Genomic DNA, 112,493 nt, shown 5'->3' with positions numbered 1-112,493 from the left:
TTGTCGATCTCCAGCTTGATCGCGGCGTACGTGTCGGTCTTGGACGCGGGGTCGATGCCCTCTTCCTGGAGGTAGCCGACGGCCTTCTCGCCGCCCTGCCAGCCGGCCGCGTACTGCGCGCGGACCGTGCTGGCGGCCAGGTCCTTGGGCAGCTTGACCGCGCCCAGCACCTTGGTCTTCTCGGCCGCGAGCGCGTCCGCGTCGAAGGAGGCGGGCTCCTCCATGGCGGTCAGCGCGAGCAGCTGGAGCAGGTGGTTCTGGATGACGTCACGGGCGGCGCCGATGCCGTCGTAGTACCCGGCACGGCCGCCGATGCCGATGTCCTCGGCCATCGTGATCTGCACGTGGTCCACGTACGAGCGGTTCCATATCGGCTCGAACAGCGTGTTCGCGAACCGGAGCGCCAGGATGTTCTGGACGGTCTCCTTGCCCAGGTAGTGGTCGATCCGGAAGACCTCGTTGGGCGGGAAGACCTCGTGGACGACCTGGTTGAGCTCCCTGGCGGAGGCCAGGTCGTGACCGAACGGCTTCTCGATGACCGCGCGGCGCCAGGAGTCCTCCCTCTGGTCCGCGAGACCGTGCCTCTTCAGCTGCTGCACGACCTTGGGGAAGAACTTCGGCGGCACGGACAGGTAGAACGCGAAGTTCCCACCCGTGCCCTGCACCTTGTCCAGGTCCTCGATGGTCGACTTCAGCTGCTCGAAGGCGTCGTCGTCGTCGAAGGTGCCCTGCACGAAGCGCATGCCCTGGCTCAGCTGCTGCCAGACCTCCTCGCGGAACGGCGTGCGCGCGTGCTGCTTGACCGCGTCGTGGACCTCCTGGGCGAAGTCCTCGTCCTGCCACTCGCGACGGGCGAAGCCGATGAGCGAGAAGCCCGGCGGCAGCAGTCCCCGGTTGGCGAGGTCGTAGACGGCGGGCATCAGCTTCTTGCGGGACAGGTCCCCGGTGACGCCGAAGATGACCAGGCCCGACGGCCCCGCGATACGCGGGAGCCGTCGGTCTGCAGCATCACGGAGCGGGTTGGCTCCGCCAATACCGGACAAGGTAGGTCAGCCCTCCGCGGGTGCGAGGCGCTTGAGCTCGGCCTCGGTCGACTTCAGCAGGTCGTTCCAGGACGCCTCGAACTTGTCGACGCCCTCGTCCTCGAGGAGCTGGACGACGTCGTCATAGGAGATGCCGAGCTTCTCCACCGCGTCGAGGTCGGCACGGGCCTGCTCGTACGTGCCGCGCACCGTGTCACCGGTGATCTCGCCGTGGTCGGCGGTCGCGTCGAGCGTGGCCTCCGGCATGGTGTTGACCGTGCCGGGGGCGACCAGCTCGTCGACGTACAGCGTGTCCTTGTAGGCCTTGTCCTTGACGCCGGTCGAGGCCCACAGCGGACGCTGCTTGTTGGCCTGCGCCTTGTCGAGCGCGGCCCAGCGGTCGCTGCCGAACACCTCCTCGAACGCCTGGTAGGCGAGGCGGGCGTTGGCCAGGGCCGCCTTGCCGCGGACCTCCTTGGCCTCCGGGGTGCCCAGGGCGTCCAGGCGCTTGTCGATCTCGGTGTCCACGCGGGACACGAAGAACGACGCCACCGAGTGGATCTTCGACAGGTCCAGGCCGCGCTCCTTGGCCTTCTCCAGACCGGCCAGGTAGGCGTCCATGACCTCGCGGTAACGCTCCAGCGAGAAGATCAGTGTCACGTTCACGCTGATGCCGAGGCCGATGACCTCGGTGATCGCCGGCAGACCCGCCTTGGTGGCCGGGATCTTGATGAGCGTGTTCGGGCGGTCCACCAGCCACGCCAGCTGCTTGGCCTCGGCCACCGTCGCCTTGGTGTGGTGCGCGAGGCGCGGGTCGACCTCGATGGAGACCCGGCCGTCCTGGCCGCCGGTCGCGTCGAAGACCGGACGCAGTATGTCCGCCGCGTCGCGCACGTCCGCCGTGGTGATCATGCGGATGGCTTCCTCGACCGTCACCTTGCGGGCGGCGAGGTCCGCCAGCTGCTGGTCGTAGCCGTGCCCCTCCGAGATCGCCTTCTGGAAGATCGACGGGTTGGTGGTGACACCGACGACGTGCTGCTGGTCGATCAGCTCGGCGAGGTTGCCGGAGGTGATCCGGGTGCGGGACAGGTCGTCCAGCCAGATCGCCACGCCTTCGTCGGAGAGGCGCTTGAGTGCGTCTGTCATGAGAATTGCATCTCCTACTTGTCGTATACCGGCGTCAGCGCGCGGCGGCGGCAATCGATTCCCGCGCGGCGGCGGCGACCGCGTCGGCGGTGAAACCGAACTCGCGGAAGAGGACCTTGCCGTCGGCCGAGGCACCGAAGTGCTCCAGCGAGACGATGCGGCCGGCGTCCCCGACGTAGCGGTGCCAGGTCAGGCCGATACCGGCCTCGACCGCGACGCGCGCCTTCACGGACGGCGGAAGCACCGAGTCCCGGTACCCCGGCTCCTGCTCCTCGAACCACTCCACCGACGGCATCGACACGACACGGGTCGGCACACCGGCGGCCTGGAGCTGCTCACGGGCCTCGACGGCCAGCTGCACCTCGGAACCCGTACCGATCAGCACGACCTGCGGCTCGCCGCCGTCGGCCTCGAACAGCACGTAACCGCCCTTGGCCGCGTCCTCGTTGCGCTCGTACGTCGGCACGCCCTGGCGGGTCAGCGCGAGACCGTGCGGGGCGCCCACGCCGAACTCCTTCGTCCAGCGCCGGAGGATCTCGCGCCACGCGATCGCGGTCTCGTTGGCGTCGGCCGGGCGCACGATGTTCAGACCCGGGATGGCGCGCAGCGAGGCCAGGTGCTCGACCGGCTGGTGGGTGGGGCCGTCCTCGCCGAGGCCGATGGAGTCGTGCGTCCACACGTACGTCACCGGCAGGTGCATCAGCGCGGACAGGCGGACGGCGTTGCGCATGTAGTCGGAGAACACCAGGAAGGTGCCGCCGTAGATGCGGGTGTTGCCGTGCAGGGCGATGCCGTTCATGACCGCGGCCATGGCGTGCTCGCGGATGCCGAAGTGCACGGTGCGGCCGTAGGGGTCGGCCTCCGGCAGGGGGTTGTCCGCGGGCAGGAACGACGACGTCTTGTCGATCGTCGTGTTGTTCGAACCGGCCAGGTCGGCCGAGCCGCCCCACAGCTCGGGGATCACGGCGCCCAGCGCCTGGAGGATCTTGCCCGAGGCGGCGCGGGTGGCGACACCCTTACCCGTCTCGAACTCGGGCAGCTTCTCCTCCCAGCCCTCGGGCAGCTCGCCGGCCCGGATGCGGTCGAACTCCGCGGCGCGCTGCGGGTCGGCCGTGCGCCACGCGGCGAACGCCTTCTCCCACTCGGCCCTGGCCTCGCGGCCGCGGTCGAGCGCCTTGCGGGTGTGCGCGATGACCTCGTCCGAGACCTCGAAGTGCTGCTCGGGGTCGAAGCCCATGACGCGCTTGGTGGCCGCGATCTCCTCCTCGCCCAGCGCCGAGCCGTGCGCGGCCTCGGTGTTCTGCGCGTTCGGGGCGGGCCAGGCGATGATCGAGCGCATCGCGATGAACGACGGCCGGTCGGTGACGGCCTTGGCGGCCTCGATCGCGGCGAACAGCGCGGCCGGGTCCAGGTCGCCGTTCTCCTTCGGCTCCACGCGCTGCACGTGCCAGCCATAGGCCTCGTACCGCTTCATGGTGTCTTCGGAGATCGCGGTCTCGGTGTCGCCCTCGATCGAGATGTGGTTGTCGTCCCACAGCATGATCAGGTTGCCGAGCCTCTGGTGGCCCGCGAGCGAGGACGCCTCGGCGGAGATGCCCTCCTGGAGGCAGCCGTCACCGGCGATCGCGTACACGAAGTGGTCGAACGGCGAGGTGCTCGGGGCGGCCTCGGGGTCGAACAGGCCGCGCTCGTAGCGGGCGGCCATCGCCATGCCCACGGCGTTGGCGACGCCCTGGCCGAGCGGGCCGGTCGTCGTCTCGACACCGGTGGTGTGCCCGTACTCCGGGTGGCCCGGGGTCTTGCTGCCCCAGGTGCGGAACGCCTTGAGGTCGTCCAGCTCCAGGCCGAAGCCGGCCAGGTACAGCTGGATGTAGAGGGTCAGGGACGAGTGGCCCGCGGACAGCACGAACCGGTCGCGCCCGGTCCAGTCGGCATCCGCCGGGTCGTGCCGCATCACCTTCTGGAAGAGGGTGTACGCGGCCGGCGCCAGGCTCATGGCCGTACCCGGATGGCCGTTGCCGACCTTCTGTACGGAATCCATGGCCAGGACGCGGACGGTGTCGACTGCCCGCTGGTCCACTGCGGTCCACTCGAGGTCTGTGGTGGTCGGCTTGGTGCTCACCCTGGGTCAGGGCTCCTCTCCACATGTCGAATCCCGGTGACGAGGGGTGCACCGGGCGATGTCGAGCCTACCTTCGCAGCACTGCGCCCTTTTGCGACCGCGCGTCTCACGAGATGGGTCGGACATTGTCAGAGTGCGGGTACGGGGTGCCGTTCGCCTGTCGGGCATGTATACGCGAGGCGTCGGGGACGGGCTCAACACGACGCCACCCCGGCGAAGATCGGCACAGGCGCTACGTCTAGAGTGGCGTGGTACGCGCAAGTCGTCACGGGTCCTCACGCCCCCATCGCCCTTCGGACATGGGAGGCCCTCCCGGAGGCTTGCTGGGATTTTCTCTGTCAGGGGTGTGCGTGACGGCCGTCGAGTCCCGACCCGCAGGGGTCGTCTTGACTCCGAGCCCGGGGGGCCATCGGCCGTTCGGTGCCCGCGTCAAGGCATTCGTGGCGCTGACCAAGCCGCGGATCATCGAGCTGCTGCTGATCACCACTGTGCCGGTGATGTTCCTGGCCGAGCAGGGTGTGCCGGACCTGTGGCTGGTACTCGCGACCTGCCTCGGCGGCTACCTCTCCGCCGGCGGAGCCAACGCGCTCAACATGTACATCGACCGCGACATCGACGCCCTGATGGACCGCACGTCCCAGCGCCCGCTGGTCACCGGCATGGTGTCGCCGCGCGAGGGGCTGGTCTTCGGCCTCGCCCTCGCCGTGATCTCCACGCTCTGGTTCGGGCTGCTCGTCAACTGGCTGTCCGCCGCCCTGTCGCTCGGCGCGCTGCTGTTCTACGTCGTCGTCTACACGATGATCCTCAAGCGCCGCACCGCGCAGAACATCGTCTGGGGCGGCATCGCCGGCTGCATGCCCGTGCTGATCGGCTGGTCCTCCGTGACCGACTCGATGTCGTGGGCCGCCGTCATCCTCTTCCTCGTCATCTTCTTCTGGACGCCGCCGCACTACTGGCCGCTGTCGATGAAGGTGAAGGAGGACTACGCCCGCGTCGGCGTCCCGATGCTCCCGGTCGTCGCGGGGAACAAGGTCGTGGCCCGGCAGATCGTCGTCTACAGCTGGGTGATGGTCGCCGTCTCGCTGCTGCTGACCCCGCTCGGCTACACCGGCTGGTTCTACACGGCCGTGGCGCTCGCGACGGGCGGCTGGTGGCTGTGGGAGGCCCACGCGCTGCAGAACCGCGCGAAGAACGGGGCGACGGGCGGCAAGCTCAAGGAGATGCGGCTGTTCCACTGGTCGATCACCTATGTCTCGCTGCTCTTCGTGGCCGTGGCGGTGGACCCCTTCCTGCGCTAGGCGATGGCCGCGTGGCGTGGGGCAGACCACGTCGTTCTGCCGTCGCCAAGCGATCTACCCGCCGGTAGCATCCTGACCATGGCAGACACCCAGATTGACGAGAGCGCGCAGGACGCCAAGCAGGCCGCGAAGGCCGAGCGCAAGGCGGCGAAGCTCGCCAAGCAGATCCGGTCGTTCTCCGCGGCGCACGGCGGCGCCGAGGGCCAGCTCGCGTACATCGGGCAGATGGGCACCCGCATCGTGCTCGTCGGCGAGGACGGCGGCTGGGGCGACCTCATCGCGCCGAGCCACGCCGTCGCCGTGCACGCGGCCGAGAAGTCCGGGATCACGCTCCACGAGTCCTTCGACGGCGACTTCGCGGCGAAGGTCCGCACCGGCCCGTACGAGTGGACCCGCATGGCGGGCATCCAGGTCGGCGGCCCGTCCGACCGCTGAGCAACACCTCACCCGGGGCTCACCCGTTAGGACTGTGGAAGCACGGTCCTAGACAGGGAGCTCCCGATGATCGACGCCGCGTCCTCGGTGCGTCTGGTCGACCAGTACTGCCACGGGGTGCTCCGTACGGAACTGGGCCTCGGCACCTTCGAGGCACTACTCGGACCAGGGGCCGGGGCGTCGGCCGCGGGCACCACGTTCTTCGACACCCAGACCGGCTTCGCCGTACGGCGCTGGTGCCCGCCACTGCTCGGCCTCGACCCCCACTGCCCGCCCGCCCACTACCTGGCCCGCCGACGCGAGCTGGGCGTGATCGAGGCGGGCAGACGGCTGCTGCGGGGCACCGGCATCGACACCTACCTGGTCGACACCGGTCCTCCCGGGGATCTCGCCGGGCCGGGGGAGGTCGCCGCGGCGGGGGCGGCCGACGCCCGCGAGATCGTCCGCCTCGAACTGCTCGCCGAGCAGGTCGCCGACACCTCGGGCACGGTCGAGTCCTTCCTCGCCAACCTGGCGGAGGCGGTGCACGGGGCGGCCGGCTCCGCCGTCGCCTTCACCACCGTTGCCGCCGCCTCGGGCGGCGCCGCCCGCGATCCGCAGCCGCCGGAGCCGGGGGAGGTGCGCGGCGCCGCGGGCCGCTGGATCGCCGCCCGTCAGGCGGGCGACCCGCTGACCGACCCGGTGCTGCTGCGCCATCTGCTGTGGGTCGCGGTCGCGTCGGGCCTGCCCGTGCAGATACACCTGGGCGTCGGGGACCCGGTGCGGCTCGCTGGGTTCGCGGCGGCGACGGCCGGTCTGGGCACCGATCTGGTGCTGCTGCACGGCTACCCGCACCATCGCAGCGCGGCCCGGCTGGCGAGCGAGTACCCGCACGTGTACGCCGATCTGGGTCCTGCCCTGACCCGCACGGGAGCGCGGGCGGCCGAGGTGCTGGCCGAGATCCTGGAACTGGCCCCGTTCGGGAAGCTGCTGTTCTCGAGCGGGGCACGGGGCCTGCCGGAACTGCACGTGGTCGGTGCCCGTATCTTCCGCGACGCGATGAGCCGGGTGCTCGGGGGCTGGGTGGGCGACGGCGCGTGGGCCCGGTCGGACGCGGAACGCGTCGCGGGAATGCTCGCGGCGGGCAACGCGCGGCGGGTCTACGGGCTGGTGTGACCCCTGCCGGGCGCCGGTCGTCAGCCGTCGTCCCGCACGCTGCCGCGGGGATGTTCCCCACGGGAGACTCCGTGCGCCGGTCCCCCGGCAGCGTGCGGCCGTCAGGCCGCGGAGAGAGCCGCTTCGCCCGGCTGCGCCGGAAGCGGTGCCGTGCTCTGCGGCCGCTCCCGCAGGCTGAGCGCCAGCCGCAGCACCGCGATCCACATCAGCGACGAGCCGAGCATGTGCGCGCCGACCAGGAGCTCCGGGACGCCGGTGAAGTACTGGACGTAGCCGATCCCGCCCTGCGCGAGCACCACCAGCAGCAGGTCACGTGCCCGGGCCCGGGTGTCGTCCGGGGCGTCCACCACCCGCAGCACCAGCCACATCGCCACGGCGAGCGCGCACACCACCCACGCCGAGATCGCGTGGACGTGTGCGGCGGCCGCCCAGTCCCACGGCATGCGCGGCACGTCGCTGCTGTCGCCCGCGTGCTTGCCGGAGCCGGTCACCGACGTGCCGAGCACGATCAGCACCGCCGAGACCACGACGATCGCCCACGACAGCTTGCGCACCGGACGCGGCACCCGGGGACGCGGCTCCGCGTCGCCCTCGCCGGTGCGCACCCAGGTGACGGTCGCGACCGTCAGCAGCGCGTTGGCGAGCAGGAAGTGCCCGGCGACCGACCACGGGTTGAGGCCGGCCCAGACCGTGAGGCCGCCGACGACGGCGTTGCCCATGACGATCCAGAACTGCAGCCATGCCAGCCTGGTGAGCCCCCGTCGGCGCGGCTTGACGGAGCGCACCGCGATGATCGCCCAGCCGACCGCGGCCGACAGCACGTACGTCAGCATCCGGTTGCCGAACTCGATCGCGCCGTGGAGACCTTGCTCGGGCGTGGCGAAGAGACTGTCGTCCGTGCACTTGGGCCAGGTGTCGCAGCCGAGACCGGAGCCGGTCAGCCGGACGGCGCCGCCCGTGACGACGATGAGCACGGTCATCAGGACGGCGGACAGCGCCGCACGTCGCAGGGTTTTCGGCGACGGTGTCCAGCGGTGGGCGATATAGGCGAGGGGGGTCTGCACGGCCCCTATCGTAGGCGGGGCTTGTGCACCGATTCACGAGGGGTCGGGCGTGGGCGGGAACGTCGTCCGGAAGCGAGCCCCGTCCAGGTGGTCCTCCTCCTCCCACCACAGGGCGAACCGCCACGGCACCCCCTGGGGCGGCCGGTCCGGCGACTGCAGGAACGCGTCGGTCAGATCCGCGGCGACCGCGTCCGCGGTGCGGTCGGTCATCGCGTCCGTCCCGCGCCACGGATACGCCATCGCCGTCCACGCCCCGTCGTCCGCGCGCACGTCGAACCGCCACACCGCCCGCCACGAGCGCGCCCGCAGGATCCGCCGCACCTCGGACCGGTCCAGCGCCAGCCCCTCCGCGATCGCGTCCTTGGCCACGCCGTCGATCCGGGCGGCCAGGACCGCGAGCGGCACCAGCCGCTCGGGCAGCAGCTCGCGCTTGTGCAGCTGTGTGAGCCCGCCGTCGAAGGGGCAGCGCCGCAGCCTGCGCTCCAGCTGGTCCCCGAGATGGCCCAGCACGGCCGCGTGCGCACGCTCGGCCGGCTCGGGCGTCCACACCGCGTGGAAGGCCCGCTCCGCGCGTACGGCCCACTCGGCCGCGTCCACCGGCCGCCCGAGCTCCTCCAGCCGGTCGCCGAGGAAGGCGTACGCCTGGGCGAGACCCTCCTGGTTGCGCGGCTCGTCCCGGTCGAGGCCCTCCCACACGGCGATGGCCCGATGGGTGGCCTCGACGGCGGCGAGGCCCGCGAGCCGGTCCTCCGCCGACGGCTGCTCGCCGTGCGGACGGAAGGCGTAGCGGGGCAGTCCCAGCTCGTCGCTGAGCGGCTCGGCGAGGTAGACGGCCTGGCTGATGAGGGCCCTGGCGTACCAGCGGGCGTGCTCGTCGTCGTGCCGCGCGGGCTCGGCGCAGTGCCGAACGGCCTTCTCGACGGCGGCCAGCGCCTCCGTGCGGCTGCCGGTGTCGAAGTGGTGCCGCGCCAGGTCGCCGTACCGAAGGCTCAGTCTGGCGGTCAGGGACAGATCGTCCGCCGCGTGCGGGGCGAGGGCGGCGATGAGATCCGTCAGCATGCGCTCGCGTGCGCGGGGCGAGGCGCCGGGCCGGCCGGCCCTGACCTTCGCCCACTCGGCATCCAGCCGCAGTGCGGCAGTCCGCTCCATCCAGACCTCCAGTCGTGCGGGTCCCGACGGGAGCATCCTGGCGCGCGCCTCACTCCCAGCGGAAGAGCCGGGCGGCCGCCCCCAGTCCGAGCAGCGCCCACACCGAAAGGATTCCTAGATCGCCCCAGGGCATGCCCGCGCCGTGCTGCAGAACGTCGCGGAGTCCGTCCGACAGCGCCGAGATCGGCAGCAGCCCGAGGGCCGAGGCGACGGCGCCGGGGAACCGGTCGAGCGGAACGATCACGCCGCCGCCCACCAGGAGCAGCAGGAAGACCAGGTTCGCGGCGGCCAGCGTCGCCTCCGCCTTGAGCGTCCCGGCCATCAGCAGGCCGAGCCCCGAGAAGGCGGCGGTGCCGAGGACGAGCAGCAGGAGCACGGAGAACGGGTTGCCCTGCGGGGACCAGCCGAGCGCGAAGGCGATCACGGTCAGCAGCACGATCTGGAGGACCTCGGTGACCAGGACCGACAGCGTCTTGGCGCACATCAGGGCCCAGCGCGGCAGCGGCGAGGCCCCCAGCCGCTTGAGCACCCCGTAGCGCCGCTCGAAGCCGGTCGCGATCGCCTGGCCGGTGAAGGCCGTCGACATCACGGCGAGCGCGAGGACACCGGGGGCGAGGAAGTCGACGGCCCTTCCCCTGCCCGTGTCGACGATGTCGACCGTGGAGAACAGGACGAGGAGCAGCGACGGGATGACCACGGTGAGCAGCAGCTGCTCGCCGTTGCGCAGCAGCATCTTCGTCTCGAAGGCGGCCTGCGCCGCGATCATGCGGGTCAGCGGCGCCGCGCCCGGCATCGGCGTGTACGTACCGGCGCTCATCCGCGCAGCTCCTTGCCCGTCAGCGTCAGGCTGTGTCTTCCCGGGGGACGACCCCCGGACCCCCGGCCGATGCCCGTGCCGTGCCGCCTCATCCGCGCAGCTCCTTGCCCGTCAGCGTCAGGAAGACGTCCTCCAGCGTGTGGCGCTCGACCGAGATGCCGTCCGGCATCACGCCGTGCTGGGCGCACCAGGTCGTGACCGTCGCCAGCAACTGCGGGTCGACCTGGCCGCTGATCCGGTACGCGCCCGGCGTGAGCTCGGCGGCGGCCGTGCCGTCCGGGAGCGCCTTGAGGAGCGAGCCGAGGTCGAGCCCGGGGCGGCCGGTGAAGCGCAGGGTGTTCTCGGCGCCGCCGCGGCACAGCTCCTCCGCGGTGCCGCGGGCTATCACCCGGCCCGCGTCGACGATCGCGACGTCGTTCGCAAGCTCCTCGGCCTCGTCCATGAAGTGCGTGGTCAGCACGGTGGTGACGCCGTCGGCGCGCAGTTCGCGCACCAGCTCCCAGGTGGCCCGGCGGGCCTGCGGGTCGAGCCCGGCGGTCGGTTCGTCGAGGAACACGAGTTCCGGTCGGCCCACGACGGCCAGTGCGAGCGCGAGCCGCTGCTGCTGGCCGCCGGACAGGCGGCGGTACGTCGTGCGTCCGCAGCTGCCGAGTCCGAGCCGTTCGATCAGGGCGTCCACGTCCAGGGGGTGGGCGTGCAGCTTCGCCATGTGGCGCAGCATCTCGTCGGCACGGGCGCCCGAGTACACGCCGCCGGACTGCAGCATCACGCCGATCCGGGGACGCAGCCGGGCCGCGTCGGCGACGGGGTCGAGACCGAGGACGCGGACCGTGCCGGCGTCGGCGCGGCGGTAACCCTCGCAGGTCTCCACCGTGGTGGTCTTGCCGGCTCCGTTGGGGCCGAGCACGGCGGTCACGGAGCCGATGGCGACGTCGAGGTCCAGGCCGTCCACCGCGGTCTTCGATCCGTACCGCTTGACCAGGCCCCGGATCTGGACGGCGGACTCGTTGCTCATGCGGGAAGTCTAAGGACCCGCCGGAACCGCTCGGGCCGCGGCCCCGGAACCCGCCGTGCGCACCGGCCGGCGGCCCAGGTCACGGGCACCGGGTGGAGGCGGCCGCGGACGGGGAAGGATCACCGTATGCCCGTGCTCATCGGCACCTCCGGGTGGCAGTACAGGGACTGGCGCGGCGTCCTCTATCCCGAGGGCGTGCCCCAGCGGCTCTGGCTGGAGGAGTACGCGCGCCGCTTCGTGACCGTCGAGAACAACAACGCCTTCTACCGGCTGCCCGAGCGCAGGACCTTCGCCGAGTGGCGCGAGCGCACGCCCGACGGCTTCGTCATGGCAGTGAAGGTGAGCCGGTTCCTCACCCACATCAAGCGGCTGAAGGACCCGGAGGAGCCCGTCGAGCGGCTCATGGGCCGCGCGGAGGTGCTGGGGGAGCGGCTGGGACCGGTCCTGCTCCAGCTGCCGCCCACTCTCCGCGCCGACGCCGGGGCGCTGGACGCGGTACTCGCCTGCTTCCCGCGCGGGGTGCGGGTGGCCGTCGAACCGCGCCACGACTCGTGGTGGACGGACGAGATCGCCGGCGTGCTCACGGCCCGGGGCGCCGCCCTGTGCTGGGCGGACCGCGGCTCGCGGCCGGTGACCCCGCTGTGGCGGACGGCCGACTGGGGCTACGTGCGCTTCCACGAGGGCATGGCCGGCCCGTGGCCGCGGTACGGGCGGCAGGCGCTCGCGTCCTGGGCGGACCGCGTGGCGGACGCCTGGCCCGACCGGGCGGACGTGTACGCGTTCTTCAACAACGACCCCGGCGGCGCGGCCGTCCGGGACGCGGCCGCCTTCACCCGGGCGGTGATCGCGCGCGGCCGCACGGCGGTCCCTCCGGCGGGCGGGGCGCCCGGGCGCGGGCACCCCGGCGGACCTGCGAAGCAGGCGTCCGAATGATCATTTCCGCAGGTCAGATTAGGTATGCCTAAGTGATGCACGGCACCGTGCGGTGATCCGGACGCGGCTTGTCAGGCTCTGAGGAATTACGCAACAATGGCGTTGTGAAAAACGTTGGCGAGGCTCCCCACGAGGAACTCGCGACCGGTGAGCGCTCCACGCGCAACCGCGTCGCGCGCTCCATCCTGGACCACGGCCCGTCCACCGTGGCCGACCTCGCGGGCCGTCTCGGACTCACCCAGGCAGCCGTCCGCCGTCACCTCGACTCGCTCGTCTCCGACAACGTCGTGGAGGCACGCGAGCAGCGCGTCTACGGTGCGCGCACGCGCGGTCGCCCCGCCAGGGTGTTCGCCCTGACCGACTGCGGCCGGGACGCCTTCGACCAGTCGTACGACACGCTGGCCGTCGACGCCCTGCGCTGGATCGAGCGGTCCGCCGGAGGAGGGGCGGCAGGAGACGCGGCCGTCGCCGCCTTCGCCCGGGACCGGATCGAGGCGCAGGGCAGCGCCTATCGCGCCGCCGTCGAGGCCGCGGCCCCCGAGGAGCGCACCGAGGCGCTGGCCAAGGCTCTCAGCGCCGACGGGTACGCTGCTACGGCCCGTACCGCGCCGGTCGGCGAGCAGCTCTGCCAGCACCACTGCCCGGTCGCCCACGCGGCCGAGAAGTACCCGCAGCTGTGCGAGGCGGAGACCGAGTTCTTCTCGAAGCTCCTCGGGACGCACGTCCAGCGACTCGCCACCATCGCCCACGGCGACGGCGTCTGCACCACGTTCATCCCGCGCGGCTCTCCTCAGAGCGGCGCCGCACAGACCACCACATCACCAGCATCTGCAAGCACGGCCGGGAGGAACCCCGCATGACTCTCCCCACGGAGACTGCCCACCCCGAACTCGAGGGTCTGGGTAAGTACGAATTCGGCTGGGCCGACTCCGACGCGGCCGGCGCCGCTGCCAAGCGCGGTCTCAGCGAGGACGTCGTCCGCGACATCTCCGCGAAGAAGAACGAGCCGGAGTGGATGCTGAAGCTGCGGCTGAAGGGTCTGCGGCTGTTCGACAAGAAGCCGATGCCGAGCTGGGGCTCCGACCTGTCGGGCATCGACTTCGACAACATCAAGTACTTCGTCCGCTCCACCGAGCAGCAGGCGGCCTCGTGGGAGGACCTGCCCGAGGACATCAAGAACACCTACGACAAGCTCGGCATCCCCGAGGCGGAGAAGCAGCGCCTGGTGGCCGGCGTCGCCGCCCAGTACGAGTCCGAGGTCGTCTACCACCAGATCCGTGAGGACCTGGAGGCGCAGGGCGTCATCTTCCTCGACACCGACACCGCGCTGAAGGAGCACCCGGAGCTCTTCCAGGAGTACTTCGGCACGGTCATCCCGGTCGGTGACAACAAGTTCGCGTCGCTGAACACGGCGGTGTGGTCCGGTGGGTCGTTCATCTACGTCCCCAAGGGCGTCCACGTGGACATCCCGCTGCAGGCCTACTTCCGTATCAACACGGAGAACATGGGCCAGTTCGAGCGGACGCTGATCATCGTCGACGAGGACGCCTACGTCCACTACGTCGAGGGCTGCACCGCTCCGATCTACTCCTCGGACTCGCTGCACAGCGCCGTGGTCGAGATCATCGTCAAGAAGGGCGGCCGCTGCCGCTACACGACCATCCAGAACTGGTCGAACAACGTCTACAACCTGGTCACCAAGCGCGCCGTGGCCTACGAGGGCGCGACCATGGAGTGGGTCGACGGCAACATCGGCTCCAAGGTGACGATGAAGTACCCGGCCGTCTACCTGATGGGCGAGCACGCCAAGGGCGAGACCCTCTCCATCGCCTTCGCGGGTGAGGGCCAGCACCAGGACGCCGGCGCCAAGATGGTCCACATGGCCCCGAACACCTCGTCCAACATCGTCTCCAAGTCGGTGGCGCGAGGCGGTGGCCGCACCTCGTACCGCGGTCTGATCGAGATCGGCGAGGGCGCCCCGGGTGCGAAGTCCAACGTGCTCTGTGACGCTCTGCTGGTCGACACCATCTCCCGGTCGGACACCTACCCGTACGTCGACGTCCGCGAGGACGACGTCTCCATGGGTCACGAGGCGACCGTCTCCAAGGTCTCCGAGGACCAGCTCTTCTACCTGATGAGCCGCGGTCTGTCCGAGGACGAGGCGATGGCCATGATCGTGCGCGGCTTCGTCGAGCCGATCGCCAAGGAACTCCCCATGGAGTACGCGCTGGAGCTCAACCGGCTGATCGAGCTGCAGATGGAAGGCGCGGTGGGCTGAGGCCCCCCCCGCCGACCCGATCACGTCCCTGGGGCTCACGCGATGAGCCCCGTGAGCGGACCCCGGGCCAGACCGGCCGCGGCCGGAGCCACCGGCTCCGGCCAAGGCGGGCCCCGTGGGCGAGCGCACGCACTGAACGCAGAAAGCGAGCAGACCGACAGCCATGGCTGAGGCTCAGAACATCCCGGTGGGCTCCACCACCGCCGGCTCGATCGCGGTGGCCGCCGAATCGACCGTCGCCACCCGTATGAGTGCGCCCCCGTCGTTCGACGTGGCGGACTTCCCGGTTCCGCACGGCCGCGAGGAGGAGTGGCGCTTCACTCCCCTGGAGCGCCTCGCCGGACTGCACGACGGCACCGCCGTCGCCACCGGCACCGGCGTCAAGGTCGCGATCGACGCCCCCGACGGGGTCGTCGTCGAGACCGTCGGCCGCGACGACGCGCGGCTCGGCAAGGCGGGCACCCCGGTGGACCGCGTCGCCGCCCAGGCGTACTCCTCCTTCGAGCAGGCCTCGGTCGTCACCGTGCCCGCGGAGACCGTGCTCGCCGAGCCGATCCGCATCGCGGTGCACGGCGAGGGCGGTGTCGCCTTCGGCCACCAGGTCGTCGAGCTCGGCACGTTCGCCGAGGCCGTCGTGGTCATCGACCACACCGGCGACGCGGTGCTCGCCGCCAACGTGGACTACGTCCTCGGCGACGGCGCCAAGCTCACCGTCGTCTCCGTCCAGGACTGGGACGACAAGGCCGTCCACGTCGCCCAGCACAACGCGCTGGTCGGCCGCGACGCCACGTTCAAGTCGGTCGTCGTGACCTTCGGCGGCGACGTCGTCCGCATCCACCCGCGCGTCGACTACGCGGGCACCGGCGGCGAGGCCGAGCTGTTCGGCCTGTACTTCACCGACGCGGGCCAGCACCAGGAGCACCGTCTCTTCGTCGACCACAACACGCCGCACTGCAAGTCCAACGTGGCCTACAAGGGCGCGCTGCAGGGCCAGGACGCGCACGCCGTGTGGATCGGCGACGTCCTCATCCAGGCCAAGGCGGAGGGCACCGACACCTACGAGCTGAACCGGAACCTGGTCCTCACCGACGGCGCGCGGGTCGACTCGGTGCCGAACCTCGAGATCGAGACCGGTGAGATCGCCGGCGCCGGCCACGCGTCCGCCACCGGCCGTTTCGACGACGAGCAGCTCTTCTACCTGATGGCCCGCGGCATCCCGGAGGCCGAGGCCCGCCGCCTGGTCGTCCGCGGCTTCTTCGCGGAGCTCGTCCAGCAGATCGGCCTGCCGGACGTCGAGGAGCGCCTCATCGCCAAGATCGAGGCCGAGCTGGAGGCTTCCGTCTGATGGCCTTCGTCCGAGCCTGTGGGCTGAGCGAGCTGGAGGAGGACACCCCGAAGCGGGTGGAACTCGACGGCACGCCGGTCTCCATCGTCCGCACCGAGGGCGAGGTGTTCGCGATCTACGACATCTGCTCGCACGCGAACGTCTCGCTGTCGGAGGGCGAGGTGGAGGACTGCCAGATCGAGTGCTGGCTGCACGGATCGGCCTTCGACCTCCGCACCGGCAAGCCGTCCGGCCTCCCGGCGACGCGCCCTGTGCCCGTATACCCCGTAAAGATCGAAGGGGACGATGTTCTCGTCTCCGTCACACAGGAGAACTGAAGTCCCCATGGCAACGCTTGAAATCCGCGACCTGCGCGTCTCCGTCGAGGCCGACAACGCCACCAAGGAGATCCTCAAGGGCGTCGACCTGACCGTGAAGCAGGGCGAGACCCACGCCATCATGGGCCCGAACGGCTCCGGCAAGTCGACCCTCGCGTACTCCCTCGCGGGCCACCCCAAGTACACGATCACCGGCGGCACCGTGACCCTGGACGGCGAGGACGTCCTCGCGATGTCCGTCGACGAGCGCGCGCGCGCCGGTGTCTTCCTCGCCATGCAGTACCCGGTCGAGGTCCCCGGCGTCTCGGTCTCCAACTTCCTGCGCACCTCCGCCACCGCGATCCGCGGCGAGGCCCCCAAGCTGCGCACCTGGGTGAAGGAGGTCAAGGAGTCCATGGAGCGGCTGAACATGGACCCGTCCTTCGCCGAGCGCAACGTCAACGAGGGCTTCTCCGGCGGTGAGAAGAAGCGCCACGAGATCCTCCAGCTGGAGCTCCTCAAGCCGAAGATCGCGGTCCTCGACGAGACCGACTCCGGCCTCGACGTCGACGCGCTGCGCATCGTCTCCGAGGGCGTCAACCGCGTCCGCGAGACCGGCGCGGTCGGCACCCTGCTGATCACGCACTACACGCGCATCCTGCGCTACATCCAGCCCGACTTCGTCCACGTCTTCTCCGGGGGCCGCATCGTCGAGTCCGGCGGTGCCGAGCTGGCCGACAAGCTGGAGGCCGAGGGGTACGAGTCCTACACGAAGGGTGGCGTATCCGCGTGACACAGCTGCCGGGCCTCCTCGACACCGAGGCGATCCGCAAGGACTTCCCGATCCTCGACCGGGTGCTCCACGACGGCAAGAAGCTCGTCTACCTGGACAACGCGGCGACCTCCCAGACGCCGCGCCAGGTGCTCGACGTGCTCAGCGAGTACTACGAGCAGCACAACGCCAACGTGCACCGCGGCGTGCACGTGCTGGCCGAGGAGGCCACGGCGCTGTACGAGGGCGCGCGCGACAAGGTCGCCGCGTTCATCAACGCGCCGAGCCGCGACGAGGTGATCTTCACCAAGAACGCCTCGGAGTCGCTCAACCTCGTGGCCAACATGCTGGGCTGGGCCGAGGAGCCCTACCGGGTCGACCGCGACACCGAGATCGTCATCACCGAGATGGAGCACCACTCCAACATCGTTCCGTGGCAGCTGCTCGCGCAGCGCACCGGCGCGAAGCTGAAGTGGTTCGGTCTCACCGACGACGGCCGTCTCGACCTGTCGAACATCGACGAGGTCATCACCGAGAAGACGAAGATCGTCTCCTTCGTGCTGGTCTCCAACATCCTGGGCACGTTCAACCCGGTCGAGGCGATCGTCCGCCGCGCCCAGGAGGTCGGCGCGCTGGTCCTGATCGACGCCTCGCAGGCCGCCCCGCACATGGTGCTGGACGTGCAGGCGCTGCAGGCCGACTTCGTGGCCTTCACCGGCCACAAGATGTGCGGTCCGACCGGCATCGGCGTGCTGTGGGGCCGGCAGGAGCTGCTGGAGGACCTGCCGCCGTTCCTCGGCGGCGGCGAGATGATCGAGACCGTCTCGATGCACTCGTCCACGTACGCTCCCGCGCCGCACAAGTTCGAGGCGGGTACGCCCCCGATCGCCCAGGCCGTCGGCCTCGGCGCGGCCGTGGACTACCTCACCTCGATCGGCATGGACAAGATCGCCCAGCACGAGCACGTGCTCACCGAGTACGCGGTGAAGCGGCTCCTGGAGGTGCCCGACCTCCGGATCATCGGCCCCACCACGGCCGAGGACCGCGGCGCCGCGATCTCGTTCACGCTCGGCGACATCCACCCCCACGACGTGGGCCAGGTCCTCGACGAGCAGGGCATCGCGGTCCGGGTCGGCCACCACTGCGCGCGGCCGGTCTGCCTGCGGTACGGAATTCCTGCGACCACGCGGGCGTCGTTCTATCTGTACTCCACGCCGGCCGAGGTCGATGCCCTGGTCGACGGACTGGAGCACGTACGGAACTTCTTCGGGTAGGGGTTGGTCGTGAAGCTGGATTCGATGTACCAGGACGTCATCCTGGACCACTACAAGCACCCGCACGGCCGGGGCTTGCGGGACGGTGACGCCGAGGTGCACCACGTCAACCCGACCTGCGGCGACGAGATCACCCTGCGCGTGAAGTACGACGGCACGCTCGTCGCGGACGTCTCGTACGAGGGCCAGGGCTGCTCCATCAGCCAGGCCTCCGCCTCCGTGCTGAACGAGCTGCTCGTCGGCAAGGAGCTCGCCGAGGCACAGAAGATCCAGGCCACCTTCCTGGAGCTGATGCAGTCCAAGGGGCAGATCGAGCCGGACGACGCGATGGAGGAGGTGCTGGAGGACGCGGTCGCGTTCGCCGGTGTCTCCAAGTACCCGGCCCGCGTGAAGTGCGCACTGCTGAGCTGGATGGCGTGGAAGGACGCGACCGCCCAGGCGCTGGGCGACGGCACCGAGGCCGAGAGGAAGACGGCATGACCGAGAACGCTGGGGCGGCGCTGAAGCCTGCCTCCGAAGAAGAGATCCGCGAGGCGCTGTACGACGTCGTCGACCCCGAGCTGGGCATCGACGTCGTCAATCTGGGCCTGATCTACGGCATCCACATCGACGACTCCAATGTCGCGACCCTCGACATGACGCTGACATCGGCGGCCTGTCCGCTGACGGACGTCATCGAGGACCAGGCGAAGTCCGCGACGGACGGCATCGTCAGCGAGCTGAAGATCAACTGGGTCTGGATGCCGCCGTGGGGTCCGGACAAGATCACGGACGACGGCCGCGAGCAGCTGCGCGCGCTCGGCTTCAACGTCTGATCCGGGCGATCTCCCGGTAACGGCCATGCCCGCCAGTCAGACTGGCGGGCATGGCCGTTTCTCTGTACCAGATCGCCGTCGACTGTCATGACGCCGCCGCGCTCGCCCGGTTCTGGACGCGGGTCCTCGACTGGCAGATCCTCTACGAGGACCCCGAGGAGATCGTCATCGGGGCCGGCCCGAGCGCACTGCCGGGCATCGTGTTCCTGACCGTGCCCGAGACGAAGACCGTCAAGAACCGCCTGCACATCGACCTCACCCCCGACGACCGGGACGCCGAGGTCGAGAGGATCACCGCGCTCGGGGCGCGGCGCGTGGACGTCGGGCAGGGGGACGACGCCACCTGGGTGGTCCTCGCCGATCCCGAGGGCAACGAGTTCTGCGTGCTGCGGCCGAAGAAGACCCTGCTCGACTGACGCCGGGACGTCATGTCACCGCGCCTCGCCGCCGTCCGCGGCGGCGTCCGGCGCTCCCGGCCCGGCGCCGAGCGCGTCATGGGCGCTGAGCGCCGCGCGCACCCGCATGACGTCGGCGCCCGACGTGGCGTCCAGCCCGGTCGCCTCCGCCGCGCGGCGCAGCCGGTAGTCCACCGTGTTCGGGTGCACGCGCAGCCGCTCGGCGGTCACCTGGCGACTGAGTCCGCTGTCCAGGAAGGCGCGCAGGGTGCCGAGCAGTTCGGGGCGGTCCGCGAGGGGGCGCATCAGCTCCGCCAGGGCGTCCCGGGCCGGGCCCGGCTGCATCAGCTGGTACTCCAGCAGGACGTCCCCGAGCCGGTGGACGCCCGGCTCCCGGCCCGCCGCCACGGCCACCCGCCGCACCTCCTCCGCCAGTCGCACGGCCGCCGCCACCCCCTCCGGGGCGGCCGCCGCCGCGCCGGCCACGATGTCGACCCCGGCCACCCGGCTCATGTGCGACACCGCGGTGGCCAGCCGGTTCCAGTCCCGGTCGGCCAGCAGCGCGGCCTCGGTGTCGTACGGGATGAGCGCGAGCCCGCTGTCGCCGGTGAGAGCCGACAGCACCTGGCCCTCGGCGTGGCGATCCAGCTCCACCCTCAGCCGCCGCAGCTTCCGCGTCCTCGCGATCACGGGGCTGACCCCCGGGGCCTGTTCGTCGGGGTGGGTGCCGATCGCCAGGGCGAGGACCAGATAGCAGGCTGGAAGACCGATGCCCCAGCGGGCGGCCGTCGCCCGTACGTCCTCCCCGTCGACGAGCGCGGTGAGCATCGCCTGCCGGGCCGACTGCTCCTCGCCGGCGGCCGCCTGGCGCTCGGCGAAGTAGCCGGCCACCACGGTGGCCGTCATCCGCTCCAGGAACCGCAGCACCAGCTGGTTCGCGGTCCTCAGATGCGGCAGGTCCTCGGGCGTGGCGTGCGCCGACATCCGGTCCAGGCACTCCTGGGCCCCCACGTGGTAGGCGCTGATCACCGCCTCCACGGGCACGCCCTCCTCGGCCCGCTTGGCGGCCGCCTGGCGGAGCACCTGCACCTGAGACTCGTCCGGCAGCTCGCCGGTGCGCAGGACGCCGACGAAGGCACGTATGCCCTGGCCGATGACCCGCTGGATCTCACTGCGCAACTGCTGCGCGGGCAGCGTGCCGTAGACGGGCACATGGTCGACGAGCCGTGTCAGCACGCGGGCCGCCAGTTCGTCCACCGCTCCCGCGAGTCGCTGGTGCACCGGAACCCCGCCGAAGGCGAGCGGCACGTACTCCTCACGGCCCACGGTCACATACCCATCACTGTCCACGGCGACCTCATTGACGCTGTTGACCTTACTTACCGGTAACCAAGGTCGCCGCGGGACACACGGAGTGTCAATGCCGACCCGCGGGCAAGGACACGTACCCCTGGAGGGTGTGACGCCGTGGGGTCACGGGAGGCGTCTCAGGCTCCGTACCCGGCCTGCGGCTGCCGAGGCTGCAGGCCCGCGGCCTCGGCGAGCGTGGCCGCCAGATTCTCCTTGCGGATGCGCTGGTCGACGTAGAGCAGGGCCACGACCAGCTGCGGGAAGGCCGACGTGAGGATCTGGCCCACCAAGGTGGTCAGCAGCCCGAACGCCATCGTCGTGAGCACGATCGTGAGGGCCACGCCGCCGTCGGCCGCCCCGTCCGACAGGGAGGCGGGCCCGGTGGGGATCAGGCTCAGCAGCTGGAACACCAGCTGGACGAGGTAGCTCGCCACGGCCGCCATCGCGAAGGCCAGCAGCGAGATGCCGAACACCCGCCACCACGAGCCCCGTACCAGCTGAGCCGAGCGTGACAGCGCGCCGATGGTGCCCTGCCCCTCGAAGACGGCGACGGCCGGCGCGAAGCTGAACCGCACCCACAGCCAGATCGCCACGGGCCCGGTGGCCAGCGTGCCGAGAATGCCGACCAGCATCAGCCACGCGAAGTCGCCCGTGCTGTCGACGGCCAGCGCGATCAGCGTGACGACCATGCCGATGACGGCCACGGCCATCAGGAGCAGCGGGACCGCGGCGATCAGCGCGGTGATCAGAATCGTGCCGAGCACCGCCCCCACACGTGGCCGCACCCGGCGCCAGAGGAGTCCGATGCTCGACGGGCGTCCGAGCACCGCGTCCTGGAGGACCGCGGGGCACGAGGCGTAGACGACGGCGTTGGCCACCAGCATGGCGATGATGCCGAAGACGTACACGCCCGCGAACATCACCACCACCGGCACGACCTGGTCGCTGTCCGGCGCGCTCCCGCCGGACCGGTCCAGCAGCTGGTGCAGCTCCTCCCGCACCGACAGGTACGCGATCACGAGTGCCCCGCCGAAGACCGCGAGGGCCACGCCGTAGACGGCGAGCGCGAAGCCGAGCAGGTGCTTCCAGTGCCGGCCGATGGTGGCGAACGCCCCGCCGAGGATCTCGCCGAGGCCCAGCGGCCCGAGCGGTATCACTCCCGGCTTGGGCGGCGGCGGTGCCCAGGCGCCCCACGCGGGCGGCCCCGGATAGGGAGCGCTGCCCCCCGGATAGGGCGTGTTTCCGTAAGTCATGACAGTCCCCCCACGTCGGATGATGGCCGGACGGCGCACTGCGGCGGCCGTCCGGACGAACAAGGTAGCCGGGGCCGCCGGAGCCGCCGACTCCGCCCCCGCGGGCTCTCTCACCCCCTCTTCCTGCTTCTCTTCCCCTCTTCCCACCTCTCTGCCCGCGCGGTCCCGCGACGCGACGCGGACGCCCGGCACCTGAGACCGGTTCGCCCGTGCGGGCCCCGGCCGGTTAGGTTTCCTGTCATGACTGACTCGTCCGACAGCACCACTGCTCAGCGCACCACCGGTGCCGTGGCCGCCGGCCTCGCCACCGTCACCGCCGAGGGCGTCGTCCTCGACACCTGGTACCCCGCCCCCGAGCTCACCGCCGAGCCCGGCCCCGCCGGCACCGAGCGGCTGACCGCCGAGCGCGCCGTGGAGCTCCTCGGCGACGGCGCCGCGCGGGCCATCGGCCCGGACGCCCGCCGCGGGGTCGAGGTCGTCGCCGTCCGCACCGTCATCGCCTCGCTCGACGACAAGCCGCTGGACGCCCACGACGCCTACCTCCGCCTCCACCTGCTCTCCCACCGGCTGGTCAAGCCGCACGGGGTGAGCCTGGACGGCCTCTTCGGGGTGCTCGCGAACGTCGCCTGGACCAGCCTCGGCCCCGTCGCGGTCGACCAGCTCGAGACCGTGCGCCTCAACGCCCGCGCCGAGGGCCTGCACCTGCAGGTGACCTCGATCGACAAGTTCCCGCGGATGACCGACTACGTGGCCCCCAAGGGCGTGCGGATCGCCGACGCCGACCGCGTCCGGCTCGGCGCGCACCTCGCCGAGGGGACCACGGTCATGCACGAGGGCTTCGTCAACTTCAACGCCGGCACCCTCGGCACCTCGATGGTCGAGGGCCGTATCTCCGCGGGCGTCGTCATCGGCGACGGCTCCGACATCGGCGGCGGCGCCTCCACCATGGGCACCCTGTCCGGTGGCGGCAACGTCATCATCTCCGTCGGTGAGCGCTGCCTGATCGGCGCCGAGGCGGGCGTCGGCATCGCGCTCGGCGACGAGTGCGTCGTCGAGGCCGGCCTCTACATCACCGCCGGCACGCGTGTCACGATGCCCGACGGCCAGATCGTCAAGGCTCGTGAGCTGTCCGGCGCGTCGAACATCCTCTTCCGCCGCAACTCGGTCACCGGCACCGTCGAGGCCCGCCCGAACAACGCCGTCTGGGGCGGCCTCAACGAGGTGCTCCACAGCCACAACTGATCGTCGCGCGCCCGAGGACGCGGCCGCCCCCGCCGCTACACCAGCGACTGACCGGCCGCTCGCTCCAGTCGCCGGTACTCCTCCAGCAGCCCGTCGGCCGCCTCGCGGCCGGCGGGCTGCAGCGGTTCGCGGACCGGCCCGGCCGGCCGGCCGAGCGCACCGAGCAGGGCCTTGGCGGTCACCGCGCCCGGCAGCCCCGCGGCCATCATCGCCTCCGAGAGCGGCAGGGCGAGGTGGCTGAGTCGGGCGGCCCGGGCGGTCTCCCCGGCGTCGTAGGCGTCGAGGACCGCGCGCAGATGGGGCGCGGCGACGTTGGCCACCGTCGAGACGAATCCGGCACCGCCCACCGCGTACAGCGGCAGGTTCGTCTCCTCGCAGCCCGAGTAGTACGCGAGCCCGCTGCCGGCGATGACCTTGGTGGTGCCCAGCAGGTCGTACGCGCAGTCCTTCACGGCCACGACGCGGGGGTGGTCCGCCAGCCGCAGCATGGTCTCCGGCTCGATGCGCACGCCCGTGCGGCCGGGGATGTCGTACAGCATCAGCGGGACGCCGACGGCGTCGGCCACCCGGCGCAGGTGCGCCTCGATCGCCGGCTGCGGCGGGCGGCTGTAGTACGGGGCGGTCACGAGCAGCCCGTCGGCGCCCGCCCGCTCGGCCTCGCGCGCCAGTGCCACGGTGTGCCGGGTGTCCGCAGTGCCGACGCCCGCCACGGTCACGGCCCGGTCGCCGACCTCCTCGGCCACCGCCCGCACCAGGGCCGCCTTCTCGGCGTCGGAGGTCGTGGGGGACTCACCGGTGGTGCCGGAGAGCACCAGTCCGTCGCAGCCGTCGTCGACCAGCTGGGCGGCGAGCTTCCGCGCGCCGTCGAGGTCGAGGCTGCCGTCGTCGCTGAAGGGCGTGACCATGGCGCACAGGGCGCGGCCGAAAGGGCGGGAAGAGGACATGCACGCAGTGTGGGCCGCCGGGCCGGTGAAGCACCAGTTACATCTGCTTCGGGTGAACGTGAAGCGGTGCTGAGAGATCTGCGGAGCGCCTGGTCAGCCGCGGTGCAACCGGTGCGCGGGCCGCGGGGCCCGCGCACCGGCGACTGCTCCTTACGGGCGGAAGCGCAGCACCTGCGGGTCGTGGTCGCTGTTCTGCTCCGCGAACTCCGCGTTGATGTGCACGCTGTCGTACGAGAAGTCGTCGATCGACGGACTCGTCAGGATCTGGTCCAGGACCTGGCTGTTGCCCTGGTAGACGTACGAGTAGCGCTCCGAGCGCGGCAGGGTCGTGACGGCCGGGTACAGGGCGCCGTCGTCCGTCAGGGCCTTCGTCGTCGCCGAGAACTCGAAGTCGTTGATGTCGCCGAGGACCACGACGTCGGCCCTGCGGTCGGCCTTGAGGATGTCCTTGACGAAGGCGTTGACCGACTGCGCCTGGAGGAGGCGCTTGGCCTCGGAAGACCGGTTCGGCGGCTGGTGGTGCGAGGTCAGGCCCTCGTCGCCGCCCTTGGAGCCGAAGTGGTTGGCGATCACGAAGACCGTGCGGCCGCGGAAGGTGAACTCGCCGGCCAGCGGCTTGCGGCTGTTCTCCCAGGCGGAGTTCGCCGGGTCGATGCGTCCGGGCGAGAGCGTCAGGGCCGCCCGGCCGCGCTCGCGCACGACACCGGTCGCGGTCGTGGCGTCGCCGCCCGCGCGGTCGGTGAAGGACACCCGGTCGGGGTTGAACAGGAAGACCTGGCGGATGTTGCCGCCGGGCTGGCCGCCGTCCTTGTTGTTCTGCGGGTCCACGGACCGCCACGCGTACGCCGGACCGCCGGCCGCGACGATCGCGTCCGTGAACTTCTTCAGCGTCTGCCCGGCCGCGACCGTGCCGTCGTTCTTCGCGCCGTTGTCGTCCTGGATCTCCTCCAGCGCGAGGATGTCGGGCGACGCGAGGTTCTCGACGACGGCCTTCGCCAGCGCGTCGAACTTCGTCTGCGGGTCGGACGGGTCCAGGTTCTCCACGTTGTACGTGGCCACCGCCAGTTCGCCGGTGCGCTGCGGGCGCGTGCTCTCGCGCTCGAGGCCGCGGTCCACCACCGTGCCCAGGGTGCGGGCGGTCAGGGTGTAGCCGCCGAACTGGTTGAAGTCCAGCGGGCCCTCGGTCGGGCCGGCGAGCAGGTCACCGACGTTCGCCTTGGGGAACGGCTTCTCGGCGAGCGGCGTCAGCGACTGGATCTGCAGGCGACCGGTGTTCTGCGAGGTGTACGAGCCGTAGACCGTGCCGCCGCGGCGGTTGTCGTTCTCGTACGGCTTGACCGTCACCCACAGCTCCGCGTACGGGTCGGTGGCGCCGACCACGCGGGACGTGCCGATGCGGACGTTGGTGCCCTCCAGCGACTCGTAGTAGTCCAGGGCGTTCGTACGAGGCCGCAGGGCCAGGCCGTTGATGCTGTTGCCGGCCGCCGGGTCGCCCTCGGGGGCGTACGCGCCCGGGACGGACCAGGCCGAGACCGTGACGGGCGCGGGCAGTTCGTTGCCCCGCGAGACCACCGTGACGGCCGGCTTGGCTATCTGCGTCAGCGACTGGTTGCCCGAGTTGGTGCCGCCCGGGATGTACTCGCCGACCGTGCCCGAGACCAGCACCTGGTCGCCGACGGCCACGGTCGGGACGGAGCCCGTGTAGACGAAGACGCCCTCGCTGGTGGCCTCGTCGTCGTCGGCCTGCGGGTCCTGGAACCAGAAGCCCCGGGAGCCGTACGTCCGAACGCCCGTGACGATGCCCGGCACATCGGTGACCTGACGCCCCACGAGCGGGGACGTCCGGGTGGTGCCCTGGATGTCGTGGATCCGCACCTGCGCGGTCTCGGCCGCGGTGGCGCCGGTGGAACCGGCGAGCAGGCCGGCGGCCAGCGCGGCGGCGACGACAGCGGCGACGGCGGGCGTTCTCGGTACGACGGAGGAAGGCATCGGGCAGCTCCGGAGGTGTGAGGGATGAGGGGTGCCGGCCGTGCCGGCGGGGTCCTGCGTATGTTCTACGCGCGTCAATCTCTTGTCTCGACAGGTCAGTTGTCAAGAGTCACCGGATGTACGGGGATGGTCGCGCGGATGAACTCGGCGGCGGGGTGCTCCCGCCGGGTCGAAGGTGTCCCAGTCGTCCCGTGCGCCCCACAAACACCCTTGGAGGTGGCGGACTTCCCGGTGCGCCGCGAAACCTCCTCGAATGCGTCTACGCTGGCAACCGCCCGGGTCCCCCTGCGTCCGGGTCGCTCACGTCCGGGGGCCCCGTGAGCCTGCCCCGGATCCCGTACGCCGCGGAGGAGAACCAGCACATGCCCGAAGACCGCCCCACCCTTCCGCCGGTTCGGCTGCACTCGGACGCGGAGCTGGCTCGGGCCGCGCTCGGCGCCCCGCTGCTCGCCCGGGCCGTCAGGCTCGCCCGCTGGGCGGGGCCGGGGACGCGGGTCGGTGCCGGCGGCGAGCTCGTCGACGAGCAACTGCCAGACGCCGCCGCGGTGTTGGACCTGGCCGGGGACGCGGAGGGGGTCGCTTCCGCGAGCGAGGCGTGGCGGGTGGCCGTCGACACGGGGCTCGTGGAGGTCGAGGACCCCGACGCCGATGCCGACGATGCCGCCGCGCTCGGTGCCGTGGCGGGCGCCGATGTGGCGGGTGGCGCGGTCACGGGCGACGTCATGGGTGACGGCGCCATGGGCGGGGCGGTCGCCGGGGCCAACCTGGCGCTGGTCACAGGAGGTTCACCGCTGGACGTGCTGGGCCTGTGGCTCGACGCCCTGGACGTCGTCCTCGCGGACGCGAGCGCGCCCTTCTTCGACGACATCTCCGACGTCGTCGGGGAGGAAGGCGGGATCGACTTCGAGGCGCTCGACTGGGACCCGGAGGCGGAGGCCGAGTTCCTCGAAGGCGTCCTCGCCAACCTGTACCTGCTGACCGTCTCCGAGGGCGGCGCCGGGGACCAGCCGGTCCCGCTGCCCGTCCTCGCGGCGTCGGTGATCGTGCCCGAGGACATGGGGGATCCGACGGACGACGTGCTGGAGCAGGTCTCCGAGGCGATGATGCGCCTCGACGACCAGTTCCGTCTGCTGGAGCCGATCGGGCTCGTCGAGTACCGGCCGGTCGACGAGGCGCTGATGGCGGAGGAGACCGAGGACGCGGCGACCGAGACCCTCGACGACGAGGACGTGTCCCGCTACGGGATGGTCAGGCTCACGCCGCTCGGCCTGTACGGCATCCGGGCCCGGATGCTGGAGGCGGGCGTCGACGCACCCGCCGTGGGGGATCTCGCGGACAAGGGCGCGGAGGTGCTGCTCGACCGGCTCACGCACTTCCCCGAGCCCGTCGCGCGCGCCGAGACGGAGCAGTGGCTGGCCCGGCGCGCGCCGGCCGACGCCGCCCGTGAGCTGCTCGCCGCGGCCCGCGGCGCCGACAGCGGGGCGCCGCTGCGCCGCCTCCAGTGCCAGCAGGCCCTCACGCTGGTCGGCGGGCATGCCGAGCCGGAGGTCCGCGGGGTCCTCGACGACGCCGAACTCGGCGGTCTGGCGCGGGTGTGGCTCGCGGAACGAGGGGCGTCCGACGTGCCGCCGCCGCCCGAGTCGATGATCTTCTGGCTCGCGATCGACACCATTGCGGCGCAGCTGGACGCGGACGGGGAGGTCGAGGAACTCCAGGGCCTGGTGGAGGGCCTGGTCGGCCAGCACAGCGGGTTTTTCGACGCGGCGTGGCGGGTGGCGCATCCGCGGACGGCGGACGTGCTGGAGGCGATGGGAAGGTTGCACGGGGACAAGCTGGTGGCGAAGGAGGCCCGCAAGGCGGCCTTCAAGTCCCGCTCGTCTCGCTGACGCTCGGCTTTCCCGCCCGGGGGCGTTGCGCCCCCGGCGTCCCCGTGCCGGGGGCGCCCGGTTGCCCCCTGTCCGGGGGTGGTGCCGGGGGCCGGGGCCTCCGGAGTGGGGTACCCGGACTGCTTTCCGGTTGCCGGGCGTTGCGGTATCTCACGACGCCTTACGTCCGGGCACCCCTCTCCTCCGACCCCGACCCCCTCCGGCCGGTACGGCAGTACCGGTTGGTGGTCGTCCCCGGGATGGCCTCGCTGCCCGTGGGGAGCGGGTGCCGGCAGTTGCCCGACCACGGCAACCCCGTCCGCCTCGCCAGGGGGAGGGACGCGCAGGGGTCGTGTTCGGGACGTAAGGCGTCGTGAGATACCGCGACGCAGGTTCGTGAAAGCAGTCCCGAATTCGAGCCCCGGAGCGGCCCGACGCTGTGGGTCCGGACGGGCCGGGCCAGGGGAGCCCGGCCCGGGAGAGCGGGCGTCACGCGCCCGGACCGGGCCACGCCCGAGCGCGTAACCCGGTCCACGCGCGGCTACGCGCGCGGCGCGCAGTCCGGTCCGCCGCCCGCCCAAGGGCCCCGCGGCCCGACGCTGCGGTCACGGACCGGGCCACGCCCGAGAAGCCTGGCCCCGTCACAGGGGCGTGACGCGCACGGGGCCGGCCGCGCACGAGAGCGCGGACCGGTCCGCCGCCCGCCCAAGGGCCTCGTGGTGTTCAGGGCGCGTTCAGGTGCGCGCGTCATCGTGGCGAGCGTCCGATCGACGCGTGGCCACCCAGGAGACCTCATGCCGCTCAGCCGCAGGGAATTCACCAGACAGTCCGCGGGCGTCGCTCTCGCCGGAGCCGTCGGGGCGCTCGCCACCGCCCCCGGGGCCCTCGCGGACGAAGACGGGGAACGTGACCGGGAGCCCGGCTACGGCCCCCTGGTGCCCGACCCGGACGGCATCCTCTCGCTGCCCGCCGGGTTCTCGTACCGCATCCTCACCCGCACCGGCGTCACGCGCCTGGAGTCCGGCGAGTTCACGCCCGGCAAGCACGACGGGACCGCGACGTTCGAGGGGCCCCGCGGCGCGACCCTGCTCGTCGTCAACCACGAGCTGAAGGGCGACCGCAGCCAGGTCGCGTACCCGGTCCCGCTTGCCGACGGCCTCGTCTACGACCCGGCCGCGCCGGGCGGCTGCACCGTCGTCGAGAGCCACCGCGGCGGCGAGGTCGCCCAGTGGGTCGGCATCTCCGGCACCGTGCAGAACTGCGCCGGCGGCCGGACGCCCTGGGGCACCTGGCTCACCTGTGAGGAGACCGAGGTCCGGGCCGGCCAGAGCGGCATGACCAAGGACCACGGCTACGTCTTCGAGGTCGACCCCTACGACCGCCGGGCCAACCGCGCGCCCGAGCCCGTCAAGGCGCTCGGCCGCTTCGCCCACGAGGCCGTCGTCGTCGACCCCAAGCGCGCCCACCTGTACCTCACCGAGGACGCCTCGGGCCCCAACGGCCTGCTCTACCGCTGGGTTCCGCCGCACGGCTTCACGCACGGCCGCGAGCAGCTCCGCACCCTCGCCGACGACGCGGGCGTGCTCCAGGCAGCCAAGTGCTTCGACTCGGGCGGGCGGTTCGTGGACGACCTGTCCCGCGCGACCAAGATCGGCACGGTCTACGGCGTGGACTGGGCCGAGGTTGCCGACCGTGACGCCCGGACCGTCTCCGTGCGCAAGCAGTTCACGGACGGCGAGGTCACCCGGGGCCGCAAGCTCGAAGGCATGTGGTGGGGCGACGGCGGCGTCTACGTGGTCTCCTCGTACGCCCGCGAGGAGAGCCCCGCCCAGCACGACGGCCAGGTCTGGTTCTACGACCCGCGCCGCCGGACGCTGACCCTGAAGGTGCTGCTCGGGGTGAACCCGGACGCGTCGCGGGACGGCGCCTTCGACGGCCCGGACAACATCACCGTGTCCCCGTACGGCGGCCTGATCATCGCCGAGGACGGCGAGGGCGTGCAGCACCTGTTCGGCGCCACCGACAGCGGCCGCACGTACCCGATCGCGCGCAACGAGCTGAACGTGGGCAGCGAGGAGGAGCCGGACTACAGCGAGTTCGCCGGTGTCGTCTTCTCGCCCGACGGCCGCACCCTGTACGCGAGCATCCAGTCCCCCGGCGTCATGTTCGCCATCACCGGCCCCTGGAGGCGCCAGCCGAACCCGCACTGAGCGGGCCGGCCGGGCGCGCCGGGCCGGGCGGGCGCGCCGGAAAATACGTGGCGCGCCCGGCACCCCGTTTTCTAGAGTCGTCACCACGAACTGCACCTCCCGGTGCGCAGGCCGCGGCTACTTCCTCTGACAAAAAGACGCCGCTGCCATCCTGGATCTCGGGAGGCGCAGTTTCGTGAGGCGCCCGTTTCCCGTGCGCCCGGTGTGTTCTCCGGAAACTCGGGGGGATTTTCCATCACTCGCTTCAACAGCGCCGCGGCCCGCACCGAGGCCGCACCCTATTCCTATGTCGGCCCCGGCGGCCGCGTTCTCTACCTGGACGAGGAACCGGCACCGTATTCCGCCGTCCGCTCCCTTCCTCACGCCACGGGCTCGCTTCCTGACGCGACGGACGCGCTTCCCGCCCCGCGCACGTACGAGGGCGCCGCCGGGTTCGAGCGGGACCCGCACTCCGAGCTCTATCTGCTCGCGCTGGCCAACTTCGTGGGCCGGCAGACCTTTTACGAGGCGGCCGCGGATCGCGACAACCGGTTCGCGGCGCTCGTGCGCAGGCTTGCCGTCGAGGACCCGCAGTGGACCGCCGAGCTGCTCGGCTGGCTGCGGACCGGCGCCCACCTGCGGACCGCGTCGATCGTCGGCGCGGCCGAGTTCGTGCACGCCCGACTTTCCGCGGGCGCCACCCCGGGCGGGGACAACCGCCGCGTCGTCGACTCCGTGCTGCAGCGCGCCGACGAGCCCGGCGAACTGCTCGCGTACTGGACGGCGCGGTACGGCCGGACCCTGCCCAAGCCCGTCAAGCGCGGTGTCGCGGACGCCGTGCGGCGGCTGTACGGAGCCCGGTCGCTGCTCAAGTACGACACCGCGAGCAAGGGGTACCGCTTCGGCGACGTGCTCAACCTGGTGCACGCATCGCCGGATCCCGCCAAGCCCTGGCAGGGCGACCTGTTCCGGTACGCGCTCGACCGCAGGCACCACGCCGACCGCACCGAGCCGCCCGCCTCGCTGCGGGTGCTCACGGCGCACCGGGAGCTGATGGAGCTGCCCGTGGCGGAGCGGCGGGCCGCCGTCGTCGCGCCCGGCGGTGCCGAGCGTCTGGCCGCGGCCGGCATGACCTGGGAGGCGCTGGCGGGCTGGCTCCAGGGACCGATGGACGCTGCGGCCTGGGAGGCCGTGATCCCCTCCATGGGGCCGATGGCGCTGGTCCGCAACCTGCGGAACTTCGACGAGGCCGGGGTCTCGGACGAGGTCGCCGCACAGGTCGCGGCACGGATCTCGGACCCGGAAGCGGTCGCCGCGTCGCGGCAGTTCCCCTTCCGCTACCTCGCCGCGTACCGGCACGCGCCGTCGCTGCGCTGGGCGTACCCGCTGGAGGTGGCCCTCGGCCACTCGCTCGCGAACGTGGCCGCCCTGCCGGGACGGACGCTGGTGCTCGTCGACCGCTCGGGGTCGATGTGGTCGCCGCTGTCCGGCCGCTCGGAGCTCAACCGCGCCGACGCGGCGGCGGTCTTCGGCACGGCCGTCGCGATGCGCGCCGAGAAGGCGGACCTGGTCCAGTTCGGCACGGGCCACAGCCCGGTGGCGTACACGAAGCGGGAGTCGGTGCTGAAGGTGCTGGGGCGCTTCGGCGAGCTCGGCGGCACCAACACCACCGCGGCCGTGCGGGCGCACTACCGGAGCCACGACCGGGTACTGATCGTCACCGACGAGCAGGCCGCGTACCACCGCCTGGGCGATCCCACCGCCCAGGTCCCGGCCCGCGTCCCCGTCTACACCTGGAACCTCGCGGGCTACCGGATGGGCCACGGTCCCTCCGGCGGCGCCAACCGGCACACCTTCGGCGGGCTGACCGACGCCGCCTTCCGGATGGTGCCCCTCATCGAGCGGGGGATGTCGGCCGACTGGCCCTGGCGGTGAGCGGCCACCGGGGACGCCGCGAGGACGTCCCCGGTGGTGCGGGCGTCACAGAGCCTGTGCCGCCGGCTTGACCATGCCGCGCACCGTGCGGGACTTCACGAAGTTGCCCATGGCGGTCATCTCCCACTCCCCGGAGAACTGCCTGATCAGCTTGGCCATCATCACGCCGGTCTGTGGCTCGGCGCTCGTGAGGTCGAAGCGGACCAGCTCCTCCCCGGTGGCGGCGTCGATCAGGCGGCAGTAGGCCTTGGCGACCTCGGTGAACTTCTGGCCGGAGAACGAGTTCACCGTGAAGACGAGGCCCGTCGCGTCGGCCGGGAGCCGGCCGAGGTCGACGACGATGACCTCGTCGTCGCCCGCGCCCTCGCCGGTCAGATTGTCGCCGGAGTGCTTGATGGCCCCGCCCAGGATGGAGAGCTTGCCGAAGTAGCAGCTGTCCAGGTGGTTGCGGCTGGGGCCGTAGGCGATGACCGAGGCGTCGAGGTCGATGTCCTTGCCGCGGAACGCGGGCTCCCAGCCGAGGCCCATCTTGACCTGCGAGAGCAGCGGGCGGCCGCCCTTGACCAGGGAGACGGTCTGGTTCTTCTGCAGGCTGACGCGGCCCTTGTCGAGGTTGATCTTCCCGGCGGCGGCCGGTGCGGCGGGGGCGGGCGGCGCTGCCGGCGGCGGCGGAACGGCCGCGGCGATGCGCGGGTCGGGAGCCGCGGGGGCAGGCGCGGGGGGCGCGGGGGCGGGAGCCGGCGTCGGTGCGGGGGCCGGGGCGGCCGCGGGCTCCTCGTCGACCGAGACGCCGAAGTCGGTGGCGATGCCCGCCAGGCCGTTCGCATAGCCCTGGCCGACCGCGCGGGCCTTCCAGGCGCCGTTCCGCAGGTAGATCTCGACGACCACCAGTGCGGTCTCGGCGCCCAGCCGGGGCGGGGTGAAGGTCGCGATCGCGCTGCCGTCGTCCGCGTTGCGGATGGTCGCGGTCGGCTCGATGCCCTGGAAGGTCTGTCCCGCGGCGTCCGGGCTGGCCGTCACGACGATCTTCTCGATGCCGGCCGGGACGGCCGCGGTGTCCACCACGATCGCGTCCGGGGCGGTGCCCCCGCCGGAGCGGTAGGTGACGCCGGGGCCCTGCGGCTGGTTGTAGAAGATGAAGTCGTCGTCGGAGCGGACCTTGCCGTCGGCGGTGAGCAGCAGGCCCGATACGTCGAGCCGCACCGGGGCGGCGACGTCCACCGCCACGCGGGCGGCGGCCAGGGGGATGTTCGAGCCGGGGGTCATAGCTGTCATGCCAGGGGTAACGACCGAGACCGCTTTGCCGTTCCCTTACCCTCGGTCACCGGTCGCCTCGCGGGAGACGTGGGCGGGCACCGAGGCCGGGTCTCCCTCGGTGTGCACGGCGACGCGCACGCCGCTGCGGGACACCAGACCGTCCAGCGTGTCCAGCGTCGGACCGGTCGCGCGGTCCGCCCCCTCGCCGTCCTGCCGCAACAGGCCGAGCACCGTGTCGAGTTCGCCGACGGTGCGCCGGGTCGTCTCCTCGATCGCGGTCAGCGCCTGCCTGACGAACTCCACGTCGCTGTCCAGCACCCGGCGCGCGGCGCCCGCCTGCAGGGTCACCGCGCTGAGGGCGTGGCCGACCGAGTCGTGCAGCTCGCGGGCGAGGCGGTTGCGTTCGGCGAGCCGGGTGGCCCGCTGTTCGGCCGCGGCCAGCCGGTCGGCGGGGGTCGGGCCGAGCAGCACCGGCGCCTGGCGCGCCAGCAGCGCCCCGGCCGCCGCCGAGCACGCGGCGAGCGCGAGAAGCATGGCGAGTCCCGCGGGCGGCAGCAGCACGAGACGGTCGAACGGGCGCATCGACCACGGCACATGGAGGAAGTCCTGCACCGAGCGGCTCAGCGGCGCGATGATCAGCGTGACCGCGAACGGGGGCAGCACGAGCGACGCACCGCTGACCAGCGCGCCGATGCCCAGATGCAGGGTGAACCAGCCCGAGGCGCGCAGGCGCGCGGCCCAGCTGTGCGCGGGTCCGTCCGCGAACAGCTCGGCGGGCACCCCGGTGAGCGCCCGGGCGACGCCCACTGACAGCGGCCTGGCCAGCGGCAGCAGCGCGGCGATCGCGGCGAGCGGCAGGGCGACGAGGTACGCGCCGAACTGCACGGCGAACGAGCTCGTGAAGAGGTTCCCCGTGTCGCCCAGCGGACCGACCACGGTCGTCCCGACGAGCCAGAACGGCATCAACAGGGCGCCGCCGAGCACCAGATGGACCCAGCGGAGCCGCGCCCGCCGCCCGAACAGCGCCCGCAGCCCGCCGCGCCACATCCCGCCGACTCCCCTCCCGTCGGACCTCGTTCCGTCGGGCCTCTTCCCGCCGGACCCCCTCCCGCCGGTGCTCCTTTCGCGGCCCGCCGCGCGTCGCGGGTCGTTCACGCGCCGCGCCTGCGCAGCAGCAGGGCGACGGCGGCGCTGAGCAGCAGGCCGGAGATCATCTCCCCAGCGTAGGTCAGCGTCAGCAGCACCGCGGGCTCCTCGGCGCCATCACCCGGGGCATCGCGGCGGTCGTCGTCAGCCAGGCACCCCAGGCGCCCAGTCCGCTCGCCCCGACCCAGGCCGCGCCGAGCGGCAGCTTCACCGGCAGTGCGGGGGCGGCGCGGAACGCGAGCAGCAGCGTTCCGGCGACGGCCGCGGCGATGAAGGCGACGCGCACCCCCTCCAGGACGTAGAGGTCACTGCTGCGGTGTGCCACGCGGGCGGCGGGCATCGCCACGGTCGATCCGGCCGCCCACATCAGGTGCATCACGGCCGGGAACAGCGCGATCAGAGCACCGGCCACGGTCAGGGCGCGTACCGGCCGGCCCGTCACGGCGGAGGGCATGTCCCACACGCGCCCCTGCCACAGGTGGCTCCAGCGGTCCCTGGCGTACAGCAGGAAGAGCGTGCCGAGGGCGAGGCCCTGGAGGAGGAAACCGCCGTAGACGACCTGGAACACCCAGCCGTCCAGGAACGGTTCGTCCACGTCCTGCGTCGTGGTGCCGCCCGCAGTGGAGACCGCCAGCTGCACCGGGAAGCCGATCATGATCGGGGTGAGCAGCCCGGTCGCGCCCCACATCGGCACCCCGAGCAGCCAGGAGCGCACGCGCATGCCCCACGGCTGTGTGAGCAGCAGTGCGAGGACGACGACGGCCGCGTCCATCATGACGGTGACGCTGTTGACGACGGCCATCAGGGCACGGTGGTCCAACAGGACGCTGCCCTCGGGGATGCCGATGCGGCTGCCCGAGATCCAGGCGATCTTGAGTCCCAGGTACGGCAGGCAGGCGGCGATCGCGACGGCGCGCAGCGCGGACCGCAGCGGGCTGCGTCGTACGGGAAGGAGGGCGGCGGCGCCCGTCGGGAGCGATGTCGGTGTCATGCCCCCAACGCTCCCGGGCAACGGCGTACGCACGCCTCCTGCGTCGCGACGATCCGCCTCCGCCGCACGGCGGAGACGGCGTCAGAGGCGCCTGGTCGCCAGGGTCAGGCGGTCGCGGGCGTCGAAGAGCGCGTCCTTGATCATCTGCTCGTGCGCGGGCGTGAGCCGGGCCACCGGCACCGAGCAGCTGATCGCGTCGCGCGCCGGCGTGCGGTAGGGAATGGCGATGCCGAAGCAGCGCAGACCGAGGGTGTTCTCCTCGCGGTCCACTGCGTAGCCCTGTTCGCGGACGACGTGCAGCTCCTCGATGAGCTTCTCGCGGTCGGTGATCGTGTGCTCGGTCAGCTGCGCGAGCGTCTCCGGCAGCATCTTGCGCACCTGCTCGTCGCTGTACGTGGCGAGCAGCGCCTTGCCGAGCGACGTGGAGTGCGCGGGGAGCCTGCGGCCGACGCGGGTGAAGGGGCGCAGGTAGTGCTGCGACTGCCGGGTGGCGAGGTAGACGACGTTGGTGCCGTCGAGGCGGGCGAGGTGGATCGTCTCCGTGGTGTCGTCGGAGAGCCGGTCCAGGGTGGGCCGGGCCGCCGCGACGACCTCGTCGCCGTCGATGTAGGAGGTGCCCACCAGCAGGGCGCGCACGCCGATGCCGTAGCGGGTGCCGGTGGCGTCCGTCTCGACCCAGCCGAGCTCGACCAGCGTGCGCAGGAGCATGTACAAACTGGACTTGGGATAGCCGACGGCCTCTTGAACGGCGGCGAGGGAATGCATGCCGGGGCGCCCGGCGAAGTACTCGAGCAACTCGACCGTCCGCACCGCGGACTTGACCTGCGCTCCACCGGAATCGACTGCTGACATCGCTCTTCGCCCCTCTCGAACGCTCTCCGGTGCCCGTCCTGACCGCGGGGAACGCCTTGACCCCGCGGAACGCCCGGAAATAGAGTCCCCAGCAGATTCATCACCGGGAACGCTGTTCAGAATACCGAACAAATCCTGGTGGAGGGCAGAGACCGGGAAGGAATACACGGTGGCAGCAGCACAAGTCTGGAGTGTCGACCCCCGAACCGGGAAGCAGCGCGAACAGGTTGCGGTGGAAGCCACAGCCCAGGAGATCGACACCGCGGTACGGGCCGCGCACGCCGCCCGCGCCGCACTCGCCGACCGTACGGTCCGGGCCGCCTTCCTGCGTACCGCCGCGGCACTCCTCGACGGCGCGGGGGACCGGCTCGTCGAGGCGGCCGACGCCGAGACCGCCCTCGGCCCGGTACGCCTCACCGGGGAACTGGCCCGCACCTGCTACCAGTTGCGCGCGTTCGCGGACATCGTCGACGAGGGCGCCTTCCTCGACGTGATCATCGACCACCCGGACGAGACCGCCACTCCGCCGGTGCCCGACCTGCGCCGCTACAAGGTGCCGCTCGGGGTCGTCGCCGTCTACGCCGCGTCCAACTTCCCCTTCGCCTTCTCCGTGCCCGGCGGCGACACCGCGAGCGCGCTCGCCGCGGGCTGCCCCGTCGTCGTCAAGGCCCACCCCGACCACCCGGCGACGTCCGAGCTGGTCGCGGCACTCCTGCGCAGGGCGGCGGCCGAACACGGCATCCCGGAGACGGTCGTCGGCCTGGTGCACGGCTTCGAGGCGGGCGTCGAGCTCGTGCGGCACCCGCTGGTCGCGGCGGCGGGCTTCACCGGTTCCGTACGCGGCGGACGCGCGCTGTTCGACGCGGCGGCGGCCCGGCCCGTGCCCATCCCCTTCCACGGCGAACTCGGCTCGCTCAACCCGGTCGTGGTCACCGAGGCCGCCGCCGCCGAGCGCGCCGAACAGATCGGCACCGGCCTCGCGGGCTCCATGACGCTCGGCGTCGGCCAGTTCTGCGTCAAGCCCGGTCTGGTGTTCGCGCCGGCGGGACCGGCGGGCGACCAGCTCGTCAAGACGCTCACGGACGCGGTGAGCGACACCGCCGCCGGCGTGCTGCTCGACCACCGCATGCGCGACAACTTCGTCGCCGGAGTCGCCGAGCGCGCCGCCCTGCCGGACGTGGACACCCCCGTGACCCCCGGAGCGGGCTCCGAGCACACCGTCAGCCCCGGCTTCCTGACCGTCCCCGCGGCGCGGCTCGCCGCGGACGGAGAGCACGACCTGCTCCTGGAGGAGTGCTTCGGGCCGGTCACCGTCGTCGCGCGCTACGACAGCCACGACGACGTCACCGCCGTCCTGTCCCGCCTCCCCGGCAACCTCACCGCCACCGTCCACCTCTCGGGTGAGGAGGCCGAGGGCAACGGCAACGGCGCCGCGATCCTCGCCGAACTCACCCCGCTCGCCGGCCGCGTCCTCGTCAACGGATGGCCGACCGGCGTCGCCGTCGCCGCCGCCCAGCACCACGGCGGGCCCTATCCGGCGACCACGTCCACGTCGACCTCGGTCGGCGGCACCGCGATCGAGCGCTGGATGCGCCCGGTCACGTACCAGACCACCCCCGAGGCGCTGCTGCCGCCGGAGCTGCGCGACGACAACCCGCTCGGACTGCCCCGGCGCGTCGACGGCCGCCGCGAGCACTGACTCCGAGCGGCCGTACCGCGCTACACCATGGGCCCGTCCGCACCCCGCCGGGCGACGACGTGCGCGTACGGAACCACGTGACCGGTACGGCCGGGGCCGGCGGGCAGCGGACGCCGCGTCGTCCCGCAACCACGCCTGAGCGGTGCGCGTCCCCCTTTACATGATCAGGAACGCCGTACCGGCCGATCTCGACGCCATCGCCGCCCTGCACGCCGAGGCGCGCGCCAGCTACTACCGCGGCCACATCGCCGACGAACTGTTCGACAGCCCCGCCGAACACGCCCGCGTACGAGGAGGCTGGGAGGCGGCCATAGGGCGCGGCACCGTGCTCTGCGCCGAGCGGGACGGCACGGTCGCGGGCGTCGCCGCGTCGCGTGAGATCGACGGCGTCATGCACCTCACCCAGCTCCATGTCGACCCCGGTCACTGGCGCGCGGGCATCGGCACCGAACTGCACGCCGCCTGCGTCGCCTCGTGGCAGCGGGCAGGGGTGACGACGGCCCGCCTGGAGGTGTTCGAGCACAACACCCGCGCCCAGCACTTCTACGCCCGCCAGGGCTGGCTCCCGGACCCGGACGAACCCCGTTCCGGCAACCACCTGGTGCTGCGGCTGGCGCTGAGCCGTCGGAGCGCGCCGTGAGGCCGGCGGAGCTCACGCCCGCGTGGGCGGCGTCGACGGCGCGCAGCGGACTCCTGTCCTCCACTCCGGCGCCGCGTCCGGAATGGGACGGCGTCCGTGGGTGTTGACCCTGGCGCGGAGGTGGCCTCCGCATGCCCCGAGCCGCACGACCTGGAGTGATGAGAAGACATGCGCGTCGAGATCTGGAGCGACATCGCCTGCCCTTGGTGCTACATCGGCAAGGCCCGGTTCGAGAAGGGGCTCGCCGCCTTCGCGCACCGTGACGGGATCGAGGTCGTGCACCGGTCCTTCGAACTCGACCCGCACCGCGCCAAGGGCGACACCGCGCCCGTGATCGACATGCTCGCCGCGAAGTACGGGCGCACCCGTGAGGAGGCGCGGGCCATGGAGGAGCACGTCGCCTCCAACGCCCGTGCCGAGCGCCTCGGTTACCGCACCGAGGGGCGCGACCACGGCAACACCTTCGACATCCACCGCCTGCTGCACCTCGCCAAGGCCCGCGGCCGCCAGGACGAGCTCCTCGACCTCGCCTACCGGGCGAACTTCGCCGAGGAGCGGTCCGTCTTCGACGCCGGTGTCCTGGTCGCGCTCGGCGTCGAGGCGGGGCTCGACGAGGATGAGGTGCGCGCCGTCCTGGCCGACGAGAACGCCTACGCGGACGACGTACGGGCCGACGAGCGCGAGGCCGCCGAGCTGGGCGCGACCGGGGTGCCGTTCTTCGTCATCGACCGCCGCTACGGCGTCTCCGGCGGACAGCCCGCGGAGGTCTTCACGCAGGCCCTGGAGCAGGCGTGGCAGGGCCGGGCGCTCACCCCGGTCGGCACCGACGGCTCCCCGGGCTGCGACGCCGACGGGTCCTGCGAGGTCTCCTCGGCGTGACGGGCGGCGTGGCCCGCTCGTGCGGACGCCGCGCGGCCCGGTGCCGCGCGGCTCCTACAGGGGGCGTACGTAGGCGATGCCCGGCCGGCCGTCCAGCACGATGTCGCCGGTGGCCGTGAAGCCGGTACGGGCCAGCACCGCGCGCGAGGCGGCGTTGTCCACCGTGGTCCGCGCCCGCAGCTCGGTCAGCCCGTACTCCGCCGCCGCCCGCGCACACACCTCGCGCACGGCGGCGGTCGCGAGGCCGCGCCCCGCCGCGCTCTTCGCTATGCGGTAGCCGAGTTCGGCGCTGCCGTCGGCCACGTCGACGAGGTTGACCCGGCCCAGCACGCGCCCGTCGCCGTCGACGACCACGTGGAAGTGGCACAGCCCGGTCGCCTGTTCGGCGAGGAGCGCCGCGTGCCGCTCGTCGAACCGCGCGAAGTAGTCGTCGCCCCGGTCCGGGACCGACGCGGCGAAGTGCTCCCGGTTCTCCCGCTCGAACGCGAGGAGGGCGGGGACGTGATCGGCATGGAGGCGCTGGACGAGGGGAGTGCATGCGGGCATGACAGGACCGTACCTGCCGGGGCAGGTGCCCGGGGCGCTGTTGACCGGGCGTCCCGAGCACCGGAGGGTGGCCTCATGGAGAGACTGCACGCCCTCGGCGGCGGCGAGTTCGCACCCACGTCGACGTATCTGAACACCGCGGTGTGCGGGCTGCTGCCGCGCCGCACGGTCCGCGCGGTGACCCGGCTAGCCGAGGAGCTGGCCGCGGGCCGCCCGGGCGGCTCGGGGGAGTCGGGCGCGGTGGACGCCACACGCCGCTCGTTCGCCCGGCTCGCCGGAGTGGACGAGGGGCGCGTCGCCCTCGGCGGCTCGGTCTCGGTCCACGTCGGGCTGATCGCCGCCTCGATGCCGCCGGGCGCCGAAGTCCTCTTCCCCGAGGGGGAGTACGCCTCCGTCATCACGCCGTTCACGGTGCGCGGCGACCTGAAGCTGCGGTACGCGCCGCTCGACACGCTGGCCGAGGCCGTGCGCCCCGGCACGGCGCTGGTGGCCCTCTCGTCGGTGCAGTCGGCGGACGGGCGGATCGCCGACATGGTCGCCGTGCGGTCGGCCGCGGCGGCGCACGGTGCCCGTACGCTGCTGGACGCCAGCCAGTCGGCGGGCTGGCTGCCGCTGCGGGCGGGGGAGTGGGACTACACCGTGACGGGCGGTTTCAAGTTCCTGCTGTGCCCGCGGGGCGTCTCGTTCCTGACCGTGACGGAGGAGGCGCAGGCCGAGCTGGTGCCGATGCACGCGGGCACGTTCGCGGCCGAGCGGCTGTGGGAGACGACGTACGGCCCGATCGACGAGCTCGCGCACTCGGCACGCCGCTACGACGAGCCCCCGGCCTTCCTCGCCTACCACGGCGGCGAGCAGTCGCTGGCGCTGCTGGAGGAGATCGGCGCCGACGCGGTGCACGCGCACGTGGTGGCGCTGGCGCGGCGTTTCCGGGCCGGTCTCGTGTCCCTCGGACACGACCCGGTGCCGGGCGACTCGGCGATCGTCGCCGTCCCCGGCCTCGGTGGCCGCGCGGCCGGGCTGGCCGCGGCGGGCATCGTCGTCTCGGCGCGGGCGGGCCACCTGAGGGCGGCGTTCCACCTGTACAACACCGGCGAGGACGTGGACCGCGCGCTGGAGCGCATCGGCCCGCGCTGACGGGCGCGCGCCGCCGTCTGGACCTTCGGCCCGCGTTGACGGGCGTGTGCCGCCGTCGCGCCCTTCGTTTGGCGCCGGCCGGCGTGTGCCGCCGTCGCGCCGTTCGTCCCGCGCCGGCCGGCGTGCCCGCCGTCGCGCCCTACGTCCCGCCGCCCGCGACGCGCCGGCGGACCACCGCGGCCCTCACGCCGTCGCCTCCCCGCAGTCCGCCGTCTGCGTGCACAGGCTCGCCTCGACCTTGCCCAGGAGGCGGGCCAGTTCGCGGCGCTCGTCCGGGTCCAGGCCGGCCAGCGTCTGCTCCTCCAGGGCGGTCCAGGCCGCCGACATGTCCGCGAGCAGCGCACAACTGCGCTCCGTCGCCTCCACGACGACCGCCCGGCGGTCGGCGGGATCGGGGCTGCGGCTGACGTGGCCCGTCTGCTCCAGGCGCTGGAGCATCTTGGTGACCGTCGAGGGGTCCAGCCCCACTTCCCTGATCAGCTCCGACTGCCGTACCGGCCCGGCGCCCCACAGGCGCATCATCAGGAACTCCTGGCCGGGGTAGAGGTCCAGATCCCTGAGCAGCTTCCCCGCGGCGATGCGGTGCAGCCGCGCCACCCGGGAGAGCGCGTGGCTCACGGGGCCGCCGCGCGCGGCGTTAGGGAGCGCTTCGGTACAGGCGGCATCGCCCCGGATCTCGGGCGCGGCTGACATGGTGACCTCCTCGGACACCCCTGGGGACTGCGGCGGCCGGGCGGGTGCGGCCCGTGTTCACGATGCTGTCACACATATTACTTTGGTCGGCCAATGAATGGGGTACAGTGGCCTGCGTGCCATTAGTTGGCCGACCAACTATGTTTGGGGACGATCATCATGACCACCGCATTCGACCCGATCCGCCTCGGCGGCAGGCAGCTCGCCAACCGCATCGCCATGGCGCCGATGACCCGCAGCCGCGCCCACGGTCCCGGCCTGACGCCCACGCCGTCCGTCGTGGAGTACTACGCGCAGCGCGCCTCCGCCGGCCTGATCATCACGGAGGGCATCCAGCCCTCCGTCGTCGGCCAGGGCTATCCGGACACCCCCGGGCTGCACAGCCGCGAGCAGATCGCCGCCTGGCGCCAGGTCACCGACGCCGTGCACGCCGCGGGCGGCACGATCTTCGCCCAGCTGATGCACGCCGGCCGCATCGGCCACCCCGTGCTGCTGCCCGACGGCCTCGTCCCGGTCGGCGTCTCGGCCGTCGCCGCGCAGGGGCAGCTCTACACCCACGAGGGCCCCAAGGACTTCGTCACGCCCAAGGAGCTGAGCGCCGAGGAGGTACGGGCGACGATCGCCGACTTCGCCGCCGCCGCGCGCAACGCCGTGGAGGCGGGCTTCGACGGGGTCGAGCTGCACGGCGCGAACGGCTACCTGATCCACCAGTTCCTGGCGCCCAACACCAACCTGCGCACCGACGAGTGGGGCGGCTCCGCCGAGAACCGGATCCACTTCGCCGTGGAGGCCGTCAAGGCCGTGGCCGACGAGATCGGCGCCGAGCGCACCGCCATCCGGCTCTCGCCCGCCAACCCGTACAACGACATCGACGAGCCGGAGCCGGAGGCCGTCTACACCGCCCTCGCCCAGCGGCTCGAACCGCTCCGACTGGCCTACCTGCACCTCATCGAGGCCACCCCCGAGCAACGGGAGTTCGTCCAGACCCTGCGCAAGCTGTTCGGCGGCACGGTCGTGCTCAACGCGGCGACCGACGGCCCGACCGGCCCCGGGGAGCTGGCGCTGATCGAGGAGGGCGTCGCCGACCTGATCTCGTACGGCGCCCTGTTCCTCGCCAACCCCGATCTGCCGGCCCGGCTGCGGGCCGGCGGGCCCTACAACACCCCCGACCCGTCCTCCTTCTTCGGCGGCGGCGACCAGGGCTACATCGACTACCCGGCCCTCGTCTGAGCGGCCGGACACGCGGGCGGGGCCGGTCTCCGGAGGGGGAGGAGACCGGCCCCGCCTGTGCTCGGGGTGCCCGGCGTGCTAGCGCACCGGGGTGAAGTCCCGCGCCCCGATGAACTCCGGCCGCCGCACCGGAGCGGCGAACGGCTCCACCGCCGCGTTCTCCACGCTGTTGAACACGATGAACACGTTGCTGCGCGGATACGGGGTGATGTTGTCGCCCGACCCGTGCATGCAGTTGCAGTCGAACCAGGTCGCCGACCCGGCCCGGCCCGTGAACAGCCGGATCCCGTGGTCGTCGGCGAAGCGGGTCAGCGCCTCGTCCGACGGCGTCCCGGCGTCCTGCATCTGCAGCGACTTCTTGTAGTTGTCCTTCGGCGTCGCCCCCGCGCAGCCGAGGAACGTCTTGTGCGACCCCGGCATGATCATGAGGCCGCCGTTGGTGTCCAGGTTCTCGGTCAGCGCGATCGACACGGAGACGGTCCGCATGTTCGGCAGGCCGTCCTCGGCGTGCCAGGTCTCGAAGTCCGAGTGCCAGTAGAAGCCCGAGGCGCCGAAGCCCGGCTTGACGTTGATGCGCGACTGGTGGACGTACACGTCCGAGCCGAGGATCTGACGGGCTCTGCCCACCACCCGCTCGTCGCGCACCAGCGCGGCGAAGACCTCGCTCAGCCGGTGCACCTCGAACACCGACCGCACGTCCTGAGACTTCGGCTCGATGATGGAGCGCTCGTCGGCCCGTACCGCCGGGTCCGCGATCAGCCGGTCCAGCTCGGCGCGGTAGAGCGCCACCTCGTCGTCACGGATGAGCTGGTCGACCGCGAGGAAGCCGTCGCGCTCGTAGCCCATCAGGTCGGCCGTGGAGATCGGTCCGGGCGTGCCGGGGGCGGACCAGACGACCGGGTCCTGACGCGGGGTCGTCATTTCGGTCGCGCCACGGGTCGGGTACAGGTCGGTGCGTGCGGGTGCGGTCGTCATCTCTCAGCCCTCCTCCGTCAGCAGGGGGTACACGCCGTTCGCGTCATGGTCCTCCCGTCCGGTCACGGGCGGGTTGAAGACGCAGATGCAGCGGAAGTCCGTCTTGGGGCGCATGGTGTGCTTCTCGTGCCCGTCCAGCAGGTACATGGTCCCGGGCTCGATCCAGTGGGTCTCGCCCGTCTCGTCGTTGGTCAGCTCGGCCTCGCCCTCCACGCAGAGCACGGCCTCGATGTGGTTCGCGTACCACATCGACGTCTCCGTGCCCGCGTACAGCACGGTCTCGTGCAGCGAGAAGCCGACCTTCTCCTTGGCGAGCACGATGCGCTTGCTCTCCCAGGTGCCGGACGCGGCCTTCACATGGCGGTCGGTGTTCTCGATGTCCTTGAACGATCGGACGATCACGGTGAGTCGTTGCCTTTCTCTCTGCGGTGGTCAGGCGGTCTCGCGGACGGAGCGCGCCAGGATGCGCAGGCCCTCGTCCAGTTCGTCGGCGGAGACGGTCAGCGGCGGCAGCAGCTTCACGACCTCGCTCTCGGGGCCCGACGTCTCCAGGAGCAGCCCCAGCTCGAAGGCGCGGGCGCACACCTTGACGGCGCATGCCTTGTCCTCGAACTCCAGGCCCCACACGAGCCCGCGGCCGCGGAAGCCGACGCCCTCGCCGCCCAGTTCGTCGACGATGGCGAGCAGCGCGCGCTCGACCTGCTCGCCGCGCGCGATGGTCTGCTTCTCCATCTGCCCGTCGGCCCAGTAGGTGCCGAGCGCGGCCGCGGCCGTCACGAACGCCGGGTTGTTGCCGCGGAAGGTGCCGTTGTGCTCGCCCGGCTCCCAGATGTCCAGCTCGGGCTTGAACAGGCAGAGCGACATGGGCAGTCCGTAGCCGCTGATCGACTTGGACAGCGTGACGATGTCCGGGGTGATCCCGGCCTCCTCGAACGAGAAGAACCCGCCCGTGCGGCCGCAGCCCATCTGGATGTCGTCGACGATCAGCAGCATGTCCTGGCGCTCGCACAGGTCGGCCAGCGCGCGCAGCCACTCGGGCCGGGCCACGTTGATGCCGCCCTCGCCCTGGACGGTCTCGACGATCACGGCGGCCGGTTTGTTGAGGCCGGAGCCCTGGTCCTCCAGCAGCCGCTCGAACCACAGGAAGTCCGGGACCTGGCCGTCGAAGTAGTTGTCGAACGGCATCGGGGTGCCGTGCACCAGCGGGATGCCGGCGCCGGCGCGCTTGAAGGCGTTGCCCGTGACGGCGAGCGAGCCGAGCGACATGCCGTGGAAGGCGTTGGTGAACGAGACGATCGCCTCGCGCCCCTTCACCTTACGGGCCAGCTTCAGCGCGGACTCGACCGCGTTGGTGCCCGTCGGGCCGGGGAACATGACCTTGTACGGCAGGTCGCGCGGGCGCAGGACGATGTTCTGGAACGACTCCAGGAAGGCGCGTTTGGCGCTCGTCGCCATGTCCAGGCCGTGGGTGATGCCGTCCCGTTCGATGTAGTCGATCAGCGCCCGTTTCAGGACGGGGTTGTTGTGCCCGTAGTTGAGTGATCCGGCACCGGCGAAGAAGTCCAGGTAGGTGTGGCCGTCCTCGTCGTGCAGGTAGCTGCCCTGCGCACGGTCGAACACGGCGGGCCAGCCGCGGCAGTAGCTGCGCACCTCGGACTCGAGGGTCTCGAAGACGCTCAGGGCGGGCGGGGTGATGGTCACAGCGGTCTCCATGGGGGTGGGGGGATCAGGCGGCGAGGGGGCCGATGCGGTAGAGCACTTCCGGCTGGTGCGTTCCCTCGGGGAACAGGCCGCCGTCGAAGAGGACTTCGCGGCGCAGCGGCGCGTCGTGGCGCCGGGCGTAGGAGGTGAACAGGCGGTCGGACGCCGTGTTGTCCGGCGTGATCGTCGTCTCGATCTCGCGCACCCCGCGGCCGCCGGTGACCTTGGCCGTCAGGGCGTCCAGCAGGACGCCGGCCAGCCCCCGGCCGCGGTGCTCGCGGTCGACGGCCACCTGCCAGACGACGAGTGCCTCCGGCCGGTCGGGCCGTACGTAGCCGGTGACGAAGGCGACCGGCTCGCCGCCGGGGCCGCGGGCCACGACGGAGGTGGCCGCGAAGTCGCGACACCACAGCAGATAGCTGTACGAGGAGTTGAGGTCCAGGACCTCGGAGTCGCGGGCGATGCGCCAGATCGCGGCTCCGTCCTCCACTCGCGGGGTGTCGATCTCCAGCAGGTCCGGTGAATCGGTCAATTCTTCTCGGGCTCGTACAAGGTCTTCTTGTGCGGCGGTCATGCGAATTGAATTTACCGAGCAAATTCCGAGATTGCATCGGGCGAAGGGGTTGGGTCGGAACGCCTCCTGTGTTATCACGCGGGCGCGAGCGGTCTCGCCGTCTGCCGGGTAATCGTGCCGTCTTGCCCGTATTTAAGCGGGCGAATCGCCTCCGATGTGGGGTCGATCACAAGTCTGTAACCGTGTTGACACGCCCTCGAATCACTTCCGGAAACCGATGGGAATCTCTGCGTTTAGACGCGGAGATCGGGGGCAGCAGAACGCGGGGAGCTGTTCACTCGAATTTGCTCCCCGCATTTACGGGTCGTGCGGTGAATATGTTTTGCGGGAAGAGGGGCGGGCAGGTGCTACCAGTTGTCGCCGACCGCCCGCCGGGCCCCTTCCAGGTCCACCTGCCGGCCCTGCTCGGCCAGTGCGCCGCCGAGCGCCGCCAGCGACGACTGCACGACACCGCGCGTCGCGTCCACGCCGTAGTGGTTGACCCGGATCATCTCCTTCGCCAGCGCACCGCCACCGGCGATCAGCGGCAGCGAGGGGTCCGCGGCGAGCGCCGCCGCCACCAGGTCACGCGCGTCCAGCCCCTCCGGGGCGCGCAGCGTCGTCGCCACCGGAGCCGCGTCCTTCGCCTCCGGGACGTACGAAGTCAGACCGCCGCCGAGCGCCACCGCGCCCGCGCGCGTGGCCGCCGCGGCCGAGGCGTGCCGCGCCATCACCGCGTCGAGCCCCTCGGCCTCGATGCGCTCGACGCACGCCTCCAGCGCCAGCATCTCCAGCTGGGCGGGCGCGTGCAGCAGCGCCCGGCGTCCGCCGTCGATCCAGCGCTCCTTCCAGTCCAGCAGCGACAGGTACGAACGCCGCGGCGCGGCCGGGTTCGCCGCCATGCGCTCCCAGGCGCGCTCGCTCACCGACACCGCGGACACGCCCGCCGGACCGCCCATCGCCTTCTGCGCGCCGATCACGCACAGGTCCACGCCCCAGACCTCCGGCAGCAGCGGCTCGGCCCCCACCGAGGCGACCGCGTCCAGCATGAACAGCGCGCCGTGCGCGCGGACCACCTCGCCGATCTCCGCGACCGGGTTGGTGTTTCCGGTCGCGGCCTCCGCGTGCACCAGCGAGACGAAATCGATCTCCGGGTGCGCCGCCAGTGCCTCCGCCACCTGCCCGGCCGTCACTGCGGTGTGGAACGGCACGTCGAGGTCGACGACACGGGCGCCGCAGTCGCGCAGCCAGTCGCCGAAGGTCTGCCCGTAGGGGCCGGTCACCACGTTCAGCGCCGTCGAACCCGCACGCGCGCCGCCCCTGATGCAGCCCTCCAGCGGAAGCAGCGCCTCGCCCTGCATGATCACCACGTCCTGGCCGGTGCCCAGCAGCGCGGCGACCCGGCGCTCGATCGAGGCGAAGTGCGAGGCGGTCAACGGGGCCAGGTCCAGCAGCGGGTGTGTCACGGCGAGCTCTCTTCGATCAGCGGTGCTGGCCCGGCTCCCGGGCCTTCCGTCGAGCCTACCGAGGCCCCGGTCCCCGCCCTTGTACGCCTGTGTACGCCTCGTACAGTGCAGGGCATGAGCGATGACACGGTGCTGCACGTGAAGGGGCGGGTGCTCGTCGGACCCGAGGACGTACGGGACGAGGTGTGGGTCGTCGACGGCCGCGTCACCTACGACCGTCCTCGCGCCGAGACGGTCACCGTGCACGGCTGGGCGCTGCCCGGACTCGTCGACGCCCACTGCCACGTGGGGCTCGACCACCATGGCCCGGTCGACGCCGCGACCAGCGAGAAGCAGGCGCTCACGGACCGGGACGCGGGCACCCTGCTGCTGCGCGACGCCGGGTCCCCGTCGGACACCCGGTGGATCGACGACCGCGAGGACCTGCCGAAGATCATCAGGGCGGGCCGTCACATCGCGCGCACCCGCCGCTACATCCGCAACTACGCCCACGAGATCGAGCCCGCCGACCTCGTCGCCTACGTCGCCCACGAGGCCCGGCGCGGCGACGGCTGGGTCAAGCTCGTCGGCGACTGGATCGACCGCGACGCCGGCGACCTGACCGCCTGCTGGCCGCGCGACGCCGTGGAGGCCGCGATCGCCGAGGCGCACCGGCTGGGCGCGCGCGTGACGGCCCACTGCTTCGCCGAGGACTCGCTGCGCGACCTCGTCGAGGCGGGCATCGACTGCATCGAGCACGCGACGGGACTCACCGAGGACACGATCCCGCTGTTCGCCGAGCGCGGCGTCGCGATCGTCCCGACGCTGGTCAACATCGCCACGTTCCCCGCGCTCGCGACGGGCGGCGAGAGCAAGTTCCCGCGCTGGTCGGCCCATATGCGCAGGCTGCACGAGCGCAGGTACGACACCGTGCGCGCCGCCTACGACGCGGGGATCCCCGTCTTCGTCGGCACGGATGCGGGCGGCTCGCTGGCGCACGGGCTGGTCGCCGACGAGGTCGCCGAGCTGGTGAAGGCCGGTATCCCGCCGCTCCAGGCGCTGTCGGCGACCACGTGGGGTGCGCGGCAGTGGCTCGGCCGTTCGGCCCTGGAGGAGGGCGCCCCGGCCGACCTGGTCGTCTACGACGAGGACCCGCGCGCCGACGTCCGGGCGCTGGCGGGCCCGCGGCGGGTGCTGCTGAACGGCCGGATCGTCGGATAACGCGCTCTCTTGGGGCTCGGTTCTCCCCCTGGCTGCGCCGGGGGGACCCCCACGGGGCGCTTGAGCGTGTGTCGACGGTCGATCGTGCTCGATCCCTCGTCCCTCGGGACCTCCGGGCGTTCTCCCTTTCGACACCCGCGCGCCCCTTCGGCTCACTCGCCCATGTGCGGGGCCCCGTCCTGGTAGCCGGCCCTCCCATGCGTACCGCCGCACCCCCCGGGGTGGTGACGGGCGGGGCCAAGAGGAACGCCCGTACCACAAGAATCGAATACCGGCGCGGAAACCCCACTTTCGAGTGAAGTCCCCTCAGCTGTATGTCAGTTCACTCTCCGTGCGTGAAGGATGCGGGTGTCTTCGCCTCCGCCGTCCACGTGTCCCCGTGGACGGCGGGCGGTGCCGTGTCTCCTGTGGGGGTTCCACCACCTTGAACAGCAATACCTTCCGCCTGCCCGCACGCAAGGCCGCCGCTGCGACAGCCGCCGCCGCGCTGGCCGCCGCCCCGCTGGCTCTTGCGACGCCCGCGCACGCCGACGGCGACGGCGACGGAAAGGCGAACGCGGTCGTCCTGCGTGCCGGCCTCGACGTCTCGCTGCTCGACAAGGCCGTCCAGGTCCCGCTCAAGACCACCGTCAACGAGGTGCAGGCCCCCGGCAACGCCGAGAAGACCGCCCTCAGCGTCCGGCTGGACGGCGTCGAGAACGGGCAGCCGGTCCAGGTGCTGCGCGCCGACGTGGCCACGGCCAAGGCCACCGTCGAGGAGGGCAGGGCCGCGGGGTACAGCAACCTGGTCCGCGCGCAGGTGCACGTGCCCGGAGTGCCCCTGCTGTCGCTCGTCGAGGTCGAGAAGGCCACCTCGGAGGCCGTGTGCGAAGCCGGCAAGAAGCCCGTCGCCACCTCCAACGTGCTCGGACACGTCAAGGTGTTCGGCAAGACGGTGAAGCTCGCCGCGAGCGGACAAACCCGCGTCGAGGTGCCCGGCGTCGGCGAGGTCACCCTCGACCTGTCGAAGACGCAGACCACGTCCCGCACCGCCGTGGCGACGGCCCTGCGGCTGACGGTGTCGGTCGCCCCCAAGGACCTCAACGTCGCCAAGGTCACCGGTGACGTCACGCTCGTCGAGGCGGCCTGCGAAGCGCCCGACGCGCAGGGGAAGCCTGCCGAGCCGTCCGAGAAGCCCACGGGTCAGCCGTCGCAGGACCCGGGCGACAACACCGCGCCGCAGACCGGCCAGGGCCCCGACGACAACCTGGCGGAGACCGGCGGCAGTTCCAGCACCCCGTACATCGCGGGCGGCGCCGCTGTGCTGCTCGTCGGCGGCGCGGCCACGATGGTCATCACGCGCCGGCGCGCCGGCTCCCGCGGCTGACCCGACCTGATCCGACCGGCCGGGCCCCTCCTGGGAGGGGCCCGGCCGGACCGGGAAACCGGAGCGTCGCGTCAGCCCACCATGACCAGGGCCTGGTCCAGGGCCTGCAGGAAACGATTCGTCGTCGCCCGGTCCCGTACCGCGAGCCGCAGCCAGTCGCCGTCCAGCCCCGGGAACGTGTCCCCGCGCCGGACGGCGAAGCCCAGCCCGCGCAGCCGCTCCCGCACCTCCTGCGCCCGCCGGACCCGCACCAGCACGAACGGGCCCTCGGCGCCGTCCACCACCCGCACCTCGTCGAACTCTGCGAGGCCCGCCAGCAGATGGGCGCGGTCGGCGGCGATCCGGCGCGCCGCGTCCTCGGCCTCCGCCAGCGCCGCGTCCAGCATGCACGCCTCCGCCGCGGCCAACGCGGGCGTCGACACCGGCCACAGCGGCTGGGCGCGCTCCAGCGCGGCGATCGTCGCCGGCTCCGCCAGCACGTATCCGATCCGCAGACCCGCGAGCCCCCACGTCTTGGTGAGACTGCGCAGCACGACCAGGCCCGGTACGTCGGTGCGCCCCGCGAGCGCCTCCAACTCGCCGGGCACCGCGTCCATGAACGCCTCGTCCACCACCAGCAGCCGCCCCGGACGCGCCAGTTCGGCGATCTGTGCGGCCGGGTGCAGGACGGACGTCGGATTGGTCGGATTGCCGATCACGACCAGATCGGCCGACTCCGGCACCGCCTTCGGATCCAGCCGGAAGCCGTCTTCTTCCCGCAGCAGTACGCGCCCCACGGCGTGGCCCGCGTCGCGCAGCGCCGCCTCCGGCTCCGTGAACTGGGGATGCACCACGACCGGCCTGCGCACCGGCAGCGCCCGCGCGAGTAGCACGAACGCCTCCGCCGCACCCGCCGTCAACAGCACCCGCTCCACCGGCAGCCCGTGCCGGGCCGCGACCGCGGCCCGCGCGGCGCGCCCGTCCGGGTAGGCCGCCAGCGAGTCCATCGACGCGGCGATGCGCTCCCGCAGCCAGCGCGGAGGGGTGCCGGTACGGACGTTGACCGCGAGGTCGACCAGACCCAGGCCGCCGTCCCGGACCTCGGCGTCCCCGTGGTGGCGCAGGTCGTGCCCGCCGAACGGCTCGGAGCGCTCGGGGTGTTCGGGATGGCCCCGGTCGTCAGTGCGCGTGTACATGGCCGCCGCGCAGCGGTACGGGAAGACGGGTCACAGGGGTCTCCTCGATGTGTGGGGGGTGGAAGAACACACGACGGTCATCATGTCTCCTGCCGCCGGATCCCGGCAGGGCCCTGGGACGTACGCGTGGACCTCCGCGCGATGGCACATGTCACACCCGCGGGCCGCCCCACGGGACCCGACTTGCGCTTGGGCACCAGCAGTTCGCCGCCGCCCGCCAGGGCCGCGGCCTCGGCGACCGACGGCGTCCCGACCGCCGCCAGCGCCGCCCCGGACGGGCCCGGGACCGGCACGGAGGCGAGCCGCTCGGCGGAGTACGCCACCAGGGGAACGCCCAGCCGCCCGGCCGCGGCCACGATCCCCGGCTCTCCCGCCTTCACGTCGAGCGTGGCGACCTCCGCCACGTCGGCCGCCGCGAGGCCGGCCTCGCGCAACGCCGTCAGGACGAGCTCCACCACCTCGTCGACGGGCACACCCCGCGACGCTCCGACGCCGACGACAAGAGCGGGCCGGGCGGTCATGGAGCGGGAACACCGTTGACCCGGCACGCCTCGACGAACCGGGCCGCGACCTCGGGCCGCGACGCCCAGTGCGTGTGCAGGTAGCTGGCGTGCACGCCCTGGTGCACGAAGCCCTCCACCCTGCGCTCGGGACGCACCATGCCCCACGCGGGCGTGGGCCCGGCCCCGGGCTCCAGCACGGTGCGGTGGAACTCGTGGCCGCGCATCCGCGTCCCGGCCGCGGCCAGCGGGCTGTCGCCCACGGCCACGGCCTCCCGGTAGCCGAGCGTGAGCCGCCCGGTCATGCGCGCGTCCGCGTCCAGGACCCCGCACATGGGCTTCCCATCCAGGGAACGCGCGAGGTACAGCAGCCCGGCGCACTCGGCGGCGACCGGCGCCCCGGCGCGTGCCAGCTCGGCGACGGCCTTGCGCAGCGACTCGTTCGCCGACAGCTCGGGGGCGTACACCTCGGGGAATCCGCCGCCGACGACGAGCCCCCGCGTCCCGTCCGGGAGGTGCTCGTCCCGCAGCGGGTCGAAGGTCACGACCTCGGCGCCGGCGGCATGCAGCAGTTCGACGTGCTCGGCGTACGAGAAGGTGAACGCGGGCCCGCCGGCGACAGCGATCACCGGGCCGGCCGTGGGCCTTCGTTCCGCCGTGGGCCCACCACCGGCGGGCAGCCGCTCCACGACAGCCGGTTCCCACGGAGCGTGCGACAACGCCGGCGCGCTCCGGGCGAGGGCCAGCAACGCGTCGAGGTCGCACCCCTCCCGTACCTGCTCGGCCTGCGTCCGCACGGCGTCGACGGCCTCGGCCTGCCGCTCGGCCACCGGCACGAGCCCGAGGTGCCGCGACGGCGTCGCCACCGCGGGCGCGCGTCTCAGTACGCCCAGGACCGGCACCCCCGACTCCGCCAGCGCCTCCCGCAGCAGCCGCTCGTGCCGGTCGGTGGCGACCTTGTTCAGGATCACCCCGCCGATCCGCACCTCCGGGTCCCAGGACGCGAACCCGTGCACCAGCGCCGCCACCGACCGCGACTGCGACGACGCGTCCACCACCAGGACCACGGGTGCCCGCAGGAGCTTCGCGACGTGCGCGGTCGACGCGAGCTCGCCCTGGCCCGCGGCGCCGTCGTACAGGCCCATCACGCCTTCCACCACGGCCAGTTCGCAGCCGCGCGCGCCGTGCGCGAAGAGCGGCGCGATCAGCTCCGGGCCGCACAGGTACGCGTCGAGGTTCCGGCCGGGACGCCCGGTGGCCAGCGCGTGGTAGCCGGGGTCGATGTAGTCCGGGCCGACCTTGTGCGGCGAGACCGCGAGACCGCGGTCGGCGAACGCGGCCATCAGGCCCGTCGCGACCGTGGTCTTGCCCGCGCCGGAGGACGGCGCGGCGATGACGAGACGTGCTACCACTCGATGCCCCGCTGGCCCTTCTGCCCGACGTCCATCGGGTGCTTGACCTTCGACATGTCGGTCACGAGATCGGCGAAGTCGATCAGCTTCTGCGGGGCGTTGCGTCCGGTGATCACCACGTGCTGGGTGCCGGGCCGCTCGCGCAGCACCTCGACGACCTCCTCGGTGTCGATCCAGCCCCAGTGCATCGGGTAGGCGAACTCGTCCAGCACGTACAGCTTGTACGTCTGTGCCGCCAGGTCCCGCTTGACCTGCTCCCAGCCCTCACGGGCCTTGTCCTCGTTGGACAGCTCGCCCTCGGCGGTGGGGCGCTGGATCCACGACCAGCCCTCGCCCATCTTGTGCCAGGCGACCGTGCCGCCCTCGCCGCTCGCGCCGAGCACCTTGAGCGCGTTCTCCTCGCCGACCTTCCACTTGGCCGACTTCACGAACTGGAACACCCCGACCGGCCAGCCCTGGTTCCAGGCCCGCAGCGCGAGCCCGAACGCGGCGGTCGACTTGCCCTTGCCGATGCCCGTGTGCACGAACACGAGCGGGCGGTTGCGGCGCTGACGGGTGGTGAGTCCGTCGTCCGGTACGACGGTCGGCTTTCCCTGCGGCATTAGGCGGCCCTTCTGCTGATGGCGTGTACGGTGCGAACGTCCTTGACGAGACCGGCGATCGAGTCGGCACGCAGCTCGTCGAGCGTGACGGCGGTGCCGCCGAGTTCGCCGGCGAGGGTGCCGGCCAGACCGAGCCGTACGTGTCCCGACTCGCAGTCCACGACGACCGACGCGGTTCCCTCGGCGGCGTGCAGCCGCGCGGCGCGCAGGGCGAGCGCGAACGCGTCCCCCGCACCCCGTGCCGTGGCGCGGCCGTCCGTCACCACGACCAGCAGCGGGCGGCGCGACGGGTCGCGCAGGCGCTCGACGCGCAGCACCTCGTGCGCCTTCAGCAGGCCCGCGGCCAGGGGCGTACGGCCGCCCGTCGGCAGCTGCTCCAGCCGGGCGGCGGCCGCGTCGACCGACGACGTCGGCGGCAGCACCAGCTCGGCGTCCTTGCCGCGGAACGTGACCAGGCCGACCTTGTCGCGCCGCTGGTAGGCGTCCAGCAGCAGCGACAGGACCGCGCCCTTGACCGCGCTCATCCGCTGCCGCGCCGCCATCGAGCCCGACGCGTCCACCGCGAACAGCACGAGGTTGCCCTCGCGGCCCTCGCGGTTCGCCTGCCGCAGATCGTCCCGGCGGACCACCAGGCCGGGACCGCTGCGCCCGCGAGCGCGCTGGTGCGGGGCCGCGGCCTGCACGGTGGCGGCCAGGTGGAGCTTCGTGAGCGTGCCCCGGGGCCGGCGGGATCCAGTCGTCCGCCCGTGCTCGGTACGCGCCCGGGACCTGCGGCCCGCCGCGCCCTCGCCCAGACCGGGCACGCTGAGCACCTTCGTGCGGAACGGCTCCGAGGCCCGCACCGGCTGCTGCTCACCCTGCCCGGCACCGGGGGCCGGTGCCGGCTGTGTCTCCGTCCCGGCGGGCTCGGACGACGTGTCAGGGCCGTGGCCCTGCGGCGGCACCCCGCCGCCGTCGGGACCGCCTCCGCCGGGGCCGCCGCCGTCCGGACCGGGGTCCGGGTCGGGATCGGGGTCGGTCTCGTCGTCGCCGAACTGCTCCAGGGTCTCGTCGAGCCGGTCCTCGTCGAGGCCCGGCGCGTCGAAGGGATTGCGCCGCCTGCGGTGCGGCAGCGCGAGCAGCGCGGCCTGGCGCACGTCGTCGGTGGCGACCTCCTCGCGTCCCGCCCAGGCCGCCAGCGCCGTCGCCGTACGCGCCATCACGATGTCCGCGCGCATGCCGTCCACCTCGAACGCCGCGCAGGTGGCCGCGATCTGACGCAGCACCGCGTCGCCGAGGACCACGCGCGGCAGCAGGTTCCGGGCCGCCACGATCCGCTCCCGCAGCGCCGCCTCCTCGTCCGCCCAGCGGGCCGCGAACCCGGCCGGGTCGTCGTCGTACGCCAGCCTGCGCCGTACGACCTCCACCCGCTGGTCGGGGTCCCGGGAGGCGGCGACCTCGACGGTCAGCCCGAACCGGTCGAGAAGCTGGGGCCTCAACTCGCCCTCCTCGGGGTTCATGGTCCCGACGAGAAGGAATCGAGCGGCATGCCGTACGGAGACGCCTTCGCGCTCGACGTACGAGGCGCCCATGGCGGCGGCGTCCAGCAGCAGGTCGATCAGGTGGTCGTGCAGCAGGTTGACCTCGTCGACGTACAGGATCCCGCGGTGCGCGTCCGCGAGCAGGCCCGGCTCGAAGGCCTTCACGCCCTCGGCGAGGGCGCGTTCGATGTCGAGCGCGCCGACGAGCCGGTCCTCGGAGGCGCCGACGGGCAGCTCGACCAGCCGCATCGGCCGCGCCGCCGGGTCACCGCCCTCGTGCGGACCGTCCGGGCAGGCCGGGTCCGGTGCGGCCGGCGCACAGGAGAACCGGCATCCGGCGACGACGTCGACATCCGGCATGAGCGACGCGAGCGCCCGCACGGCGGTGGACTTGGCGGTCCCCTTCTCACCACGCACGAGCACGCCGCCGACCGCAGGACTGACCGCGTTGAGCAGGAGGGCCAGCCGTAGATCGTCCATCCCGACGACCGCGGTGAACGGATAGGGGGTGCTCATGCGTCGATCGCTCCTCTACTGGATGTACGCGAACGCCGGCGCAAGTCGCCTGTCCGCGGAAAACGTCGGGGCCCGCAAGCCGCACCCACCGTGCCTGCCACCCACGCCCGGCGGTTGCGGGAACCGAGCCCCCGCAACGGGGTGCGCGGAGTGTGCCCCGGTCCGGGACGGAGGTCTGCCCCACGGCGGCCGGGCCGCGCAGGTGCGGTCCCGGGGCGGAGCCCCGGCATCGGGGTGCGGGGGCTGTGCCCCAGCCCGGGACGGAGGTCCGTCCCACGGGCCGCCGTGCCGCAGGGGGCGGGTCCGAGGGCGGAGCCCCCATAACGGGTCCGAGGGCTGTGCCCTGGCCCGGGACGGAGGTCACTTCCACGGCCGCCGCGCCGGGAGCGGAGCCCCGGCAACGGGGTGCGGGGAGTGTGCCCCGGCCCGGGGCAGAGGTCCGCCCCACGGACGCCGTGCCGCAGGGGCCGAGTCCGAGGGCGGAGCCCTCGTAGCCGGGGCCTGGGCGGAGCCCCGGTTGGGGAAAGGGCGGGGTGGGGGAGAGGCGCGCCGCAGGCGCCACCCGCGCTCACGGCGCACCCGGCGGCACGAACGGCAGCCCCACCGGCGCGCCCTGTTCGATCAGCCGCAGCAGCGCATCCGTGTCCGCGTGCTCCTCGATCAGATCCCCGAGCCGGTCCAACTGCTCCTCGCGCAGCGCCCCGAAGCTCGTGTCCGGCGCCGGCACGAACCGGCGGCCCGCCTGCGCGGCGACCTCCCGCAGGAACGCCCGGCGGAAGCCGTCGCTCTCCAGCGACCCGTGCCAGTGCGTGCCCCACACGGACCCAACCCGGCAGCCGTCCAGGAACGCCTCACCACCGAGGACCTCGGCGACGCCGTGGTGGATCTCGTACCCCTCCACCCGCTCGCCGAGCGCCTCGCCGACGGGCCGCGCGAGGGTCTTCTCCCGCGCGAACCGCACCCGCACCGGCAGCAGCCCGAGCCCTTCGACCTCGCCGGCCCTGGACTCGACGTCGTCCTCGATGCGTTCGCCCAGCGCCTGGAAGCCGCCGCAGATGCCGAGCACCGGCCTGCCTTCCGCGGCACGCCGGACCAGGGCCTGCGCCAGGCCGCGTTCCCGCAGCCACGCCAGCGCCTTCACCGTGCCGCGCGTGCCGGGGACGACCACCAGGTCGGCGTCGGACAGTTCCTCGGGCCGGTCCACGAACCGGACGACGACGCCCGGTTCGGCGGCCAGCGCGTCGACGTCGGTGAAGTTCGACATCAGCGGCACCGCGCACACCGCGACCCGCAGCACGTCCTCGCCGACCGGCGGAGCGACGACCGACTCGCGGACCGCGCCGCGCAGGGACACCCTCAGGCCGTCCTCCTCGTCGATCCCGAGCCCGTGCGCGTACGGCAGGACCCCGAACGTCCGCCGCCCGGTGAGCCCGCGCAGCATGTCGAGGCCGGGCTCCAGCAGCGTCACGTCACCCCGGAACTTGTTGACCAGGTAGCCGGCGACCAGTGCCTGGTCCTCGGGCGCGAGCAGGGCCGTCGTCCCGAAGAACTGCGCGAACACCCCGCCCCGGTCGATGTCCCCGACCACGACGACGGGCAGCCGCGCGGCCCGTGCGATGCCCAAGTTCACGATGTCCGTGCGCCGCAGGTTGATCTCGGCCGGACTGCCCGCCCCCTCGCAGATCACGGCGTCATACGTGCCCCGCAGTTCCTCCAGGCACGCCACGACCGGTTCGAACAGCTCGCGCTGCCGGTTCCCGTGGTAGCCCTTCGCGCTCATCTCGCCGACGGGCCTGCCCATCAGGACGACCTGGCTGGAGCGGTCGCCGCCGGGCTTGAGCAGCACCGGGTTCATCAACGCGGTCGGCTCCACACGGGCCGCCTGCGCCTGCATCGCCTGGGCCCGCCCGATCTCCGCGCCCTCGCGCGTCACGAACGAGTTCAGGGACATGTTCTGGCCCTTGAAGGGCGCGACCTTCACCCCGCGCCGTACCAGCCACCGGCAGATCCCGGCGGTGACGACGCTCTTGCCCGCGTCCGACGTGGTCCCCGCGACCAGCAGTCCGCCGCCGCTCATGTACGCCTCCCCCTCATGGCCCCCCAGGCCAGTCGCGCCCCCGCGCACGTCGCGAGCGTCAGCACGCCGATCCGCCGCGACAGCCGCACGGCCCGCCCGATGTCTCCGAACTCCACGGGCCGGCCGGCCCCGTTGAGCACCGGCCGGTGCTCGACGCGGCCCCCGTACGACAGGGTCCCGCCCAGCCGGACGCCGAGCGCCCCGGCGAACGACGCCTCCACCGGGCCCGCGTTGGGGCTCGGGTGCTTGGCCGCGTCGGCCCGCCAGGCGCGGACCGCGCCCCGCGGGTCGGGGCCCGCGACCGCGGCGAGTGCCGCGGTGAGCCGTGCGCCGGGCCAGCCCGCCACGTCGTCGAGGCGCGCCGAGGCCCAGCCGTAGCGCCGGTGGCGCGGCGACTTGTGGCCGACCATCGCGTCCAGCGTGTTCACGGCTCGGAAGCCGACCAGTCCGGGAACGCCCGCGACAGCGCCCCACACCAGCGCGCCGACGACGGCGTCCGACGTGTTCTCGGCGACCGACTCGACGACGGCGCGGGCGATCTGCTGCTCGTCCAGGGACTGCGGGTCGCGCCCGCACAGGTGGGGGAGCCGCGTGCGGGCCGCTTCTACGTCCCCCCTGCCCAGCGCATCGCCGACGAGGCGCGCCTCCCGGCCCAGCGTGGTGCCTCCGATCACGGCCCAGGTGGCGGCGGCGGTCAGGGCGACGGACGCGGCGGGGGAGCGGCGCACGGCACGGGACGCCAGCGCGCCCACGGCGACGGCGCCGCCGGCGCAGACGGCGGTGTGCAGGGCGCCCAGGCCCCGGTGGTCGCGCCACAGCAGCCGCTCGACGGCGCCCGCGGCACGCCCGAAGGCGGCGACGGGGTGCCCGCGGCGGGGGTCGCCGACGAGCCGGTCGACGACCAGGCCCGCGGTGGCGCCGTACACGAATACACGGTCGGCACGCATGGGATCAGTGATCCCGCAGGCGGGGTCCGACGGACAGCGCTGAACGGCAGCCGGGCATGCGACGAGTCCTCACTCAGGGTCCGCGCCCTGGTTCGACGTGACCGGCGGCGAGAGTTCCTGGCTCCCCGGGGTGATCCTCCCGGGTGACAGTGGCGGGACCGCGCCGGATTCGCACCGGACTTCCTCTTCTGCCGCCGTAGATGGCCCCGGCAGTCCACCACGCCCCGCGAACGCCCGTCAACTCACCCTTGACCTGCGGCGGGACAGTGTGCGAAGGCCCACACCCCACGCACGCCGGAGCCGGGCCGCAGGCACGCGGGGTGCCTCCGGCCCGGCTCCGGGCGGGTCGCCGTCGTCGGCGGACGGAAGGACTCGAAGGAGTCAGGTGACGATCAGGTAGATGCCGTACGCCACGGCCGCGGCGCACAGGGCGAAGCAGGCGTAGGCGCCGGTGCGGGCCATGGTGGCCGATCCGCCGTCGGCGGCCGCCGCCTCGTGCTTGGTCAGGCCCACGATGCCCAGGGTGAACAGGCCCACCAGGGCGACGGTGGCGATGAGGCTCACGCCGAACACGGAGCCGAGAGCTGCCCAGTCGATCTTCATGCTGTTGATTCCTTACACCGTGGCCGGACGGGCCGGCTCGGGCTCGGCCGGGGCCGGGATGGTGGTCTTGAGCTCGCCCGCGGGCGGCGGGGTGACGGCCGCGACGGCGGTGGTGACGACGCCGGCGGGCTCCACGTCCTCGGTGTCGTTGACGTTGGTGTGGTCGACGACCTGACGGCGGGAGACGAACCAGATCGCGGCGCAGGACGCGACGAGGAAGACGGCGACGGCCGGGACGCCCCAGTCACCCTGCTTGGTGACGAACTCCGAACCCGCGGCGACCAGACCGGCGGCCGGGAGGGTCAGACCCCAGGCGACGAACATCCGGGTCGCGGTGGACCAGCGGACCACGCCGCCCTTGCGGCCGAGACCCGCGCCCATCACCGCACCGGAGCACGAGTGGGTGGTCGACAGGGAGAAGCCGAGGTTGGAGGAGGCGAGGATGACGCTCGCCGCGCTGGTCTGGGCGGCGAAGCCCTGCTGCGGCTGGAGGTCGGTCAGGCCCTTGCCCATGGTGCGGATGATGCGCCAGCCGCCGAGGTAGGTGCCGAGGGCGATGGCCACACCGGCGGAGACGATGACCCACAGGGGAGGGTTGGAGCCGGGGGCGATGACGTTCCCGGCGACCAGGGCCAGGGTGATGATGCCCATCGTCTTCTGCGCGTCGTTGGTGCCGTGCGCGAGCGAGACAAGACCGGCGGAGGCGATCTGGCCGGCGCGGTAGCCCTTGGCGGTGGCCTTCGCGTCGGCGTTCCGGCCGATCTTGTACGTCAGCCGGGCGGCCAGGAACGCGGCGACACCGGCCACGAGCGGCGCGGCGACCGCGGGGATCAGGACCTTGGTGACGACGACGCCGCCGTTGACCGCGTCGAAACCGACGGACGCGACGGTGGCGCCGATGAGGCCGCCCATCAGGGCGTGCGAGGAGCTGGACGGCAGACCGATGAGCCAGGTCAGCAGGTTCCAGAGGATGGCGCCGACGAGCGCCGCGAAGATGACTTCAGGTGAGATGCCTGATTCGTCGACGAGGCCACTGGAGATCGTCTTCGCGACCTCCACGGACAGGAAAGCACCGACGAGATTCAGAACGGCGGACATGGCCACCGCGGTCTTGGGCTTCAGGGCGCCGGTCGAGATGGTCGTCGCCATCGCGTTGGCGGTGTCGTGGAAACCGTTCGTGAAATCGAACACGAGAGCTGTCACGATCACAATCGCGAGCAGCAGCGTGATGTGTTCCATTTACCCAGGCAATCTTTTGACGTCATTGACTGGCCGACCGTAGGCAACCTGGATGAACGGAAGATGAACAGAGACGGGCTCTGTGGTGTCCGTGACTAGGCACGCATCATTCCGCTTGGTCTTCTCGGGGCCTTTGACAGCACCGGGCACCCACTCGAACACCCTCCGTCGCCCACGGCCCAGAGGGGCGCGCCTGACAGGATCTCCGCATGACGGATCACGTGGAGACGCACACGATCGAACAGGCCTGGCAGGACGTCGTCACGACGGCCCGCAGAACCACGGCGGAGGGTCTCGTGGTCGGCACGTCCGGCAACGTCTCCGTCCGGGTCGGCGACCTCGTGCTCGTCACCCCGAGCGGGGTTCCCTACGACCGGCTCGGGCCCGACGACACCGTGGCCGTCGACCTCGACGGCCACCAGGTCATCGGCACGCTCGCCCCCACCAGCGAGCTGCCGCTGCACCTGGAGGTGTACCGCAGCACCCCGGCCGGGGCCCTCGTGCACACCCACGCCGTGCACGCCACCGCCGTCTCCACGCTGGTGCCCGAGCTGCCGCCGGTCCACTACATGACGGCGGCGCTCGGCGGCCCGGTCCGCGTGGCGCCCTACGCGCTGTACGGCACCCCCGAACTGGCCCGCAACATGCTCACGGCCCTGCGCGACCGCACGGCCTGCCTCCTCCAGAACCACGGCACCGTCGCGTACGGCGCGAGCCTGGCCCAGGCCTACGACCGCACGGCCCAGCTGGAATGGATGTGCCGTGTCTGGCTGACGGCGTCCTCCCTCCCGTCGCTGACCCCGCGCCTCCTCTCCCCAGAGGAACTCACGGCAGCAGCCACCCAGCTCCACACCTACGGCCAACCCACCCAGAACGCCTGACCGGATCTTCGCGGGCACCCCCGTTGGGGCCCGCGCCTCAAACTCCTCAGCGGGGCTGGTTACGCCGGCCGCCCAGCCGCGGGGCCGGCGCCGTCGGCTGGACCGGAAGGCCACGGGCGGGTAGGGGCGGTCGCAGGCCTTCCGGCGTTCGAGGCGCCCCACCGCCTGGCCGGGCGGGGCCTGGGGCGCAGCCTCAGTTCTTGGGGGGCCGGGGGGAAGCACCCCCCTGCCCCCCACTGGCACCCCCGCCCACCCCCGCCGACACTGGACCCGTGCGCCCCGCAACAGCGACGGCAGCGGCCGTCACCACACTCATGGGGCTCGGCGCGGCCACAGTCGCCGCCGGCCGCCACGCGAGCAACGCCGCCCTGAGAGAGAGTCGCCCCCTCCCGGGCGACCCGAGACTCACCGTGCACGAGACCGGTTCCGACCGCGTGACGCTCACCCGCAGCCTCGCCTCCCTGCGCAGGGGGACGTACGGACTGGAGGGTTCCGGCGTCCACGCCGTCGTCGGCCCCGTCCTCGACGGCGTCATACACTCCGCGGACACCGTCGTGCGCCGCCTGGAACGGGTCGTCGCCGGCGGCCTCCGCCCCGGCAGCCGGGTCCGTTTCACACCGCAGCTGCACACCGGCGACCCGGCCGACGCCCTCGGTATCCCGCACGCCGACGTCCTCGTCCCCGGGGAACTGGGCCCGCTCCCTGCATGGTTCGTCCCCGGCGCCCGCTCCACCTGGGTGATCACGGTCCACGGCATCGGTACGACCCGTGAGCACCCGCTGAACCTGCTCCCCTTCCTGCGCGACCAGCAGTTCCCCGTGCTGAATCTCGGCTACCGCGGCGACCGCGGCGCCCCTCGCCCGCCGGACGGCCTGAGCCACCTCGGGGACTCCGAGTGGCGTGACCTGGACGCGGCCGTGCGGCACGCCGTGCGGCACGGCGCCGAACGCGTCATCGTCCACGGCTGGTCCACCGGCGCCTCGATGGCGCTGCGGGCCGCCGCCAACTCCGGACTGCGCGACCGCATCAGCGGACTCGTGCTGGACTCGCCGGTCCTCGACTGGGAGGCGACCCTGCGCGCCCTGGCCACCGCCCGGCACACCCCGAGCCCCCTGCTTCCCCTCGCCGTGCGCGCGGCCCTCGGCCGCACCGGCCCGCACGGCGACCGGCTTGCCGAGGCCGCCGACCCCTCGGCCGTCCGCGTCCCGGTGCTGATCTTCCACGGGCCGGACGACACCATCGCCCCCTGGCAGTACTCGCGCCGACTGGCGGCCGAACGCCCCGGTCTGGTCGGCCTGCAGACCGTCCCCGGCGCCCCGCACGCGGCGATGTGGAACGCCGACCCCGAGGCGTACGAAGAGGCCCTCCGCCGCTTCCTCACTCCCCTCATGTAACCGCAGGCCGGAGGCGTGTCCGACCCGGCCTCCCGCCTTCCGTTTGGGCTTTCGGGCCGTCAACGGGAAGACTGCTCCCCGTGACGTCCCGAAAGCCTGATGAGCAATTGGCGCGCAACTCCAGACTCCGTCTTGTCCGCCCGCGATCCCTGGCCACCGCACGACGGGCCGTGACGACCCGACGCACCCGTCCGGCGCCCCGTCCGCCGGAGGGCACGCCCGCCCCCGCCGAACTGGCACGACAGGCCCGCACGGTCCTCGCGGACGCCGTACGCATCGCCCGCTGGGCCGCCGCGGGAGCCGCCGCGTCCCTGTCCGAAGGACCCTCCGGCGGCACCCCGACTACCGCCCCGCCGTTCGCCGGTGCGCAGGAACGGGCCGCCGCCGCACTCGACCTGACACCGGACCAGGTGCGCGCGGGCTGGGACCGCGCCCGCCTCGCCGGCCTGATCGAACTGCACGGCGGCACCGCACGCCCCGGCTGGCGGCTGCGTGCCTGGGACCGCGACGACATGGCCGTCCTGCGTGGCTGGGTCGCCCTGTTCGACGCATGGTCGCTCGCGCACCCCGCCCCCGAGGACGTCGCACCCACCGTCGTGGCCGAGGTCGTCGAGGCCGTGCCCCAGGTGCTCTCCCTCCTTCAGCTCTCGGCCGGCCCCGTGCTCGTGCCGGCCCTGCTCGATCTGCTCCAGCAGCGCGTCGCCGAACTGCGTGAGGAGCGCTGCGAGGTCCCCTACGGTCCTCGCGGCGAGACGCAGCCCGCCGCCGACGAGCCCGGAGCCCCTGCTGTCGGTGCCCCGGGTGCCGGTGCCGACGACGGGGACGACATCTCTCTCTCCGTGCTCCTCGACTGGGCCCTCGAAGGACTCGCCGCCGTCGGCGCCCTGACTCTCGAACGCGGCCAGGCCACGCTCACCCCGCTCGGCAACTGGGCGGTGTGGGTCAAACTCGAGCAGATCTGCGTCGCCGCCCAGAGTCCCGCGGGCAACATCGAGCAGTCCGCCGAGGACATGCTCCGCGGATGCGCCCGCCTCACCCCCGGTCCCGCACGCGCCGAATACCGCGCCTGGCTCGCCGCCCGCACCGTCGCCGGCGCGGTCGCCGAACTCCTCGCCGTCGCACGCGGCGAGGACGCCCTGCTGCGCGGACTGGCCTTCGAGGCGCTCCGCGTCGTCGGCGCCCCCGCCGAGCCCGAGGTCCGCGCAGCCACCGCCGAACCGTCCCTGCGCCCCTACGCCCTGCTGTGGCTCGCCGAGTACGAGGGCGCCGATCCCGAGGACGCCGCCGAAGTCCTCACCCGCGAGGAGGCCACCTGGCTCTGGGTCGACACCGCGGCGGCCGTCGCCGACCACGGTGAGCCCCAACTCCTGCTGCGCCACCTCGATTCCGCGGTACAGGGCACGGTCCCCGCGCTCATCGAGGAGGTCCGCGCCGGCGGTCACCCCCGTACGGTCCAGGTCCTCGTCGCCCTCGCCGCCGCGCACCCGGACCCGGCCCTGGCCAAGGCCGTCCGGCGAGCGGCCTTCCAGGTGCACACCGGCGGGGTCTGACACACGGCACAGGCACCCCGGGACGGCGGGGTCCGACACACGGCACACGCACCAGGGGGCGGCGCGGGCTACGACGACTCCGCCACCCCCGGGGTGTACGTGCCGAAGCTCCAGATGTTGCCCTCGACGTCCCGGGCCATGTAGTCCCGTGCCCCGTAGTCCTGATCGGTCGGCGGCATGACGATCTCTGCGCCGTGCTCGACCGCCGTGCCGTGATGGGCGTCGACGTCGTCGACATGGACGAACACCCCCGCCGGACCGGCGACCTGCATCAGCTTGTCGAACTCGCTCCCGGTGCCCTTGCTGCCCAGCATCACCATGCCGTTGCCATACGTCAGCTCGGCGTGCAGCACCCCGCCGTCCTCGTCCTCGTACACCGCGTGTTCGGTGAAGCCGAAGGCTTCGGTGAGCTGTCGGATCGCGGCCTTGGCGTCCTTGTAGACCAGCGTGGGACAGATGCTCGGCGACTGCGTCATCCCGATCACTCCTCACTCGCTCGACGACAGGATGGTGATCTGCGTCTCAGTCTGGCACCGCCCACCGACAATCCCGGGCCGCATCGGCCCGACCGTCAACACCGCGCGGAAAGGCTCAGCCGAACGTGTCGTACCGCGCAAAGCCGCCGGTGCGGCAGCAGCTGAGGAACCCGGGTCGCCCCCGTTCTGTCGCCGCCCGCAGGGGCCGCCGCGGACCCGTGCGCACCACCACCGGGCCGCAGCCGCGGTCGGAAAACCACTTGCCATGCCCCGTTAGACTGAGCCGTATGGCAATTCTCCTTGTGCATTAGACGGCGTCGAAGCGTCGCTCGCCCGTCCCTTCCGCCGTCCAACCGCCCTGGAGTATTTCCCCCGTGATCACCGCATCCGGTATCGAGCTGCGCGCCGGCGCGCGCGTCCTCATCGAGTCCGCCTCCTTCCGCATCGCCAAGGGCGACCGCATCGGCCTCGTCGGCCGCAACGGAGCAGGCAAGACCACGCTCACCAAGTGCCTCGCCGGTGAGGGCATCCCCGCCGCCGGCACGATCGCCCGCTCCGGCGAGGTCGGTTACCTCCCGCAGGACCCCCGCACCGGCGACCTCGACGTCCTCGCCCGCGACCGCATCCTCTCCGCCCGCGGCCTCGACGTCCTGATCCGCAAGATGCGGCAGAACGAGGACCGCATCGCCAACGGTCTCGGCGCGACCCGGGAGAAGGCGCTCAAGCAGTACGAGCGCCAGGAGACCGAGTTCCTGACCAAGGGCGGTTACGCCGCCGAGGCCGAGGCCGCCACCATCGCCGCCGCGCTCGGCCTGCCCGACCGGGTCCTCGGCCAGCCGCTGCACACGCTTTCCGGCGGCCAGCGCCGCCGGGTGGAGCTCGCCCGCATTCTCTTCTCGGACGCCGACACCCTGCTCCTCGACGAGCCCACCAACCACCTCGACGCCGACTCGATCGTCTGGCTGCGTGACTACCTGAAGACCTATCGCGGGGGATTCATCGTGATCTCCCACGACGTCGACCTCGTGGAGACGGTCGTCAACAAGGTCTTCTACCTCGACGCCAACCGTTCCGTGATCGACGTCTACAACATGGGCTGGAAGCTCTACCAGCAGCAGCGCGAGGCCGACGAGAAGCGCCGCAAGCGCGAGCGGCAGAACGCCGAGAAGAAGGCCGCCGCCCTCAACTCCCAGGCCGACAAGATGCGGGCCAAGGCCACGAAGACGGTCGCCGCTCAGAACATGGCCCGCCGCGCCGAGCGCCTGCTGTCCGGCCTGGAGGAGATCCGGGTCGCCGACAAGGTCGCCAAGCTGCGCTTCCCCGAGCCCGCACCGTGCGGCAAGACGCCGCTGACCGCCGAGGGTCTGTCGAAGTCCTACGGCTCACTCGAGATCTTCACCGATGTCGACCTCGCCATCGACAAGGGCTCGCGCGTCGTCATCCTCGGCCTCAACGGCGCGGGCAAGACGACACTGCTGCGCCTCCTCGCCGGTGTCGAGAAGCCCGACACCGGCACGGTCACCCCCGGCCACGGCCTCAAGCTCGGGTACTACGCCCAGGAGCACGAGACCCTCGACCCGGACCGCACCGTCCTGGAGAACATGCGCTCCGCCGCGCCCGACCTCGACCTCGTGGAGGTGCGCAAGACGCTCGGCTCGTTCCTCTTCTCCGGTGACGACGTCGACAAGCCGGCCGGGGTGCTCTCCGGCGGTGAGAAGACCCGTCTCGCGCTGGCCACGCTCGTCGTCTCCTCGGCCAACGTCCTGCTGCTCGACGAGCCCACCAACAACCTGGACCCCGCCAGCCGCGAGGAGATCCTCGGCGCACTGCGCACCTACAAGGGCGCCGTCATCCTCGTCACCCACGACGAGGGCGCGGTCGAGGCCCTGGAACCGGAGCGGATCATCCTGCTCCCGGACGGCGTCGAGGACCTGTGGGGCGCGGACTACGCGGACCTGGTGGCGCTCGCCTGACGCGTGGGCGTCTCCGGATGCCTCTTGCCTGCCTGACGCGCGCCTCCGGTGTGCCTCCGTGCGCCCGTTGATCCACTCCGTATGGATCATTCGGCCTACGCGTGATCCTTCATCTGCGTGAGGGTGTCTCGTACCGCGGCGTGGCGGCTCGCCGGCCGCCCCCGACCGCCCTCCGGCGCGTGCGCACCCGCGTCGGCCCCGCTGACCAGGCATTTCCGTGATCGGTCAGGCGATACGTTCCCTCTCGTATGACCGGAGGGGCTAATTCCGGTCATGGTGGCCGCATATCGCATCGCCAAGCGTTGCGTACCGACCTTGTCGAATGGGTGGCCAGGACGCCCGGGAGGGGTGATCATGAGAAGTCCAGAGCGCACTTCCCATGAGGAGGCACGGGTGGCCGAGACTCTGAAGAAGGGCAGCCGGGTTACCGGCGCCGCGCGCGACAAGCTCGCGGCAGACCTGAAGAAGAAGTACGACTCCGGTGCGAGCATCCGGGCGCTGGCCGAAGAGACCGGCCGCTCCTACGGATTCGTCCATCGGATGCTCAGTGAGTCCGGAGTCGTTTTGCGTGGACGCGGCGGAGCGACGAGGGGCAAGAAGGCCGCCTCGGCCTGACCCAGCCCGTCGTAAGGACTCCTTCGGCCCATCGGTTCCGCGGTGGCCACCCGGGCGGTCGCCCGACCGGTCCGGGTGGTTACTGTGCAGTAGCTTATTGTCGTAGGCTCCACTGCACCGACCCGGAGGCGTCCCATGACTTCGCTCGACCCTGTGCTCGACAAGGACGGTGTGCGACTCACCGTCGACGGCGCCGTTGCCACGGTGACCCTGACCAGGCCGGACAAGCGCAATGCCCAGGACTTCGCGCTGTGGCGGGCATTGACGCAGGCCGGCCGATCACTGCCGGGCGACGTGCGTGTCGTGGTGCTGCGCGGCGAGGGCAAGTCCTTCTCCGCCGGACTCGACCGGCAGGCATTCACCCCCGAAGGCTTCGAGGGCGAGCCGTCGTTCATCGACCTCGCACGCAGCGGTGACGCGGAGATCGACGCGGCCATCGCCGGGTTCCAGGAAGCTTTCACCTGGTGGCGCCGCAGTGACATCGTCACGATCGCGGCCGTCCAGGGCCATGCGATCGGCGCGGGCTTCCAGCTCGCCCTTGCGTGCGACCTGCGAGTGGTGGCCGAGGACGTCCAGTTCGCCATGCGGGAGACCAGCCTCGGGCTCGTTCCGGACCTCACCGGCACGCATCCCCTCGTCTCCCTCGTCGGCTATGCCCGCGCGCTCGAGATCTGCGCGACCGGCCGATTCGTCCACGCCGAGGAGGCCGAGCGCACCGGCCTGGCCAACCTCGTCGTGCCCGGCGCCGAACTCGACGCCGCCGTACGGGACCTCGCCGCAGCGCTCGTCGCCGCTCCGCGCGACGCCGTGATCGAGACCAAGGCCCTGCTCCAGGGCGCGTCGAGCCGCTCCTACGAGGAGCAGCGCGCGGCCGAGCGCGCGGCCCAGGCCCGTAGGCTCCGGGACCTCGCCGGACTCGGCGACTGACCCGGGCGCCACACGCCTCCGTTGCCCACCGGCCGCACCCTGGGGAGCGGCCGGTGGCAGGGACCCTGGCCACGGGCGTCAGGCGACCGACGAGATCAGGACCGCGACCGGGCGGCCGTCCGCGAGCGCGGCCGACACCGACGCACGCACGGCACGGCCCACGTCCAGCGCCCGGAACCCGTCCGCGGTGGCGACCTCGACCCGCACATGGTCCACGGCCGTGTGCACGGCGCGGCCGCCCAGTTCCGCCGTCAGACACGCCACCCCCGCCGTCGCCGCCGCGGCCTCACCCGCCGCGTCCGAGGGCGTCACGGGCGTGGGGGCATGGTCCGGAGCCGGTACCAGGGGATGGTCCGGCAGCGCCGTCACCCGCAGATCCACCTCGGTGACCACCAGGCCCAGCCGGTCCGCCGCCGCCCTGGCCAGCGCCGAGCGCAGGGCCGCCGTCGCCGCGAGCAGCGGCTCGCCGCTCCACACCGAGACCTCCGCCGTGAGCCGGTGGGCCCCCGGCGGAAGAGCGCTCGGCGGCGCGGGCACCGCGGGCTCGGCGGCCGCACCGGGGTCCGCGAGCCGCACGTCGAGCCGGGTCACGGCCGTCCCCAGTACCGCCTTCGCGGTGGCCTTCACGAGCACCGATGCGGCCGCGCGCTCCGCGAGCCAGATGCCGTCCTCCGGCCCTCCGAGCGCCACGAGCCTGCCGAGCCCCATCGCCCGCCGCATCCGCCCCCTCGCTCCCGCAGTGGTCATTCCTCCAGCCTGCCGCATCCCCGGCGCGGAACGGGGGAACCGCACTTAATGTGGGCAAAGGGAGGTCACCACCACCCGAAAGGACACCGCGATGACCGAGACAGGAGAGCGCAACCGGCCCCAGAGCACGGGGCACGAGACGGCAGGCGGCGGCGAGCCGTCGACGCGCAGGACCTCCATCGGCAAGCGCGTCGAACCGGCCGTCCGCGGACGTACCACCATCGCCGACGGCGTCGTGGAGAAGATCGCCGGACTCGCCGCGCGGGACGTCGTCGGCGTCCACGCGATGGGCAGCGGCATCTCCCGCACCTTCGGCGCCGTACGCGACCGGGTCCCCGGCGGAGGCGGCAGGTCCAGCGTGACGCGAGGCGTCAAGGCCGAGGTCGGCGAGGTGCAGACCGCCCTGGACCTGGAGATCGTCGTCGACTACGGCGTCGCCATCGCCGATGTCGCGAGCGACGTCCGGGAGAACGTGGTCGCCGCCGTCGAGCGGATGACCGGCCTGGAGGTGGTCGAGGTCAACATCGCCGTGAGCGACGTCAAGCTGCCCGATGAGGAAGAGGACGAGCCGGAGCAGCGTCTCCAGTAGAGGAGATCACCATGAGCATGGCCGTGGTCGGCATGATCGCCGGCATGGCGCTCGGATTCGCCGGGTACTTCGGCGGCTTCGGGGCGTTCCTGCTCGTCGCCGCACTGGGTGCGGTCGGTTTCGTGGCGGGCAGGTTCCTCGAGGGCGACCTGGAAGTCGGCGACTTCTTCCGGGGCCGCAATCGTGGCGAAGGGCGGCGGTGACGCGCCGTGGCCGCCGACCGCGTCGCGCCCGCCGAACGCGGGGCGACCATCATCGCCGACCGGGTCGTGGCGAAGATCGCCGCGCAGGCGGCACGGGAGGCGCTCGGACGCCTGCCCGAAAACGCCTCGCCACCGAACGCGATGGTCGTCGTCCACCACGACACGGCCCGCGTCCGGATCAGCCTGGAACTCGACTACCCCGGCGACATCGGCCGTCAGTGCGGCGCGGTGCGTCACCAAGTGACCCGCCGGGTAAGGACGTTGGCGGGGATGGAGGTGCCCGAAGTGGCGGTGCAGGTCGAGCGCCTGCACTCCGTCCACTCGCGTCACGGGGGGCAGGGGAGGATTCGATGACCGAGCCCGACCAGAGAGACCGGCCCGTCCGCGAACCGGACCAGTCGGCTTCCGCCGCGGAGTACGACCCCGCGCCGGCTGCCGCGGAGGGGGTCCACGGCAGGGCGGGGCGCTTCTGGTCGGCGCGCCGCGTCCCCGCCGCGCTGCTCGCCCTGGTGGGCCTCGCCGGTTCGGGGCTGCTGCTCTACGACATCGTCGCGGTACGGGCCGGCCGGCCCGCCATGCACTGGCGGCGCGCCCTGGCCGACCACCTCGACCGATGGCGCCTCGACGAGCTGGCGGTCCTCGCGGTCGCCGCAGCCGCGCTGCTCGTCGGCGTCTGGCTGATCGTTCTCGCGGCGACGCCGGGACTGCGCAGGGTGCTGCCCATGCACCGCGACCGCGCGCACCTGCGGGCCGGGCTGGACCGGCAGGCGGCGGCACTGGTGCTGCGCGACCGCGCGATGGAGGTGTCCGGCGTGCAGTCCGTACGCGTCCGGATGGGGCGCTCCAAGGCCAGGGTGCGTGCCCGCTCCCACTTCCGCGCACTCGACGACGTTCGCGCCGATCTGGACGCCGCGCTCTCACTGGGCATCAGGGAACTGGGCCTGGCCAGGCCTCCGGCCCTGGCCGTGCGCGTGGGCCGGCCGCCGGCCGGAAAACGGGTGAGAGGCGAGGGGTGAGACGGATGATCGGGACGGTCAACCGGGTCGTGCTCGGACTCACCGGGCTGGTGCTGGTGTGCGCGGGCGGCGCGGTCCTGGCGGTGGGGACCGGGCTGTCCGTGCCCTCGTGGTGGCCCTGGAGCGGACGGCACGACGTGCTGCTCAGCGATGCCGACCGGATGAGGTGGCGGGACGAGGGCTGGTGGTGGCCGGTCGTCATCGCGGTCCTCGTGGTGCTGGTGCTGCTCGCCCTGTGGTGGCTTCTCGCCCAGCTGCGCCGCGCCCGCCTCGCCGAGGTCCTCGTGGACACCGGCGACGGAGAGGGCGCGCTGCTGCGCGGCCGGGCGCTGGAGCACGTGATGACAGGGGAGGCGCAGGCGCTGGAGGGCGTTTCCCACGCGCGGGTCGTGCTGACGGGCCGCAGCCGCAGGGCTCCGCAGGCGCGGGTCCTGCTGCTGCTGGAGGCCCATGCGGCACCGGCCGAGACCGTGTCCCGGCTGGTCGACGAGGCGGTGACGCACGCGCGGGAGTCGGCGGGGCTGTCGTCGCTGCCGACGGAGGCGAGGCTGCGGGTGGCGAAGCACGCGGCGCAACGCGTCATCTGAAGGGCACCGGGAGCGCTGCCCCCGGTGCCCCGCTCCCTGGGCGCCGTCAGAACCCGTGCCGTGCTCCGCCGTCCACCGGGAGCATCACGCCCGTCAGGTACGACGCCGCCGGTGACAGCAAAAACGCCGCGACCGTGCCGAATTCCGCCGGCGTGCCGTAGCGCCGCAGCGGAATCCGGGACTCGTTGCCCGTGCGCGCCGCCTCCGCGTCGCCGGACAGCGCGTCGAGTTCCCGCACCCGGTCCGTGTCGATGCGTGCCGGCAGCAGGCCGATGACGCGGATGCCGCGCGGTCCCAGTTCGTCCGCGAGGGACTTCGCGAAGCCGGCGAGGCCCGGGCGCAGGCCGTTGGAGATCGTCAGGCCGGGGATCGGTTCGTGGACCGAGCCGGAGAGGACGAAACCGATCACGCCGCCCTCGTCCAGCTCCGCCGCCGCGGTCCGCGCCAGCCGTACCGCGCCCAGGAAGACCGAGTCGAACGCCGACTGCCACTGCTCGTCCGTGTTGTCCGCGACGAAGCCCGGTGCCGGGCCGCCCACGCTGATGAGAATGCCGTCGAAGCGGCCGAAGTGCGCCCGGGCGGCCGCCACCAGCCGCTCCGCGCCCGCCGGGTCCGCGTTGTCCGTCGCCAGACCCACCGCGTCCGGGCCCGTTCGGCCGCCGCGGCCTTGACCGTCGTCTCGTCCCGGCCCGTGATGACGACCTTCGCGCCGTCGGCCACCAGGGCCCGCGCGGAGGCGTTGCCCAGGCCGCGGGAAGCGCCGGTGACGATGTAGACGCGGTCCTTCAGTCCAAGATCCATGGGTCCTATCCTGCCGCCTCGTGCCGCCCGAGCGACAGGGCGGTGTTCACCAGGCCGATATGGCTGAAAGCCTGGGGGAAGTTGCCGAGCTGGCGGCCCGCCACCGGGTCGTACTCCTCGGACAGCAGTCCCACGTCGTTGCGCAGTTCCAGCAGACGCTCGAACATCTCGCGGGCCTCCTCCGCACGCCCCGTCGCGCACAGCGCGTCCGTCATCCAGAACGAGCACGCCAGGAACGCGCCCTCGCCGCCCGGCAGGCCGTCGACCGAGACGCCCGCGGTGCTGTAGCGCCGCACCAGCGGGCCGCTGCCGAGTTCGGCCTGCACCGCCTTGACCGTGCCGAGGACCCGGGGATCGTCCGGGGGCAGGAAGCCGACGTGCGGGATCAGCAGCGTCGCCGCGTCCAGGTCCGTCGAGCCGTACGACTGCGTGAACGTGTTCCGTACCGGGTCGAAGCCCTTCTCGCACACCTCCCGGTGCACCTCGTCGCGCATCGCACGCCAGCGGGTGGCGTCCCCGCGCAGCGTCGGGTGGGACTCCAGGGTGCGTACGGCACGGTCGGCCGCGACCCATGCCATCACCTTGGAGTGCACGAAGTGGCGGCGCGGTCCGCGCACCTCCCACAGCCCCTCGTCCGGTTCGCGCCACTTCGACTCCAGGAAGCCGAGGAGGCTCAACTGGATGTTCCACGCGTGCCGCTCGGCCTTCAGGCCCGCCGCTCGGGCCAGGAAGAGCGTGTCGATGACCTCGCCGTAGACGTCGAGCTGGAGCTGGTAGGCCGCGTCGTTGCCGACGCGGACGGGGACGGACCCGGCGTAGCCGCCGAGCCAGCTCAGCTCCATCTCGGCCAGCCGGCGCTCGCCCGCGAGCCCGTACATGATCTGCAGGTCGGCGGGGTCGCCGGCCACCGCGCGCAGCAGCCAGTCGCGCCAGGCCGCCGCCTCGTCGAGGTAGCCCGCCGCGAGCAGGGCGCCGAGCGTCAGGGTGGAGTCGCGCAGCCAGCAGAAGCGGTAGTCCCAGTTGCGCACTCCGCCGATCTCCTCGGGGAGCGAGGTCGTCGGTGCGGCGACGATGCCGCCCGTGGGCGCGTACGTGAGGGCCTTGAGGGTGATCAGCGAGCGCAGCACCGCCTCCCGGTACGGGCCCTCGTAACGGCACCGGGACGACCACGCGGCCCAGTCCTCCAGGCAGTGGCGCAGCGCCTCGTGGGGGTCGGTCAGCGCGGGACGCGGCTTGTGCGAGGGGTGCCAGGTCAGGACGAAGGCGACCTTCTCGCCCGCCGCGACCGTGAACGCCGAGCAGGTGCTGAACTGCTGGCCCCAGGTGTCCACCTGTGGTTCGCTGCGCAGCCAGACGGAGTCGGGGCCCGCCACGGCGACCCGGTGGCCGTCGACGCGCCGCATCCAGGGCACGATGTCGCCGTAGTCGAAGCGCAGCCGCAGGGTGGAGGCCATCTCGACGGTGCCGCTGACGCCTTCCACGATGCGCACCACGTCGGGTGCTTCGTCCCGTTGAGGCATGAAATCGAGCACTTTGACGGTCCCGGTGCGGGTGCGCCACACCGTCTCGAGCACCAGTGATTCATCGACATAGCGACGACTTGTGCACCGGACGGCGCCCTTGGGGGCGAGCCGCCAGTGTCCGTTCTCCTCGTTGCCCACGAGCGCCGCGAAGCAGGCCCCGGAGTCGAACCGCGGCAGGCACAGCCAGTCGATCGAACCGTCCGCACCGACCAGTGCCGCGGTCTGCAGATCACCGATGAGGGCGTAGTCCTCGATACGTTGGGTCACGCTCTGGCGTGTTCCCGGCCGGGTTGGCCGCTAAGCAGCCGCGTGGGCCGGTTCCGGCACGCCGTTCGCGGCCGCCGCCATCCGGTCCCGCTTCTCCCGCCGTACGAGAATCACCCAGCCGACGGGCACGGCCGCGGCGAACAGCCACCACTGGACGGCATACGCCATGTGCGCGCCGATGGAGTCGTGGTCGGGGTCGGGGATCTGCTGCGGACCGGCCGCGGCGGACTTCGGGTCCGTCTGCTCGATATAGCCGCCGAGCACCGGGCGGTCCAGCAGCTTCGCCTGCTGCTCGCTGTTGATCAGCATCACCTGGCGCGGCGGCAGACCGGCCAGGTCCTTGATGCCGCTCGCGCCGGTCGTCTCGTCCGCCTTGAGCCGGCCGGAGACGGTGACGGTCCCCTCGGGCGCGGGCGGCACCTCGGGGAAGGTCTTCTGGTCGGCGGCGGCCGGGACCCAGCCGCGGTTGACGAGCACCGCCGAGCCGTCGGCCAGCAGCAGGGGAGTCAGCACATGGAAGCCGACGCGGTCGTCGGCGTTGGTGCGGCGGCGTACGACGACCTCATGGGCCGGGTCGAACGTGCCCTGCGCGGTGACCTGCCGCCAGTAGTCGTCGCGCGGGACGGTGTGCCCCGGGGAGGTCAGCTCGCCCACCGGGACCGGAGCGGCGTCGAGGTTCCGGGCGATGAGGGAGTTCTGTGCGACGCGGCGCTCGTGGCGGTGCAGCTGCCAGAAGCCCAGCTCGACCATCGTGGGGATGAGAACGAGGGTGATGAGGGTGAGGATCACCCACTGCCGGGACAACAGGAAGCGGTACACGGCTTCGACCGTACCTGTAGTGCCCCGGCACCGGGACGGGGGGTCCCGGTGGCGCCCCGTCCGGGCGCCGGCGCACGGCGGATCACACCCTGTCGACGATGCCGGGCCTCCCCTCGGCGCGGGCGCAGTGCGCGCCGCAGTACCAGTGGCCCTCGGCCTCGACTCCCTGGCCGATGATCTGGACCCGGCAGTGCTCACAGATGGGCGCCATGCGGTGAATGGCGCAGGCGAAGCAGTCGAAGACGTGCACCGCGCCCTGCGCGTGCACCTCGAAGGACATGCCGTAGTCGTTTCCGCAAACCTCGCAACGTGCCATGCGCCACAGGGTGGGACGCGAGGCGGGCGGGGGCGAGCGGGCGACGGGCGAGTCGCGCCGGGTTCACTCCGATGCGGGTGCCATGCCCGGCAGCATTTCCTGCTCTGCCCCCCGGTCCGTCCCCGGCTCCGTCCCGGCCTGTGCTCCTTGCTCCGTCCCCGTCGGGGCCTGTGCTCCTCGCCCCGTCCCGCGCTCTGCTCCTCGGGCCGGCTCCCGTTCCGCTGTCCGTCCGGGCGGGTCCGCCGCGCGCGCCGGCGCCGGGACGCGTCCCGGGGCCGTGGCCGTGCCCGCCGGGGTCACGTGCCCCAACAACTGGGTGAACGCCGCCTCGTCGACGACCGGCGTGCCGTACGAGGCGGCCTTGACCGTCTTCGACGTCGACGCGTGCGGGTCGTTGGTCACCAGCAGGCTCGTCAGCCGCGACACGCTCGTGGCGACGTGCAGGCCCGCCTCGGTCGCCCGGTCCTCCAGCAACTCGCGCTCTATGGAGGTGTCGCCGGAGAACGCCACCCGCATGCCCTGCTGCAGCTGCCCGCCCGGCTCGTACCGGCCCGGGTTCGGGTAGGGGCACGGGGGACGTTTGCGCGACGGACGCCAGGTGCTTCGCCCGTACGACGGCTGGTAGCCGACGCGCGGGGCGGGCGGGGTGTCGGACCACTCGGTCAGCGGGCGGCACTCCAGCAGCGGCAGCCGCACGCCGTCGCGGGCCGCCGAGTGCAGACTCGGCCGGAACGCCTCGGCCAGCACCCGCGCGTCGTCCAGCGCGTGGTGGGCCTGCTGCTGCACGACGCCGTAGTGCGCGGCGAGGGTCTCCAGCTTGAAGTTGGGCAGCGGAAGCGCGAGCTCCCTGGCGAGCGCGATGGTGCACAGCCGCTGCCGGGTGGGCGCGGTCCGCTGCACGCGTGCGTATTCCCGGGCGAGCATGCTCCAGTCGAACTTGGCGTTGTGCGCGACCAGGACGCGGCCCTCCAGGCGCGCCGTGAGCTCACCGGCGATGTCACCGAAGAGCGGCGCGCCGCGGAGCATCTCACTCGTCAGACCGTGGATCTCCACCGGGCCGGGATCGCGCTCGGGATTGACGAGGGAGTACCAGTGGTCCTCGATGTTGCCCCGGGAGTCCAGGCGGTAGACGGCAGCGGACACGATCCGGTCGTAGTGGTACAGGCCGGTGGTCTCCACGTCGACGATCGCGTACCCGTCGGGGTACGCGGTCGGCCACGTCGTCGCTGCGGTCGTACGGTCGTCGAGCATGGTCACAGAGAATACGGGCCGGGACCGACAACGCCGGACGCCCCCGTACTCCCGGCGCCTCGCACCCGGCACCGCCCGATCTCCGTTCCCTCTCCCGCGGGTTGTCCGGGCACGGTGCACGGCTCGGTGAGACGCTCCCGGAATGAGTGACCACACTTCGCGGCACGGGCACGACGAACCGCACGGCGGCGGACTCGGTACGCGCCTCAACTGGCTGCGCGCCGCCGTCCTCGGTGCCAATGACGGAGTCGTCTCCACCGCCGGCATCGTCGTCGGCGTCGCCGGAGCGACCGACGCGCGTGGCACCCTGCTCACCGCCGGCCTGGCCGGGCTTCTCGCGGGCTCCATGTCGATGGCCGCGGGCGAGTACGTCTCCGTGTCCACCCAGCGCGACTCCGAGAAGGCCGCCCTCGACGTCGAGCGGCGCGAGCTGCGCGAACAGCCGGCGGCCGAACTCGACGAACTCACCCAGCTGTTGGCGGAACGCGGTCTGTCCCGGGACGTGGCCAGGGAGGCCGCCGAACAGCTCACCGAACGGGACGCCCTGCGCGCGCACGCGCGCGTGGAGCTCGGTATCGAGCCCGACCAGCTGACCAACCCCTGGCACGCGGCGGGGGCGAGCTTCCTCGCCTTCACGGCGGGCGCGTTGCTGCCGCTGCTCTCCATCGTCCTGCCGCCTGCCTCGGCCCGCCTGTACGTGACGGTCCTGTCGGTGCTCGCGGCCCTGTCGCTCACCGGCTGGTGGAGCGCCCGCCTCGGCGCAGCCCAACCGGGGCCCGCCGTGCTGCGCAACACCGCTGGCGGGGCGCTGGCCATGGCGGTGACGTACGGGGCGGGGACGCTGCTGGGCGCGGCGGGTGTCTGAGCCCGGCGCCGGACGGGCGGGTGGAGCCGCTCGTCCGGCGCCCGTGGGGCGTCAGTCGCGCCACTGGGGCGCGTCCGTGCCCCAGAGTCCGGCCGGGCGGGTCCAGCCGACGGGACCGCCGTCGAACGCGACCGCGGGCAGGGCATGGCGCAGCCGGCCCATCGGGCTGTCCGTCTCGGTCAGCCACGGTTCGGCGTCGTACCCGCCCGGGGCGGCGTCCGGGGTCTTCTCCAGGCCGTTGACCAGCCATGCGGCCGTCTGTCCGAGGGCCAGGTCGACCAGCATCGCGCCGCCGGCCCCGTGCCGCTCGACCAGCGCCCGCAGCACTCCCGCGGCGAGCAGGTACCCGGTGCCGTGGTCCAGGGCCTGCGCGGGCAGTGCCCCGGGCCGCTCGCCGTCGCCCTCGATCTCCGCGATACCGGAGGCGACCTGGACCAGGCTGTCGAATCCGCGCCGGCCGGCCCACGGCCCGTACCGCCCCCACGCCGAGAGCCGGGCCACGACCAGGCCGGGGCGCCGGGCCGCGAGCTCCTCCGGTGCGAGACCGAACCGGTCCAGGGCGCCGGGCCGGTAGCCGGTCACCACCACGTCGGCGGAGGCGAGCAGGTCCCCGAACGTGGCGCGGTCCGCGGCGACGGCCAGGTCGAGCCGGGTGGACCGCTTGCCCATGCCCGTGTCGCTGTGGGCCTCCTGACTCCCCGGCAGGCCGGGGGAGTCGATCCTCAGCACATCGGCGCCGAGCAGGGCCAGCGTGCGGGTCGCGACCGGGCCGGCCAGCACCCGGGTCAGATCGAGCACGCGCAGCCCCGCGCAGGGCAGCGCCGCCGAGCCGCCGGCCGCCCTCGGCGCGGGCCCGTCCCCGATGCGCCGCATGACCAGCAACGGGTGTGCGGCCGCCGCCGCGCCCTGCGGATGACCGGCCCACTCCTTCGGGCTGCGCGCGGCGACGGCCAGGCCGCCCGCCGCGTACACGCTCTCCTCGACGTCCAGTGCCCGCCGCTCGCCGACGGCGGCCGCGACGGCGTCCTCGCCCGCGTCGCCGGACAGGCCGAGTGCGGCGAGCAACCGGGCCCGGTGGTGCGGGTAGTTGGCGTGCGTGCGCACCCATCCGTCGGCGGCGCGCCAGAAGCGGGACAGCGGGGCGAACGTCACCGGCGCCGCACCGTCGACCCGCACCAGCCGGTCGCTGAGGAACGCCGCCGTCACGGCGCCGTCGTGCACCCGGACCGCGGGGACGGGACCGCCGGTGCGGCGGGCGGCGAGCTCGGCTGCGGCCAGCGAGCACGCGGCCACGGTGGCACGCGCGAGTTCCATGACCGGCAGACGGGCCGGCAGCGCGCCCCCGCCCTCGTACGTCACGCGCTCCACCAGGGCGGGATCGCCGCCCAGAGCGGCCCAGGCAGCGGCCGTCCCGCTCGAAGACGTCTGACCCATGCACCCACTATGGCACCGAGTGCCATGCAAAGGGGGCCCGGTGCGGACAACCGCACCGGGCCCCGAAAAACAGAGGTCGCAGATGACTACCGGCGGACGGCGTCGAGAGCGTCGGCGACGCCCTCACCGTAGAAGCCGTTCTCGTCCTCGTCGCCCTCGCAGACCGCGTCGACCGTCCCGTTGTTGTCGATGTCGTACGGGTTGGTGCAGGCGGTGTCGTCGGCCTGCACGGAGAGCAGGGCCTTCACCATCGCCGGGGACGCGTACGGGTGCGTCGACTTGATCAGTGCGGCGACACCCGCGACGTGCGGGGAGGCCATCGACGTACCGGCCTTGTAGCCGAAGCCGCCGCCCGGCAGCGTCGACAGGATCCGGCCGTCCACGGCCGGCGCGGCGGGCGCCTGGTAGCGGGTGGCGTCGCCACCGGGGGCGGAGATGTCGATGACGCCGTTGCCGTAGTTGGAGTACGAGGACTTCAGGTTCTTCGCGCCCAGCGCGGAGACCGTGACGACGCCCGGGATCTGCGTCGGGATGTCCAGGCACTCTGCCGGGTTGACCTTGCGCTCGACCGGCGTGGTGTCGTTCGGGCTCGAGGTGTCGGTGAGCTCGTCGGACGCGAGGTCCATCCGCGAGTTGCCGGCGGCGGCGACGTTCACCGCGCCCTTGCTCTCCGCGTACCGGATGGCGCGCCGGTGCGACTCGATCAGAGCGGCCTGGTCGGCGTCGTTCTTGCAGTTGAACAGCCACGGGTCGGTGTAGTAGCTGTTGTTGGTCACATCGACGCCGTGCTCCGCGGCCCACACGAAGCCGCAGACGACGGCCTCGGTGTAGAAGAAGCCGTCGGGCTGCGAGACCTTGATGCCCGAGACCTTCACGCCCGGCGCGACACCCGTGATGCCGGTGCCGTTCTTCGCCGCCGCGATCGTGCCCGCGACGTGCGTGCCGTGGTCGCTCTCCGTCGGGCCCGGACGCCAGGCGCCGTCCGCCGTGTCGGGCACACCGCCGACACAGCTGACGGATGCCTCGCGGTCGAAGTTGGGCGCCAGGTCCGGGTGCGTGTCGTCGACGCCCGTGTCGATGACCGCGACCGTGACCTTCCTGCTGCCGAGCGTCTTCTCGTGCGCCTTGTCCGCCTTGATGGCGGGCAGGTCCCACTGCAGCGGCTCGAGCGCGTCCTGACCTGCTGCCGCCTGGCCCGCCGCCGCCTTGGCCTCCTCGGCGGTCAGCGGACGCTCCGACTCGATGGCCGTGTCGGCCACGGGCGCCAGCGGGGCGGTGCGCGTGGCACCGGCCGACTGCACACCGCGGACCTGACGTATCGTCTCCGCGAACGCGGGGTTCTGCGAGTGGACGACGATGACGCCTATCTGGTCGTACGCGTGGACGATCGACCCGCCGGCCTTGGCTATCGCCTTCTTGACGGCCTTCGAGGTGCCGTGACCGCCCTTGACGTTGACCACGTAGGACAGCTTCGGACCGTCCGTCTGGACCGCTGCCGCTACATCATCGGTGACTGCTGCCGACGCCGTACCCGCCGGCAGGAATCCGAGGGAGGCCGTGAGCGCCAGACCGGCGGGCAGCGCGAGTGCGCGCCGACGTCTGGATCCCAGATGAGCCATGGGTTCTCCACATCATCCGTGACAAAACCGCCCAAACACCCCTTGCGAATGGGCGGGTTATGCCGGGTGAAGCTATCGCTGATCAAGGGGGCTCTTCAATGGATTCCGCGCAGATGTACGACAACAAGTAGGACAAGAAGTGCGGCAGGAGATGACCGAAGGTGAACCGGTTCGGTGCGGACTCCGTGCCGTTGTCAGGGAGTGGAACAACATCAGCCGGCTCCCGCAGACAAGATTTTCATGACCACCACCGAATCCGCGTCGCGAGGAGTCTCCGTGGCCACCGATGCACCGCCGCCGCCGAGTGGTAAGGGCACCAGCCCCGTCCAGCCCACGACAGAGTCGTTCGTCCAGGTGCAGGAGAGTACGGAATTCGGCGAACTGCGCCGCGCCTACCGCTCCTTCGCCTTCCCCCTGACCGTCGCGTTCATCGCCTGGTACCTGCTCTACGTCCTGCTCTCGAACTACGCGGGCGGCTTCATGGGCACGAAGCTCTTCGGCAACATCAACGTCGCCCTGGTCTTCGGCCTCGCCCAGTTCGCGACCACGTTCCTCATCGCCTGGTTCTACTCGCGGCACGCCGCCGCGAAGCTCGACCCGAAGGCGGAAGCCATCAAGTCCCGTATGGAGGCCGACGCATGAGCCCCACGCTCCAGCTCGCGGCGTCGAGTGCGACCACCGAGCACCGGCCGCTCATCATCACCCTGTTCGCCGCCTTCGTCGTCGCCACCCTCTTCATCACGGTGTGGGCGGGCCGGCAGACCAAGGACGCCTCCGACTTCTACGCGGGCGGCCGCCAGTTCACCGGCTTCCAGAACGGCCTCGCCATCTCCGGCGACTACATGTCGGCCGCCTCGTTCCTCGGCATCGCCGGCGCCATCGCCCTCTTCGGCTACGACGGCTTCCTCTACTCGATCGGCTTCCTGGTCGCCTGGCTCGTCGCCCTGCTGCTCGTCGCCGAACCGCTGCGCAACTCCGGGCGCTACACGATGGGCGACGTCCTCGCCTACCGCATGCGCCAGCGCCCCGTGCGCACCGCGGCGGGCACGTCCACGATCGTCGTCTCGATCTTCTACCTGCTGGCCCAGATGGCGGGCGCCGGCGTCCTCGTCTCCCTGCTGCTCGGCATCACCAGCGACGCCGGGAAGATCGCCATCGTGGCCCTCGTCGGCCTGCTGATGATCGTGTACGTCACCATCGGCGGCATGAAGGGCACCACCTGGGTGCAGATGGTCAAGGCCGTCCTGCTGATCGCGGGCACCCTGCTCATCACGTTCCTGGTGCTGCTGAAGTTCAACTTCAACATCTCCGAACTGCTCGGCCAGGCGGCCGAGAAGAGCGGCAAGGGCGCGGCGTTCCTGGAGCCCGGCCTCAAGTACGGCGCAACCGGGACGTCCAAGCTGGACTTCATCTCGCTCGGCATCGCGCTCGTCCTCGGCACCGCGGGCCTGCCGCACATTCTGATCCGCTTCTACACCGTGCCCACCGCCAAGGCGGCCCGTAAGTCGGTCAACTGGGCCATCGGCATCATCGGCGCCTTCTACCTGATGACGATCGCGCTCGGCTTCGGCGCGGCGGCGCTCGTCGGACCGGAGGAGATCACCGCCTCCAACAAGGCGGGCAACACGGCGGCGCCTCTGCTCGCACTGCACATCGGCGGTGTCGACTCGGCGGGCGGCGCGATCCTCCTCGCCGTGATCTCCGCCGTCGCCTTCGCCACCATCCTGGCCGTGGTCGCGGGCCTCACCCTCGCCTCCTCGTCGTCCTTCGCGCACGACATCTACGCGAACGTGATCCGCAAGGGGCAGGCCACCGAGAAGGAGGAGGTCCGCGCGGCCCGCTGGGCCACCGTCGCCATCGGCATCGTGTCCATCGCGCTCGGTGCCCTCGCCCGCGACCTGAACGTCGCCGGCCTCGTCGCCCTCGCCTTCGCGGTCGCCGCGTCCGCGAACCTGCCGACGATCCTCTACAGCCTGTTCTGGAAGAGGTTCACCACCCAGGGCGCGCTGTGGTCCATCTACGGCGGCCTGACGGCCTCGGTCGTCCTGGTGCTCTTCTCGCCGGTCGTCTCCGGCAAGCCCACCTCGATGTTCCCCGAGGCCGACTTCTCCTGGTTCCCCCTGGAGAACCCCGGCCTGATCTCCATCCCCGTCGGCTTCCTGCTCGGCTGGATCGGCTCCCTCCTGTCGAAGGAGGAGCCCGACACCGCCAAGTACGCCGAGCTGGAGGTCAAGTCCCTCACGGGTGCCGGTGCCCACTGAGTGAGGCCGCCGACACAGCGCCGTAGCGGCCGCGTCGTAGAGTCCTACGACGCGGCCGTGTCGCGCCTCGTGGCAAATGGGCCACAGCCGGTGTCGGTGGCTTGACGTAGGCTCGGAAGAGTCACATCCGCGACCGGGGAGGGGGCCCACAGTGCTCATCGACACCTATGGCCGAGTAGCCACTGACCTGCGGGTTTCCCTGACCGACCGGTGCAACCTGCGGTGTACGTACTGCATGCCCGAAGAGGGCCTGCAGTGGCTGAAGAAGCCCGATCTGCTCACCGACGACGAGATCGTCCGCCTGATCCGCGTCGCCGTCACCGACCTCGGCATCACCGAGGTCCGCTTCACCGGCGGCGAGCCCCTGCTGCGTCCCGGCCTCGTCGGCATCGTCGAGCGGGTCGCCGCCCTCGAGCCCCGCCCCAGGATGTCCCTCACGACCAACGGCATCGGACTCAAGCGCACCGCGGACGCCCTCAAGGCCGCCGGCCTGGACCGGGTCAACGTCTCGCTCGACACCCTGCGCCCCGACGTCTTCAAGACGCTCACCCGCCGCGACCGCCACCACGACGTGCTCGACGGCCTCGAAACCGCCCGCGCCGCCGGACTCACCCCCGTCAAGGTCAACGCGGTCCTCATGCCGGGGCTCAACGACGACGAGGCCCCCGACCTGCTCACCTGGGCCATCGGACGCGACTACGAGCTGCGGTTCATCGAGCAGATGCCGCTGGACGCCCAGCACGGCTGGAAGCGCGAGGGGATGATCACCGCCGGTGACATCCTCGCCTCTCTGCGCACGCGCTTCTCGCTCACCCCCGAAGGGGACGCCGCCCGCGGCTCCGCGCCCGCGGAGCGGTGGGTCGTCGACGGCGGACCGCACCGCGTCGGCGTCATCGCCTCCGTCACGCGCCCCTTCTGCCGGGCCTGCGACCGCACCCGGCTCACCGCGGACGGGCAGGTGCGCACCTGCCTGTTCGCGACCGAGGAGACCGACCTGCGGGCGGCCCTGCGCTCGGACGCGCCGGACGGGGAGATCGCCCGCATATGGCGGCTGGCGATGTGGGGGAAGAAGGCCGGATCGGGTCTCGACGACCCCTCGTTCCTCCAGCCCGAGCGCCCCATGTCAGCGATCGGCGGCTGACCCGCCCTCCGGCCGCGGCGTGCGCTCCCACTCCTCCAAAGTCACGACGTCCTTGAGGAACCCGCGTACGCCGAGGAACTGCGACAGGTGCTCCCGGTGTTCCGCACAGGCCAGCCAGGTCTTGCGGCGCTCGGGCGTGTGCAGCTTCGGGTTGTTCCACGCGAGGACCCAGACGGCGTCGGCGCGACAGCCCTTGGCGGAACAGATCGGGGTTTCGTCACTCACCCGATCATTGTCCCCACATGGCGACGCCGGGCAGCCACGGGGGGAGCTGCCCGGCGTCGGTCCGTCGCTCCGACGGGGGATGCGGAGCGCGTAGGCAGTATGTCACGGGTAACGGGCCCGCGTGCACAGGAACTTCATGATTGATCTGAGGTTTTCCTGAGGTTCGCGGACCCCGTCGCAGACGGTCGTCATCAGCCCTGTTCGGACATGGGGCGCTCATGCGGGAACGATCCGCCGGCCCGGGCGGAGTCCTCGGGCGCCGGCTCGATCATGGGCCGCTGCGGCGGCGGGACGAACGTCGACGGCAGAGACGGCGCGCTCTCCCGGCCCGCATTCGCGATGACCACGGAGATGTACGGCAGGAGAACGCCGAGCACCAGGGCGACAACAGCCACATGACGTTCCACGTTCCACAGGACCGCGGCCAGGATCACCGCCACCGTACGCACGGACATCGAGATCACATAGCGGCGCTGCCGGCCGCGGACATCGTCGGCGAGCCCCTGCCGGGCCCCCGTGATCCGGAAGACCTCCGTACCGCCCCGCCTGCGCATCTGCTCCACCACCCGAATCCCGCGCCGGACGATCCCGACGTCCCCCGCTGACCCCATCAACGGTACGCCGCGGCTGCGCAGCCTTCGAGAGCGGGTGCCCCCGGTCGGCGTGCCCCGTCTGCTCCGCGACGCGTATGGGTGCCTCCGACATGCGCCGTACGGGGCACGGCCCGAGACTGGCAGGCGTAACTGCTCACTGGGAGCCGTACAAGGAGGCAGCCATGGGCTGGTTGTGGGCGATCATCGTGGGATTCGTGCTGGGCCTGCTCGCGAAGGCGGTCATCCCGGGCAAGCAGCACAGTCCCCTCTGGCTGACCACCATCTTCGGCATCATCGGAGCGATCATCGGCAACGCCGTCGCACGGGGCTTCGGTATCGACGAGACCCCCGGCATCGACTGGGGCCGGCACGTTCTGCAGCTCGCGGCCGCCATCGTCATCGTGTTCCTGGGCGACATGGCCTACACCGCGGCCCGCGGCGGCAGGAGACGGCGCGCGTGACGGCGTGGAGCGGTCGCGGTACGACGGCGTAACGGATCGGCGCACGACGACGGCGGCGGCCGGGCGGGCTCAGAGCCCACCCGGCCGCCGCCGTTCGCGCTGCCCGGGTCAGCCGGTCGTGACCTCGACCGCCGCCAGGTTCTTCTTTCCGCGGCGCAGCACCAGCCAGCGGCCGTGCAGCAGCTCCTCCGGCGTCGCCACGGCGTCCTCGGCGGTGACCTTCACGTTGTTCACATAGGCGCCGCCCTCCTTCACCGTGCGCCGGGCCGCCGACTTGCTGGCGACGAGGCCCACCTCGGCGAACAGGTCGACGACCGGGCCGAGCTCGGAGACCCGCGCCTGGGGCAGTTCCGCGAGCGCCGCCCGCAGCGTCGGCTCGTCGAGCTCCGCGAGCTCACCTTGGCCGAACAGCGCCTTGGACGCGTTGATCACCGCGGCGCACTGGTCGGCACCGTGCACCAGGGTCGTCAGCTCCTCGGCCAGCGCGCGCTGTGCGGCGCGGGCCTGCGGACGCTCCGCGGTCTGCTTCTCCAGCTCCTCGAGCTCCTCGCGGCTCTTGAAGCTGAGGACACGCAGGTACCGGTTGATGTCCCGGTCGTCCGTGTTCAGCCAGAACTGGTAGAACGCGTACGGCGTGGTCATCTCCGGGTCGAGCCACAGCGTGCCGGTCTCCGACTTGCCGAACTTGGTGCCGTCGGCCTTCGTCATCAGCGGTGTGGCCAGCGCGTGCACCTCGGCCTCGGGCTCCAGGCGGTGGATCAGGTCCAGGCCCGCCGTGAGGTTGCCCCACTGGTCGCTGCCGCCCTGCTGCAGGGTGCAGCCGTACCGCCGGTACAGCTCCAGGAAGTCCATGCCCTGCAGCAGCTGGTAGCTGAACTCCGTGTAGCTGATGCCCTGTTCGGACTCCAGGCGCCGGGCGACGGAGTCCTTGGTGAGCATCTTGTTGACCCGGAAGTGCTTGCCGATGTCCCGCAGGAACTCGATCGCGGACATGCCCGCGGTCCAGTCCAGGTTGTTCACCATGATCGCGGCGTTGTCGCCCTCGAAGGAGAGGTACGGCTCGATCTGGTCACGCAGCCGGGTCACCCACTGCGCGATCGTCTCCGGATCGTTCAGCGTGCGCTCGGCGGTCGGGCGCGGGTCACCGATCTGACCCGTGGCCCCGCCCACCAGCGCCAGCGGCCGGTGCCCGGCCAGCTGGAGCCGGCGCACGGTGAGCACCTGCACCAGGTGCCCGACGTGGAGGCTCGCCGCGGTCGGGTCGAAGCCGCAATAGAAGGTGACGGGACCGTCCGCGAGCGCCTTGCGCAAAGCGTCCTCGTCAGTGGACTGGGCGATCAGCCCGCGCCACTTCAGCTCGTCGACGATGTCCGTCACGGTTCTTCCGTCTCCTCGTGCGTATATGGATCGGTGGGAGCCAGTTTAGGGCCTGCCCGGCGGACCTTGGCCGGGGCCACGACGCCTGGCACGGCACCTCGCCGCGTTGCCGAAATGCCCGAATAGCCCCGCTATCAGGGCACTCCGGCGCCTTGCGATCCACCGCACCAGACGCCGCGTCCTGTCCGGCCCTGGTCCGCCGGACAGGCCCTAAGCCGCTCACACGCCCCGGCTGACCGAGCTCATGTTGAAGTCCGGCACCCGCAGCGCGGGCATCGCGGCCCGGGTGAACCAATCGCCCCATTCGCGCGGCAGCGTCTTCTCGGTCCGTCCGGCCTCCGTCGCGCGCCCCAGCAGGTCGACGGGCGACTCGTTGAAGCGGAAGTTGTTCACCTCGCCCACGACCTCGCCGTTCTCCACCAGGTACACGCCGTCCCTGGTCAGGCCGGTCAGCAGCAGCGTCGCGGGGTCGACCTCACGGATGTACCAGAGGCAGGTCAGCAGCAGACCGCGCTCGGTGGCCGACACCATCTCCGCCAGGGAGCGCTCGCCGCCCGCGTCCAGGATCAGGTTGTCCGTTCCCGGGGCGACGGGCAGGCCGGTCAGCTCGGCGCTGTGCCGGGTCGTGATCAGGTGCTCCAGCTTGCCGTCCCGCACCCAGTCCGTCGGCGACAGCGGCAGGCCGTTGTCGAACACCGAGGCGTCGTCGCCGGACGAGTGCGCGATCACGAAGGGCGCCGCCTCCAGGCCCGGCTCGTGGGGGTCGCTGCGCAGCGTCAGCGGCAGCGAGGACAGCGCCTCGCCGATACGGGTGCCGCCGCCCGGCTTGGAGAAGACCGTGCGGCCCTCAGCCGCGTCCCGGCCCGCCGAGGACCACATCTGATAGATCAGCAGATCGGCCACGGCGGTCGGCGGCAGCAGCGTCTCGTAGCGGCCGGCCGGCAGATCGATGCGGCGCTCGGCCCAGCCGAGCCGCTCCGCCAGCCCGGCGTCCAGCGCCGCCGGGTCCACGTCCTTGAAGTCCCGCGTGGAACGGCCCGCCCACGCCGAGCGCGTGCGGTCGGGCGACTTGGCGTTCAGCTCCAGCGTGCCGGTCGGCTGGTCGTGGCGCAGCCGCAGCCCCGTCGACGTGCCGAGGTACGTCGAGGTCAGCTCGTGGTGAGCGAAGCCGTACAGCTCCCGCCCGCCCGCGCGGGCCCGGGCGAACGCCTCGCCGAGCGCGGGGGCGAAGTCCGCGAACACCGCCGAGGACGTCTCCGCCGGCGCGTCCGTGAAGTCGGGGGAGGCGGCCACGCCCTCGACCAGCGGCCGGGCGTCCTCGGCCGGCCCGGCGGACCGCGCGGCGTCCTCGGCCGCACGCACCAGCCGCTCGAGGTCGTCGGCGGTCACCGCGGACTGCGAGACCACGCCGGACGCCGTGCCCTCGGAGCCGTCGACCGTGGCGACGACGGTGAGGGTACGGCCGCGGGTCACGCCGTTGGTGGTCAGCGCGTTGCCGGCCCAGCGCAGGTTCGCCGAGGAATGCTCGTCGGCGATGACGACGCAGCCGTCGGCCGTCGACAGCTCGAGCGCCCGCTCGACGATCTCGTGCGGCGGGGTCACATGACTCTGCGACATCAGCGTCCTGCCTCCTGCGTGGTGTTCAAGATGTTGACGCCCCGGAAGAGGGCGGAGGGGCAGCCGTGGGAGACCGCCGCGACCTGGCCCGGCTGGGCCTTGCCGCAGTTGAAGGCGCCGCCCAGCACGTACGTCTGCGGGCCGCCGACCTGCTCCATCGAGCCCCAGAACTCGGTCGTCGTCGCCTGGTACGCGACGTCTCTCAGCTGGCCGGCCAGCCGACCGTTCTCGATGCGGAAGAACCGCTGCCCGGTGAACTGGAAGTTGTAGCGCTGCATGTCGATCGACCACGACCGGTCGCCGACCACGTAGATCCCGTGCTCCACCCCGCCGATCAGGTCCTCCGTGGACAGACCGCCGGGGTCCGGCTGGAGGGACACGTTCGCCATCCGCTGCACCGGCACATGGGCGGGGGAGTCGGCGAAGGCGCAGCCGTTGGAGCGGCCGAGGCCCGTCAGCTTCGCGATGCGCCGGTCCAGCTGGTAGCCCACCAGCGTGCCGTCCTTGACCAGGTCCCAGCTCTGCGCCTCGACGCCCTCGTCGTCGTACCCGATCGTCGCCAGCCCGTGCTCGGCGGTCCGGTCACCGGTCACGTTCATCACGGAGGAGCCGTACGCCAGCTTCCCGAGCTGGTCGAAGGTCGCGAACGACGTCCCCGCGTAGGCCGCCTCGTATCCGAGCGCGCGGTCCAGCTCCGTGGCGTGGCCGATCGACTCGTGGATCGTCAGCCACAGGTTCGACGGGTCGACGACCAGGTCGTAGCGCCCGGCCTCGACGCTCGGCGCGCGCATCTTCTCCGCGAGCAGCTCCGGGATGCGCTCCAGCTCCGCGTCCCAGTCCCAGCCGGTGCCGGTCAGGTACTCCCAGCCGCGTCCCACGGGCGGCGCGATGGTGCGCATGGAGTCGAACTCGCCGGTCGTCTCGTCCACGGCGACCGCCGTGAGCTGCGGGTGCAGCCGCACCCGCTGCTGCGTGGTGACCGTCCCCGCGGTGTCCGCGTAGAACTTGTTCTCCTGCACGGTCAGCAGCGAGGCGTCCACGTGCGCCACACCCGACGCCCGCAGCAGCCGCGAACTCCAGTCCGCGAGCAGCGCGCTCTTGTCCTCGCCCGGCACGTCGAAGGGGTTGATCTCGTACGAGGAGATCCAGGTCTTCTCCGCGTGCACCGGCTCGTCCGCCAGCTCCACGCGCTCGTCGGAGCCCGCCGCCGCGATCACCTGCGCGGACAGCTTCGCCATCGCCACCGCCTGCCCGGCCACCCTGGCCGCGGCGTCCATGGTCATGTCGACACCGGAGGCGAACCCCCAGGCGCCGCCGTGCACCACCCGGACCGCGTACCCGAGGTCGGTGGAGTCGGACGATCCGGCGGGTTTGGCGTCCCGCAGGCGCCAGGAGGCGCTGCGGACGCGCTCCAGGCGGAAGTCGGCGTGCTCGGCGCCGAGCGCACGCGCACGGGCGAGCGCCGCGTCGGCGAGCGCCCGCAGCGGCAGCGCCGTGAAGGCCGCGTCGATGGAATGGGGCACGGATGTCTCCTGTCGTCGAGACGGGGTCGCCCCGATCATGTCGCGCCGGACGGGCCCGTCGCCAGCCAGTTCGGAGGGACGGCGGCCCGCCGCCTTCCGGGGGACTTTGCGCCGGGGGTTTGCGGGGACCTTCTGTAGGGATCCGACAGCGACGGGTGGACGGCGCTGTCAGGGCCCGATTCTCCGTACGCAATGCCGTACCGATAGTTTGCAGACGTACCAGACCGCATAGGGAAAGGGTGATCCGTTGAGCCGCTCGGTTCTCGTCACCGGAGGAAACCGGGGCATCGGCCTCGCCATCGCCCGCGCGTTCGCCGAGAACGGCGACAACGTCGCGATCACCTACCGCTCGGGGGAGCCCCCGGCCGACCTGGCGGAGCTGGGGTGCCTGGCGGTCAAGTGCGACATCACCGACGCCGAGCAGGTGGAGCAGGCGTACAAGGAGATCGAGGAGAAGCACGGTCCCGTCGAGGTGCTGGTGGCCAACGCCGGCATCACCAAGGACCAGCTGCTGATGCGGATGTCGGAGGAGGACTTCACCTCCGTCCTCGACACCAACCTCACCGGCGCCTTCCGCGTCGTGAAGCGCGCCAACCGCGGCATGCTCCGCGCGAAGAAGGGCCGCGTCGTCCTGATTTCGTCCGTGGTGGGGCTGCTGGGCTCCGCCGGGCAGGCCAACTACGCGGCTTCCAAGGCCGGTCTCGTGGGCTTCGCCCGCTCCCTCGCGCGTGAGCTCGGCTCGCGCAACATCACTTTCAACGTCGTCGCGCCCGGCTTTGTCGACACCGACATGACCCAGGCGCTCACGGACGAGCAGCGTGCGGGGATCGTCTCCCAGGTACCCCTCGGCCGTTACGCGCAGCCGGAGGAGATCGCCGCCGCCGTGCGCTTCCTCGCCTCCGACGACGCCTCGTACATCACTGGAGCCGTCATTCCCGTAGACGGCGGATTGGGCATGGGTCACTGATCACATGAGCGGAATTCTCGAGGGCAAGCGCGTTCTGATCACCGGTGTGCTGATGGAGTCCTCCATCGCCTTCCACACCGCGAAGGTGGCCCAGGAGCAGGGCGCCGAGGTCATCCTCACGGCCTTCCCGCGGCCCACCCTGACCGAGCGCATCGCCAAGAAGCTGCCGAAGCCGACCAAGGTCATCGAGCTGGACGTCACCAACGACGAGCACCTGGCCCGTCTCGAGGGCGCGGTGCGCGAGGAGCTCGGCGGCCTCGACGGCGTCGTCCACTCCATCGGCTTCGCCCCGCAGGACGCCCTCGGCGGCAACTTCCTGAACACGCCGTTCGAGTCCGTGTCGACCGCGATGCACGTCTCGGCGTTCTCGCTGAAGTCGCTGACCATGGCCTGCCTGCCGCTGATGCAGAACGGCGGCTCGGTCGTCGGCCTGACCTTCGACGCGCAGTTCGCCTGGCCGCAGTACGACTGGATGGGCCCGGCCAAGGCCGCGCTGGAGGCCACCAGCCGCTACCTCGCCCGTGACCTGGGCAAGCAGAACGTGCGCTGCAACCTCATCTCGGCGGGCCCGCTCGGCTCGATGGCCGCCAAGTCCATCCCGGGCTTCTCGGACCTCGCGAAGGTCTGGGACGAGCGCTCCCCGCTCCAGTGGGACATGGACGACCCGGAGCCGGCCGGCCGCGGTGTCGTCGCCCTGCTCTCGGACTTCTTCCCGAAGACCACCGGTGAGATCGTCCACGTCGACGGCGGCGTGCACATCATGGGCGCCTGACCAGGTACGACGTACACGGGCGACGCCCCGTTCCCCGCACCGCGCGGGGGCGGGGCGTCGCCCGTTCGGCCCTATGGGTGGGCGGTGCGACCGGGCCGCGGTGATGCTGGAGAGGCAACTCTTCCTTGTGGTGCTCTTGCGGCGTTCGCGCCGCAGCTCGGCCGAGGGGGTACTGCTTGTGCGTACGAACTGGCGTCAAGCCTCCGTACTCGCCACAGTGGTGGTCCTGCTCCTGCTGTGGGCGACACCGACGGCGTCCCAGACCGGCAGTCGTCAGGAGCGGCAGAGCCCCCGGCAGTCCATGCGGGAGCAGCCCCCCGACTACCGGGCCGAATGCGACACGGTGATCGAGGGCTCCACAGTCACCGCCTACTGCCACAACCCCTATCCCGCCGCCGATCGCGTGCAGCTGCACGTCGAGTGCGCCCGCTGGTGGGACGTCGACGCCGACTCCAAGCCGGTCGAGCTCCGTCCCGCCGGGTACGCGGAGCTCACCGAGCGGTGCTGGAAGGAGATCCGGACCGTCTGGATCAGCCACCAGCCGCAGCGGGCCGGCGCAGGCACATGAACGGGTAGCCGGCCGCCTCCGCGGCGGCGGCCTCGCCGTCACCGGCGCGGATCGCCTCGACCATCCGCGCGTGGTCCATGTAGTTCTCCTCGCGCAGCTCGCCACCGACGTCGCCGCGCAGCCAGTCGCGCAGGAGGTCCGCCAGGTCCGCGTACAGCTCGGTCATGACCTCGTTGTGCGAGGCGGCCACCACGGCCAGGTGGAAGGTCGCGTCGGCCGCGACGAACTGCTCCGCGTCGCCCGACGCCCACGCCTCCTCGCGACGGGCCAGCAGCGTGTCCAGCTGCTTCAGGTCCTTGGCGGTGCGCCGCTCGGCGGCGAGCCGGGCCGCCGACGACTCCAGCGTGGAGCGCAGCTCGGCGACGTGGCGGGGGTCGGCGCCCGCGAACCGGCGGTGCATCACACCGGCCAGCTCGCTGGTCGCGATGACATAGGTGCCCGAGCCCTGGCGGATGTCCAGGAGGCCGTTGTGGGCGAGCGCGCGCACCGCCTCGCGGACGGTGTTGCGGGCCACACCCAGCTGCTCGACAAGCTCCGGTTCGGTCGGGATGCGCGAGCCGACCGGCCACTCGCCCGAGGTGATCTGGTTCCGCAGCTCGGCGATCACCTGGTCCGACAGCGCGGAACGCCGGGGAGAGGACAGCGCCATGGTGCTCCTTGTCGTGGAAGTCGCCCACTCATGGTCGTACGCCGACCCGGCCGCGGGGAAACCCGGGTCGTACGGGATTGGACAACCAATCATCCTATGATTCTATGATGGTCCCATGCTCGACGAGACCCGGACCCTCCGCACCGCCGCCCCAGCCCCCTCCTCATCCGCCGCATCCCTGGCATCCGCCGCCCCGCAGCCCACGGCGCGGCGCTCGGTGTGGACCACCCGGTTCGTCGTCGTCGGCATCGTGCTCGCCGCCCTCAACCTGCGGCCCGCGATCACGAGCCTCGGCGCCCTCCTCGAAGAGGCGCGCGTCGGGCTCCACATGAGCGGCAGCGTCGCCGGAGTCCTCACCTCCGTCCCGCCGCTGTGCTTCGCCGTGTTCGGCGTCGCCGCACCACGGCTGGCCCGCCGCTTCGGACCCGGCGCCGTCGTCTGCGCCGGTATGGCGGCGATCACCGTCGGCCTGCTGGTCCGGCCCTTCGCGGGCGGCACGGCAGGCTTCCTCGCCGCCAGCGCACTCGCCCTCATGGGCATCGCCGTGAGCAACGTCCTCATGCCGGTGATCGTCAAGCGGTACTTCCCCGACCGGGTCGGCTCGATGACGGGCCTCTACTCCATGGCCCTGGCGCTCGGCACGTCACTCGCCGCCGCCGCGACCGTGCCCGTCACCCAGGCCCTCGGCGGCAGCTGGCGCGTCGGGCTCGCCGTGTGGGCCGCGGTCGCGGCGGTGGCCGTCCTGCCCTGGATCGCCGTGGTGCGCGACCGGGACAGGGCCCGGCCGTCCGCCGCCGCGGCCGCCGCGGAGGACGTCCCCGCGCCGCGCATGACCCGCAGCCCCACCGCGTGGGCCCTCGGCTGCTTCTTCGGGCTCCAGGCCACCGGCGCCTACATCACGATGGGCTGGATGCCGCAGATCTTCCGCGACGCGGGCGTCTCCGCCTCCACCGCCGGGGTGCTCCTCGCCGTCACCATGGTGATGGGCGTGCCGCTCGCCTTCGTCATCCCCCGCCTCGCGAGCCGCATGAAGAATCAGGGCCCGATCGTCATCGCCCTCGGCGTGTGCGGACTCGCCGGCTACCTCGGCCTGCTCCTCGCGCCCGTGGCGGGCGCCTGGCTCTGGGCGCTGCTGCTCGGCGTCTCCAACTGCGCGTTCCCGCTCGCCCTCACCATGATCGGCATGCGCTCGCGCACGGGCGCCGGGGTCGTGCGGCTGTCGGCCTTCGCCCAGTCCACCGGCTACCTGCTCTCCATCCCCGGCCCGCTGCTGGTGGGCGTGCTCTACCAGCACAGCGGTGGCTGGACGCTGCCGCTGGGGCTGATGGCGGGACTGCTGGTGCCCCAGATGATCGTGGGCGTGATGGCAGGACGGGACCGGACGATAGAGGACGAGACACGGGTGCGAGACTGATCCCATGCCTGTGCTCGACCCGAACCCCAAGAACGGCCAGAAGAAGCTCCTCGGAGTCTTCGGCGCGATGCTTCTCATCGGTGTGGTGATCGCGATCATCGCCACGATCGTGGCGCCGTGACACGTCCGGCCCCGGCCGACCCCTAGGGGGCCGGGGTCAGGGTGAAGTGGGTGGATCACCGGATGGGCGAGGCCCTTCATGATCCGTACGTTTGGGGTACTGGACCTCGGACCTGACGGAGGCGGCCATGGCGGCCCAGACGCACACCCGGTCCCACCGCCAGGCCACAGGCGTCGTCGTGGCCCGACTGCCGTGGTGGGCCCTCGCCCTGCCCGTGCTCGCGTTCGCCGCACTGCTGGCGCTCATCGCCGCCCCCGGTGACGCGCACGCGGCCGGAGCCGATCCGGCGGCCGGTGACATCCTGCGGCAGATCCTCCGGATCCTGGTCCGTTGACGCGCTCCCCTTCGGGGGAGAGCACGTCAACACCCTGCGCCCACTGGCTGATTTCATGCGAAGCTGGGGTGCATGAGCGCCGCTGTGTCTTCCGGGGGGACACCCCCCGGATCTTCCGAGTCCCGCAGGATCGTCCTCCTCCGGCACGCGAAGGCCGACTGGCCCCAGGTGTCCGACCACGAGCGCCCGCTCGCCGATCGCGGACGCAAGGACGCCCCCGTGGCCGGCCGCAGGCTCGCCGAGACCGGTATCACCTTCGACCTGGCCCTGTGCTCCACCGCGACCAGAACCCGTGAGACATGGAAGCTCGCCGTGCACGAGCTGCCGCACCGCCCGAAGACGGTCTACGAGGAGCGGCTGTACGAGGCCTCCCTCGGAGAGCTGATCGCCCTGCTCAACGAGACTCCCGACGAGGTCGACGACCTGCTCGTCATCGGCCACAACCCCGGTATGCACGCCCTCGCCGACGCTCTCGCGGGCAGTGCGGAGGGCGACGCGCTGGCGCGGATGACCCGGGACGGCTTCCCGACCTCGGCGTTCGCCGTCGTCTCGTTCACCGGCTCGTGGAAGTCGGTGGAGCACGGCGTGGGCAAGCTGCTCGACTACTGGACCCCGCACGACTGACCCCCGGTACGACCGAGACCCGGAGCGACTGCCCGGACGGGCGAGGCCCCGGCGCACACGGGTGCGCCGGGGCCTCGCGTACTACGGCCTTTACGGACCCGGGGCCTTACGGACCCGGGGCCTTACGGACCCCGGGCCTTTCGCGCGCCGGGGCCTTCCGTGCGCCGCGGTCAGTGCTCCTCGGTGCCGTCGTCGGCCGCCTCGACCTCTTCGCGGGTGACGCCCAGCAGATACAGCACCGTGTCCAGGAACGGCACGTTGACCGCGGTGTGCGCGGCCTTGCGGACCACGGGCTTGGCGTTGAAGGCGACCCCGAGACCCGCGGCGTTCAGCATGTCCAGATCATTGGCGCCGTCGCCGATCGCGACCGTCTGCGCCAGCGGCACCCCGGCCTCCGCCGCGAAGGCGCGCAGCAGCCGCGCCTTGCCCGCCCGGTCCACGATGTCGCCGACGACCCGGCCGGTCAGCTTGCCGTCCCTGATCTCCAAGGTGTTCGCCGAGGCGAAATCGAGGCCCAGACGCTCCTTGAGATCGTCCGTGACCTGCGTGAACCCGCCCGAGACGACGCCCACTTGGAAGCCCAGCCGCTTCAGCGTACGGATCAGGGTCCGCGCCCCCGGCGTGAGCCGTACCTCCGCACGCACCTTGTCCACGACCGACGCGTCCAGCCCCTCCAGCAGCGCCACCCGCGCGTGCAGGGACTGCTCGAAGTCCAGCTCGCCGCGCATCGCGGCGGCCGTCACCTCGGCCACCTCCTCCTCGCAGCCCGCATGGGCCGCGAACAGCTCGATGACCTCGTCCTGGATGAGCGTGGAGTCGACGTCCATCACGACCAGGCGCTGGGCCCGCCGGTGCAGACCGGCCGACACGACGGCCACGTCGACGCCGATCTCGTGCGCCTCGGTGGCCAACGCGGTGCGCAACGGCTCCGTCTCCACGCCGGACACCGCGAACTCCACAGCGGTCACGGGGTACTTCGCCAGCCGGAAGATACGGTCGATGTTCGCGCCCATGCCGCTGATCCGGCCCGCTATGGCCGCCGTGGCCTCGGCCGTCAGCGGGTGACCGAGCACGGTCACATGGGAACGGCCGCTGCCGCGTGGCCGGTTGTCGCCCGTACCCGAGATGATCTCGGCCTGGAGCTTCAGGGACTCCGCCCAGCTGTGCACCGTCGCCCGCAGCTCGCCCTCCGAGGTGTCACCGGCCGTCGGCACGGTGACGAGCGCGCACAGGACGAGGCGGCCCCGCGAGACGACCTGCTCGATGTCGATCACGTCGACCGAGTACGCCGCGAGGGTGTCGAAGAGCCCGGCCGTGATACCGGGACGGTCCTTCCCGAAGATCTTGACGAGAAGGGTCGGGATGTCGGTGTCGAGAGGGGGCTGCGATGCGCTCATGGTGTTACCACCGTATCGGGCGGCGGGCATGATCCCACCTTCTGTCCCGCCTGCCGGACACTCGGGGCCCCGCACGCCGCTCACGGCCTGGTTGGTCCCGGTTACGCACCGTTGGGTACCGTCCATGGCAGTGCGGACGATGTGCCGCCCCGGCCGGCGTTCCGGACCGGCCACGAAGGTCCCAACTCCGTACCGAACACTGCCTTCACGAGGCCCGGCTTTCGAATGCGGACCCCGGCCTGAAATAGTTCCCCACGATGTTCGCCATCCCTAGACTCCCGGCAACGGGGGTAGCTCGGGGGACAATTAGTGGGGCATGGAGTGCCGGAACTCGTACTGGAATTGAACGGAAGGACCTGGACCCTCGATCCGTCCAGGTCGTACACCCTCGGCCGCGACCCGCAGGGTGATCTGGTGATCGACGACGCCAGAGTCTCGTGGCGGCACGCCACGATCAGCTGGGGCGGGCGCAGTTGGGTCATCGAGGACCACGGCAGCACCAACGGCACCTATGTGCAGGGCCAGCGGATCCACCAGCTGGAGATCGGCGCCGGCTCGGCCGTGCATCTGGGCAACGCCACCGACGGTCCGCGGCTCAGCCTCACCGCTGCCGCCGCCGCGGCAGGTGCCTACAGCGCCCAGGCCGCGGCCCCCCAGCAGGCCGCCGCCGCCCAGCAGGCCCCGGCTCCGCAGCAGGGCTGGCCGCAGGGGCAGGCGCAGGCCGCCCAGCAGGGCTGGCAGCAGCCGGCCCCGCAGGCGCAGCAGCCGCCCCGGATTCCCCACCAGCAGGGCGTGCAGAAGGAACAGGGCGCGCCGCCGGTCTACGGCGACCGCAGCCCCACGACGTTCCACCAGCTGGCCCTCGGCCGCGTGATGCGCATTGGTCGTGCGCTGGAGAACGAGCTGGTCGTGTCCGACCTGCAGGTCTCGCGCCACCACGCCGAATTCGTCGCGACGCCCGACGGCCGCTTCGAGATCCGCGACCTCGGGTCCCACAACGGCACGTACGTCAACGGTCAGCCGATTGCCAAGTCGTCCACGGTCCTCATCGGCCCGAACGACATCGTCGGTGTCGGCCACTCCACGTTCCGCCTCGTCGGTGACCGCCTCGAGGAGTTCGTCGACACCGGTGAGGTCTCCTTCTCCGCCCGTCACCTGACCGTCACGGTCGACGGCGGCAAGCAGATCCTGCGCGACGTCTCCTTCGGCGTCCCCGAGAAGTCCTTGATCGGCGTCATCGGCCCGTCGGGCTCCGGAAAGTCCACTCTGCTCAAGGCGCTGACCGGCTACCGGCCCGCCAACCAGGGTGACGTCCTCTACGACAACCGCAGCCTGTACAAGCAGTTCGCCGAGCTGCGCCAGCGCATCGGTCTGGTCCCGCAGGACGACATCCTGCACAAGGAGCTGACCGTCCGGAAGGCGCTCAAGTACGCGGCCAAGCTCCGCTTCCCCGCGGACACCACCGAGGCCGAGCGCGAGGCACGCATCGACGAGGTGCTGCGCGAGCTCAAGCTCGACATCCACAAGGACAAGAAGGTCACCTCCCTGTCCGGCGGTCAGCGCAAGCGCGTCTCCGTCGCCCTGGAGCTGCTGACCAAGCCGTCGCTGATCTTCCTGGACGAGCCGACCTCCGGCCTCGACCCGGGCATGGACCGCGACGTCATGCAGCTGCTGCGGGGCCTCGCCGATGACGGCCGCACCGTCCTGGTGGTCACCCACTCCGTGGCCGAGCTCCAGCTCTGCGACAAGCTCCTCGTCATGGCGCCCGGCGGCTCCGTCGCCTACTTCGGCCCGCCGGAGGAGGCGCTCAACTTCTTCGGCTACAGCACGTGGGCGGACGTGTTCTCGGCGTTCGAGAACTACCGCGACTACGACTGGGCCGGCCGCTGGCGCGGATCGCAGCACTACCAGATGTACGCGGCCGACCTCGACGCCGTCGCCCCGCAGGCGGTCAACATGCCGCCGCCGCAGCAGATGAACCCGCCCAAGCCGCAGAGTTGGGGCTCCCAGCTGTGGACCCTGATCCGCCGCTACTCCTCGGTGATCGCCTCCGACAAGGGCTTCATGGGCCTGATGGTGATCCTGCCGGCCGTCCTCGGCCTGGTCTCGGTCGTCATCCCCGCGGACTTCGGCCTCGCGGCGCCCGAGCCGCCGTCCAGGTTCAACGGCGACGCCGGCACGATCATGCTGATCCTCGCGGTCGGCATGTGCTTCTCCGGCGCGGCCAATTCCGTACGAGAGCTGATCAAGGAACGGGTCATCTACGAACGGGAGCGGGCGACCGGCCTGTCCCGCTCGGCGTACCTGATGTCCAAGGTCATCGTCCTCGGTGTGATCACCGCCCTGCAGGGCGTCATCATCTGCGGCATCGGCTTCGCGACCCGCGAGCTGCCCGAACAGGGCCTGATCATGCCGCCGGCCGTCGAGATCTGCCTCGTCGTCATCGCGCTCGGCTTCACCTCGATGATGTTCGGCCTGGTCATCTCCTCGCTGGTGAAGACCGCCGAGAAGACCATGCCGCTGCTGGTCATGTTCGCCATCGTCCAGGTCGTCTTCACCGGCATCCTCTTCCAGGTCTACGGCTCGCCCGGCCTGGAGCAGTTCGCCTGGCTGATGCCGTCCCGCTGGGCCATCGCCGGCGCCGGCACCACGCTCGACCTGGCGCACCTCATGCCGCCGTGGGACCCGAAGAACCCCACCGACCTGGACCCGCTGTGGGAGCACACGGCCGGCCAGTGGGGCATGAACATCAGCGTCCTGCTCGCCATCGGCATCATCTGCGGCTTCGTGGTCCAGCGCCTGCTGCGCCGCCACGAGCCCGAGGTCATGCGCAAGTGACCGCACGCGTCCCCTGACGACGCCGAAGGGCGCACCCCGCGCGGGGTGCGCCCTTCGGCGTAGGTCTGCTACCGCCTCGTCGCGGTGCCGTTCGTGGCAGTGCCTCAGTAGGCGCTGTTCACGTTGTCCATGGAGCCGTAGCGGTCGGCCGCGTAGTTGCAGGCGGCGACGATGTTGGCGACCGGGTCGTACTGGTCCCAGGAGGTGCCGGGGACGTGGTACGCGTCGAAGGTGGGCTTGATGACCTGCAGCAGGCCCTTCGAGGGGACACCGTTGATCGCGTTGATGTCCCAGTTGTTGATGGCACGGGGGTTACCGCTGGACTCCCGCATGATGTTGCGGTGGATGCCCTCGTAGGTGCCGGGGATGTTGTGCTTCTTCATGATGGACAGCGCCTCGCGGATCCAGCCGTCCAGGTTGTTCGGGTAGGTGACCTTCGCGGGCTTGCGCGCGGCGGCCCGGCTCGCGGCGGCCTGCTCGGCGGCACGCTTCTTCGCGGCGGCCTCCGCCTTCTTCTTGGCCTCGGCCTTCTTCTTCGCCTCGGCCTGCTTCTTGGCCTCGGCGGCCTCGGCCTTCTTCTTCGCCTGCGCGGCCTTGAACTGGGCCTCGAAGGCGGTCTGCTGGTTGGCGATGCTCTCCTGCACCGCGGCGGCCTGCTTCTCGTTGACCTTCCAGGCGACGGGGGCGGCCGCGGCCACGTCGGTCGTGGTGCCGGCTTCGGCGTCGCCCGGGGCCAGGGACAGAGCCAGGGCGGCGGAGGCGGCGACGGCGACACTGGCGACCGCGGCCTTACGCGATCGGAGACGACGAGCGGCGGTGGTGAACGCGGACATACAGACGTACCTCTTCGAATAGCGGAAAGTCGCTCCAGGCCGGTTCGGCTCTGCGCTGTTCGGAAGCGACGTCGGCAATTCTTAGCGGCCGCAAAATTCTGTGGCAAAGGTGTGACGTACGATCCGCGGTAGTGGATCACGTTGACCCCAAACGCCCGATTCGGGCGTGCTGTCCCCAGTCATGCGCCCCTTATGCCCCACTAAAGAGATTCGTAAGTGACCTACGTCCTATGCGCGGGCTCACATCGGGCGCGAGACGGTCTCACGATGTGTTGCTTCAGCAATCCAGTGAGTGAGGGGACTCCTCCGGCAGGACGAGATGGATGTCGCCGAACTCGTGCCAGAGGTAGCGGTGCCTCAGCGCCTCGGAGTACGCGCAGGTCAGCGCAGCCTCGCCGGCGATCGCCCCCAGCATCAGCAGGTGCGAGGCCGTCGGTTCGTGCAGCCCGGTCAGCAGACCGTCCACCACCCGCACCCCCCGCCGCGGCGTCACCACCAGATCCGTCCACCCCACCGCGGGCGCCACCACCCCCGCCGCGTCCGCCGCCGACTCCAGGGCCCGCACCACCGTCGTCCCCACCGCCACCACCCGGCCGCCCGCCGCCCGGGCCGCGTTCACCAGCCACGCCGTCGTCGCCGACACCTCGAAACGCTCCGGATACGGCGGCTCGTGCGCCTCCGTGGACGCCACGCCCGTGTGCAGCGTGAGCGGCGCGAACTGCACCCCCCGGCTCACCAGCTCCGCCACCAGCGGCGCGGTGAAGGGCCGCCCGGCGCTCGGCATCTCCGCCGACCCCGCACCGTCGGGAGAGGGCAGCGCGAAGACCGTCTGGTACGCGGCGAGGGGCTGGTCCCTGGTGGTGTACCCGTAGCGGATGGGACGCCCGTGCCGCGCCAGCCAGCCCGGTACGCCGACCGACACCGACGCCCACCACAGCCGCCGCGCCCCCGGCGCCAGCGGCTCCTCCAGCACCAGGTGCGCACCGCCCGGCAGCCGCACCACCGTGCCGCGTGGCCCGCCCGGGCGCGGCACCGTACTGCCCGAGCCGTCCGGGCGGCGCAGCTCCACCGCCCAGCGCAGGTCGTCCCCCTGCGTGGAGAAGTGCACCACCACCGGCTCGCCGCCCACCCGGCCGTCCACCGCCGCCGCCAGCGTCGACGACGTGTTGACGACGAGCACGTCGCCCGCCCGCAGCAGCCCCGGGAGATCACGGAACGCGTGGTGCGACACCCGCGTCCCGCGGGAGACCAGCAGCCGTACGTCGTCGCGCCCCGCACCCCGCTCCTCCGCCGGCACCCACGCGGACAGCTCCGCGGGGACCGTCAGCGCCTCCAGTACGGCCCCTCCCTCCGGTGCCGTCCTCATCGGGACTCCAGCAGCGCGGCAGCGGTGTACCGGCCACTGGCCGGACGCTGCGAGAGCAGCCGCAGGAAGGCGGGCACCACGGACTCCGGGGACGGCCGCGGCTCGTCGTCGTCCGGGACTGCCGCCGTATAGAGGTCCGTCGCCATGTCGCCCGGATCGACGCTCCACATCCGCAGCCCCGGCTCCTCCACGGCCAGCACGGCGGCCAGCTGGTCGAGCGCCGCCTTCGACGCGCCGTAGCCGCCCCACGTCGCGTACGCCTCCGCCGCCGCGTCGGAACTGACCGCCACCACCGCCCCCGCCGGCGACCTGCGCAGCATCGGCAGCGCCTGCTGCACCAGACCGAGCGCCGCGACCACATTGGTCTCCAGCGCCGTCCGCAGCCCGTCCAGGGCCAGGGAGTCCAGCCGCACCAGCGGCTCCGCTCCCAGCGCGCTCGCGTTGCTCACCACCAGATCGAGCCCGCCCAGCTCGGCGGCAGCCGCCACCAGCGCCGCCGGGTGCGAGGCGTCCGTGACATCACCCGCCACCGGGACCACCTGTGTCCCGTGGACACCGGCCAGCCGGGCGCTCTCCTTCAGTACGTCCTCGGTGCGCGCTCCGAGCACCAGGTCCCAGCCCTGCCCGGCGAGACCGGCCGCGAGTGCGCGGCCCAGCCCCTTCGACGCCCCTGTGATCACCGCAACCGGCATGAGCCCCATCCCCTTCGCCGTACCTCTCCTGTGGTGCAGCCAACGTAGGAACGCCGAAGGCGCCGCCGCATCCGCCGCCGGCCCCCTTCCCGCACGGCATTTCGGCCTACGTCCCCCGGCCTAGGCGGGGGCGGTCCCGGGCCCGATACGGCTGTCACACCCCGCCGGTACGGTGAGGTCATGAGTCACCGACCGAGCTCGGGCCTGGCCGCCGTGAGCACCGCGCTCCTCGCCATGAGCAGGCATCTCGAAGTGCGCGACGTGCTCAAGACGATCGTGGCCTCGGCCCGTGACCTCCTCGACGCGGAGTACGCGGCGCTCGGCGTGCCCGACGACCACGGCGGCTTCGCCCAGTTCGTCGTCGACGGCGTCAGCGACGCCCAGTGGAAGGCCATCGGCCCCCTGCCGCGCCAGCACGGCATCCTCGCCGCGATGCTGCGGGAGGCGAAGGTGGAGCGGCTCGCCGACGTGCGCAAGGACCCCCGCTTCGAGGGCTGGCCGTCCGCCCACCCCGACATGTCCGACTTCCTGGGCCTGCCCATCAAGGACGGCGACGAGGTCATGGGCGCGCTCTTCCTCGCCAACAAGCGCTGCCCCAAGCCGGACGGCGGCTGCGGCTTCACCGAGGACGACGAGGAGCTGCTCGGCATCCTCGCCCAGCACGCGGCCATCGCCCTCACCAACGCCCGGCTGTACGAGCGCAGCCGTGAGCTGACCATCGCCGAGGAGCGCTCCCGCCTCGCCCACGAGCTGCACGACGCGGTGAGCCAGAAGCTGTTCTCCCTGCGGCTCACCGCCCAGGCCGCCGCCGCCCTGGTGGACCGCGACCCCGGCAGGGCGAAGGGGGAGCTCCAGCAGGTCGCCGAGCTCGCCGCCGAAGCGGCCGACGAGCTGCGCGCCGCCGTCGTCGAGCTGCGGCCGGCCGCCCTCGACGAGGACGGGCTCGTCAACACCCTCCGCACCCAGATCCAGGTCCTCGACCGCGCGCACACCGCCAAGGTCACCTTCGACACCTGCGGGGTGCGGGCCCTGCCCGCCGCCCAGGAAGAGGCCCTGCTGCGCGTCGCCCAGGAGGCCCTGCACAACGCGCTGCGCCACTCCGGCGCCGACCGGGTCGACGTCGTGCTCGTCCGCCGCGGTCAAGGAGCCCTGCTCAGCGTCACCGACGACGGCAAGGGGTTCGAGCCGCGCACGGTGCGCAGGGCCGGGCGCCATCTCGGCCTGGTGTCGATGCGGGACCGGGCGGGCGGCGTCGGCGGCACACTCAGCGTGGCATCGGCGCCCGGCAAGGGCACCACGATCGAGATGGAGGTCCCCGGTGGCTGACAGGAAGATCCGCGTGCTGCTGGTCGACGACCATCAGGTGGTGCGGCGCGGGCTGCGCACGTTCTTGGAGGTCCAGGACGACATAGAGGTGGTGGGGGAGGCCGGCGACGGGGCGGAGGGCGTCGCGCGGGCCGAGGAGCTGAAGCCCCACGTGGTGCTGATGGACGTGAAGATGCCGGGCATGGACGGCGTCGAGGCCCTGCGCAAGCTGCGCGAGCTGGCCAACCCGGCCAAGGTCCTGATCGTCACCAGCTTCACCGAGCAGCGCACGGTGGTTCCGGCGCTGCGCGCGGGCGCCTCGGGCTACGTGTACAAGGACGTCGACCCGGAGGCCCTGGCCGGCGCCATCCGCTCGGTCCACGCGGGCCACGTCCTGCTCCAGCCGGAGGTCGCGGTCGCGCTGCTGTCCGAGGACGACTCGCCGGGCGGCACGGGCCGCGGGGGCAGCCTGACGGAGCGGGAGCGCGAGGTCCTGGGACTGATAGCGGACGGCCGGTCCAACCGGGAGATCGCCAGGGCGCTGGTGCTCTCCGAGAAGACGGTGAAGACGCACGTGTCGAACATCCTCATGAAGCTCGACCTGGCCGACCGCACCCAGGCGGCGCTCTGGGCGGTCCGCCACGGCCTGACCGGCTGACCGGCCGCCCCGGTCCCTCCCCGCGGGGCGCTGGCCGGGCTTCGCTGCCGTACGCGGGTGGCCACTGCCCGGCGTGGCCGGCCCGAGCCGGTCGCCTCCGCCGGCCGCGCCCCGCGCCCGGCGGGCGGTGCGGGGCCTGGGCCGGAGCCCCGGTTTCGAGTCCCACCCGTTCGGGGCCGGGCGAAGCCCAGGCGGTGATGCGGCGCGGCCGGCCCCCCGGGGGTCGCGACCCCCAAGCGGACCGCGACCCCCGCAGTCTCAGCCCCGCTCGCGCTCCTCCATGTACGCGTTGTACGCCGCCACCTGCGCCCTGCGTGCCACCCGCTCCACCGGCCGCAGCGCCTCGCCCCGGGCCGCCATCTCCGCCGCGCTCACCGCACCGCCGTGCCCGTTCTCGTACGCCACCGAGATCAGCAGCCCGATCCGCTGCGCCAGCTCCACCACCCGTACCGCCCGGGGCGGATAGCCCGGAGCCAGCGTCTCCGCCGCCCCGCGCTGCGCCCGCGCCCGGTACGCGTCCACCGCCGCATCCGCCACCGGCCCCGACGCGGCCACATCGAGCCGGGTCAGCGTCGACGTCGCCTCACGCAGCGCCTCCGCGAGCTCCCGCTCCGCCTCGCCGAGCGACGGCACGTCCGCGGGCGGCGCCTCCCGCACCGGCAGGCAGTGCCACAGCACGTCCACACGCACGTCCCCCGCCGGCCCCGCCTCGCGGATCTCCGGCACCAGCCCGTACGCCGCCCCCGTCGCGACGACGGCCTCCTCCGCCTCCAGCGCCCGCGCGTTGAACTCGGGCGGGCCGCTGAGCCCCAGCGGATGCCCCGGCGCGGGCAGAGCCACCCGGTAACCGGTCACCCCCAGCGCCCGGAGCCGCCCGAGCGCGAGCGTCAGCCCGACCGGACCGGCCTCGCCCGGCAGCCCCTCCACCCGGTGCACGGAATCGTCCCCGACGATCGCGTGCACGGCGTCGTCCGGAGAGACAAGTCCGGCCAAAAGGGCGTTTCCCCATGCCGCCAAGCGGCCTGAACGCGGTTCCGAAAGCATGCCTCCACCCTAGGCGTGCCCGGCGGACGGCCCCTAGCACGGGACCGGGCGACCGCAGGGCCCGGCAGGTGGCGTAGGTTTTCCCCTGGGTGCTGTGCCCACAGGCGCACAAACCGCCCACACGCACCCGAAGACCTCGACGATTGCATGGGGAGACAACGCGCTCATGAGCGATGTACTGGAGCTGGTGGACGTATCCGTGGTCCGCGACGGACGCGCTCTGGTGGACGACGTCTCCTGGTCGGTCAAGGAGGGCGAGCGCTGGGTGATCCTGGGCCCCAACGGCGCCGGCAAGACCACCCTGCTCAACATCGCATCGAGCTACCTCTTCCCCACCACCGGCCGGGCCCGGATCCTCGGCGAGCGGCTCGGCGGCGTCGACGTCTTCGAGCTCCGCCCCCGCATCGGCATGGCCGGCATCGCCATGGCCGAAAAGCTCCCCAAGCGCCAGACCGTCCTGCAGACCGTGCTCACCGCCGCCTACGGCATGACCGCCACCTGGCACGAGGACTACGACGAGGTCGACGAGCAGCGCGCCCGTGCCTTCCTCGACCGGCTCGGCATGACCGAGTACCTCGACCGCAAGTTCGGCACGCTCTCCGAGGGCGAGCGCAAGCGCACCCTGATCGCCCGCGCCATGATGACCGACCCCGAGCTGCTCCTGCTCGACGAGCCCGCTGCCGGCCTCGACCTCGGTGGCCGCGAGGACCTGGTGCGCCGTCTCGGCCGCCTCGCCCGCGACCCGTACGCCCCCTCCATGATCATGGTGACCCACCACGTCGAGGAGATCGCGCCGGGCTTCACCCACGTCCTGATGATCCGGCAGGGCAAGGTCCTCGCCGCCGGACCGATGGAGACCGAGCTCACCTCCCGCAACCTCTCCCACTGCTTCGGCCTCCCGCTCGTCGTCGAGCGCAACGGCGAGCGCTGGACCGCGCAGGGCCTCCCGCTCGGCTGAACTCCCCGGCGAACAGCGGCAGAACCACGGACGACACCGCATCGCCCCCTGTCCGGACCGCGACCGGCGGACCTACCATGACCACGTGGACATCGACGCATGGGTGTGGTGGCTGATCGGCGCGGTCGGACTGGGCATTCCGCTCGTGCTGACCGCGATGCCCGAATTCGCAATGTTCTCCGCCGGAGCCGTGGCCGCGGCCGTCGTCGCGGCGCTCGGCGGCGGATCGGTGGCGCAAGTGCTCGTCTTCGCCGCGGTGTCCGTCGCGCTCATCGCGGTCGTACGCCCCATCGCGGCCCGCCACAGAGCCCAGCAGGGCCCCCGATTCGCCAGCGGCGTCGACGCGCTGAAAGGCCGTCAGGCGGTCGTCGTCGAGCGGGTCGACGGCAACGGCGGCCGCGTCAAACTGGCCGGCGAGATCTGGTCCGCCCGCTCCTTCGACGCGTCCATGTCCTACGAGCAGGGCGAGCAGGTCGACGTGGTCGAGATCGACGGAGCCACCGCCGTCGTCATGTGAGTGCCGCGACGGCACCCACGCGACGACGACCGGAGCCGTCGAATCCACGCCGCGAACGGGCCGAACCTTCCGAACTGCCCGCAGCACCGCACCTGTTCTGGGAAACTGATCATCACAGCCGTCAGATCCGGCCTCAGCTCGATCCGCAGAAATCGCAGAATCATCCGGCAGCGAAGGGCACAGGGAACGCGATGCAACCGATCATCATCGTCCTGATCATTCTGGTGGTGCTGGTCTTCATCGCCCTGATCAAGACGATCCAGGTCATCCCGCAGGCCAGCGCCGCCATCGTGGAGCGGTTCGGACGCTACACCCGCACCCTCAACGCGGGCCTCAACATCGTCGTCCCCTTCATCGACTCCATCCGCAACCGCATCGACCTGCGCGAGCAGGTCGTCCCCTTCCCGCCCCAGCCGGTGATCACCCAGGACAACCTGGTGGTCAACATCGACACCGTCATCTACTACCAGGTCACCGACGCCCGGGCCGCGACCTACGAAGTCGCCAGCTACATCCAGGCCATCGAGCAGCTCACCGTCACCACGCTGCGGAACATCATCGGCGGCATGGACCTGGAGCGGACCCTGACCTCCCGCGAGGAGATCAACGCCGCTCTGCGCGGGGTCCTCGACGAGGCCACCGGCAAGTGGGGCATCCGCGTCAACCGCGTCGAGCTCAAGGCCATCGAGCCGCCCACCTCCATCCAGGACTCGATGGAGAAGCAGATGCGCGCCGACCGGGACAAGCGCGCCGCCATTCTCACCGCCGAGGGCATCCGGCAGTCCCAGATCCTCACCGCCGAGGGCGAGAAGCAGTCCGCGATCCTGCGCGCCGAAGGTGAGGCCAAGGCGGCGGCCCTGCGCGCCGAGGGCGAGGCCCAGGCCATCCGTACCGTCTTCGAGTCCATCCACGCCGGAGACGCCGACCAGAAGCTCCTCGCCTACCAGTACCTCCAGATGCTCCCCAAGATCGCCGAGGGCGACGCCAACAAGCTCTGGATCGTCCCCAGCGAGATCGGCGACGCCCTCAAGGGGCTCTCCGGAGCCATGGGCAACTTCAACCCGATGGCCGGCATGGGCGGCGGACCCAGCAAGGCGGGCAACGGGAACGGCAGCGGCACCGAGCGCCGCGAACAGCCCCCCATCGACTGACGCCGGCATCCGCTCGTGCATGATCGTTGAGGCCCCTCGACCTTGATGGCGGGGAGGCGTCTCACCGACCGTGGAGGGGATGGCGTTGTCCATCTGGGAATCACTTGCGATCTTCGCCGCCGGAATCGGCGCCGGCACCATCAACACCATCGTGGGCTCGGGGACTCTGATCACCTTCCCCGTCCTGCTCGCCACCGGACTGCCGCCCGTCACCGCCACGGTGTCGAACGCCCTCGGCCTCATCCCCGGCTCCATCAGCGGCGCCATAGGCTATCGGGAGGAACTCAAGGGCCAGCGGCCCCTCCTGATGCGCCTCGGCGTCGCCGCGGCGATCGGCGGCCTCGGCGGAGCCGTCCTGCTGCTGATGCTCCCCTCGACCGCCTTCGAGACGATCGTGCCCGTCCTCGTCGCGCTCGCCCTCGTCCTCGTCGTGCTCCAGCCCCGCATCTCGACGGCCGTCCAGCGCCGCCGCGCACGCAACGGCACCCACACCAGGGCCGACGGCGGGCCCGTCCTCTTCGGCGGCCTGCTGCTCGCCAGCGTGTACGGCGGCTACTTCACCGCGGCCCAGGGGATCATCTACCTCTCCCTCATGGGCATGCTCCTCGACGACACGATCCAGCGCCTCAACGCCGTCAAGAACGTCCTCGCGGCCATCGTGAACAGCATCGCCGCACTGTTCTTCCTCTTCGTCGCCGACTTCGACTGGACCGCCGTCCTCCTCATCGCCGTCGGCTCGGCGATCGGCGGCCAGTTCGGCGCGAAGATCGGCCGCAAACTGCATCCCACCGCACTGCGCGTCTTCATCGTCGCCGTCGGCACCTGCGCCATCGTGCAGCTGCTCCTGCGCTGACACACACGAGAGCCCGCCCCCGATCCGTACGGGGACGGGCCCTCACGAGACACCGGGCACTACGCGGCGGTGTCCGCCGCCAGCCAGTCCGGCAGCGCCGCCCGCTCACCGGACTTCAGCCCGAGGAGCATCGCCTCCGCCGGAGACGGCACGAACGGCTGGTGCAGCAGCGGCATCCCCGCCTGCTCCGGCGTACGGTCCGCCTTGCGGTGATTGTCCTCGGCACACGAAGCGACCGTGTTCAGCCAGGAGTCCCCACCACCGTGCGACTTCGGCACCACGTGGTCCACGGTCGTCGCGCGCCTGCCGCAGTACGCGCACCGGTGCTGGTCCCTGACCAGCACACCCCGCCGTGACCACGGCGCCTGTCTTCGGAACGGCACCCGTACGTACCTGCACAGCCTGATCACCCGGGGCACCGGGAGATCGACGGCGGCCGCGCGGACACGGAGACCGGGGTGGGCCTGCTCGACGACGGCCTTGTCCTGGAGCACCAGCACCACCGCACGGTTGAGTGTCACCGTCGACAGCGGCTCGAAGCTCGCATTCAGCACCAACGTGTCCCGCATCTCGCCCACCTCCCGTTCGCCGGCCCAGCCCCGTCGGCGGGCATCGGGCTCGGATCAACTCTCGCCGGGCGCGCCGAGATGGACAACGCAATATCTGTGCCTTCCGGGAGAGCGAACCCCCGGCCCCCGGCAACAAAACTGCCCTGCCCTGATCTCTCCAAGACCAGGGCAGGGCAAACGGAAAACGAACAATCAGCTCTCGGCGGGACCCTCGTACTCCGCGATCACGTGCGCGCGGGCGAGCGTGTGGAAGCGCAGGTTGAAGCCCACCACCGCGGGAGAGGCGTCCGCGTCCGGACCCAGCTTCTCGCTGTCCAGCGCATACACCGTGAACACGTAACGGTGCTTCTCACCGGCCGGGGGAGCGGCACCCCCGAAGTCCTTCGACCCGTAGTCGTTGCGGACCTGGACCGCGCCCTCGGGCAGTCCCTCGAACTTCCCGGTGCCCGCGCCCGCCGGCAGCTCGGTCACCGACGCCGGGATGTCGAACAGGACCCAGTGCCAGAAACCGCTGCCCGTCGGGGCGTCCGGATCGAAACACGTCACGGCGAAGCTCTTGGTCTCCGCCGGGAAGCCCTCCCAGCGCAGCTGCGGGGACGTGTTGCCCGCCGCGTAGACCTGGGCGTCCTTCAGCACCGACCCCGGCTCGATGTCGTCGCTCACCACCGTGAACGACGGCACCGGCGGGTGGAAGTCGTGCGGAAGCGGCGCACGCTTCAGCTCGGTCACGTCAAAACCTCCGATTCGGCTGTCCTGCGTCTCGGCCCCGAGCCTAGAGCCAGTTGCGACGGCCACCGACGTCGGCGAGCCACTGGTTCAGGTAAGCAGCCCAATCGGTCGCCGCGAAGTCGTGGTGCCCGACCTTGAAGGCCTTGTACGAGTCGCTGCTCTCGCTGAACAAACCCGGCTTCTTGTCCATCTCCAGGACGACGTCCATCTCGCGCTCGTCCGCGACGAACGTCAGCTCGACCTGGTTGAGCCCGCGGTACTGCTGCGGCGGGAGGAACTCGATCTCCTGGTAGAACGGCAGCCGCTGCCGCGTCCCGCGGATGTGACCGCGCTCCATGTCCGCGCTCTTGAAACGGAAGCCCAGCTGGATGAACGCGTCGAGGATCGCCTGCTGCGACGGCAGCGGGTGCACGTTGATCGGGTCGAGGTCGCCCGAGTCCACGGCACGCGCGATCTCCAGCTCGGTCGTCACACCGATGTTCATCCCGTGCAGCCGCTGCCCGGCGATCGAGGTGACCGGCGTCTCCCACGGGATCTCGAGACCGAACGGCACCACGTGCACCGCGCCGGCCTTGACCTGGAACGCGCCACCGAGCTGCTGCTTGGTGAACTCGATGTCCTGCTTGACCTCCTGGTCGCCGCCCTCGACCTCGACACGCGCCTGAAGGCCGACGGACAGCCCCTCGATCTGCTGATCGACCGAACCGCCCTGGATACGCACCTCACCCTGGACGACCCCACCCGGTACGACGTTCTCCTCGGTGAGCACCGTCTCGACGGACGCACCACCGGCGCCGAGGCTCGCGAGCAGCTTCTTGAAGCCCATGTCCACTCCTTCTAGGTCCTGACCCCTACATACGCCCGACGACCGTAGTCGGTTCCCCGGTACGCTCGAAGCGATGATCGAGAGCTCCGACCGTACGCCGCTGGCCCGCTCCTTCTTCGACCGCCCGGTCCTGGAGGTGGCGCCCGAACTGCTGGGCCGCACCCTGATCCGTATGACGGAGAACGGCCCGATCGAGCTACGCCTGACCGAGGTGGAGGCGTACGCGGGCGAGTCCGATCCCGGCTCCCACGCCTTCCGCGGCCGGACCGCCCGCAACGAGGTGATGTTCGGCCCGCCCGGACACGCGTACGTCTACTTCACCTACGGCATGTGGCACTGCCTCAATGTGGTGTGCGGTCCCGTGGGCAAGGCGAGCGGAATCCTGCTGCGGGCGGGGGAGATCCAGGTGGGTGCGGAGCTCACCCGCCATCGACGTGTCTCGGCCCGCCATGACAAGGAACTGGCCAAAGGCCCGGCGCGTCTGGCCACGGCCCTCGACGTCGACCGTGCCCTCAACGGCACGGACCTCTGCGACGGGCCCGCCGCGCCGCTGATCCTCCTCCACGGCAGCCCGCCCGCCCCTGACCAGGTGCGCAACGGTCCACGGACGGGTGTCGGCGGCGAGGGGGCGTACCACCCATGGCGCTTCTGGATCGACGGCGACCCCACGGTGAGCCCGTACCGGGCCCACGCACCGCGCCGCAGGGCGACTTGACTCGCTACGGCGGGACGCCTAACGTAGCCCGAGCCGCTTGAACGGGGTACTGCTTTTCAGCAGCTCCGGAGCGGCCATCCACTATTGACGACGACCCGAGCGGGTGCGATTTCGGCATGCCGAAATTCGCCCTGATCGACTCGATTATGAGGCGCCGGGGAAATCAGCTAAAGTAGTGACGACGCCGAAAGGGAAACGCGAAAGCGAAGAACTGAAAGCAATCCCGCCGGCCGGGAATCGGACACGAAAGAGTCTGATAGAGTCGGAAACGCAAGACCGAAGGGAAGCGCCCGGAGGAAAGCCCGACGAGGGTGAGTACAAAGGAAGCGTCCGTTCCTTGAGAACTCAACAGCGTGCCAAAAATCAACGCCAGATATGTTGATACCCCGTCCATCTCCGGATGGTCGAGGTTCCTTTGAAAAGTCCATCCCGCTCGCGGGGTGGCAATCACAGCGAGGACGCTGTGAACGACCGGTCCTATTCCGACCGGTTGTTCCGCTCTTCGGATGTGCACCCGCGCTTTTA

Annotated in this window: 107 protein-coding genes, 3 pseudogenes and 1 riboswitch (1 of these 111 running past the window's edge); of the genes and pseudogenes, 55 read left to right on the top strand and 55 right to left on the bottom strand. The window is 71.9% G+C overall.

The annotated features are described in order from the left end of the window. The 3 genes in view from zwf to tkt are tightly spaced (at most 34 nt apart) and all read right to left on the bottom strand, a layout consistent with a single transcriptional unit that may run on beyond the window. Positions 1–1,043: the 5' portion of a glucose-6-phosphate dehydrogenase gene (gene zwf, locus ACLB9X_RS00550; protein ID WP_410358161.1), read on the bottom strand. 490 nt of this gene lie to the left of the window's left edge; 1,043 of the gene's 1,533 nt are visible here — the first part of the coding sequence; its start codon is at positions 1,041–1,043; the stop codon falls past the left edge of the window. 6 nt (positions 1,044–1,049) lie between these two features. Next, the gene (gene tal, locus ACLB9X_RS00545; protein ID WP_410358160.1) at positions 1,050–2,168 is read right to left on the bottom strand and encodes a transaldolase; all 1,119 of its coding nucleotides are present in this window, start codon (positions 2,166–2,168) and stop codon (positions 1,050–1,052) included. Between the two features lie 34 nt (positions 2,169–2,202). Further along, positions 2,203–4,290 carry a transketolase gene (gene tkt / locus ACLB9X_RS00540; RefSeq protein WP_410358159.1) on the bottom strand — a complete coding sequence of 696 codons (2,088 nt, stop codon included), beginning with the start codon at positions 4,288–4,290 and terminating at the stop codon, positions 2,203–2,205. A gap of 350 nt (positions 4,291–4,640) precedes the next feature. Between tkt and ACLB9X_RS00535 the strand changes: the two genes are divergently transcribed. The 3 genes from ACLB9X_RS00535 to ACLB9X_RS00525 all read left to right on the top strand — a co-directional run bounded on the left by ACLB9X_RS00535 (position 4,641) and on the right by ACLB9X_RS00525 (position 7,178). Then, the gene (locus ACLB9X_RS00535; RefSeq protein WP_410358158.1) at positions 4,641–5,588 is read left to right on the top strand and encodes a heme o synthase; all 948 of its coding nucleotides are present in this window, start codon (positions 4,641–4,643) and stop codon (positions 5,586–5,588) included. A 78-nt stretch (positions 5,589–5,666) separates the two neighbouring features. Further along, a complete protein-coding gene (locus ACLB9X_RS00530; RefSeq protein WP_410358157.1) occupies positions 5,667–6,023 on the top strand; it encodes a hypothetical protein in 357 nt (118 codons plus the stop codon). 66 nt (positions 6,024–6,089) lie between these two features. Then, entirely contained in the window at positions 6,090–7,178 is a 1,089-nt protein-coding gene (locus ACLB9X_RS00525) for an amidohydrolase family protein (RefSeq protein WP_410358156.1), read from the top strand. A 101-nt stretch (positions 7,179–7,279) separates the two neighbouring features. On the opposite strand, the gene ACLB9X_RS00520 is transcribed toward ACLB9X_RS00525, so the two are convergent. From ACLB9X_RS00520 to ACLB9X_RS00505, 4 genes are all read right to left on the bottom strand, one after another. Then, positions 7,280–8,242, bottom strand: coding sequence for a COX15/CtaA family protein (locus tag ACLB9X_RS00520; protein ID WP_410358155.1), 963 nt, complete (start codon positions 8,240–8,242; stop codon positions 7,280–7,282). Positions 8,243–8,275: 33 nt separating this feature from the next. Then, a complete protein-coding gene (locus tag ACLB9X_RS00515) occupies positions 8,276–9,391 on the bottom strand; it encodes a hypothetical protein (protein ID WP_410358154.1) in 1,116 nt (371 codons plus the stop codon). A gap of 49 nt (positions 9,392–9,440) precedes the next feature. Further along, positions 9,441–10,208: an ABC transporter permease gene (locus ACLB9X_RS00510; RefSeq protein ID WP_410358153.1), complete on the bottom strand. Its 768-nt coding sequence runs from the start codon at positions 10,206–10,208 to the stop codon at positions 9,441–9,443. 88 nt (positions 10,209–10,296) lie between these two features. Next, a complete protein-coding gene (locus tag ACLB9X_RS00505; RefSeq protein ID WP_410358152.1) occupies positions 10,297–11,223 on the bottom strand; it encodes an ABC transporter ATP-binding protein in 927 nt (308 codons plus the stop codon). A gap of 126 nt (positions 11,224–11,349) precedes the next feature. Here ACLB9X_RS00505 and ACLB9X_RS00500 point away from each other — a divergent pair, with 126 nt between their 5' ends. The 10 genes from ACLB9X_RS00500 (at position 11,350) to ACLB9X_RS00455 (ending at position 19,352) form a co-directional block, all read left to right on the top strand. Continuing rightward, complete coding sequence (locus ACLB9X_RS00500) at positions 11,350–12,156, top strand: DUF72 domain-containing protein (protein ID WP_410358151.1); 807 nt, start codon at positions 11,350–11,352, stop codon at positions 12,154–12,156. 104 nt (positions 12,157–12,260) lie between these two features. Continuing rightward, positions 12,261–13,016 (top strand): helix-turn-helix transcriptional regulator, encoded by a 756-nt coding sequence (locus ACLB9X_RS00495; RefSeq protein WP_410358150.1) that lies wholly within the window; start codon positions 12,261–12,263, stop codon positions 13,014–13,016. Then, positions 13,013–14,434 carry a Fe-S cluster assembly protein SufB gene (sufB, locus tag ACLB9X_RS00490; RefSeq protein ID WP_410358149.1) on the top strand — a complete coding sequence of 474 codons (1,422 nt, stop codon included), beginning with the start codon at positions 13,013–13,015 and terminating at the stop codon, positions 14,432–14,434. Before ACLB9X_RS00495 ends, sufB begins: the two co-directional genes overlap by 4 nt. A gap of 163 nt (positions 14,435–14,597) precedes the next feature. Continuing rightward, positions 14,598–15,779, top strand: a complete 1,182-nt coding sequence (gene sufD, locus ACLB9X_RS00485) for a Fe-S cluster assembly protein SufD (RefSeq protein WP_410358148.1) — start codon at positions 14,598–14,600, stop codon at positions 15,777–15,779. Next, complete coding sequence (locus ACLB9X_RS00480) at positions 15,779–16,096, top strand: non-heme iron oxygenase ferredoxin subunit (protein WP_410358147.1); 318 nt, start codon at positions 15,779–15,781, stop codon at positions 16,094–16,096. Before sufD ends, ACLB9X_RS00480 begins: the two co-directional genes overlap by 1 nt. Positions 16,097–16,103: 7 nt before the next feature. Next, on the top strand, positions 16,104–16,868 hold the full coding sequence (gene sufC / locus ACLB9X_RS00475; protein ID WP_410358146.1) for a Fe-S cluster assembly ATPase SufC: 765 nt from the start codon (positions 16,104–16,106) through the stop codon (positions 16,866–16,868). Then, positions 16,865–18,121 (top strand): cysteine desulfurase, encoded by a 1,257-nt coding sequence (locus ACLB9X_RS00470; RefSeq protein ID WP_410358145.1) that lies wholly within the window; start codon positions 16,865–16,867, stop codon positions 18,119–18,121. The genes sufC and ACLB9X_RS00470 overlap by 4 nt, the downstream gene beginning before the upstream one ends. A 9-nt stretch (positions 18,122–18,130) precedes the next feature. Then, entirely contained in the window at positions 18,131–18,601 is a 471-nt protein-coding gene (sufU, locus tag ACLB9X_RS00465) for a Fe-S cluster assembly sulfur transfer protein SufU (RefSeq protein ID WP_410358144.1), read from the top strand. Beyond that, the gene (locus ACLB9X_RS00460) at positions 18,598–18,936 is read left to right on the top strand and encodes a metal-sulfur cluster assembly factor (protein WP_410358143.1); all 339 of its coding nucleotides are present in this window, start codon (positions 18,598–18,600) and stop codon (positions 18,934–18,936) included. The genes sufU and ACLB9X_RS00460 overlap by 4 nt, the downstream gene beginning before the upstream one ends. Before the next feature lie 50 nt (positions 18,937–18,986). After that, positions 18,987–19,352, top strand: a complete 366-nt coding sequence (locus ACLB9X_RS00455; protein ID WP_410358142.1) for a VOC family protein — start codon at positions 18,987–18,989, stop codon at positions 19,350–19,352. 15 nt (positions 19,353–19,367) lie between these two features. Here ACLB9X_RS00455 and ACLB9X_RS00450 read toward each other — a convergent pair whose 3' ends face one another. Both ACLB9X_RS00450 and ACLB9X_RS00445 read right to left on the bottom strand, forming a co-directional pair. Beyond that, positions 19,368–20,681, bottom strand: a complete 1,314-nt coding sequence (locus ACLB9X_RS00450) for a PucR family transcriptional regulator (protein ID WP_410358141.1) — start codon at positions 20,679–20,681, stop codon at positions 19,368–19,370. 137 nt (positions 20,682–20,818) lie between these two features. Next, entirely contained in the window at positions 20,819–21,934 is a 1,116-nt protein-coding gene (locus ACLB9X_RS00445) for a hypothetical protein (protein ID WP_410358140.1), read from the bottom strand. 240 nt (positions 21,935–22,174) lie between these two features. On the opposite strand from ACLB9X_RS00445, the gene dapD reads away from it, so the two are divergent. After that, positions 22,175–23,176 carry a 2,3,4,5-tetrahydropyridine-2,6-dicarboxylate N-succinyltransferase gene (gene dapD / locus ACLB9X_RS00440; protein WP_410358139.1) on the top strand — a complete coding sequence of 334 codons (1,002 nt, stop codon included), beginning with the start codon at positions 22,175–22,177 and terminating at the stop codon, positions 23,174–23,176. Positions 23,177–23,211: 35 nt separating this feature from the next. On the opposite strand, the gene dapA is transcribed toward dapD, so the two are convergent. Both dapA and ACLB9X_RS00430 read right to left on the bottom strand, forming a co-directional pair. Beyond that, the gene (dapA, locus tag ACLB9X_RS00435) at positions 23,212–24,120 is read right to left on the bottom strand and encodes a 4-hydroxy-tetrahydrodipicolinate synthase (protein ID WP_410358138.1); all 909 of its coding nucleotides are present in this window, start codon (positions 24,118–24,120) and stop codon (positions 23,212–23,214) included. A 150-nt stretch (positions 24,121–24,270) separates the two neighbouring features. After that, the gene (locus ACLB9X_RS00430) at positions 24,271–26,109 is read right to left on the bottom strand and encodes an endonuclease/exonuclease/phosphatase family protein (RefSeq protein WP_410358137.1); all 1,839 of its coding nucleotides are present in this window, start codon (positions 26,107–26,109) and stop codon (positions 24,271–24,273) included. A gap of 362 nt (positions 26,110–26,471) precedes the next feature. Between ACLB9X_RS00430 and ACLB9X_RS00425 the strand changes: the two genes are divergently transcribed. The 3 genes from ACLB9X_RS00425 (at position 26,472) to ACLB9X_RS00415 (ending at position 32,098) form a co-directional block, all read left to right on the top strand. Further along, complete coding sequence (locus tag ACLB9X_RS00425) at positions 26,472–27,995, top strand: hypothetical protein (RefSeq protein ID WP_410358136.1); 1,524 nt, start codon at positions 26,472–26,474, stop codon at positions 27,993–27,995. Positions 27,996–28,768: 773 nt separating this feature from the next. After that, entirely contained in the window at positions 28,769–30,184 is a 1,416-nt protein-coding gene (locus ACLB9X_RS00420; RefSeq protein ID WP_410358135.1) for an alkaline phosphatase PhoX, read from the top strand. Positions 30,185–30,499: 315 nt separating this feature from the next. Continuing rightward, positions 30,500–32,098 (top strand): TROVE domain-containing protein, encoded by a 1,599-nt coding sequence (locus ACLB9X_RS00415; RefSeq protein WP_410358596.1) that lies wholly within the window; start codon positions 30,500–30,502, stop codon positions 32,096–32,098. 45 nt (positions 32,099–32,143) lie between these two features. On the opposite strand, the gene ACLB9X_RS00410 is transcribed toward ACLB9X_RS00415, so the two are convergent. The 4 genes from ACLB9X_RS00410 to ACLB9X_RS00395 all read right to left on the bottom strand — a co-directional run bounded on the left by ACLB9X_RS00410 (position 32,144) and on the right by ACLB9X_RS00395 (position 36,344). Then, positions 32,144–33,373, bottom strand: a complete 1,230-nt coding sequence (locus tag ACLB9X_RS00410; RefSeq protein ID WP_410358134.1) for a TerD family protein — start codon at positions 33,371–33,373, stop codon at positions 32,144–32,146. 36 nt (positions 33,374–33,409) lie between these two features. Next, on the bottom strand, positions 33,410–34,402 hold the full coding sequence (locus ACLB9X_RS00405) for a sensor histidine kinase (RefSeq protein ID WP_410358133.1): 993 nt from the start codon (positions 34,400–34,402) through the stop codon (positions 33,410–33,412). Positions 34,403–34,589: 187 nt separating this feature from the next. After that, positions 34,590–35,492: a hypothetical protein gene (locus ACLB9X_RS00400; RefSeq protein WP_410358132.1), complete on the bottom strand. Its 903-nt coding sequence runs from the start codon at positions 35,490–35,492 to the stop codon at positions 34,590–34,592. A gap of 81 nt (positions 35,493–35,573) precedes the next feature. Further along, positions 35,574–36,344, bottom strand: coding sequence for an IclR family transcriptional regulator (locus ACLB9X_RS00395; RefSeq protein WP_410358131.1), 771 nt, complete (start codon positions 36,342–36,344; stop codon positions 35,574–35,576). Between the two features lie 169 nt (positions 36,345–36,513). Between ACLB9X_RS00395 and ACLB9X_RS00390 the strand changes: the two genes are divergently transcribed. The 3 genes from ACLB9X_RS00390 (at position 36,514) to ACLB9X_RS00380 (ending at position 39,562) form a co-directional block, all read left to right on the top strand. Then, the gene (locus tag ACLB9X_RS00390; RefSeq protein WP_410358130.1) at positions 36,514–38,043 is read left to right on the top strand and encodes an aldehyde dehydrogenase (NADP(+)); all 1,530 of its coding nucleotides are present in this window, start codon (positions 36,514–36,516) and stop codon (positions 38,041–38,043) included. 142 nt (positions 38,044–38,185) lie between these two features. Further along, the gene (locus tag ACLB9X_RS00385; RefSeq protein ID WP_410358129.1) at positions 38,186–38,683 is read left to right on the top strand and encodes an N-acetyltransferase family protein; all 498 of its coding nucleotides are present in this window, start codon (positions 38,186–38,188) and stop codon (positions 38,681–38,683) included. A gap of 168 nt (positions 38,684–38,851) precedes the next feature. Then, complete coding sequence (locus ACLB9X_RS00380; protein ID WP_410358128.1) at positions 38,852–39,562, top strand: DsbA family oxidoreductase; 711 nt, start codon at positions 38,852–38,854, stop codon at positions 39,560–39,562. 54 nt (positions 39,563–39,616) lie between these two features. On the opposite strand, the gene ACLB9X_RS00375 is transcribed toward ACLB9X_RS00380, so the two are convergent. Next, entirely contained in the window at positions 39,617–40,108 is a 492-nt protein-coding gene (locus ACLB9X_RS00375) for a GNAT family N-acetyltransferase (protein WP_410358127.1), read from the bottom strand. 75 nt (positions 40,109–40,183) lie between these two features. On the opposite strand from ACLB9X_RS00375, the gene ACLB9X_RS00370 reads away from it, so the two are divergent. Continuing rightward, the gene (locus tag ACLB9X_RS00370) at positions 40,184–41,242 is read left to right on the top strand and encodes an aminotransferase class V-fold PLP-dependent enzyme (protein WP_410358126.1); all 1,059 of its coding nucleotides are present in this window, start codon (positions 40,184–40,186) and stop codon (positions 41,240–41,242) included. Positions 41,243–41,425: 183 nt separating this feature from the next. Here the strand turns inward: ACLB9X_RS00370 and ACLB9X_RS00365 are convergent, their stop codons facing one another. Beyond that, positions 41,426–41,935: a MarR family winged helix-turn-helix transcriptional regulator gene (locus ACLB9X_RS00365; protein ID WP_410358125.1), complete on the bottom strand. Its 510-nt coding sequence runs from the start codon at positions 41,933–41,935 to the stop codon at positions 41,426–41,428. Between the two features lie 159 nt (positions 41,936–42,094). Between ACLB9X_RS00365 and ACLB9X_RS00360 the strand changes: the two genes are divergently transcribed. Further along, positions 42,095–43,165, top strand: coding sequence for an alkene reductase (locus ACLB9X_RS00360; RefSeq protein WP_410358124.1), 1,071 nt, complete (start codon positions 42,095–42,097; stop codon positions 43,163–43,165). 78 nt (positions 43,166–43,243) lie between these two features. Here the strand turns inward: ACLB9X_RS00360 and thpD are convergent, their stop codons facing one another. From thpD to ACLB9X_RS00335, 5 genes are all read right to left on the bottom strand, one after another. Next, positions 43,244–44,140 (bottom strand): ectoine hydroxylase, encoded by an 897-nt coding sequence (thpD, locus tag ACLB9X_RS00355; protein WP_410358123.1) that lies wholly within the window; start codon positions 44,138–44,140, stop codon positions 43,244–43,246. A 3-nt stretch (positions 44,141–44,143) separates the two neighbouring features. Further along, the gene (locus ACLB9X_RS00350; protein ID WP_410358122.1) at positions 44,144–44,542 is read right to left on the bottom strand and encodes an ectoine synthase; all 399 of its coding nucleotides are present in this window, start codon (positions 44,540–44,542) and stop codon (positions 44,144–44,146) included. Positions 44,543–44,572: 30 nt separating this feature from the next. Continuing rightward, positions 44,573–45,841, bottom strand: a complete 1,269-nt coding sequence (gene ectB / locus ACLB9X_RS00345; protein WP_410358121.1) for a diaminobutyrate--2-oxoglutarate transaminase — start codon at positions 45,839–45,841, stop codon at positions 44,573–44,575. A 25-nt stretch (positions 45,842–45,866) separates the two neighbouring features. After that, the gene (gene ectA, locus ACLB9X_RS00340) at positions 45,867–46,415 is read right to left on the bottom strand and encodes a diaminobutyrate acetyltransferase (protein WP_410358120.1); all 549 of its coding nucleotides are present in this window, start codon (positions 46,413–46,415) and stop codon (positions 45,867–45,869) included. A gap of 347 nt (positions 46,416–46,762) precedes the next feature. Then, positions 46,763–47,860, bottom strand: a complete 1,098-nt coding sequence (locus ACLB9X_RS00335; protein ID WP_410358119.1) for a pyridoxal-phosphate-dependent aminotransferase family protein — start codon at positions 47,858–47,860, stop codon at positions 46,763–46,765. A 114-nt stretch (positions 47,861–47,974) separates the two neighbouring features. Here ACLB9X_RS00335 and ACLB9X_RS00330 point away from each other — a divergent pair, with 114 nt between their 5' ends. After that, the gene (locus tag ACLB9X_RS00330) at positions 47,975–49,060 is read left to right on the top strand and encodes an amidohydrolase family protein (RefSeq protein WP_410358118.1); all 1,086 of its coding nucleotides are present in this window, start codon (positions 47,975–47,977) and stop codon (positions 49,058–49,060) included. A 424-nt stretch (positions 49,061–49,484) separates the two neighbouring features. Then, positions 49,485–50,426 (top strand): SCO1860 family LAETG-anchored protein, encoded by a 942-nt coding sequence (locus ACLB9X_RS00325; RefSeq protein WP_410358117.1) that lies wholly within the window; start codon positions 49,485–49,487, stop codon positions 50,424–50,426. Positions 50,427–50,497: 71 nt separating this feature from the next. Here the strand turns inward: ACLB9X_RS00325 and cobC are convergent, their stop codons facing one another. The 9 genes and pseudogenes from cobC to ACLB9X_RS00280 form a co-directional block, all read right to left on the bottom strand. After that, entirely contained in the window at positions 50,498–51,601 is a 1,104-nt protein-coding gene (gene cobC, locus ACLB9X_RS00320; RefSeq protein ID WP_410358116.1) for an Rv2231c family pyridoxal phosphate-dependent protein CobC, read from the bottom strand. A 98-nt stretch (positions 51,602–51,699) separates the two neighbouring features. Further along, positions 51,700–52,110, bottom strand: a pseudogene (locus ACLB9X_RS00315) (cobalamin biosynthesis protein); the annotation flags it as partial. An 8-nt stretch (positions 52,111–52,118) separates the two neighbouring features. Then, on the bottom strand, positions 52,119–53,513 hold the full coding sequence (locus tag ACLB9X_RS00310; protein ID WP_410358115.1) for a cobyrinate a,c-diamide synthase: 1,395 nt from the start codon (positions 53,511–53,513) through the stop codon (positions 52,119–52,121). Further along, a complete protein-coding gene (cobO, locus tag ACLB9X_RS00305; RefSeq protein ID WP_410358114.1) occupies positions 53,507–54,115 on the bottom strand; it encodes a cob(I)yrinic acid a,c-diamide adenosyltransferase in 609 nt (202 codons plus the stop codon). The genes ACLB9X_RS00310 and cobO overlap by 7 nt, the downstream gene beginning before the upstream one ends. Next, the gene (locus ACLB9X_RS00300) at positions 54,115–56,151 is read right to left on the bottom strand and encodes a putative cobaltochelatase (RefSeq protein ID WP_410358113.1); all 2,037 of its coding nucleotides are present in this window, start codon (positions 56,149–56,151) and stop codon (positions 54,115–54,117) included. Before ACLB9X_RS00300 ends, cobO begins: the two co-directional genes overlap by 1 nt. 568 nt (positions 56,152–56,719) lie before the next feature. Then, positions 56,720–58,228, bottom strand: a complete 1,509-nt coding sequence (locus tag ACLB9X_RS00295; RefSeq protein ID WP_410358112.1) for a cobyric acid synthase — start codon at positions 58,226–58,228, stop codon at positions 56,720–56,722. Then, complete coding sequence (locus ACLB9X_RS00290; RefSeq protein WP_410358111.1) at positions 58,225–59,175, bottom strand: cobalamin biosynthesis protein; 951 nt, start codon at positions 59,173–59,175, stop codon at positions 58,225–58,227. The genes ACLB9X_RS00295 and ACLB9X_RS00290 overlap by 4 nt, the downstream gene beginning before the upstream one ends. A 91-nt stretch (positions 59,176–59,266) precedes the next feature. Then, a riboswitch (cobalamin riboswitch) is annotated at positions 59,267–59,401 on the bottom strand. Between the two features lie 155 nt (positions 59,402–59,556). Continuing rightward, positions 59,557–59,778 (bottom strand): hypothetical protein, encoded by a 222-nt coding sequence (locus ACLB9X_RS00285; protein WP_410358110.1) that lies wholly within the window; start codon positions 59,776–59,778, stop codon positions 59,557–59,559. 12 nt (positions 59,779–59,790) lie between these two features. Beyond that, on the bottom strand, positions 59,791–61,017 hold the full coding sequence (locus ACLB9X_RS00280) for an inorganic phosphate transporter (protein WP_410358109.1): 1,227 nt from the start codon (positions 61,015–61,017) through the stop codon (positions 59,791–59,793). A 209-nt stretch (positions 61,018–61,226) separates the two neighbouring features. Here ACLB9X_RS00280 and ACLB9X_RS00275 point away from each other — a divergent pair, with 209 nt between their 5' ends. From ACLB9X_RS00275 to ACLB9X_RS00265, 3 genes are all read left to right on the top strand, one after another. Then, positions 61,227–61,898: a class II aldolase/adducin family protein gene (locus tag ACLB9X_RS00275; protein ID WP_410358108.1), complete on the top strand. Its 672-nt coding sequence runs from the start codon at positions 61,227–61,229 to the stop codon at positions 61,896–61,898. Between the two features lie 272 nt (positions 61,899–62,170). Continuing rightward, positions 62,171–63,292: an alpha/beta hydrolase gene (locus tag ACLB9X_RS00270; RefSeq protein WP_410358107.1), complete on the top strand. Its 1,122-nt coding sequence runs from the start codon at positions 62,171–62,173 to the stop codon at positions 63,290–63,292. An 80-nt stretch (positions 63,293–63,372) separates the two neighbouring features. Then, a complete protein-coding gene (locus ACLB9X_RS00265) occupies positions 63,373–64,842 on the top strand; it encodes a hypothetical protein (RefSeq protein ID WP_410358106.1) in 1,470 nt (489 codons plus the stop codon). 68 nt (positions 64,843–64,910) lie between these two features. On the opposite strand, the gene ACLB9X_RS00260 is transcribed toward ACLB9X_RS00265, so the two are convergent. Then, positions 64,911–65,318, bottom strand: a complete 408-nt coding sequence (locus ACLB9X_RS00260; protein WP_410358105.1) for a VOC family protein — start codon at positions 65,316–65,318, stop codon at positions 64,911–64,913. A 374-nt stretch (positions 65,319–65,692) separates the two neighbouring features. Between ACLB9X_RS00260 and ACLB9X_RS00255 the strand changes: the two genes are divergently transcribed. The 3 genes from ACLB9X_RS00255 to ACLB9X_RS00245 all read left to right on the top strand — a co-directional run bounded on the left by ACLB9X_RS00255 (position 65,693) and on the right by ACLB9X_RS00245 (position 68,833). After that, positions 65,693–67,291: an ABC-F family ATP-binding cassette domain-containing protein gene (locus ACLB9X_RS00255; protein ID WP_410358104.1), complete on the top strand. Its 1,599-nt coding sequence runs from the start codon at positions 65,693–65,695 to the stop codon at positions 67,289–67,291. Between the two features lie 393 nt (positions 67,292–67,684). Next, positions 67,685–67,906, top strand: a complete 222-nt coding sequence (locus ACLB9X_RS00250) for a helix-turn-helix domain-containing protein (RefSeq protein ID WP_005319113.1) — start codon at positions 67,685–67,687, stop codon at positions 67,904–67,906. Between the two features lie 135 nt (positions 67,907–68,041). After that, positions 68,042–68,833, top strand: a complete 792-nt coding sequence (locus ACLB9X_RS00245; RefSeq protein ID WP_410358103.1) for an enoyl-CoA hydratase/isomerase family protein — start codon at positions 68,042–68,044, stop codon at positions 68,831–68,833. A 78-nt stretch (positions 68,834–68,911) separates the two neighbouring features. On the opposite strand, the gene ACLB9X_RS00240 is transcribed toward ACLB9X_RS00245, so the two are convergent. Beyond that, the gene (locus tag ACLB9X_RS00240) at positions 68,912–69,580 is read right to left on the bottom strand and encodes a hypothetical protein (RefSeq protein ID WP_410358102.1); all 669 of its coding nucleotides are present in this window, start codon (positions 69,578–69,580) and stop codon (positions 68,912–68,914) included. Positions 69,581–69,671: 91 nt separating this feature from the next. On the opposite strand from ACLB9X_RS00240, the gene ACLB9X_RS00235 reads away from it, so the two are divergent. The 5 genes from ACLB9X_RS00235 to amaP are packed head-to-tail and all read left to right on the top strand — an operon-like array spanning position 69,672 to position 71,975. Next, positions 69,672–70,169, top strand: a complete 498-nt coding sequence (locus ACLB9X_RS00235) for an Asp23/Gls24 family envelope stress response protein (protein ID WP_410358101.1) — start codon at positions 69,672–69,674, stop codon at positions 70,167–70,169. Between the two features lie 11 nt (positions 70,170–70,180). Then, entirely contained in the window at positions 70,181–70,372 is a 192-nt protein-coding gene (locus ACLB9X_RS00230) for a hypothetical protein (RefSeq protein WP_410358100.1), read from the top strand. A gap of 6 nt (positions 70,373–70,378) precedes the next feature. After that, positions 70,379–70,726, top strand: coding sequence for a hypothetical protein (locus ACLB9X_RS00225; protein WP_410358099.1), 348 nt, complete (start codon positions 70,379–70,381; stop codon positions 70,724–70,726). After that, positions 70,723–71,388 (top strand): DUF6286 domain-containing protein, encoded by a 666-nt coding sequence (locus ACLB9X_RS00220; protein WP_410358098.1) that lies wholly within the window; start codon positions 70,723–70,725, stop codon positions 71,386–71,388. Before ACLB9X_RS00225 ends, ACLB9X_RS00220 begins: the two co-directional genes overlap by 4 nt. Positions 71,389–71,393: 5 nt before the next feature. After that, a complete protein-coding gene (gene amaP, locus ACLB9X_RS00215) occupies positions 71,394–71,975 on the top strand; it encodes an alkaline shock response membrane anchor protein AmaP (protein WP_410358097.1) in 582 nt (193 codons plus the stop codon). A gap of 46 nt (positions 71,976–72,021) precedes the next feature. Here amaP and ACLB9X_RS00210 read toward each other — a convergent pair. The 5 genes and pseudogenes from ACLB9X_RS00210 to ACLB9X_RS00190 form a co-directional block, all read right to left on the bottom strand. Next, positions 72,022–72,776 (bottom strand): annotated as a pseudogene (locus ACLB9X_RS00210) (SDR family oxidoreductase). Positions 72,777–72,781: 5 nt separating this feature from the next. Then, on the bottom strand, positions 72,782–74,566 hold the full coding sequence (locus tag ACLB9X_RS00205; protein WP_410358096.1) for a glycoside hydrolase family 15 protein: 1,785 nt from the start codon (positions 74,564–74,566) through the stop codon (positions 72,782–72,784). A 30-nt stretch (positions 74,567–74,596) separates the two neighbouring features. Next, positions 74,597–75,385 carry an SURF1 family protein gene (locus ACLB9X_RS00200; RefSeq protein ID WP_410358095.1) on the bottom strand — a complete coding sequence of 263 codons (789 nt, stop codon included), beginning with the start codon at positions 75,383–75,385 and terminating at the stop codon, positions 74,597–74,599. An 82-nt stretch (positions 75,386–75,467) separates the two neighbouring features. Continuing rightward, positions 75,468–75,701 (bottom strand): hypothetical protein, encoded by a 234-nt coding sequence (locus ACLB9X_RS00195; protein ID WP_410358094.1) that lies wholly within the window; start codon positions 75,699–75,701, stop codon positions 75,468–75,470. A 243-nt stretch (positions 75,702–75,944) separates the two neighbouring features. Further along, a pseudogene (locus tag ACLB9X_RS00190) lies at positions 75,945–76,952 on the bottom strand (DEDDh family exonuclease); the annotation flags it as partial. A gap of 142 nt (positions 76,953–77,094) precedes the next feature. Between ACLB9X_RS00190 and ACLB9X_RS00185 the strand changes: the two are divergent. Next, positions 77,095–77,817, top strand: a complete 723-nt coding sequence (locus ACLB9X_RS00185) for a VIT family protein (protein ID WP_410358093.1) — start codon at positions 77,095–77,097, stop codon at positions 77,815–77,817. Positions 77,818–77,868: 51 nt separating this feature from the next. Here the strand turns inward: ACLB9X_RS00185 and ACLB9X_RS00180 are convergent, their stop codons facing one another. Together ACLB9X_RS00180 and ACLB9X_RS00175 are read right to left on the bottom strand one after the other, a co-directional pair. Beyond that, entirely contained in the window at positions 77,869–79,251 is a 1,383-nt protein-coding gene (locus tag ACLB9X_RS00180) for a CoA transferase (protein ID WP_410358092.1), read from the bottom strand. Between the two features lie 86 nt (positions 79,252–79,337). Then, positions 79,338–80,870, bottom strand: a complete 1,533-nt coding sequence (locus tag ACLB9X_RS00175; protein ID WP_410358091.1) for a S8 family peptidase — start codon at positions 80,868–80,870, stop codon at positions 79,338–79,340. A 276-nt stretch (positions 80,871–81,146) separates the two neighbouring features. On the opposite strand from ACLB9X_RS00175, the gene ACLB9X_RS00170 reads away from it, so the two are divergent. From ACLB9X_RS00170 to moaA, 3 genes are all read left to right on the top strand, one after another. After that, on the top strand, positions 81,147–81,512 hold the full coding sequence (locus ACLB9X_RS00170; RefSeq protein ID WP_410358090.1) for a DUF485 domain-containing protein: 366 nt from the start codon (positions 81,147–81,149) through the stop codon (positions 81,510–81,512). Further along, positions 81,509–83,131: a cation acetate symporter gene (locus ACLB9X_RS00165; RefSeq protein WP_410358089.1), complete on the top strand. Its 1,623-nt coding sequence runs from the start codon at positions 81,509–81,511 to the stop codon at positions 83,129–83,131. The genes ACLB9X_RS00170 and ACLB9X_RS00165 overlap by 4 nt, the downstream gene beginning before the upstream one ends. A gap of 151 nt (positions 83,132–83,282) precedes the next feature. Continuing rightward, entirely contained in the window at positions 83,283–84,272 is a 990-nt protein-coding gene (moaA, locus tag ACLB9X_RS00160) for a GTP 3',8-cyclase MoaA (protein WP_410358088.1), read from the top strand. Here moaA and ACLB9X_RS00155 read toward each other — a convergent pair. Further along, positions 84,255–84,497 carry a hypothetical protein gene (locus ACLB9X_RS00155; RefSeq protein ID WP_410358087.1) on the bottom strand — a complete coding sequence of 81 codons (243 nt, stop codon included), beginning with the start codon at positions 84,495–84,497 and terminating at the stop codon, positions 84,255–84,257. The genes moaA and ACLB9X_RS00155 overlap by 18 nt on opposite strands. Before the next feature lie 191 nt (positions 84,498–84,688). Next, positions 84,689–85,051: a DUF3099 domain-containing protein gene (locus ACLB9X_RS00150; RefSeq protein WP_410358595.1), complete on the bottom strand. Its 363-nt coding sequence runs from the start codon at positions 85,049–85,051 to the stop codon at positions 84,689–84,691. Between the two features lie 221 nt (positions 85,052–85,272). Between ACLB9X_RS00150 and ACLB9X_RS00145 the strand changes: the two genes are divergently transcribed. Continuing rightward, complete coding sequence (locus ACLB9X_RS00145) at positions 85,273–85,551, top strand: GlsB/YeaQ/YmgE family stress response membrane protein (protein WP_410358086.1); 279 nt, start codon at positions 85,273–85,275, stop codon at positions 85,549–85,551. 108 nt (positions 85,552–85,659) lie between these two features. On the opposite strand, the gene tyrS is transcribed toward ACLB9X_RS00145, so the two are convergent. From tyrS to ACLB9X_RS00130, 3 genes are all read right to left on the bottom strand, one after another. Then, complete coding sequence (gene tyrS / locus ACLB9X_RS00140; RefSeq protein WP_410358085.1) at positions 85,660–86,928, bottom strand: tyrosine--tRNA ligase; 1,269 nt, start codon at positions 86,926–86,928, stop codon at positions 85,660–85,662. A gap of 219 nt (positions 86,929–87,147) precedes the next feature. After that, complete coding sequence (locus ACLB9X_RS00135) at positions 87,148–88,545, bottom strand: metallopeptidase TldD-related protein (RefSeq protein ID WP_410358084.1); 1,398 nt, start codon at positions 88,543–88,545, stop codon at positions 87,148–87,150. After that, on the bottom strand, positions 88,545–90,107 hold the full coding sequence (locus tag ACLB9X_RS00130; RefSeq protein WP_410358083.1) for a TldD/PmbA family protein: 1,563 nt from the start codon (positions 90,105–90,107) through the stop codon (positions 88,545–88,547). Before ACLB9X_RS00130 ends, ACLB9X_RS00135 begins: the two co-directional genes overlap by 1 nt. A 208-nt stretch (positions 90,108–90,315) precedes the next feature. Here ACLB9X_RS00130 and fabG point away from each other — a divergent pair, with 208 nt between their 5' ends. From fabG to ACLB9X_RS00115, 3 genes are all read left to right on the top strand, one after another. Further along, on the top strand, positions 90,316–91,035 hold the full coding sequence (gene fabG / locus ACLB9X_RS00125; RefSeq protein WP_410358082.1) for a 3-oxoacyl-[acyl-carrier-protein] reductase: 720 nt from the start codon (positions 90,316–90,318) through the stop codon (positions 91,033–91,035). A 4-nt stretch (positions 91,036–91,039) separates the two neighbouring features. After that, the gene (fabI, locus tag ACLB9X_RS00120) at positions 91,040–91,807 is read left to right on the top strand and encodes an enoyl-ACP reductase FabI (RefSeq protein WP_410358081.1); all 768 of its coding nucleotides are present in this window, start codon (positions 91,040–91,042) and stop codon (positions 91,805–91,807) included. A 178-nt stretch (positions 91,808–91,985) separates the two neighbouring features. Beyond that, positions 91,986–92,375, top strand: a complete 390-nt coding sequence (locus tag ACLB9X_RS00115) for a hypothetical protein (protein WP_410358080.1) — start codon at positions 91,986–91,988, stop codon at positions 92,373–92,375. Here ACLB9X_RS00115 and ACLB9X_RS00110 read toward each other — a convergent pair. Then, positions 92,338–93,024, bottom strand: coding sequence for a FadR/GntR family transcriptional regulator (locus tag ACLB9X_RS00110; protein WP_410358079.1), 687 nt, complete (start codon positions 93,022–93,024; stop codon positions 92,338–92,340). The two genes, ACLB9X_RS00115 and ACLB9X_RS00110, sit on opposite strands and share 38 nt — an antisense overlap. 115 nt (positions 93,025–93,139) lie before the next feature. Here ACLB9X_RS00110 and ACLB9X_RS00105 point away from each other — a divergent pair, with 115 nt between their 5' ends. The 4 genes from ACLB9X_RS00105 to ACLB9X_RS00090 all read left to right on the top strand — a co-directional run bounded on the left by ACLB9X_RS00105 (position 93,140) and on the right by ACLB9X_RS00090 (position 95,517). Next, complete coding sequence (locus ACLB9X_RS00105; RefSeq protein ID WP_410358078.1) at positions 93,140–94,438, top strand: CynX/NimT family MFS transporter; 1,299 nt, start codon at positions 93,140–93,142, stop codon at positions 94,436–94,438. Between the two features lie 4 nt (positions 94,439–94,442). Beyond that, positions 94,443–94,559 (top strand): SGM_5486 family transporter-associated protein, encoded by a 117-nt coding sequence (locus tag ACLB9X_RS00100; protein ID WP_410358077.1) that lies wholly within the window; start codon positions 94,443–94,445, stop codon positions 94,557–94,559. Positions 94,560–94,686: 127 nt separating this feature from the next. Continuing rightward, positions 94,687–94,893 (top strand): hypothetical protein, encoded by a 207-nt coding sequence (locus ACLB9X_RS00095; protein WP_410358076.1) that lies wholly within the window; start codon positions 94,687–94,689, stop codon positions 94,891–94,893. A gap of 72 nt (positions 94,894–94,965) precedes the next feature. After that, positions 94,966–95,517: a SixA phosphatase family protein gene (locus ACLB9X_RS00090; RefSeq protein WP_410358075.1), complete on the top strand. Its 552-nt coding sequence runs from the start codon at positions 94,966–94,968 to the stop codon at positions 95,515–95,517. A 170-nt stretch (positions 95,518–95,687) separates the two neighbouring features. Here ACLB9X_RS00090 and serB read toward each other — a convergent pair whose 3' ends face one another. Further along, on the bottom strand, positions 95,688–96,914 hold the full coding sequence (serB, locus tag ACLB9X_RS00085; RefSeq protein ID WP_410358074.1) for a phosphoserine phosphatase SerB: 1,227 nt from the start codon (positions 96,912–96,914) through the stop codon (positions 95,688–95,690). A 309-nt stretch (positions 96,915–97,223) separates the two neighbouring features. Here serB and ACLB9X_RS00080 point away from each other — a divergent pair, with 309 nt between their 5' ends. Continuing rightward, entirely contained in the window at positions 97,224–99,752 is a 2,529-nt protein-coding gene (locus ACLB9X_RS00080) for an FHA domain-containing protein (RefSeq protein ID WP_410358073.1), read from the top strand. Positions 99,753–99,856: 104 nt separating this feature from the next. Here ACLB9X_RS00080 and ACLB9X_RS00075 read toward each other — a convergent pair whose 3' ends face one another. The 3 genes from ACLB9X_RS00075 to ACLB9X_RS00065 all read right to left on the bottom strand — a co-directional run bounded on the left by ACLB9X_RS00075 (position 99,857) and on the right by ACLB9X_RS00065 (position 102,643). Next, entirely contained in the window at positions 99,857–100,585 is a 729-nt protein-coding gene (locus tag ACLB9X_RS00075; RefSeq protein ID WP_410358072.1) for a transglycosylase SLT domain-containing protein, read from the bottom strand. Between the two features lie 277 nt (positions 100,586–100,862). Further along, the gene (locus tag ACLB9X_RS00070) at positions 100,863–101,951 is read right to left on the bottom strand and encodes an S-adenosylmethionine:tRNA ribosyltransferase-isomerase (protein ID WP_410358071.1); all 1,089 of its coding nucleotides are present in this window, start codon (positions 101,949–101,951) and stop codon (positions 100,863–100,865) included. Then, positions 101,948–102,643: an SDR family NAD(P)-dependent oxidoreductase gene (locus ACLB9X_RS00065; protein ID WP_410358070.1), complete on the bottom strand. Its 696-nt coding sequence runs from the start codon at positions 102,641–102,643 to the stop codon at positions 101,948–101,950. Before ACLB9X_RS00065 ends, ACLB9X_RS00070 begins: the two co-directional genes overlap by 4 nt. A 180-nt stretch (positions 102,644–102,823) precedes the next feature. Here ACLB9X_RS00065 and ACLB9X_RS00060 point away from each other — a divergent pair, with 180 nt between their 5' ends. Continuing rightward, positions 102,824–103,969 (top strand): GAF domain-containing sensor histidine kinase, encoded by a 1,146-nt coding sequence (locus ACLB9X_RS00060; protein WP_410358069.1) that lies wholly within the window; start codon positions 102,824–102,826, stop codon positions 103,967–103,969. Beyond that, the gene (locus ACLB9X_RS00055) at positions 103,962–104,606 is read left to right on the top strand and encodes a response regulator (RefSeq protein WP_410358068.1); all 645 of its coding nucleotides are present in this window, start codon (positions 103,962–103,964) and stop codon (positions 104,604–104,606) included. The genes ACLB9X_RS00060 and ACLB9X_RS00055 overlap by 8 nt, the downstream gene beginning before the upstream one ends. A 258-nt stretch (positions 104,607–104,864) precedes the next feature. Here the strand turns inward: ACLB9X_RS00055 and ACLB9X_RS00050 are convergent, their stop codons facing one another. Continuing rightward, positions 104,865–105,650, bottom strand: a complete 786-nt coding sequence (locus ACLB9X_RS00050) for a hypothetical protein (RefSeq protein ID WP_410358067.1) — start codon at positions 105,648–105,650, stop codon at positions 104,865–104,867. Positions 105,651–105,816: 166 nt separating this feature from the next. Between ACLB9X_RS00050 and ACLB9X_RS00045 the strand changes: the two genes are divergently transcribed. The 4 genes from ACLB9X_RS00045 (at position 105,817) to ACLB9X_RS00030 (ending at position 109,129) form a co-directional block, all read left to right on the top strand. After that, positions 105,817–106,608 (top strand): ABC transporter ATP-binding protein, encoded by a 792-nt coding sequence (locus tag ACLB9X_RS00045; protein WP_410358066.1) that lies wholly within the window; start codon positions 105,817–105,819, stop codon positions 106,606–106,608. Positions 106,609–106,693: 85 nt separating this feature from the next. Continuing rightward, positions 106,694–107,125 carry an NfeD family protein gene (locus tag ACLB9X_RS00040; protein ID WP_410358065.1) on the top strand — a complete coding sequence of 144 codons (432 nt, stop codon included), beginning with the start codon at positions 106,694–106,696 and terminating at the stop codon, positions 107,123–107,125. Positions 107,126–107,316: 191 nt separating this feature from the next. Then, positions 107,317–108,276 carry an SPFH domain-containing protein gene (locus ACLB9X_RS00035; RefSeq protein WP_365991747.1) on the top strand — a complete coding sequence of 320 codons (960 nt, stop codon included), beginning with the start codon at positions 107,317–107,319 and terminating at the stop codon, positions 108,274–108,276. 79 nt (positions 108,277–108,355) lie between these two features. Continuing rightward, entirely contained in the window at positions 108,356–109,129 is a 774-nt protein-coding gene (locus tag ACLB9X_RS00030) for a sulfite exporter TauE/SafE family protein (RefSeq protein ID WP_410358064.1), read from the top strand. 59 nt (positions 109,130–109,188) lie between these two features. Here the strand turns inward: ACLB9X_RS00030 and ACLB9X_RS00025 are convergent, their stop codons facing one another. The 3 genes from ACLB9X_RS00025 to ACLB9X_RS00015 all read right to left on the bottom strand — a co-directional run bounded on the left by ACLB9X_RS00025 (position 109,189) and on the right by ACLB9X_RS00015 (position 111,253). Continuing rightward, the gene (locus ACLB9X_RS00025; protein WP_410358063.1) at positions 109,189–109,698 is read right to left on the bottom strand and encodes an HNH endonuclease; all 510 of its coding nucleotides are present in this window, start codon (positions 109,696–109,698) and stop codon (positions 109,189–109,191) included. A gap of 192 nt (positions 109,699–109,890) precedes the next feature. Beyond that, a complete protein-coding gene (locus tag ACLB9X_RS00020; protein ID WP_410358062.1) occupies positions 109,891–110,427 on the bottom strand; it encodes a YbhB/YbcL family Raf kinase inhibitor-like protein in 537 nt (178 codons plus the stop codon). A 43-nt stretch (positions 110,428–110,470) separates the two neighbouring features. Then, a complete protein-coding gene (locus ACLB9X_RS00015; protein WP_410358061.1) occupies positions 110,471–111,253 on the bottom strand; it encodes a sporulation protein in 783 nt (260 codons plus the stop codon). Between the two features lie 73 nt (positions 111,254–111,326). Between ACLB9X_RS00015 and ACLB9X_RS00010 the strand changes: the two genes are divergently transcribed. Further along, positions 111,327–111,968 (top strand): DNA-3-methyladenine glycosylase, encoded by a 642-nt coding sequence (locus ACLB9X_RS00010; protein ID WP_410358060.1) that lies wholly within the window; start codon positions 111,327–111,329, stop codon positions 111,966–111,968. A 163-nt stretch (positions 111,969–112,131) separates the two neighbouring features. Here ACLB9X_RS00010 and ACLB9X_RS00005 read toward each other — a convergent pair. After that, positions 112,132–112,493, bottom strand: a 362-nt coding sequence (locus ACLB9X_RS00005) for a hypothetical protein (RefSeq protein WP_410358059.1), incomplete at its 5' end; no start/stop codon positions are given.

The sequence above is a fragment of the Streptomyces sp. 5K101 genome, from assembly GCF_046506645.1.
GTDB lineage: Bacteria > Actinomycetota > Actinomycetes > Streptomycetales > Streptomycetaceae > Streptomyces.
The sequence above is the reverse complement of the archived record's forward strand: the minus strand, read 5'-3'. Positions and strand labels throughout refer to the sequence as shown.

Bases quoted from the DNA above. Each gene is read 5' to 3' on its own strand.
- tal (WP_410358160.1), bottom strand. From the start codon at position 2,168: ATGACAGACGCACTCAAGCGCCTCTCCGACGAAGGCGTGGCGATCTGG.
- ACLB9X_RS00530 (WP_410358157.1), top strand. From the start codon at position 5,667: ATGGCAGACACCCAGATTGACGAGAGCGCGCAGGACGCCAAGCAGGCC.
- ACLB9X_RS00525 (WP_410358156.1), top strand. From the start codon at position 6,090: ATGATCGACGCCGCGTCCTCGGTGCGTCTGGTCGACCAGTACTGCCAC.
- ACLB9X_RS00515 (WP_410358154.1), bottom strand. From the start codon at position 9,391: ATGGAGCGGACTGCCGCACTGCGGCTGGATGCCGAGTGGGCGAAGGTC.
- ACLB9X_RS00510 (WP_410358153.1), bottom strand. From the start codon at position 10,208: ATGAGCGCCGGTACGTACACGCCGATGCCGGGCGCGGCGCCGCTGACC.
- ACLB9X_RS00505 (WP_410358152.1), bottom strand. From the start codon at position 11,223: ATGAGCAACGAGTCCGCCGTCCAGATCCGGGGCCTGGTCAAGCGGTAC.
- ACLB9X_RS00500 (WP_410358151.1), top strand. From the start codon at position 11,350: ATGCCCGTGCTCATCGGCACCTCCGGGTGGCAGTACAGGGACTGGCGC.
- sufB (WP_410358149.1), top strand. From the start codon at position 13,013: ATGACTCTCCCCACGGAGACTGCCCACCCCGAACTCGAGGGTCTGGGT.
- sufD (WP_410358148.1), top strand. From the start codon at position 14,598: ATGGCTGAGGCTCAGAACATCCCGGTGGGCTCCACCACCGCCGGCTCG.
- ACLB9X_RS00480 (WP_410358147.1), top strand. From the start codon at position 15,779: ATGGCCTTCGTCCGAGCCTGTGGGCTGAGCGAGCTGGAGGAGGACACC.
- sufC (WP_410358146.1), top strand. From the start codon at position 16,104: ATGGCAACGCTTGAAATCCGCGACCTGCGCGTCTCCGTCGAGGCCGAC.
- ACLB9X_RS00460 (WP_410358143.1), top strand. From the start codon at position 18,598: ATGACCGAGAACGCTGGGGCGGCGCTGAAGCCTGCCTCCGAAGAAGAG.
- ACLB9X_RS00455 (WP_410358142.1), top strand. From the start codon at position 18,987: ATGGCCGTTTCTCTGTACCAGATCGCCGTCGACTGTCATGACGCCGCC.
- ACLB9X_RS00445 (WP_410358140.1), bottom strand. From the start codon at position 21,934: ATGACTTACGGAAACACGCCCTATCCGGGGGGCAGCGCTCCCTATCCG.
- dapD (WP_410358139.1), top strand. From the start codon at position 22,175: ATGACTGACTCGTCCGACAGCACCACTGCTCAGCGCACCACCGGTGCC.
- dapA (WP_410358138.1), bottom strand. From the start codon at position 24,120: ATGTCCTCTTCCCGCCCTTTCGGCCGCGCCCTGTGCGCCATGGTCACG.
- ACLB9X_RS00430 (WP_410358137.1), bottom strand. From the start codon at position 26,109: ATGCCTTCCTCCGTCGTACCGAGAACGCCCGCCGTCGCCGCTGTCGTC.
- ACLB9X_RS00425 (WP_410358136.1), top strand. From the start codon at position 26,472: ATGCCCGAAGACCGCCCCACCCTTCCGCCGGTTCGGCTGCACTCGGAC.
- ACLB9X_RS00420 (WP_410358135.1), top strand. From the start codon at position 28,769: ATGCCGCTCAGCCGCAGGGAATTCACCAGACAGTCCGCGGGCGTCGCT.
- ACLB9X_RS00410 (WP_410358134.1), bottom strand. From the start codon at position 33,373: ATGACAGCTATGACCCCCGGCTCGAACATCCCCCTGGCCGCCGCCCGC.
- ACLB9X_RS00405 (WP_410358133.1), bottom strand. From the start codon at position 34,402: ATGTGGCGCGGCGGGCTGCGGGCGCTGTTCGGGCGGCGGGCGCGGCTC.
- ACLB9X_RS00400 (WP_410358132.1), bottom strand. From the start codon at position 35,492: ATGACACCGACATCGCTCCCGACGGGCGCCGCCGCCCTCCTTCCCGTA.
- ACLB9X_RS00395 (WP_410358131.1), bottom strand. From the start codon at position 36,344: ATGTCAGCAGTCGATTCCGGTGGAGCGCAGGTCAAGTCCGCGGTGCGG.
- ACLB9X_RS00380 (WP_410358128.1), top strand. From the start codon at position 38,852: ATGCGCGTCGAGATCTGGAGCGACATCGCCTGCCCTTGGTGCTACATC.
- ACLB9X_RS00375 (WP_410358127.1), bottom strand. From the start codon at position 40,108: ATGCCCGCATGCACTCCCCTCGTCCAGCGCCTCCATGCCGATCACGTC.
- ACLB9X_RS00370 (WP_410358126.1), top strand. From the start codon at position 40,184: ATGGAGAGACTGCACGCCCTCGGCGGCGGCGAGTTCGCACCCACGTCG.
- ACLB9X_RS00365 (WP_410358125.1), bottom strand. From the start codon at position 41,935: ATGTCAGCCGCGCCCGAGATCCGGGGCGATGCCGCCTGTACCGAAGCG.
- ACLB9X_RS00360 (WP_410358124.1), top strand. From the start codon at position 42,095: ATGACCACCGCATTCGACCCGATCCGCCTCGGCGGCAGGCAGCTCGCC.
- thpD (WP_410358123.1), bottom strand. From the start codon at position 44,140: ATGACGACCGCACCCGCACGCACCGACCTGTACCCGACCCGTGGCGCG.
- ectA (WP_410358120.1), bottom strand. From the start codon at position 46,415: ATGACCGCCGCACAAGAAGACCTTGTACGAGCCCGAGAAGAATTGACC.
- ACLB9X_RS00330 (WP_410358118.1), top strand. From the start codon at position 47,975: ATGAGCGATGACACGGTGCTGCACGTGAAGGGGCGGGTGCTCGTCGGA.
- cobC (WP_410358116.1), bottom strand. From the start codon at position 51,601: ATGTACACGCGCACTGACGACCGGGGCCATCCCGAACACCCCGAGCGC.
- cobO (WP_410358114.1), bottom strand. From the start codon at position 54,115: ATGCCGCAGGGAAAGCCGACCGTCGTACCGGACGACGGACTCACCACC.
- ACLB9X_RS00300 (WP_410358113.1), bottom strand. From the start codon at position 56,151: ATGAGCACCCCCTATCCGTTCACCGCGGTCGTCGGGATGGACGATCTA.
- ACLB9X_RS00295 (WP_410358112.1), bottom strand. From the start codon at position 58,228: ATGAGCGGCGGCGGACTGCTGGTCGCGGGGACCACGTCGGACGCGGGC.
- ACLB9X_RS00290 (WP_410358111.1), bottom strand. From the start codon at position 59,175: ATGCGTGCCGACCGTGTATTCGTGTACGGCGCCACCGCGGGCCTGGTC.
- ACLB9X_RS00285 (WP_410358110.1), bottom strand. From the start codon at position 59,778: ATGAAGATCGACTGGGCAGCTCTCGGCTCCGTGTTCGGCGTGAGCCTC.
- ACLB9X_RS00280 (WP_410358109.1), bottom strand. From the start codon at position 61,017: ATGGAACACATCACGCTGCTGCTCGCGATTGTGATCGTGACAGCTCTC.
- ACLB9X_RS00275 (WP_410358108.1), top strand. From the start codon at position 61,227: ATGACGGATCACGTGGAGACGCACACGATCGAACAGGCCTGGCAGGAC.
- ACLB9X_RS00260 (WP_410358105.1), bottom strand. From the start codon at position 65,318: ATGACGCAGTCGCCGAGCATCTGTCCCACGCTGGTCTACAAGGACGCC.
- ACLB9X_RS00245 (WP_410358103.1), top strand. From the start codon at position 68,042: ATGACTTCGCTCGACCCTGTGCTCGACAAGGACGGTGTGCGACTCACC.
- ACLB9X_RS00240 (WP_410358102.1), bottom strand. From the start codon at position 69,580: ATGACCACTGCGGGAGCGAGGGGGCGGATGCGGCGGGCGATGGGGCTC.
- ACLB9X_RS00235 (WP_410358101.1), top strand. From the start codon at position 69,672: ATGACCGAGACAGGAGAGCGCAACCGGCCCCAGAGCACGGGGCACGAG.
- ACLB9X_RS00230 (WP_410358100.1), top strand. From the start codon at position 70,181: ATGAGCATGGCCGTGGTCGGCATGATCGCCGGCATGGCGCTCGGATTC.
- ACLB9X_RS00220 (WP_410358098.1), top strand. From the start codon at position 70,723: ATGACCGAGCCCGACCAGAGAGACCGGCCCGTCCGCGAACCGGACCAG.
- amaP (WP_410358097.1), top strand. From the start codon at position 71,394: ATGATCGGGACGGTCAACCGGGTCGTGCTCGGACTCACCGGGCTGGTG.
- ACLB9X_RS00195 (WP_410358094.1), bottom strand. From the start codon at position 75,701: ATGGCACGTTGCGAGGTTTGCGGAAACGACTACGGCATGTCCTTCGAG.
- ACLB9X_RS00185 (WP_410358093.1), top strand. From the start codon at position 77,095: ATGAGTGACCACACTTCGCGGCACGGGCACGACGAACCGCACGGCGGC.
- ACLB9X_RS00180 (WP_410358092.1), bottom strand. From the start codon at position 79,251: ATGGGTCAGACGTCTTCGAGCGGGACGGCCGCTGCCTGGGCCGCTCTG.
- ACLB9X_RS00175 (WP_410358091.1), bottom strand. From the start codon at position 80,870: ATGGCTCATCTGGGATCCAGACGTCGGCGCGCACTCGCGCTGCCCGCC.
- ACLB9X_RS00165 (WP_410358089.1), top strand. From the start codon at position 81,509: ATGAGCCCCACGCTCCAGCTCGCGGCGTCGAGTGCGACCACCGAGCAC.
- ACLB9X_RS00150 (WP_410358595.1), bottom strand. From the start codon at position 85,051: ATGCGCAGGCGGGGCGGTACGGAGGTCTTCCGGATCACGGGGGCCCGG.
- ACLB9X_RS00145 (WP_410358086.1), top strand. From the start codon at position 85,273: ATGGGCTGGTTGTGGGCGATCATCGTGGGATTCGTGCTGGGCCTGCTC.
- ACLB9X_RS00135 (WP_410358084.1), bottom strand. From the start codon at position 88,545: ATGTCGCAGAGTCATGTGACCCCGCCGCACGAGATCGTCGAGCGGGCG.
- ACLB9X_RS00130 (WP_410358083.1), bottom strand. From the start codon at position 90,107: ATGATCGGGGCGACCCCGTCTCGACGACAGGAGACATCCGTGCCCCAT.
- fabI (WP_410358081.1), top strand. From the start codon at position 91,040: ATGAGCGGAATTCTCGAGGGCAAGCGCGTTCTGATCACCGGTGTGCTG.
- ACLB9X_RS00110 (WP_410358079.1), bottom strand. From the start codon at position 93,024: ATGGCGCTGTCCTCTCCCCGGCGTTCCGCGCTGTCGGACCAGGTGATC.
- ACLB9X_RS00105 (WP_410358078.1), top strand. From the start codon at position 93,140: ATGCTCGACGAGACCCGGACCCTCCGCACCGCCGCCCCAGCCCCCTCC.
- ACLB9X_RS00100 (WP_410358077.1), top strand. From the start codon at position 94,443: ATGCCTGTGCTCGACCCGAACCCCAAGAACGGCCAGAAGAAGCTCCTC.
- ACLB9X_RS00095 (WP_410358076.1), top strand. From the start codon at position 94,687: ATGGCGGCCCAGACGCACACCCGGTCCCACCGCCAGGCCACAGGCGTC.
- ACLB9X_RS00090 (WP_410358075.1), top strand. From the start codon at position 94,966: ATGAGCGCCGCTGTGTCTTCCGGGGGGACACCCCCCGGATCTTCCGAG.
- serB (WP_410358074.1), bottom strand. From the start codon at position 96,914: ATGAGCGCATCGCAGCCCCCTCTCGACACCGACATCCCGACCCTTCTC.
- ACLB9X_RS00075 (WP_410358072.1), bottom strand. From the start codon at position 100,585: ATGTCCGCGTTCACCACCGCCGCTCGTCGTCTCCGATCGCGTAAGGCC.
- ACLB9X_RS00070 (WP_410358071.1), bottom strand. From the start codon at position 101,951: ATGAGGACGGCACCGGAGGGAGGGGCCGTACTGGAGGCGCTGACGGTC.
- ACLB9X_RS00065 (WP_410358070.1), bottom strand. From the start codon at position 102,643: ATGCCGGTTGCGGTGATCACAGGGGCGTCGAAGGGGCTGGGCCGCGCA.
- ACLB9X_RS00060 (WP_410358069.1), top strand. From the start codon at position 102,824: ATGAGTCACCGACCGAGCTCGGGCCTGGCCGCCGTGAGCACCGCGCTC.
- ACLB9X_RS00050 (WP_410358067.1), bottom strand. From the start codon at position 105,650: ATGCTTTCGGAACCGCGTTCAGGCCGCTTGGCGGCATGGGGAAACGCC.
- ACLB9X_RS00045 (WP_410358066.1), top strand. From the start codon at position 105,817: ATGAGCGATGTACTGGAGCTGGTGGACGTATCCGTGGTCCGCGACGGA.
- ACLB9X_RS00035 (WP_365991747.1), top strand. From the start codon at position 107,317: ATGCAACCGATCATCATCGTCCTGATCATTCTGGTGGTGCTGGTCTTC.
- ACLB9X_RS00030 (WP_410358064.1), top strand. From the start codon at position 108,356: ATGGCGTTGTCCATCTGGGAATCACTTGCGATCTTCGCCGCCGGAATC.
- ACLB9X_RS00025 (WP_410358063.1), bottom strand. From the start codon at position 109,698: ATGCGGGACACGTTGGTGCTGAATGCGAGCTTCGAGCCGCTGTCGACG.
- ACLB9X_RS00015 (WP_410358061.1), bottom strand. From the start codon at position 111,253: ATGGGCTTCAAGAAGCTGCTCGCGAGCCTCGGCGCCGGTGGTGCGTCC.
- ACLB9X_RS00010 (WP_410358060.1), top strand. From the start codon at position 111,327: ATGATCGAGAGCTCCGACCGTACGCCGCTGGCCCGCTCCTTCTTCGAC.